Raw genomic sequence first — 115343 nt, 5'->3', positions numbered from 1 at the left:
GATTATCGGCAATTTTACGGCGATGGTCGGCGACCCTAGCGGCCGTGATCAGGCGCGTGCCAAGCGGCTCTCGGCTGAAGACGTGGAGGCCAATGCCCGTGATTATCTTCATCAGGTCGGAAAGGTGATTGACCTTTCCAAGACCGAGATTCATCGCAATGGCGACTGGTTCTCGAAGATGTCGTTTGCAGACATTCTGGCCTTGTGCAGCAAAGTCACTGTGGCCCAACTGCTGACGCGAGACGACTTTGCCAAACGCTATGCGAGTCAGTCGCCGATTTTCCTGCATGAATGCCTCTATCCGATCATGCAGGCTTGGGATTCTGTGGAAATCAAGTCTGATATTGAGCTGGGTGGCACAGAGCAGCTTTACAGCTTCATGCTGGCCCGTGACCTTCAACGAGACCAGCAGCTGGATCAGCAGATTGGGGTGATGTCGCCGATTCTGGTGGGGTTGGATGGTCATCGTCGCATGGGCAAAAGTCTGGGCAATTATATTGGAATCGCTGACTCTCCCATCGACATGATGAAAAAATTCATGCAGATCCCTGACGAAGTCATGAAGATGTACTTCGAGCTTCTGACGAATCTCCCGATGGAGGACGTTGCGGTTCTTCTGGCCGGTCATCCCAAGCTGGCAAAGCAGAAACTCGCCAGTGAGGTCATTGCGCAATACCACCCGGCAACAGCCGGTGAAGAAGCCATTCGGCAATGGGAAGCAGAAGTTAGCGCAGGCGCTTTACCGGCGGATATCGAATCGGTTGCGTTAGACCTTGCCTTCGTTGTTGATGGTTCCGTTGCTGCCGCCGCCCTGTTGAAAGCGACGGGGCTATGCGCGACAACCTCGGACGCCCGCCGCTTGATCAGCCAGGGGGGAGCCTACTTTGGTGATGATCTGCAAGTGATGACAACCCATGATCAGCCGATTCCTGTTTCCAATGGTCTCTTGCTGAAAGCGGGCAAAAAACGCTACATCCGTATCACGTTGCCTTCGTAGCGTGCCCCTGACGAATATCGTCTCATCAGTCCCTCTCCCTTTTTCCCTCACGAATATTCACCCATGGCAAACATCGGTTTTGGAATCATTGGCTGCGGCATGATCGCCCATTTTCATGCCAAAGCGATCAAGTCGATTCGTGGTGTTTCACTTAACGCCTGCTTTAATTCGTCACCTCAGAAAGCGATTGATTTCGCAGCCGAGCATGGCGGCGTGGCCTGTGCCACTATTGAAGAACTGCTCGCCCGGCCCGATATTGATGTCGTTTGTATCTGCACTCCTTCAGGAGCGCACGTTGACCCCGCTGTCGCAGCGGCTAAGGCCAGGAAGCATGTGGTTGTCGAGAAACCACTGGAAATCACGCTCAAGCGATGCGACGCCATCATCAATGCCTGCCAGGAAAACGGCGTTCAGCTTTGTGCCATTTTCCCGTCACGGTTCAGTCCTGCGAACATCGCGCTCAAACAAGCCATTGATGAAGGCCGCTTTGGCCGATTGACGCTGGGTGACACTTATGTGAAATGGTGGCGCAGCCAGGAGTATTATGATAGCGGGGCATGGCGCGGCACCTGGGCACTCGATGGTGGTGGGGCCTATATGAATCAGGCCATCCATAACGTTGACCTGCTTTACTGGTTGATGGGGGATGTGGCCACAATCAGCGGGATGACCTCCACGCTCGCGCACGACCGGATTGAAGTCGAGGATGTCGGCGTCGCCACACTTCAGTTCAAAAACGGTGCTCTGGGCGTCATTGAAGCCAGTACCAGTGCCTGGCCGGGGTTACTCAAACGCACAGAAATCCACGGAACGACAGGCTCTGCGATCATCGAGCAGGATCAGATCACGCTCTGGAATTTTGCGAAACCCAAAGCCAAAGATGCAGCCCTGTTAGAAAAACTTGGCAAAAACTCCGCTCTTTCAGGGGGTGCCAGTGATCCCAAAGCCATCAGCTTTCAGAATCATGCAGAACAGATCAAGGATTTCTTAAACGCCATTAAAACGGGCCGTGCGCCCAAGGTCACCGGCGCGGAAGGCCGCAAGTCGGTGGAGATGATCCTGGCCATCTATCAGTCCTCATGGAGTGGTAAGCAGGTGAAGCTCCCTCTCGCGAAAGATCCCAAGCGTCCTGCCAAATAGCTTCCGTGCGACCTTGATAGCAAAACCGAAATTGCCCAGCCGAGAAATGTCATGCGAGATATCCACGAACTTCGCCAGCGCCATGCCAAAGGCGGGAATCTTGAGTTCCTGTACTTTTACGGGCACACCCCTCCTGCTGATGGCAGTATCGATCAATCATGCCTCAGTCAGTGGTTCCCGGCAGCCTTCACGATTGATGGCGTCTCTTACCCGACGGCAGAGCACTGGATGATGGCTTCCAAAGCTCGACTGTTTGGCGATCAAACCACGCTGTCAGCCATTCTGGCAACGCCCGATCCCGAAGAGGTGAAGTCACTTGGTCGTCAGGTTCAGGGTTTTGATGAAGCGGTCTGGGCGAAAAACCGGATGCCGCTGGTCATCAAGGGAAACTGGTCAAAGTTCATCCAGCACGACGAACTCCGTCCGTTCCTGCTGAGTTCAGGGGAAAAAGTGCTGGTTGAAGCCAGTCCTCATGACGCGATCTGGGGGATCGGCCTTTCAGCCGCTGACGCCGAAAAAACCACACCCGATCAATGGCCAGGACAGAATCTTCTGGGCTTCGCACTGATGGACGTCCGGGAACAGATCCAGGAACTGACATTCTAAACCGATCACACCCCTCGCCGATTACCAAACCATTCGATGTGCAGGCGAGGGCAGAAGCGGTGGCCGAGTGAGACCGCTCGCGGTTCAAGCCATTCTCCGCGTGCCAGAAGTTCCTGCTGAGTCACTCCCTGAGGCATCAGCCAGACGTGCTGTCGATCAACATGCGGCAGGTCTTCAAGAGCAATGGTCACAGCGTCAAGGTCAGACGGTGCGTCGATCACAAACTTGAGTTGATAAGGATATTCTGTCGTCAGGCGGGTCAACGTGGAGATGTTCCATCGCTGTTCGTCATGCCGGCGTGAGATCGTACTTTCCCCCTCCCCTTCTGCCACGAGATTACGGGCCTGCGGGGGTGCAGCGGCAGGACTGGAATTCGCCAGCTTGGGACTGATCGACATCAGGTCGGCAATCACAGGACGATTGACCGTCCCCGCCGTCTCGACAGTGATATGCAGCCCGGCTTTTTTCAGCAGTTGGCTGAGTTCCACAATAGCTGGTTGCAGCAACGGCTCACCACCAGTGAGGACAACATGCTGAGCCTGGCTTTCCAAAGTCTGAGTCAGCAGATCCTCAATCGTGTACCAATTTCCTTCTGCTGCCCAAGAAGTATAAGGCGTATCGCAAAACCAGCAGCGGAGGTTGCAGCCCGTCGTGCGGATGAAAAAAGAGGGCACCCCCGTCAGCGCTCCTTCCCCCTGTACCGACAGAAACGTTTCGGCAATACGCAAACGCGACGTGTCATCGCTTTCGGATTGGGCAGTCGTGACAGGCAGAAGATCAGTCGGCATAGCGTGTCGGATCAGGAAGCTGGGCTTCGAGGAATCCCTTTTTTCGAATCTGGCAGGAATCACAGTGGCCGCACGAAAGGCCCTCTGGAGTGGGATCATAGCAGCTATGCGTCAACGAGTAATCCACGTTCAGCGCGACTCCCTGCCGGATGATCTCCGCTTTGGTCAGATGAATCAAAGGGGCGTGAATTTTCCATCGCTCTCCTTCGACTCCTGTTTGCGTTGCCAGGTTCGCCAGAGTTTCAAAGGCCGCGACATATTCAGGTCGACAGTCAGGATAGCCACTGTAATCGACCGCATTAACCCCCACAAAAAGATCCTGCGCGCCGATCACTTCTGCCCAGCCTAAAGCAATCGAAAGAAAAACCGTATTGCGGGCAGGGACATAAGTGATCGGGATGCCGCTGGTCAGTTCCGCTTCTGTGCGGTCTTTGGGCACATCGATGTTCGCCGTCAGCGCCGAACCACCGATAGAACGCAAATCAAGGGGAATCACCACATGCTGAGCCACACCCAGGGCCTGGCAGACTTTTTGAGCAGCTTCCAGTTCAAAACGGTGCCGCTGGCCGTAATCAAACGAGATGGCATATGGAACAAAGTTTTCAGCCTTGGCCATGGCAAGAATTGTGGCAGAATCCAATCCCCCACTGACGAGAACGACGCACCGCCGCTCCTGATCCTGAGCGCTCAATTGCTGCCCTGCTAAAGCCTGCTCTGCCATCCTCACGTCCCTTGATCACATAAACACCTACCAACGGACATATGTCCGATATCTGGGTGCATAGTAACCAAATGGCTGATAACCCCAAGGGGCACCCCAGAATCCGCGATAATAATTTGTCCAGGGATCAACGCCGCCAGCCACCACGCTGACGTTCGTTGTCTGATGGGTGACAGGGCGAATCTGGCCCAATAATAATTCGATCGTGGCATCGTGGCGATATGACGGATTGACGTTGTACTCCGACCGGCTGAAAGGAATCTGATTGTAAACATCAGTGTAGTATTGAGCACGAATAACGCCCTGCAGAGTCTCGTTTGTGGAAGATGCAGGAAGGCAGTTTCCTTCGGGGCAGTTGGTCACCACAGGGCTTGCTCCCATCGGCAAGGCTTCCTGATGGGATGATGGCAACGGTGCCGGCGGCAACGCATTCTGTGGTAACGCATTCCAATGAGCCTGACGAACGGGAGCGGAGGAAAGTCCCGGAGCGATGGTAATCACCCATTCCGCAGAGGTTCCAGCGCCAAACGTATGGATCGTCGAACCATCCGGCGATGAAGTGACGTTAAGCGTCGTCATCGGGATCGTCGCCGACGAGTCGGTTGCTGCTGCTGCTGCTTTTTCGGCAGCAGGAATCACGGGTTCGGCAGCAGGAATTGCTGGCAACTCACCTTCTTGAGCCACGATCTCTGGCAATTTCACGTCTGCAGGAACGAAAGGCACAATCTCTTGTACATTAGCATGAGTGGCAAAAGCCACGGGAATCGAGAAGACGCAGGCGCACAAGCTGAGGCTGAGTAATGTGTTACAATTCATTTTCTGGTTCCGCTCTCTACACACCACAAATCACGAAAAAGCAAATCAGATTTCTCAAAATACCCAAATTAACTTTGATTGCAGAGCGGAAAATGAGGGTCAGGCGAAGTTTCCGTTTCTTTTTGGCAACACGTAACGGCTGTAATGCCCATATCGCCCGAAAACGGTCGAGAAGCAGCGGCTGAACAGGGAAGCCAGCAGGACTCAGTGAATTAAAAGGGCTTGAGACAGGCACCGCGACAAAGTGCGTAGGAAGACGCTAAACTCTTTGGCAAGCTGAACGGCAACGTGAAGGTGGGATAGCGGGTCTGAATTGAAGAACGAGAGAGATATTGTGGCAGCTAAAGCTTGGGGTGGTGCGTTTGATGGTCAGACCGATCCTCGTGTGGAAAAGTTTACTGAGTCCATCAGCTTCGATGCCCGACTAGCTGAAGTCGACATTCGCGGCTCCAAGGCTCACTCGCAGATGCTTTCAGAAGTGGGCCTGATTACTCCCGCAGAAAAAGACCAGATCCATACTGCACTCGATCACATTCTGGCAAAGATCACGGCGGGAGAATTCTCGTTCCGCATCGAGCTGGAAGACATCCATATGCACATTGAGTCGGCACTCATTGAGCAATTAGGTGATGTCGGCCGCAAGCTTCATACAGGTCGCAGCCGGAACGATCAGGTATCGACAGATATCAAGCTCTATGTCCGCGATGCCATCGACCGACTGGATGCATTACTTAAAGAGTTGCAGAAGGCGTTCATCGGCCGTGCTCAGCAGGATCAGGGAGTGATCCTGCCAGGCTACACGCATCTGCAGCGTGCCCAGCCTGTTCTGGCTTCACATTATTGGTGTGCCTGGTGTGAAAAGTTTGAGCGGGATCGCACCCGCCTGCAGGACTGCCGTAAACGTTTGAATGAATCTCCATTGGGCGCTGCCGCATTGGCAGGAACCACCCTGCCCATCAATCGGCAGCGCACTGCGGAACTGTTGGGTTTTGACCGGCCAGCTGCCAACAGTCTGGATGTCTCGAGTGATCGGGATTTCCTGGTGGAAACCGTCTTCTGCCTCTCGCTGATTGCGACTCACCTGAGCAACTGGGCCGAAGAGTGGATTCTGTGGTGCACGACAGAATTCGGATTTCTCAAGCTCCCGAATGCCTATACGACCGGATCATCAATTATGCCGCAAAAGCGGAACCCGGATGTTCTGGAACTCATTCGCGGAAAGTCGGGCCGTGTCATCGGTGATTTGCAACATCTGTTTGTGCTGATCAAGGGCCTTCCCTTAGCCTATAACCGTGACCTGCAAGAGGATAAAGTCGCCTTCTTTGATGCGCTTGATCAAGTGGAAGCGAGTCTGGAATTGGCAGCCGCCATTGTGGAACATGCTCAACTGAAGCGAGAGACAATCGCGTCGCGCATTGAAGAAGGGTTCCTTGATGCCACGACTCTCATGGAATACCTGATCCTCAAGGGAGTACCGATGCGGAGCGGACATGAAATCGTCGGGAAGCTTGTTCGCTTGGCCGAATCGAAAAACTGCACGCTGACAAAGCTCCCTTTCGCTGAAATTCAAGCTGTCGCCCCACAGGTCGAGGCGGATGTCTATGAAGCTTTAGGAACCTCGAATGCTGTCAAACGCTTCCAGAGTGAAGGCTCGGGGGGACTGAGTTCGGTGGAAACGCAAATTGCCCAATGGCAGAAGCGCTTGGGCTGATCCTGAAACCTAAATCGTTTTTCAATCTGCACCAAGCCACCTGGCGAGGTCGACACCAGTGGTCTGGCTCCATTTTTTAAGGAGGGAGTCATACAGCGGCCCGCGCTGGCCAATTCCGATTGGCTTCCCTGCAAAGCGGGTCACAGGCACCATGGCAAATGGTGTGCTGGTCAGCCAGGCTTCGTCGGCAGAGGCTAACTCGTCGGGCATGACTCGCCGCCGCTCAATCACCATGCCCGCAGCCTGACAATACTCCAGCGTCGCGCGCAGGCTGATCCCTTCCAGCACCTGCCCTTCCGCGGGAGAAATGACCCGCTCCCTTTGAACCACGACCAGGTTTCCAGCGGCGGTTTCTGTCAACGATCCATCGGCGTCTGCCAGAAGACAGACTGCCTGGGGGTCAAGTTTTCTGGCCGCCAGTTCTCCCATGCGCCAGTGCATGCGACTGCGTGACTTGACTGTTCGAGGCACCAGATTGGCTGGCAGTGCCGTGATTTCTGGACAGACCAGCGACACGCCCTGCTCATACATTGCTCGATAAGCCAGTCGTTGTAGCTCAAAAGTATGAATTCCCACCGTCGGCCCCGCTGCGAGCGCTGCCTGTTGGCCCACATACGTCGGATTCGGCCCCGCTGTCACAAAGAGGATCACTCCCAATTCATGATGGCCGAGGGAATCTGTCCCAGCCAGCGAATAGTTATGCAACACCACCTGCTCACAGGCCGCTTTCAGTTCTTTTCGAGACCAGCGAGGTGAAAATTGCACAATCTCCAGGGAGTGCGCCAGACGATCCAGATGATCATCCAGGCGAAAAATCTCCCCGCGAAACGTACGAGACATCTCCGTCACCGATAGTCCCCCCACAATGCCGAGATCCGTAACAGACAACGCTGCTGTGGACTGTGTCACCCATTCGCCATTGATCCACGCGATAGGCTCAGAACTCCTGGCTTGGGCTGAGTCCTGTGAGGAGAGTGAGAGGGGCATGAGAAAGCTTTTGATTGAGAAATGGAAATTGTGGTATTCATGACTGCCAGACTCCCGCCATCAGCAGCAAGAACAAATGATCTTCTTTAGCTCGCGCCCTTTCTGGAAAAGGGATAAAACCAGATTCCATAGGGAAGATATTTCGGAGCAACCGGTGTTGCCAATCGTTGCGGGTTTCCCAGAATCCAGGCAAATTTCCCTGCAAGAACGTCTTCGGGAACGCACGACGCCTCACAGTCTTGCGCCGTTGCCGGTCGTACGTCCAGAATTTCCACCGATCCGACCAACATGCCAGTGACCAGCTTCGCTGGATCGAGTTGAAACTGCAGCAATGCTTCTTTCGCACAGGGATAAGACGCGATCTTACGCGAGGCGTAGATATTCACCCGGCCCCGCTGGCGAGTCAATTGTGAGCGGATTTCAATGGTCTTAAAACCACGAAGAATCAAATCGGCCCAAGGCTGTTGGATGCCCAGCGCGATCTGATGCTCATGCTTTGTTGTGACTTGGCGTGGCAAGCGGTGTTTTCCACAAGGTATTCAAAGAACCCGGAATTCACGGAAATTCCCGAGCATGTTATGGTGAGTCGGCAAAGACAACATGTCCTGATGATCGACACAATATCCACAATTTTGTATCAGTTGAGGTTTGCTCCGTTTCACAGAAAACTCCCCGGATTCCACGCCAGCATGCACAGTCTTTGCCACCGTTGCGAGCACGTTCGACGAATCGTTTCCGGGCGAAATTCGGTCTTCTGGCTCTGCCAGTTGAGTCAACAGGATCGACAATTTGCAAAATACCCTTCGCAACCGCGATTGTCCTGCACGGGATTTACAGCCAGAATGCCGTTAATAAGTGAATTCAACGACCAACAGGATACCGAACAACGGTCGGGAGCAGGCTGATGTCAAATGCGACATGGCAAACATTGGGAAACGATTGGCTCGACGATGGAGGGGATTTCCCCGCCAGCGCGCTGGCCGACGCACAGATCATCGCCGCCTCGGATGCAGCGCTCATCGTCAGTCTCCTCGAACGACAGATCCAATGGCTGCGTGACGATCTCATCTCATTATCCGATATTCGGGCACTCCTGGTTGTTTTTGAACGTATTGAAACGACTCAGGCACTCATGCACCTGGCACGTCATGCGGTTCCTCATTTGCTGGAACTCTTTGAACTGGTCTCTGAACGAATTCCATCAGATGACGACTTGCTCGGCTACCTGCTCATGCTGTTCTCCCGATTCGGGACGACCGAAGGCTGGGCAACGATTATTTCGGCTGCAGGCGATGTTCGTTTATGCAATCTCTGGGTCTGGGATGGCTTCATTCAGTGGCCTCGCGAGCAGGATCCGATTGTCCCGCAACTGGTGAAGTCATTATCACCAGGACATACAGAAGATGCGGCGGCCGTCGCCACCGTCTTCTGGTTCAATCAACTGGCGCGAGCCGATCAGATTTTGACACATCCTTACGACTGTCCTGAAGGGATCCAGCGGCTGACCGAATGGCTCGACCCTGATTTGTCTCCGACGGAACGAAGCGTTTCGGGTAAGGCCGCAGCCAGCGCGATTGCGTTTGTCAGCCGCTCGTGTCAGCCAGCTTTATTTGCGTTGGCAGATCAGCATCCCGAAGCGGATGTTCGGCTGGAAGCGGCCTGGGCACATGCTTTCCTGCGACATGACCAGGGTTTCACGACATTAGTGGAGGCCTGCGAGGACGATGAGATGGCCGCTAATGCCGCCGCCTATCTCGATGATCTGGGTTCCGGTCATCTTGTGCCGAATGATCTGCGGCGACGTCTGGCCGACTTCCAGAAGGAGTAAATTGTTTTCACGGGCCGACCAGACAAAGCCGATTCATCAACTGCCTGCCCTGTCTAGCCCTGCCCTGTCAACGACCGCGACTTATTGGTTATCCTTTGTCCCGTCTGATTTGCGGAAAACATACTCATTGCAACCCAGTCGGCCTCCGACGGTGGTCATTTCTGTCAGCATAAAGCCACGATCTCGCAGATACCGGAATATCTGCTCTGGCTTGGCAACTTCAAAAGGCCAGCCGCCCACCCAGTCGACCATGTCTGTCCAGTAGGTCATTCCCCGCTCTTTCTGGCCAAAGCGTGAACGATACCAATCCTGCCAGGGAGGAAAGGGGTTCTTGAAACGCATTGCACGGCTTATGCTGCGCAGCGTATTGACTGGGATGGCATAGCACTCATAGCCAGCAGCCACTGCCAGCACAATCAAAGGCTTGAACCAACCGGGAGCAGCGACATAGTTCTTTTTGATGAACTTCCAGCGTTCACTCCAGACAGCCTGATCATTATAGATCGATAGGCAAAAATATCCGTCTGGCTTGATGGCCCGTGAGGTAATGTCAATTGCACTCCACATGTCGCCGGTGTGATGGAGCACGCCCCAGGAATAGACGAAATCAAACATCCCCAGACCGGCGATGAAAGCTGCGTCGCGGGCTGACCCCTGTTGGATTTCCCACCCTGCCCCGCTCCCATACCGGCGGCGAAGTTCTACCGCACAGGCCACGCTTTGTGGATCAAAATCAATAGAAACGACCCGCGCTCCAAGCCGGTTCGCAGCCAGACTGAACAGCCCGCTTCCACTTCCCATATCCAGAAAGCTCAGTCCATCAAGTCGCTCGACATGAAAAAGAGCCTTGATCGACTCCTCAGCCGCTACGATTTGTGATTCCGTCAAACGCGAGAGAAACCGCCACCAGTTTGCACCGAACGCAAATCGAGGATCTGACTCGTCAACGACATCAAGCGGTGCGGAGGACGTAGTGGCCATATAGCGAGTCTTCGCCCTGTTTCCAAAGAGATGTATTGTGGGAAATATTGAACCAAACCAGGCATCCACCATACGTCAAAGGCGCCATGATGAATGCGATACGAACAAGAGCGGAGTCTCTTCGGCTCTGGCTCAGGACATTACAGAATCCCCGGCCCTTTCACATCAATCCCCTTGAGCATCATCTTGAGTTCTTCCACGTTTGGACTGATTTCAAACGCTTCAGCCCTGCTCACGAATTCCTTCGTGATAAAGTGATAAAGACTGTCGTTAAACTGCTGCATCCCATCAGCTTTACCAATACGGATCGCAGCGGGAAGCTTTTCATCCTGCTCTTCAAGAATCAGTTTACGAACGGTGCCGTTAAAGAGCATGACTTCGCAAATCGGGACGCGTTTAGGTTTATCACGAATCGTGGGAAGCAGCTTCTGGGCCACGATGGCTTTCATGTTAAAGCCCATCGAAGACCGAATGGCAGAGTGCATGCTCTGAGGGAACAGGTCAAGAATACGACCGATGGTTGATGGAGCCGACGAAGCGTGAATGGTGCCGTAGACCAAGTGGCCCGTTTCAGCCGCATGGATGGCCGTTTCAAACGTATCCCGGTCGCGCAACTCACCCACGAGCATAATATCAGGGTCTTGTCGCACGGCGTGTTTCATCGCCGTATGAAAGTCAGAGACATCAGGCCCGATTTCCCGTTGATTGATCAGACTTTTGTCTGCCGTGTACACGAATTCAACAGGGTCTTCGATCGTGAGAATGTGCTTGCCAAACTGGTGGTTGATCCAGTCCAGCATCGAGGCAATGGTCGTTGACTTACCAGAACCTGTCACCCCGGCGAGCAGCACCATTCCCTGATCGTACTTGCACAGTTCTTCCATGATTGCAGGGAGATAAAGCCCTTCGAAGTTGGGAATTGACCGCTCAATCTTTCGGCTGACCATCCCGACCTTGCCGGTTTGAATGAACATGTTCACACGGAAACGCCACGGTTCGCCCTTGTGCTCAACCACGTGGGCGTAGTCAGCGCCGCCGGTATTCAGGAAAATGTCTTTGTTGCGTTCATCCATCAAAGGCCAGCAGAGTTCTTTCATCTGCTCTTCCGTGATGGGAGGCATATCGAGCGGCTTGAGTGCCCCTTTGATACGCAGAATAGCCGGCTTACCCACTTGGAGATGGAGGTCGGAGCCGTTGAGGTCGATCATGGCACGAAACAGCTTATTGATCGGGAAGTCCTTAATGACCCCCGCACCCAGTCGAATGGTGCTGTACTTGGCTGCCGCTGCGGGAGCTCCACCACCCATGTGAACATCCTTCTAACGAAAAACGGGAAAACTCTGTGCGAAGGCCAGTGATGTTGGCGATCTCGCCTCAAACGAGGATCTCTCTGAAATCGTCGGTTCTGCTCAATAGCCGTGCCATCAATGTAAGCAGAAGACATGGCTGGCTTCAATTGCCTCTGCGCGAAGGGAGTCAGTTCCTGATAAGAAACTTTCCCAACGTTGTTTGGCTAATCGCGCCAATTCGAGATCGCAGTTGCTTTGCGTACAGTGAGGCCATGCCGTCGCTCCAGTTCAAAATGGAACGTCCAGACACCCCGGCAACGGTCATCGAAACGCGGGAAACCGCAGCAGATTTCTGTAGCAGATCTTCGTGGTCATCGAAAATCGTGAAACGTTGAAAACGGTTAAGCCGCCCGGATAAACGGGATTGTCGCGGGAATTTCGGCTTCCAGATCTTCCGCTGTCTTGCGGATCAACCGTTTCTCATAGACAAACCGGATGAAGTCTGGAAAGGCACGCCACGACTGGGGATCCCGATTCCACACAGTGGCCAGTTGTTGGAAGAAGGCCTGCTCGAATCGGGAAATCACCAGATCTTCAACCGTCTGAACAGGATCAAGGTCGGCTGGCATCCAGGGCCGGGGACACAGTTCATAAATGGGCAACAGTTCCGAGCGCCCATGTGACGGGATATCATAGATCTCAGCCAGTTGGCCCGATGTGCTTAAACGGGTCGGGAAAATCCGGCAGGCCGATGGTCGCGAACCATAGATGCCGCAACGGGCCTCTCCCAGGGGATAATCCCGATCCGGTGAACCTTCCATGAGAAACCGACATTTGGTCGACTCGGGAAAGTAGGTGCTGGAGTGATGCATCAGGCAGATCGCAAAGGGCGTCTCCGGCTCATCATCAAAATAAAACTGAGGAGCCTGCCGGCGTGTAATCAGACCTTCGCGATCTTCCCAACGGCAGACAAAATCCCAGAAATCAAGCTTTAAATCCCGCTCAATGCGAAGGATATCAGCTCCCGTGACGGTAACCGCAAAACTGCGACAACAACCCGCGTGGCAGTTTTGGCAGGGACTCATCTGGAATCGATCCTTCGCGACCAGTTTTCCGGCTGATGGCAAAATCTCGCCGACCAACTCTTTGGGGGGAGTTTTCCGATCGCCCCGTTACGGTTGTATCGATCAGGTTGATCTGACTGATTGAGAAAATTCTCAGCATTTGTGACGTTTAACCGGATTTCAGATTTCAGGTTGATTTCCATTAAGTTCATGATGCCCTTAAAAGATCCTCTGGTTGATCCACTCCATCACGGCATACATGCCGGGGAATTGATGTGTGACTCCGCGGTTCAAATACATTAAAGTCAAATCGGCTTGCGTTCCCGGATTTCCAGTTTCGACTCTCAATAAGGTTCAGTCATGAAGTTGTTTGATCGGGCTGAATGGCCATCTCGTCAGTTCCTGAGATGGAGAAACGCGATGGCGGTCGTCATGGCGGCAGGATTCTTTCAATTGGCCTTGATCGAAACTCTTCAAGCCGAAGACTGGCCCAATTGGCGCGGCCCCACCAATAACGGACTCTCGACAGAAAAGAACATTCCCAAGGAGTGGTCAACGACAAAAAACGTGGCCTGGAAGGTTCCTCTTCCTGGCCCTGCGGGATCAACCCCCGTCGTCTGGGGAAATCAGATCTTCCTGACGACTGTCACCTCCACGGGTGACCTCCTACTGCTGGCTTATAAGACGGATGGCACTTTGCAATGGTCAAAAACGGTTTCTAATAGCACGATCACCGCCCGAGGCGATGAGGGAAATGCGGCCTCCCCTTCCCCGGTGACCAATGGGTCTCATGTCTGGGCGTTCTTCGGTGACGGCTCGCTGATCTGCATGACAGTGGAAGGCAAAGAAGTCTGGAAATTCAACGTCCAGGATCGCTATGGACAATTCAAAATCCAGTTCGGCATGAGTTCCACCCCCCTCTATCACGACGGGGTCATCTATCTTCAATTGCTGCACGGCGATGGGAATCCCAAAACACGTGAAGCCCGCATCGTGGCACTGGATGCACTGACCGGCAAAGAAATCTGGGCCGTCGACCGCCCCAGCGATGGCAGCGACGAAAACGAGCATTCCTATGCCTCACCAATCTTCTTTGGCGAGGGTGACCAAATGGTGCTGGTGACTCACGGGGCTGACTATACCATAGGCCACCGCCTGTCCGATGGGCAGGAAGTCTGGCGGATGAGTGGGCTGAACCCCACCGCAAAATATGATCGCACGCTCCGTTTTGTCGCCTCGCCAGCCGCTCATGGTGACCTGCTGGTGATCCCCACTGCAAAAAAAGGCCCGGTCATGGGGATCAAACCCCAACCAACGAACAAAGACCTCTTTGAAACACCAGCTCATTTGTGGAAATGGGAACGGACACCCGATGTTCCCTCTCCATTAATTCTGGACGACCTGGTTTACCTCTGCATGCACGACGGCAATCTGAATGTGCTGGAAGCTGACACAGGAAAAGAAGTCTATTTTGAAAGGACTCACCGCCAGCGGCATCGCGCCTCCCCTGTTTATGCGGATGGCCATCTATATCTGACGGCTCGTGATGGCAAAGTGACCGTCGTCAAGGCGGGACGAAAGTTTGAAATTGTGGCTGAAAACGAGATTCCTGAGTCCATTTCCTCTTCTCCCGTCATTTCCAATGGCACCCTCTACCTCAGGACGTTTGAACACCTCTACGCCATCCGAAATCCTACTTCAAAGTAACCGAAGCCACTCAGGCACATCGCCAGGGAAAGCATCGTTTCATTGTTTCGATTCACTGGGAAGGCTCGGCTGGCTACACTGCACCAACAGCCGAGCCTGTGCTTTGTCACAGTGTGATGGTGGAGCGATCAAGTGATCGCGACAAAGATTGAAATGATGCCCTCTCCGTATTGTCAGAAGTGAGCCCAGCATGTCTGTTGGTGTGAGTAACGCTGCCGTCTCTCAGGAGCTTGATACCCCCTGTGGACACTCCTCATGGAGCGAACTGGCCGATCAAGTGATTGCCGGTCACCGCTTAACCCGCTCTGAGGGACTTGCGATTCTCTCCTCCTCAGACGGAGAAATTTTAGAGCTTCTGGCGGCCGTCTACAAAGTGCGACAAAAGTACTTTGGTAACAAAGTTCATCTCTATTTCCTGAAGAACGCCAAAAGTGGCCTCTGCCCGGAAGATTGCGGCTATTGCTCGCAGTCAAAAATTGCCGAAGCCGAGATCCCCAAGTATGCCATGCTCAATGAAACCAAGCTCATGGAAGGAGCGGCTCGGGCAGTCGAGGCCAACGCCCGCACCTATTGCATTGTTGCGTCAGGACGTGGCCCTTCAAATCGGGAAGTGAACCATGTGGCCAACGTGGCAAAAAAAATCAAAGAGACATATGGCCTGCACATCTGCTGCTGCCTCGGCTTGCTGTCTCCCGATCAGGCCAAAACGCTGGCTGAAGCAGGGGTTGATCGCATCAACCATAACCTGAACACCGGTCGAAATTTTTACGACAAAATCTGTACCACTCACACCTATGACGATCGCCTGGAAACTCTTCGTGTCGTTCGTGATGCAGGCATGGAACTGTGCAGCGGCTTAATTGTCGGCATGGGCGAAACGCAGAACGATCTCGTCGATGTCGCGTTTGAACTGCGGGATCTGGGGGTCGAGTCGATTCCCGTCAACTTCCTGCATGCCATTGATGGCACACCTCTGGAGTCACGGCAAGAACTGGATCCGCGTCAGTGCTTGCGGGCACTCTGCCTCTTCCGCTTGGCGAATCCCACGGTGGAAATCCGGGTTTCTGGTGGGAGAGAAGTGAATTTGCGCTCAATGCAGGCCATGAGCCTCTATGCCGCCAACAGCATGTTTGTCAGTGATTACCTGACAACCAAAGGCCAGCCGGCGGAAGATGATTTCAAAATGGTGCAGGATCTGGGGATGGAAGTTGTGATCGGTGATCACGAAGCCTATGTGGCCTGGAAGGCTGCTCAGAGCCAGGCACCATCCGCCGAGGGCTGCGGAGGATCAGGCGGTTGCGACTCGAAGTCGACCATGGTGACCTGCCATGGCTGATCCGAATGGCTTTGATGCACGCCTGGATTCTCTGGTGACAGAAATCCGCACTCAGTTTGCGTGCGATCGAGGAACATTAACGCCCGTGCAGACGACGCAACTGACAAGCTGGATTCATAGCCATCCGTTGGAAGCGTCGTCAGTGCGATATGACCGCACACCGACAGGTTTCTGCCGGGCAATGACAATTCACGCCACGGACATCGAAAAGTTCTTAAACCGGTCAGGCTCCCCGACCGGTTAGGCAGCAGCACTTTTCTCGCCATGTCCTCGCCATCAACCATTGATGACTCAAATAAAGATTTCAATCTGAGCCATCTCTGTTGTTTGTCATTCCTGCGAGGACGAATCAAGAGCATCGCCTTGCAATGAACTCTTTTGTGGTGTGGCAACGCGGGTCAATGGGAACTCTGACTGAGCACAACCGGCTTGGTCGTGGACGTTCAGCAGCAGCCCGGAGTTTCACAGCCATTGGCATCGATAATTGTAAGCCCGCAACGGTCAGGAGCCAGGCAGGCTGTGTGCTTGTTGCCAAGGCTGAAAACCAGGCCAGAGGGTGTGACCTCACCCGCGATCAGTGAAAATTGCGAAATGACAGTTGCCTCATACTCAATCTCTACTGGCAGGTCTTCAGACCCGAGGAGAGGTGCTGCCAGCCGCATGATCGATGAAAGCTTTGAAGCATTAAGCCGATGATCCATGTCATTGGCCACCCAGAGTTGCAGCACGCAGGAGATCGTCGATCGTGTCGTCCCGCCACAGTCGATGAATTCCTTGCTGACCTTGCCGACTTCAGTGACATGGAAATGAGCAGGAACAGACGTGCCATCGGGTAATTTCACGCTGATATTTAATGACGGATGGTCATTGAGAAGTGCGCAAAATTCATGGAGTTTCATTGCAATGATTTCCTTTGTCACAATTAAGGGCGACCCAGGTCGTCAATCGTGATTGGCTGCTGGCTGCCTCAGCCAAACACCACCCCTGTTCAATGATCCCTGAGACGCAAATATCCACAACACGATACCGGATGTTATTGCCATCCCGGCGGGAAGACAAAATCCCCAGATCAGTCAGCCGCTGAAGCTGATTTGACACAGCTTGCTGCTTCATCCCCAGCGTGGCGGCCAGATCAGAAACACACATTTCGTCTGCACGAATCAGCGCGTGTAAAAGTCGCAATCGGGTGTCGTTAGCCAAAACCTTGAAAACAGCCGCAAGCCCGCCTGACTGAATGGGGCTGATGAGCGTTCTATTTTTCAAGGAAGACGCATAAGGAAGATTGGGATTGAAATCCGACATGACACACCTCTACTACATGGTGTCGTGTTGTTGTGGTGCCGTCAAGACTTCAATCAAGAGCTATTTTGCGACAGGATTGCTACGCATTCCAATTTGAAATAGCGCTCCGTGTGCCCTGCTTGCGGCTTTGAGTGAGCATGCCGAATGTGCGTTTGACGCCGCTCCTCCCTCAATTCACAGAGCATGCTTGCTCAAAGCCGCAAGCACATGGCACGAAGGCACGATTTGAGAGGTTTTGACTCATTGAGCCAAGTCGTGCGGCTCAAGAAAAGTTATGGATAAAAGACAGCAGCTTTGGGCAAGCATGCATGACGCATCCCTTAACGTGCAGTTGTTTGCTGAAAAGCGTATGAGTGAGATCGAAGGGATCACTGAGGGCTGGCAATGACACGGAGTGTTCAACTTCTCGCCCTGTAATCCAATCCTGTGATTGAATAACGAAAAGAGGGAAGCTCTGTAACCAGAACTTCCCTCTTCGTAATTCAGAACGGAGACTCTTTCAACCTAAGCGAACTCAGCTCGAAAGAATCCGCCATCATTAGTTGGCGGCTGGAGCTGGAGCCACTGGAGCAGCTGGAGCTTCAGCTGGTGGAGCTGGAGCGACTGGAGCAGCTTCGACTGGAGCGACAGGAGCCACTTCAGCTGGAGCGGCACAAGTTGGAGCACAAGCAGCAACTGGAGCACATGGGGCCACTGGAGCACATGGAGCTGCGGCTGGTGCACAGGCAACAGCTGGAGCAGCACAAGTTGGTGCACAGGCAGCTGGAGCACAAGCCACAGCTGGAGCAGCACAGGTTGGAGCAGCTGGTGCACAAACTGGAGCGGCTGGTGCACAGGCAACAGCTGGAGCAGCACAGGTTGGTGCACAAACGGCTGGAGCACAGGCGTCTGGGGCTGCACAGCTAGGAACTGCACAGCTTGGAGCGCATGCTGACTCGCAGCAGCTCTTACGACGCTTCTTGCAGCAACGAACCTTCTTCACCTTGACGCAGCAAGGAGCTGGCTCGCAAGCCACTGGAGCGGCGCAGCTTGGTGCGTAAGCAACAGGAGCAGCGCAGCTAGGAGCACAATCGCTTGAGCGATGAAACAGACCTGCATCGGCAGCGCTAGCACAACACAGGACAACAGCGACGGCAGCAGCCGCCATGGACTTGAACATTCCAGCCATCTTCACAGACCTCCTCAGACGTTGAACGAGATTTCGTCGGTGCAGACAGCCCCGACCCCCCTGGTGACTCGCCCGATGACCGGCGGTTTTCGCCGAATCGATACGTTTCGAGCGTGACGTAGACACTTTGAGTAACTTCAGAAGATTTTCCGGGTTACGCCAATGCAGAATAGCGGGAAGGATACGGATGTCAAACGAAATGAATCGAAAAACGTGACTGGGGCGTGTGGGTCGTTCGCATTGTCTGGGTCGATTCATTGGGAATGATCGGATTATGCGTTCTGGTATGATTTCAGAAAAATGATTTTCCCAAGAGAACTTTCTCTGGATATCAACCAAATCAATGATGACCGGCCTTCGCATTCACGTGGAATTTCATAGAGAAATAGCAACCTGGCATAATCTGCTGGCATAATCTCCCGAGAAAATGTGGCTGACAGGCTGTTGGATTAACTTCACCCCAGAGACTTTTCCAAACACGCATTGCACAACAGGATCAACCAGGCCGGCCACCTGCTTCACGGGATAGAATTTCTTCAAAGATTGGTTCTTCGTACTCATGGCTTTTCCGGGAAATGTGGTGTCATATGCTCTCTGCCCCCTCGAAAATCAGCTGGAAATGCCGGGATCTGACGTTAATTCGTGAGCACGTCCCACTGCTCATGGGGATCGTGAATGCCACCCCGGACAGTTTTTCTGATGGCGGGGAATTTCTTCAATCCGCCAATGCCGTTCAGCACGCTCTCAAATTGTTAGAGCATGGGGCGGCCATCATTGACATTGGCGGAGAGTCCACGCGACCGGGGGCAGCTCAAGTTGAAGCCAACGAAGAGTTGCAGCGTGTGGAACCCGTAATTCGCGAGATCAGCCAAGACCCGCGCACCATCGTTTCGGTCGATACCACCAAAGCCAGCGTGGCGGAAGCATCACTCAAAGCGGGTGCCCGGATTATCAACGATATTTCTGGGCTGACGTTTGACCCGCAAATGGCCTCTGTGGCTCGAGATTATCAGGCGGGCGTGGTGATTAACCACATTCAGGGAACGCCGCTGACAATGCAGTTGCGACCGTCCTACGAAGATGTCGTCAACGAAGTGCTCGCATTTTTTCGCGAGCGATTAGACACCTTGATCTCTTTTGGCTTGGCCCCTGAAACCATTTGTCTCGACCCCGGAATCGGGTTCGGGAAAACAGCCATTCACAACCTGGCGCTTTTACGAGCAGTTCCCAGGTTTCGCGAATTAGGACATCCCGTCCTGGTCGGGCATTCGCGAAAACGATTTCTCAAGCAACTGACCGGGCGCGAAGTGAATGAACGCGATTACGGCACTCTCGGAGTCAGTCTGGCACTGGCTTCGTTAGGAGTCGATCTCATTCGCGTTCACGATGTTCAGGCCCACCGAGACTCGCTGCTGGCGTATTCTGCAGTGAGTCTCGGGGTCGATCCGGTCTCCTGGTGACTTGGATTTCCCTGGCCTTTGTCGCTTTTGTCCAGTTACTTAGCCTCAACAAATCCCTGAGTTTTCAGCCATTCCGCACAGAGCACAGGCCAAGCAGACGCGGTTCCACTCCCCTTCCCCAGACCAATTCCATGCTTCCCCCGTTGGAAAATATGGAGTTCTCCGGGAACACCCTGAGCCGTCATCGCGGCAAAAAATCTCTGACTGTTCTCGGGAAGAACGGCTTTGTCTTCTTGCGTATGCCATAGGAATGTGGGCGGCGTTTTCGGAGAAACATTCAGCTCACTGGACATTTTCTTGATGTCTTCATGAGTGGGGTTCTCTCCCAGAAGATTCCGGCGTGAGCCACTATGAGTCACTCCCTCTGCCATCGTGATCACTGGATAACAGAGAATGCCGAAGTCGGGCCGGCAACTGACCCGGTCAATCGGATCAGACGCCTCACTATTTCCGTTGTCGAATTGTGTCACCGCCGTCGATGCCAGATGACCTCCCGCAGAGAATCCGAGCACACCAATCCTGGCAGGATCCAGATGGTCATCCTTGGCCCGTGAGCGAACAGTGCGGATGGCTCGCTGTACATCCAGCCGTGGCACCGGGTTCTTGTAAAGGGGAGCATGACGATAGGTTAAAACATAGGCCGAGATTCCCAGGCTGTTTAACCATTGACCGATATCATGCCCTTCGTGCGACTTTGCCAGACCGCCATAGCCACCCCCTGGGCAAACGACAATCGCACATCCCGTCGCTTTCGCGGGATCAGCTTTGTAGACCGAAAGATAAGGGACATCTTTCGGCGATGTCCCTTTAGCCTCAGGTGCCCCATCAGGCCAGAGCACAATCCGGGGCTGCTTTTCAATGGGAAGCTCATCGGCCTGACACAGGCTCCCTGCCCCTCCCGAAAGCAGCATCAAAACAAGTGCCAATGAACACAGAAGACCCAAGTCAGCTCTTAACAGAAGACGCCTTGATGTCCCCTCATGGTCAGGAGCAGTTGTGGGGAAGGACAACAAAACAGCAGCGATCCTCTTATCGAACTGCGAACGAACTCGGAAACTCATGGTGTCATCTCGTATGAAGTCTGATTCAGTTCCATTAAGTCATGGAGCAAAACGCTCCCGTGTGCAGGCTCTTAAACTGGGAGCCATCAATCAAGAGCTTTCCAGCCAGTCTTGATGATTTTGCGATAGCCAGCTTTCATGGCCGGCCATTTGTGGAGTTTCTGCTATTTTTTAAGGACGAACATCACCATGCCACCGACAACCATGATGGCACCGATCAGTCGGACAGGCGTGAGTCGCATACTGGGCATGCCCAGCAATCCGTAGTGGTCAATCAGAAGTGCAGCGAGCATCTGCCCGACGAGCACAATTGTCACCATCTGGGCGATTCCCAGCTTGGGAGCGACGGTCAAGCTTGACCAGACAAAAAGAGTGCCTAATGTTCCGCCCGTCCATGCCCACCAGGGAGCATCCGCCAGCTTTGACCAGGGAATCACAGCCGTTCGATTGAGAACGCAATAGACCAGGGAAACGAGAGCGCCCGTCGAAAAAGAAATCAGCGTCGCCTGCATGGGATGCGCAACATACAGCTTCAACTGTGAATTCACTGCCGCTTGAATTGCAGTTGCTGCGCCGGCCACAATGGCCAGAAAATAGAGCAGACCGGGCATGGTGAGGCGTCCCATGGAGGAAGAGCAGACCCTGCCAGATCATTACAAACAGGCTTCAATTTTCAATGCCATCCATCATTTTGTGCGTGGCAATGAAAATTGAAACACAAGCTCATTTATCAGCATTTGACAGCATTAATCACACGTCGTGGTGATCGAGCCTCACGGACTTGTCCAATCATTTCAAACCGGCGCAACCATTTCAAACCAGCGCCATCATTTCAGACCAGTGCAAGGCCAGTGAGAGTCAGATTCATCGGAAGCCTTGCAGTAAAGCCTGCCTCTCACCCGAACTCATTGACGGAAGCTTGGAGTCCGGTGAGGCTTGATTGCGCAGTGAGTTGCTATCCAGGTAGCGACGGAAGAAGCCTGCAACGCCCGTGGCAATCCGCGTGGTTGGCCAGTTTCCATGAGAGAGGTCACGAACTTTCCACAAAGTGACCGGCTGCCCCCGTTCGCGTAATAAACGCGACAGGCGAAGCGCCTGCTCAAATGGGACGAGTCTGTCATCAGCGCCATGCATCAGCAGCGTGGGGGGAGCATGACTCACTTGCTGGGCCTGCCAATAGGGGCTGGCCTTTCGTGCCACTTCCAGACGATCAGGAACCGGCCCACCTAAGAGCAGTGAGGCCGGAGACCAGGGAGCAAAATGATTCATCTCATCATGGGCACCCTTCCCCTCTTCCAGCGTCAATAAATCGGTTGGTGCATAGAGCGTGCATACCGCCTTGATATTTGGATGGCGTGATTGGGAGAAGTTGGTCAACAAAGCCAGATGACCACCCGATGACATCCCGAACAGCCCAATGGAGTCGGTATTTAAGCCGTAATGAGTACCATTTTCGACCAGCCATTTGACAAGATCCTGGCAGTCATCAAGTTGTGCCGGAAATCTTGCCTGATCAGAACTCCGAAAGTCGGGAGAGACAACAGCGAACCCTTGATCGACAAGCTCGACAATAGGAACCTGCCCCCGATGACCAGCTCTCCAGTGACCGCTGTGAAACGAGACAATCACAGGCCAACCATCGGCCGGTTCATCCACATTTGCAGGAGTGTGAATATCCACTTCCAGCGGCCCGGAGGGAGCTGCTTTGAAGGTGGCCGTTCGACATAACCGTGTGGGCACCACGGGCAGGCTACGCGCGCCAGGCCCAAACGTAAAATAAGATCGCGGCTCCATTTCATCACGATTCGCATGGCGAAAATTTGTTTCCCACCACGATGCTGATGTCCCTGCTGTCACGCAAATGGCGCCAAACAGAACTAACCAGATCGCAATCCTGGCAACCAACGTCATTCCTTTGCCCTCTGATGTCCGTGGGTGCCTGTGGGTAGGTTCTCAGCATCAATTTGCTTTGGGGGAACTGCCAAATGCGAGGCAATCCATCCAAGGCCTGAAATCAAATGGGCCGCTTGGAATCAACCGGCGAACGCCGAGGCGTGATTCTGACAATAAACACCGCACTAAACAAATAAATACTCGCAGGTTTTATCAAAGATTTGAGAATTTCGTTTTGAACCCTTCATGAACAGGGGGCGTTCCTATTGCCACAATCCCTCAGAAACACCGTTTCAAACTGGGAAATACCGCATTAATAAAGCGAACAACGCGGGTTCAGCGAGTGGCCTGCTGGATTCAATAAAGACTGGTGATTCAGTGAAGAGAACTTCAACTCACAGGGATGAACCCCGGAGGTCAGGAATGTTCTCTCAAAAATGTCCGGGATTTGACTCATCTGGCGGAATCGATAATCGAAACCAAATCGCGATGACCCTCTCTCTCCCTTTAGATGCCATGCTTGCTTGAGAAGTCGATTGCAGGCGTGGTCTTCAAAAGTTCAGCCGCCAGCATGTGCCTCATTTTCTCGCGTTAGTGCATCAGTTTTAAGCACGTCAATATCAAGAGAATGATTTGCAACACTTGATGGCAGACTTGCCACTTTGGTACACCGATTGCTAACCAGACACTTGGGATTTTCCCAGTCGCTCCAAAACCGTTTGAATAGATGAGGAATCGAGACTTATGAGTGGCAGCCAGGCTCGTCAGCAGGCCATTTCCGCCGTTCTGAATTACAAGCCCATTTCTCCACCACTGAATTTCAACGAGACACCATCAGCCGAACTCTACGGCTGCAACGTCTTCAGTGTCTCCGAAATGGAAAAGCGTCTGCCAAAGCAGGTGCTCAAGTCACTCAAGCGAACGATCGAGCGGGGTGAGCCTCTCGATAACACGATCGCCGACGTTGTTGCCGCCGCGATGATGGACTGGGCGATCACCAAGGGAGCAACCCACTACGCCCACGTCTTCTATCCACTGACCGGCATCACAGCCGAAAAGCACGATAGCTTCCTTGCCCCGGATGGTAAGGGGGGAGCCATCGCCGAATTCACTGGAGCACAGCTCATCCAGGGTGAGCCTGATGCCTCCAGCTTCCCTTCGGGTGGTCTCCGTTCGACATTTGAGGCCCGTGGTTACACCGCCTGGGATGTCACCAGCCCAGCTTATATTCTCGAAAACCCCAACGGCACAACGCTTTGCATTCCCACAGCGTTCGTTTCGTGGACTGGCCCCGCTCTCGATAAGAAGACACCGGTTCTTCGCTCAATGAAGGCCCTGAACACTCAGGCTCAGCGTCTTCTGAAACTGTTGGGCCATAAAGAAATTCCCATGGTCACCGCAACCTGCGGCCCAGAGCAGGAATACTTCCTGATCGACCGGAACTTCTTCTTTGCACGTCCTGACCTTGTCAATGCGGGACGTACCCTCTTCGGTGCCAAGCCGCCCAAGGGCCAGGAATTTGCAGATCAGTACTTTGGTGCGATTCCTGAACGCGTGCTGGCCTACATGCTGGAGTGCGAGCGAGAGTTCTACAAGCTCGGCATTCCCGTCAAGACTCGTCACAACGAAGTGGCTCCCAGCCAGTATGAAGTGGCCCCCATTTATGAAAACGCCAACGTCGCCGCTGACCATCAGCAGCTGTTGATGATGATCCTCAAGAACGTGGCGTCCAAGTATGGCATGTCCTGCCTGCTGCATGAAAAGCCATTTGCCGGGGTCAACGGCTCAGGCAAGCACCTCAACTGGTCGCTGGGGAACGGCGCTCAGGGCAACCTGCTCGATCCTGGTGAAACTCCACACCAGAACATGCAGTTCCTGTTGTTCTGCGGTGCGGTGATTCGTGCTGTTCATATGCACTCGACCCTGCTCCGCGCGGTCATTGCCCATGCCGGCAACGATCATCGCCTTGGTGCTAACGAAGCTCCTCCCGCCATCATCTCGATCTTCCTCGGCGACATGCTTTCTGACGTGTTCGAGCAGATCAAGAAGAGCGGAGCTCCCACTTCATCCAAGGGTAAGGGCACACTCGCCGTTGGTGTTGATACCCTGCCGCAATTGCCCAAGGATGCTGGCGATCGTAACCGAACCAGCCCGTTTGCCTTCACTGGTAATAAGTTCGAGTTCCGTGCTGTCGGTTCCAACCAGTCCCTTTCCGGGCCATTGGTGGCACTCAACACGATCGTGGCTGAGTCAATCGACTACATCGCCACAGAACTGGAAAATGCCACCGGCGGCGATCCTGCCAAGCTCGCTCCGGCCGCTCAGGCAATCCTCAAGGGCATCGTCGAAAAGCACGGGGCTGTGATCTTCAACGGCGACGGCTATTCAGAAGCCTGGCATCAGGAAGCTGAAAAGCGTGGCCTGCCTAACCTCAAGCAGACCGTTGACGCTCTCGAATACATTGCGACACCAGAAAATATCGCCATGTTCGAGAAGTACTCTGTCCTGACAAAGGATGAAGTTGTCAGCCGCCAGGAAATCTATTACGAGCAGTACTGCCTCACGATCAACGTCGAAGCCAACCTTATGGCCGAGATCGCCAAGACCGTGATCTACCCTGCCTCAACCCGCTATGTCGGCGAACTGGCCTCCTCAGGAGCCAGTCTCAAGGCGGTGGGTGTCGAGTTTGATGCCTCCCTCCTCAACAAGATTGTGGCGCTCAACAAGTCACTTCTTGTCACGACGGCGAAGCTGGAAGAAGCCGCATCACACGGCGGTGGCGGCGGCCATGGCGTGGCCAACCCCAAGGAAACCGCGTTCTACATCAAGAACACGGTCATTCCTGTGATGGTCGAACTCCGCGGCATTGTCGACGAACTCGAAACGCTTGTCGCCGATGACCACTGGCCACTGCCAACTTATCAGGAAATGCTGTTCATCAAGTAATTGATGATAAGGATCGATTCGCGTCCTTCGGGGCGCGGAAATCATGATAAAACAGGGGTCTCTGTGAACTCTCACAGCGACCCCTGTTTCTTTTGGTGCTCTGTCCTGAGAGGAATGCCATACTTAAAAGAGAGGAATGAGTAGTGCATTGTCAAAGTTGAAAAGCAGGATTGAACAGGTTGTAAAGTCCGACAACGGAGGACGTTGCGGCGACATCAACCCTAAGACAAAGCCGTGACACGGCAGCAGGTTGTTGAGTCTGACAACTGAAGACACATTATCATCCCGCCGCTCTCAAAAAACTGGCATGGCACTGATCGTAAAGTGATCAGCCTCAACATGCTGATCTGAGCCACAGGCGTTACTCCCATGAGTTTCAATTCTCATACTGGCAACACACCCCTCCTGGATCGAGTGATCATTCTTGCTGGGGGTCAGTCTTCTAGAATGGGGCAATCGAAGGCGAATCTTGCCATTGGCAGCCAGACATTCCTCGAAAAGATCTGTCAATCTCTCAGCGAATTGGATGTTCCCATCTATCTTCAGGGAGGGGTCGAGTCGGATGACTTGCAGCTGGCCCGAATCGACTTATCTCGCATCATTCTCGAAAAAGACCCGGCCCCTTTTTGCGGCCCGCTGGTCGCGTTGAGTCATCACGCACAACGTCATTCATTGAGTCATGATCGTTGGGCTTTTGTCGTCGGGTGCGACACGCCACTGGTGAATGCCTCGTTTGTGAGTGGCTTGCTCGCATGTGCCCGAAAGTCCTGGAGTCCGGATCATCTGGCGATGGGATTTTCCCTGAGTGATGGCTCACTCGCCCCCTTCCCTGCGATTTATTCCTCGCGGTTGTTGAATCTGCTCCCTGAGTGGGTCAATGCGGGTGAGATGTCACTTTTCCGTGGACTCAAAACAGTGCCGACGACCATCGTGCCCTCGCACGAACTGCTGCAAACTCTGGCGGATTCTGCCACTGGCAAATTGCCTCCCTGGTTTAACGTCAATACTCCGGCAGAACATGCCATCTTGACAGAGAATCTGTTTTAAGCGGCCACCATAGGCAAGAGATACGGTCTTGACGGTAAGCAGGCATTGGTAAGAAAGTCCGCCTCAATGAACGGGGCGGATTGATCGGCTCAGGCTGAGACCAGACTGGCATCAACGCTGCTCCTTAATCCAGTCGACTCCCACTGCGTTTCGCGGAGCTTATCTATGACTTCTGGTGCCCGCCTGATTCTGACCATTCATAACCATCAGCCCGTTGGCAATTTTGATCATGTGATCGAGCAGGCCTGCCAGGATGCTTACTTCCCGTTGCTTGATCTGCTGGATGAGTTCCCGGAAATCTCGATCGTACTGCACAACTCGGGGAGTCTGCTTGAATGGCTGATGAAGCATCAGCCAGGCTATGTAAACCGCCTCGCGGCTTTCGTGGAAAATGGTCAAATTGAACTGCTGGGTGGGCCGTTCTATGAACCCATTCTCGCATCAATTCCCCGGCGTGATCGCGTGGGGCAGACTGCCAGTTACAAGACATTCCTTGAACGCCGGTTTGATACCCCCGTACGCGGTGCCTGGATTCCAGAACGCGTCTGGGAGCAATCATTTGCTGGAGATCTGATTGATGCGGGCGTCGAGTATGTTCTGCTGGACGACTCACATTTCCGCAGTGCAGGTCTGCGTGATGACGAATTGCATGGCTACTACATCACCGAAGATGCCGGACGTAAACTCTGCCTGTTCCCTGGCAGTGAACGCCTTCGTTATCTCATCCCCTATGCCAGCCCTCAGGAAATCATCGATCATTGTCGGCACATTGCAGAACGCACTCCCGGAGCGGTGCTCACTTTTGGTGATGATGGCGAAAAATTTGGCGTCTGGCCCGGTTCCAAGACTCATGTTTACACCAATGGCTGGCTGCGTCAGTTCTTCACCGCCCTGCGTGAGCAATCACACTGGCTCAAAGTGACAACCATGGCCGAGACCGTGCGGAATGTCGCGCCGTTGGGAAGAACTTACCTCCCCGATGGCAGCTATCGCGAGATGACTGAATGGGCGCTGCCGGCTGATCGCCAGCTACAGTATCAGGATGCTGTCCAAGGCTATCGCCAGCACCATGATTGGCCTCAACTGGGTTCATTTGTGCGAGCCGGATTCTGGCGTAATTTTTTAGTGAAGTATCCTGAAAACAACGAAATGTATACCCGCATGCTGGGCGTGAGCGAGCGGCTTGCGTCTTACGAAAAACTCTATGCCGAAACCGAGCATGTTTCAGCACTTCGTTCGGCTCGCACAGATCTCTACCGCGCCCAGTGCAATTGTTCGTACTGGCATGGTGCCTTTGGGGGGCTTTATCTGCCCCATCTGAGAAATGCTGTTTACAGTCATCTGATCGCTGCCGACCAGAAGCTCGATCAACTGGCTGGCAAAATGAACCCCTGGGTCGAAGTGACGATTGATGATTTTAATTGTGACGCCAAGTATGAGGTCAGCCTGGCGAGCGACAAACTGAAGGCATTCTTCAGCCCTTCAGAAGGAGGGCACTTATACGAACTGGATGTGACAGCCGTTCGTCACAACCTGCTTTCCACACTCAATCGTCGGTTTGAACCTTATCACGATAAGATTCGCCGGGCAGGAAGTTCGGCCCATGTTACGGAACATGGTGGCGGTGTCGATCCCAACGGCGGCATCAGCTTCAAGCAGGCCGGGCTTGATCAGAAACTGCGATATGATCAGTGGGCGAGAAAATCGTTGGTGGATCACTTCCTGCAACCCGGCTTGTCATTGGAATCCTTTAACAATGGCGAAGGAACCGTGGGTGACTTTGCTAACGGGGCCTATAAAGCCATCATTCGCCGATCGGATTCCCGCGTCGAAACACAGATGACACGGCACGGGCACTTTGGCCCCTATGAAGCCACTGTCCGCAAATCGATCATCCTCGATGAACAGTCGCCCGCCGAACTCATTATCAAGTACGAACTGTCTCAACTTCCTCAGGGGTTGCCACTTCACTTTGGTATCGAGTTCAATTTTGCCGGGCTTGCAGGCTCTGCTCCCGATCGATATCTCTACGACGCGCACGGTCGTTCCATTGGCACGCTGGATTCCACTCACAGCCTTCCCGCTGGTCAGTCCATGGGACTGGTTGACGAATGGCTGGGAATCGATGTGAATCTGGATTGTTCGCAACCGGCACAATTCTGGATGACTCCCGTGCAAACAGTCAGTCAATCAGAAGGTGGGTTCGAGCTGGTTCATCAGAGCACGACAATCATGCCTCACTGGGAGTTTTTTGCACCGGCCAATGGCACATGGACAGTTGAACTCCGACTCTCCATCGATACGTCGATCGCCCAGGCCAGGAAACTCCAGGAAGAACCGACCCGCCGCCCTGCCTCATTGGCGATGCCAGTATAAAACATCGCCTCAAAACCATTGAAGAGGGGTGCGTTTTAGAATGAACGAATGCTACGGATTGTAAGGATCTGAGCGATTGTACTGATGACTCAGAACCCATTCTTCTGAACATCCCCCACAGCTTGACAAAAAAGGTTGAGAGACAATATCCCGTCTCTCAACCTTTTTTTGCTTGAAGTGTTCAAATGAGGCTTTGTCGATGGCTGGCAGCAGTTGATGTTTTTTGCCAACAGATCGTCACACCCGGAATTCCTGAGCTAAGTTTCCCATAACCGATGGTCGGACAAGTCCATCATTAGGGAACTCCTCTCCCGATTTCGGAGTGATCAAGTCTCATGCCTCCTGCCACATTCAACCCCGCACGCTCACGCAACGGCATCTCCTCCGAACAGGATTTTGAAGCACTCAAACGCCTCATCCACGGCAAGCTCGTGGAAAAACTCGACCTGTCCCGCCTGGGTGATCTGGAAGGAGACACTCTCCGCCGGGAAATTCGCCTGGTGGTTGAACATCTTTGCGATACTGAAAATCCGCTTCTCAATCGTTCCGAACGCGAACGTTTGATTGAAGAAGTGCTTGACGAAACATTCGGCTTCGGCCCTCTGGAAATCCTGCTCAAGGAACAGGGTGTGGCCGACATCATGATCAACGGGCCAAAGAACGTCTTCATTGAAAAAGGGGGCCGGATTCTGAAGTCCGAAGTCACCTTTCGCGATAACGATCACCTGCTGCAGATCCTTGATCGAATCGTTTCCCGCGTGGGCCGCCGTGTTGATGAAACGTGCCCCATGGTCGATGCCCGTTTGCCTGACGGTTCCCGTCTCAATGCGGTGATTCCTCCCTTGGCTCTCGATGGCCCATCAATCACCATTCGTCGATTTGGCTCGAAGCCGCTCGCATTAGAAGACCTTTTACGGTTTGGGGCTTTTACCCCCGAGATGGTGATGCTGCTCGAAGGAGCCATGAAGGCCCGGCTCAACTGCATCATCAGCGGTGGGACTGGTTCCGGAAAAACGACACTGCTGAATACACTGTCCAGCTTCATTCCCAACGATCAGCGGGTGATTACGATTGAAGACGCCGCGGAAATCCAGCTGCAGCAGGAACACGTGCTTCGTCTGGAAACCCGCCCTGCCAATATCGAAGGCAAAGGGCGTGTGACAGCGACTGATCTCGTGAAAAACGCCCTACGTATGCGACCTGACCGCGTCATCATTGGGGAATGCCGTGGCCCGGAAGCGCTCGACATGCTCCAGGCGATGAATACTGGCCACGAAGGGTCATTAACCACGATCCACGCCAACACCCCCCGCGATGCGGTTTCCCGTTTGGAAACCATGATCGCCATGGGTGGTATCGAACTTCCGCTTCGGGCTTTAAGGCAACAATTCGCTGCCGCCGTTGATCTCATTATTCAAACGAACCGCCTGCAAGGTGGCCCTCGAAAGATCACGCACATCACTGAAGTCTTGAACATGGAACAGGACACAGTCGTTATGCAGGACATTTTTGTGTTCGTGCAAGATGGCATTGATGAAAACGGACGGGCATTTGGACGCTTTGAATCGACCGGCGTTCGCCCGGCATTCATGTCGCGGCTTGAGCAGGCCGGGATTCGATTGCCAGCCAACATTTTCCAGCAACGATCACTGGGTGGTCGCTAAATCACCCGATTTGCAATGAGGAATTCAGGCGACATTCAGTAGACGCCATCCTCCAGTTCCCAGGCAAAGACCTTAGATTTTTAGTTTTACGTGTTCGAGAGGCTCTGGCCTTTCTCATGGCTCGCGAAGGGATTGATCGATGAGTCCACTCATCATTTCCATAGTCGTCTTTGTGGGAGTCACCGCGCTGGTCGGGGCTATTGCCTCGCTATTTATGGGTGCAGGATCGAACCGGGCTGAGGATCGACTCGATGTTCTCGCGGGTTTGAAATCCAGTGAAGAACAGACACGCATCACTAAAGATGATCTCGTCAAATTAAGCTCTCAGACAATCGGCGGGATGTTAGAAGGCATTCTTGAAAGATTTAAAGGGATTAGTCTCTTCTTTGAGCAGGCCGATTCTCCCATCAATTTGCAAACGTTTTTATTGATCAGTGCCGGATGCGGCGCCGTGGGTGTCGTGCTGGGAATGGTCGGGAATGCTCCCACGCCTCTGCTGCCCCTGTTTGGTCTGATGACCATGACTTTTCCCTTATTCTGGTTGTCATTTCGTCGCAAGCAGCGATTCAAAAAGTTTGCGAAACAACTCCCCGATGCCATGGAACTGATGGGGCGTGCGCTCCGTTCAGGACACAGTCTGGCTTCAGGATTACATCTGGTCTGCGATGAAATGCCGGCACCGATTTCTCAAGTTTTCCGGGCGGCCTATGAAACTCAGAATCTCGGTGTTCCCGTAGAACAGGCACTGAAGGATTCTCTCAAAAAGATGCCCAACCTGGATTACAAATTCTTTGTCACAGCCGTGGCAATTCAACGGCAAACCGGTGGGGATCTGGCAGAAATCCTCGACAAAATCAGCGAAGTGATCCGTGAACGATTCAAAATTCTGGGAACGGTTCAAGCTCTGACAGGCGAAGGTCGCTTGAGTGGTGCCGTGCTGATGGCCATGCCGATCGCCATCTTCTTTGCCGTTTACTACCTCAATCCCGGCTATGTCATGGTGCTCTTCACCACAGAACTGGGCCGAAAGATGATCGCTGTCGGGATTGTCATGCAGATCCTGGGCGCTGTCACGATCAAGAAAATCATCGATATCAAAGTGTAACGCCTTTATCAAAGCGTAACGCCAAGGCTTGATAAATAAGTTTCTGCATACCTGTTTTTGTTTTGAAAAGCTCCGCCTGGCATTCCAGGGATTTATGGGATTGTCCCAATGATGAGTCTTGATCTTGCCACCATCATGCCGATTGCGATCTTCGCCTGCATTACGCTGGCGGTCTTCGCGGCCCTTCAGATATTTAGCCAGCAGGAAAGTCGAGCCAGCCAGCGGTTGGACGAATTCAACAATCCGTTACTCCGTGAGCAGCAAAAAAATCAGAAGCAAGGGATGGCCAATCTGATTGAAAAGGCGGCTCCTGCCCTCTCGAAAGCTCTCGAGCCTAAGTCAGAACTCGAACAAAGTCAGCTGAAGATCCGTCTCGCCAATGCCGGATTCCACAATCCCAGTGCACCCACGGTCTATTTGGCAGTAAAAACCGTCTGTCTGTTGCTTGGACTGGTCATTGGGGGAGGAACGGGTCTTATAAAATATGGCACCACTCAGTCCGGCCTGACGACATTAATTGTCTCGGCGGGCGCTGGTTTCTATTTACCCGAACTCGTGCTCATGTATTTAATCAGCAAACGCAAACAGGCCATCTTTCTACAGCTTCCCGATGTCCTCGATCTGCTGGTGGTTTGTGTCGAAGCAGGCCTTGGTCTGGATGCGGGACTGCGGCGTGTTTCTGAAGAATTGAAAGATACCGCGCCAGAAATCTGTTCCGAACTCGCCATGTGCAACTTGCAATTGCAGATGGGCCGCAACCGCCGGGATATGTTACATGATCTTGGCGTGCGGACTGGTGTTGATGACGTGAAGGCACTGGTTGCCATCATGATTCAGGCCGATAAGTTTGGTTCTTCAGTCGCTCAGGCTCTCCGTGTGCAGTCCGATTCCATGCGAGTTAAACGGCGGCAAATCGCCGAAGAAAAGGCCCAGAAAACGGCCGTTCAAATGTTGTTCCCCATGGTGATCTTCATCTTCCCGGGAATCTTCGTGGTTCTGGTCGGCCCCGCAGCCATCAAGATGATGGATCAGCTACTCAATAAACCATGACCGTTCTCAGGCCAAACGGCTCTGCTGATCGTGCGACCTGCTCTGAAAAAAATCCACAAGTTTCAATTTTGCGACGCTGCAATCGGGAACTTGTTGACGCGACACAACCTGTAACCTAGGTTTGCTTACCCTCGACAAACTCCAGGCTTTCACAGGCTCGTTAAGTTTTGGTTTCCGTTCTGGCCATCCCTTCATGAGGAAGGAATGACGTCTGAACTGAAACCTGGTGTTGGAATCTGTACGTACTCTGTGTGATGAGTGCCGGAGAATTGTATGTCGATGAATCAAGGCTCTCTGCTTGTTGTGGATGATGACCGTCAACTGGCCGAGTCCATGGCGGATTATCTGCGCAGTCTGGGACATCGCACAGAAACCTCTTTCACGGCCCGCGACGCCATGTCCCGGATGAAAGAGTTTCGTTTTGACATCGTGATCTGTGATGTCAATCTGCCTGACGAAGATGGATTTGCGGTTCTGGAATGGGCAACCAAAGCGGTACCAGATACAGAGATCATCCTCCTCACAGGTTATGGCACGATCGAAAGTGCCGTCGATGCCATCCGTCTGGGGGCGTTTGACTACCTCACCAAGCCCGTCATTGATGAAGAGCTCAATTTCTCAATCCAGCGAGCCTTGGGGAAACGGGAAATCGTTGCCGAGAACCGACAACTCAAGAAACAATTGAACGACCGATTTGGTCTCGAGAACATCGTTGGGCATGACTATCGGATGCTCAAAATGTTCGACATCATCGAGAGCGTTGCCGACACGCGGACAACCGTGCTTGTTCTGGGCGAAAGCGGTACAGGAAAAACGCTGACCGCCCGAGCCATTCATCAATTAAGCATTCGGCGAGACAAGCCGTTTGTCGAAGTGGCCTGTGGTGCCCTTCCCGACAGTTTGTTGGAAAGCGAACTCTTCGGTCACGTGGCGGGAGCTTTTACCGGTGCCAGCCATGATCGCGCGGGCAAGTTTCTCCAGGCGAATGGCGGGACATTGTTTCTGGATGAAATTGCCACCGCTTCGCCGAGCCTGCAGGTCAAGCTCTTACGTGTTCTGCAAGACCGGGAGTTTGAACCCGTTGGCGGAAACAAAACCCATAAAGTGGATGTCCGCTTGATTCTGGCCACGAATGTGGATCTGGAAGAAGCGGTCGCCAAGGGCGAGTTTCGGCAGGATTTGTACTACCGCATTAACGTGGTGACATTAACGCAACCCTCATTACGTGAGCGACTGAGCGATATTCCACTGCTGGCCGAACACTATTTGAAAGAGTTCGTCGCACAAACCGGCAAGAAAGTGACCGGTTTCAGCGAGCAGGCGCTTCAGGCCATGAACCGCTACCGTTGGCCCGGGAATGTTCGTGAACTGGTGAATGTGGTGGAACGGGCGGTCGTTCTCTGTAAAGGCTCGGTCATCGGCATTAACGACCTCCCGGACAATATGCGTCGGGAAGAAATGGTCATTCCGGGAACGGCGACAATTGCTTCCAATGGTTCCTCTTTAAAATCAGCTCTGGCAAATCCCGAGAAGCAATTGATTGTCGACGCTCTGGAGTCACATGGCTGGAACCGGCAATTAACGGCTGAGGCGCTGGGGATCAACCGAACCACCCTCTATAAGAAGATGAAAAAGTACGGCATCAGCTTTGAGAGACATCTCATGATGTCCTGAAGCGTGATGTCGGGGATTTCTGGCAGATACTGCCAAATCCTCGTGCAGCAGCCAGCTGCAAAGATGTTACGACCGCTTTTCCCGTTACTCGCGGCACAATCGATACAGTCAGCCAGATTCCCGAACCGATACTACCGTCAGGCCCATCCAGCGCGATGGCTCATCTTCGGCGGCTTTCGCCGTTGTTAAGCCGGCACCAGGGTGGTTGCCTCGCTTACACATCACGGTGTATCGTCAGGGACGATCTGATGCAGACACGGCACTGGTTCAAACACCTTCACGGCTTCAAGTATCTGCTCGGCGGATTACTGATGGCTTCTGGCTCAGTAACACTGGGGCAGGATGCCGCCATGAATCCCGACCTCAGCGGGTACTATCCTCCTGCGGGCTATGGCCCGACATCAGGGGGTTATGCGCCAGGAGCATACGGCCCTGGTATGGCTCCCCCCTCATTTCCGCAAGGCGCCAATCCCTGGCCAGGAATTTCCCCATTTGAGGGGCCGCCTTTCCAGCAGATCAAGCAGGAAAACGGCTTCTGGTTCGATAATTCGAAATGGGGGCCACCTGAGGCCTCTTTCTCGGTCGAGGGCCTGTACGGAATCTATAAAAATTCCGGTAACAGCCTCGTGGGATCGCCAGGCATCATACCAATGTACCGTCCCCCGAACTCAGGGACTGGGACTGGGACAGGAACAGGCACTGGAACCAACACGGCTCTCAGAAATGTCACGCCGTTTTCCACAGCCTCCATGCCCACGGAGTCGACTGCGGGCGGTTTGCGATTGACGTTGGAAGGTGAAAATGTCGATGACAGCGGTTGGACTCTTTCGGGATTTTTCCTCGATCAGGGAATTACCGTAGATAGTAAGGTCGCCACGCCGAGGCCCGTGCCAGTCACGACCCCACCCGTTTACTCCATTCCGCAGGATGATCGCCTTCAAATCGTGGGATCGCTACCCCTGTTTGATGGCGACACTGATATGAACAACCTCAACAATGGCGGCGTACAAAAGTACGACCTGTTGTTTGAACTCAGCCATTCGTCACAACTGTGGGGCGCCAACGCAGGAGGGATGCTGAATCCCTGGAAAGAGGGCGACGCATTCAAAATCCGTCCAACTTATGGCATTCGCTATTTCGGTTTGCGGGAAACATTCGGGTTCCACGGGATCGATAGCGGCGACAATTATACCGTCTCAGAAGTCGACCTGATGGTCGATAATTTCGGACGTCCAATACCAGCGGCTGAAATTGCCCCCGATAATATCGCAGACATTCAACTGTTGGATTCAACTCTTCGTTCAATCGTTCAATCACAGTTTGCCGGCCCGGAAATTGGTTTCCGGGTGGATCTTGGGAAAGAACGTTTCAAAATCATCTCGCATACCAAGTTCGGTCTTCTTGCCAATCATTCCAAACGATCAATCCAGTATAAGAACATCTTCAACCAGACAGGCTCTGACAACCTGCCACCAGGGCCAGATATTGTTGATCAGTTTTTCAATGACTCATCAACAACCACCGTGGTCTCGCCCATGCTGGAACAGTCAGTTCTCCTTCGTGCTCCCCTGCTCAGTTATGTCCCTCTGATCAAACGACTGGCTTTCTTTGAAAAAGCTCAGTTCCAGGCAGGTTATACCTTCACATTGATTGGTGAAGTTTACCGTCCTGAAGAAAACATTGTCTGGCGTGGTGCCCCACTTCAAACCACCGTGGGTGACTCACGAAGTACCTTCTGGGCACAAAGCTGGAGTTTCGGTGTGGAGTGGAATTACTAATTCTCTCTCCCCGCGACCTCCACGCAGCAGTGCAGATCTCGATGAACCATGAATCACCCCTCTGGCTTTTTTGCCAGAGGGGTGATTTCGTTAGGCATCAGGCATGTGGTGCGAATTCGCGATGTCAAAGTCCTGACTGGCAAGCAAAATTGCCCCCCACGCCACATTTCATGGTTAAAGCCAGTTTATGACGCTGCAACTTCCACCCACATGGCGACCTCAACCGCCGCATTCAATGGTAATTCATTGACCCCGACAGCGACGCGAGAATGCCGACCCGCGAGACCAAAAATCTCAATCATCAGATCAGAGGCCCCGTTGATCACCACCGGTTGCCGACTGAATCCGGGAGCCGACTGAACAAAGCCATCCAGCTTGACGATCCGGCGGATCACATCCAGTGTTCCCAATTCATGCTGCAGATGGGCCAGGGCATTCAAAGCACATTGTCTGGCTGCCAGTGCAGCCTCCTGCTCAGTAAGATCCGCCCCCACTTTCCCCGTATGTGTCAAGACCCCGTTGAGCATGGGTAACTGACCGCTGGTGACCACGAGGTGGCCAGTTTTCACCACAGGGACATATGACGCAACCGCGCCAGGGGGAGAGGGCAATTCAATACCCAGTTCTTTTAAGCGAAGAGAGGGCGTAGACATGTTTTCGTTCCTTGAGAATCCGGGTGTGTCCCTTTTTGAATTCGCTGTTATCTGTACGACAACAGGAACCCACAAAGAATCAATTCGGTTTTGACAGGGTCAGCAAAGATCTGCGAAGCAGGCTAAAGAGCCTGCACGAGTTCAGCAACTTGTCAGGACTGTGGTCGCAACAAGGATGACATTTATTAAGGCACAGTTCCAAGGCCTGGCACAGTTTCTCATTGCGATCAATCGTTGATTAGGGAATGATAATTATTGGTTGATGCGATTGATCGGTGACAAGCCATCAACCAGTGGGTCATGAAAGGGAGTGCCAACACACTCTTTGTGAAGCCGACTCGAGCATCGCGTGTTCACCAGCCATTGATTAAACGGCAGACGTTTTGCCACTTTTCATAATTCAGGAGTGAATAGGAAATGACCTGCATGAATCGGTTCGGTGCCGTTGTATTCGCAGTGATCTTTCCCTGGCTCACGACAGTGATGGCCCAAGAGGCCGACGAGTTACCACCACTACCCAGGAACCCGGCTCAATGGATCAACTCGGCGCCACTGACTTATGAGCAATTACGCGGCAAAGCCGTCTACTTTGTCTTTTTCGAGGAAACTTGTCCGAAATGTCGTGCGGCCTGGCCTGATATCCTGCGATCTGCCAAGGCCAATGAACGACTTCCTGTCGTCTTTATCGCTGTCAACTCGGGAACTCAGCGTCCAGAAATCGAACGATACGTCAGAGAGTTGAAGATTACCTGGCCCGTCATTGTCGATATGGATCGCTCGTTTGAAGCCAAGTTTTCCGACAGCAGTGTCGGTGAGATTTCCCTGCAAAACATCCGCCAGATTCGAGGGGTCACCGCAGCCGGAAAAATTGAAACCTTGCCATATGATGAATACGACATGGCCATCAAAGGTCTGGCCAACGGAGCAACATGGAAAGTGGAGCGGATGGAGGTTCCCCCGGAATTGTTACCGCTCTGGCAGCAGTTTGAGTACGGATCCTATGCGGGTGTCGCCCTTACTCTCAAGAAAGCCGCCGTCTCACCACGCCCCGACATGAAGTCGGCCGCGGAAAAGATGCAAGCTGTGATTGATAGCGAAAAGCAGGAACTCGAAAGCGCTGCAGTGGAAGCCGCTGGTGCGGGCAATAAATACAAAGCCCACGAGATCCTGCAAAAAGTGGGTGAGCATTTCAAAGGCTATCCGTTAAGTGATGCCGCGATGAAATTGAAAAAAGACTTATCTCGTGATGCTCAGGTCAAAGCGGGAGTCACGGCTTCCAAGCAGATCATGATGATTGAACGCCAACTGGCAAATGCCCGTCCGCAGGCGAAAGAAAAACTGGCTGACCAACTGGGGAAAATCGTGAATGATTTCCCTGGAACAGAACTTTCAGCCTATGCTGAATCGCTGCTGAAAGGGGCGGGACTGGATGTTCCAGCTGCCGGTGGAGCCGCAGATGGCGCCACTCCCACAATCAAGTCAGGAACATTCTAAACGCGAAAACGGGTTTAGAAGAACAGCATTCAGTTGACGACTACGGAGTGGGTATCAGGATTTCATCCGGTATTTCTGCAGCAGTGGCCGCCTTATAGTCGGCTTCCGCAACGAAATAGCCTAGTAGCGATTCAATTTCCGCAACCCGCGCATCGAAGGTCGCCTGCTCGCGCAGATTCAAGCGGAGCAGATCACTGGCCCCTTCATTCAATTTGATCGTTTCAAAACGCTGCATTTCATCATTCAGTCGGACAGCTTCACTGGCCTGACCGATGGCCCGATAAGCATTTTCAAGAGCAATGACCGCCGTTCGCACCTCGATGGAAATCTTGTCAGTTGTATATTGGCGTTTGGCAAGGTTCTGGGCCAGTTTCCCCTCCATCATCATGATCTTACCATTGGCATTGCGACGCTGGACTGGCACCGTAAACATCAATCCGGCTTCCCCCTGGAATGGCCCCTTATCGTTGTAGGAATTCGAGGGAGCACCGACATCTTTTGTTCCCAGGACATGGGCATCAAGCGTCGGTAGTAATTCGTTCTGGGCTTTACATAGCTCGATATTCAGCTGTTGGCGATCGTAATCAAGCGCCAGCAATTCAGGGCGACGGGATGTCGCAAAGGCGATATCAGCCTCCAGAACTTCCGGCGTGACCAGCATGGCTTCCGGGAAGCGGGCGGGAAGCATGTTGTTGGGTGGGATAAACGGATTTCCTGAAGGATCCCGCATATAGAGAGAAAGCTTGACAGCCGCACTTTGCAGCTTTTGTTCTGCATCAATCAGCTTCACCTGTCGCGCCACGATCAACCGCTGGTTATCAATCACATCGGATTCTGGTCGATCGCCCTGTTCCACAGTAGCACGGATCTGTCGGTCACGGTCAATCGCAAGAGCCTGAAGCTGTTGAGCGACAAAAAGCCCCCTGCCCGCAGCAACCCAATTCCAGTAAGCAACAGAGCTTTCACGAATGAACGAGAGGAGCTGAGACTTGATTTCCGGTTCGACACGAGATTGACCAACCTGTGTCAGCCAGAGTTCAGCACGCCGCTTGTCTATCGCACGATTCTGGAGCAGTGGAATTGCCAGACCAAGTTTGAACTCACCGGCATCGTTGGTCTGCCGTCCGCCATACCACGGTTCAAAGTAACCTCGGCCTGTCCGATACCCGGCAATGACTTCTCCGCCGTTTTGAAGCACCGGCTGCTGGATATCAAACCCATTTCGATAGGTTTGATAGTAACCCAGAGGCTGATTGTTCATATCGGCATTAAGCCTCAGGTCAAATGCCCCCTGAGCAGCCAGATTGGCGCCATTGGCGATATTCCTCCCGTACAGTGCGCTGCGCAGCATGGGGAATGACAAATAGACCGCATCCACCACCTGATTCAAACGAAGTGAGCTGAGATCATTCTCTGGGCTTGGCTCGGGAATTATAAAGCGACCATCCGGGCTGGGAGGCACGCCATCTTTCACCAGCGGGTTTTCACCTTCGATTTTTTGACGAGTGATTTTGCCTTCCATCAGCTCATCAAGCGGCATCCTGGCAGCCACTTGAACGGTGGCTTCTGTTGATAATCCTTCTTCGGACTCCAGCTCAGCCGTTATGACGGGATCTTCGTTAAAATCATCCGTGTCACGCTCACGATTTCTTGAATCCTGATCAGGCTCAGCAGAGTCATCGTGGGCGAGGCTGGTACGAAGTGGCCCCAATCCCGAACGAGACGATTCCCGGGATGAGGCACTCTGATCCTCCCCCTGCTTAAGTCCTGCAGCGTTTTTTGATGCTGGGGAAGCCGTAACGACAACGGGCCGGGATGCAGCACATCCCGCGATCATCAGACAACCAACAAGCATCCATGCTTGTCCGGGCAATGTCATTTTTTCCCTCGGAGTAATTTTTCGTCGTAGGAAGATTTTAACTCTTCAATTTGAATTGCTGGAGGAAATCCGTTGAGTTGTCTCCAGAGTTCTTGTCCGATTGTCACCTGATCCAGAAGAATCCAGGCTCTTGCCCGGATGCCTTGTCGCAAGACTTGTGCGGTTGGCCATGGTCTTAATTCGTCAGGATCGGGCAGTACCAGTACTCGGAACTTCCCCATTCCGTCATCCATTGAATCAACAACCGTTACAATCCCACCAAACGTTCCGACCGCCACAGAAGGCCACCCGGAAAATTGAACGGCAGGCCATCCTTCAAACTGTAATCGAACCTTGCGGTGCTTCCCTTCCTTGTTTAGCGAGGCAGCTAATGGGGCGTCGTTCCCATCAACCTTGATCTCCACAGCCCGGTCTGCCGTTAATGGAACTAACTCCAGCAGTGGCTGTCCGGCAGAGACAATCTTCCCCCCCTGAAAGTTCATCAACCTTAGGATATAACCATCGATCGGGGCCGTCACCGACTGCACCTGAACCTTCTGTTTCGCCTTGATATCGGCGATCTCTTTCTCGGTATTGGCGATGTCTCCCAGCGCCTTCTGATAAACGGCCCGAGCCGAGTCAATTTTAGTAACAGCCTCACGAATTTTATAAATGCGTTCTGCCTGCTTGGCCGATAGCTCGCTCTTGGCCGCTTCAACATAGGCCTCAGCCTGAGCCAGTTTTGCCGCTTCTTCCTGGGCTTTCCGCTCGGCAATTTCCACTTCGTAGCGCGACTCGACCTTCTGTTCAAAAAGCTGAATCCGTCGTGTGCGATCCTTCTCCGCCTGTTCAACAGCAGCCTCAGCAGCTTTATAGCTCTGCTGTTCTGCAAGAAGTTTCTGTCTCGCCATTTTGATGAATTCATCCTGTGCCAGTTCCGTCTGGTCACGGACCGCTTTGAAGGCTTCTACCTGTTGTTCGTAAGCGACGACAATCGTCTTTTCTGTTTCCAGCTTGCGAAGCGTTGCTGAGAGTTGTTCTTCCAGTCGAAAGATCAGCGCGGGATCAATCACTTCGATGTCCATCAGGGCTTCCCCCTTCTTGACAATCGAACCTTCAACCAAATCCGCACGGATATTGGTAATGCGGCCGGCAATGGGGGCATCCACTTCTTGAAGTCGGTGGTTCGGGTCATAAGTCACGACTCGCCCCGACCCTGTCACCGACTGCTGCCAGGGTGCCCACATCATGATGATGATGCTCGTGGGGAGCGCCCAAAGAAGCGCCGTGGAGACCCAGCGAATGGTTCTCACTGGCTGTGCCAGACGCAGCGCCGGGAAATGACGAGCTTGCCAGGTTTCACCAATATCCCAATGCGCCAGCGACTGTCGGGTTTCAGTGGTGGTCAGTGCGAACGAACTCTGGCCATGGCCTTTGGCTGTCGAGCTATGAGAATGTCCTGTCATATTGAAACTCCAGAGAGAACGAGTGCTTTGTCAAAGTGGAAAATCCGGGTCTTGCCTGTTGTTAAGTCCGACAACGGAGGACGTTGCTGTGACATAAACGCGATGACAAAGCCGTGACGCGGCACAAGGCCCCTTTCGGTCATTTTCGTGAGTCGTTTAATTCCCTGAAGCTTTCGGCAATGCCTGATAGGGCACGGTCGAAAGAACTCGATAATCCCGGTCATCCAAGGCAACCACTTGATCGCAAAGGGCCGCAATGTCTGGTCGGGAAGTTGAAATGACGGTTGTCCATGTCCGATCAGGAGCAAACATCACCCCCAGCAATCTCTGACGAAGCCCCTCAGGAACTCCATCTAACCACCCATCGACCAGCAAAAGCCGGGGTTGGCCGGCCATGGCTCTGGCAAGCACCAACTGCATCTGCTCGGTGATCGAGAGCGGGAAACCTTTGGAGGTCAATTCCGTATGAATTCCTCCCTGCAAGGTTTCAATCCGCTCAATCAACGCCACATCATCCAGTCGGCGAGCCACCATCTGGTCACTCACCCCAGGCCGGTGCATATGCACGTTTGTAGAAATTGAGGCCGTCAGAATGCTGGCTTCACGAACCAGCGCAACTTGTGAACGAATCAGATCGCGGCGCAGATCCAGCAACGGGTGGCCATCAAGTTCAATGATTCCTCGCAATTTGACCGGGTCTCCTGCCAGTGCCGAAAGAATCTCGGCGCGATGCTCAGGCCGACTATCGAGAATGGCCAACGACGACCCGGGGGGAACACTACATGTCAGGTTCGGAGAAACCCAGGGACTGCTGGGAGGACGCAAATCATAGCCCCAGGCAGTATTACGCATCTCGATTGCCATCGGCTCGGAGCGATCCGGAAGCAGAACACCGCGATACTGATTCACAGGAAGATCAAAAAGGTGTCCCAGTTTGTCGACCGAAGCCATCAGATCGAACCACTCTTCCAGATGCTTTCCTAACTTTGAAAATGAACCAACAATCGTGGCCACAATCAATTCAGCGGCCACCAGTTGACCCAATGTCAGCTGATCCTGCAAAACCAGATATCCCCCCAGGCCAAGCAGCCCTGTGGCCGCCACAGCCTGCAACACGGCTAAAGCCACATATTGCCTGAGCACGATTGTAAAGTGCTGCTGCCGGGCCAGGAGATATTTAGTGCAAAGCGCATCGCTTCGCTGCCATGCTAATGCCGCACCATCCGGTGTCTGAAACAGGCTGGGGACTCGCACCAGTTCTTCAAACCAGGCCAGCGTGGAGTATTTATGGATCGATTCATCGATCGATGTCCGAATCCCGCCTCGCCCCATCGTGAGAATGATCAACGTGAGCAGCGCGATCAAAATCAGGTCATAGCCCAGCAGGAAAGGGTGATAAAACGCCATCAGCGTCATCCCGACAATCGTTGCCAGAATGATCGCCAGTCCATCGACCAGCAAGCTGCTGACAACTTTTTGCACAGTCACGATTTCCAGAAACCGATTCACCAGTTCCTGTCCATCGTGGTGCTTCCACTCTTCTTCGGTCACACGCGGAAGCCGCCAGGAGAGGTCAGCGGTAATTCGCGTGAAGAGCCGTCTTTGAATCACTTCCGCGATGTAAATTTTCAGAATCTGAAACGCACCACCCAGGCTCAGAAGCCCCAGCAGAATCACACTTAACACAATGATTGGCTGATAAACGCCACCAAAGGTCACCGCTCGCACCAGTTGTTGTGCAGCCATCGGAGCAGAAACAGAGAGCAGACCGGCAGCGCAGGCCATCAGAAAGATCGTCCAGATCTCATGGCGATCCGGCGCAATCATCCGAAATAATCGTTGCCAGGGTGGCTGGTGAGTATCGTGGCCAGCCCCTAAACCATCGATGTTCGGTTCATAGACCACGCATCGAAAAGAAGCGGCCGGTGCCTGCCTCACCAGTTCCAGCCAGCGCAGACTCGTTCCTGATTCTGTTTTCGTGAATCGCTGCGCCGTGGGCTTTCCTCGGCCAGACACAACCAGAATTGGTGGATCAATTCCCCAGCCGCCCATTTCACTGGGACGATCGACCTGATCCTTCAGTGAATGAGGTTCACCGGTTGTGGCCGCCTTTGCCATGACGACTCCCCCCTGACGGACAATCGCGTCAACATCAGAAGCGGTCAGATCCATCAGCCGCACTGCCAGCCCATGGGAACGGGAAACCTCAAGGCTCCATTTCCACCATTTTTCCTCCAGGGTTCCTTTCCAGCATTGAATCACCGATTCAAGCTCTCTCTGAATCGCCAGAGGCTCCCAGGGATTCTCGGTAAGTCGGCCAAATTCAACAAGTGCCGCGATCAGTTCGGATTTTTGCCCTCCCGAACGCCTGCCGGTCTCCAAATGATCTTGTAGCTGTGTGCTCATCGGCCATGCGTCTCCGTCTCATCTCCTTCAAGCAAAGACAGGGGATTTTCACCTTCGCTGAAAGTTTCGTTCTGACTTGGCGGCTCACCCGGTAAGGCTGCCGTGATCTCTGTGGATCTAACTTGGGACTCAACTGTGGACTTAACAGTGGACTCAATTTGTCCCTGGTGTTGATCAATCGCGGTCGAGATCCTGATCTGATCTGTCCGGCCTGATGTCATACTATCGAGTACAGCGACTCCTCGTCTCAACCATTCTGCAATCGCGGTATCTGCAAGACGATAAAAAACATGCCGGCCTGCGCGCCGCTCTTTCAGCAGATGCCGGGTTTTCAGTAGCGCCAAATGTTGCGAGACACCCGAGTGGCTGATTCCCAGCACTTCTTGCAATGAATTCACATTTCGCTCGTCTTCCCGCAATTCTTCAATGATCTTAATACGGCATGGATGCGACAAGACGCCCAGCAGATCGGCAAGCTCTCGGGCAGCCACGTTCGGAGATGGCATTGGGTAACACCTCTGAATATTTGAAGATGTTTGAATCTGTTTTTTCCGGATCTCATTGATGCGTGATACGGCCATTTGGCGGAGAAAGATGACAATAATGTAAGAAATTAGTTTTCCACAAGAAGAACAGGTGTCACTTGTCCACCATTCACGCCGATATTCTCGCATCTTTTGCCGATTGAACACCATTTGTGAAACGATGCCCTTTCCTTGAGGTCGCTGGGAGGGCGGTCATTCATTCGCTAAGCTGGGGGCAGAAATTCAGAGTGAACGATGATTCATTTGAGACAAATCAATAGATATTGATACAGAGATTGGGCTGCGGATCTCATTAATCCAGCAAGATTTTCGTGCAACCGAGGGAACTCAGAAATGGCGGTGAGAGGAATTCGCGGAGCCACTTGTGTGGATGTCGATCAACCCGAATTGCTCCTGGCGGCAACTCGCGAACTGTTGCATGAGTTGATCCAGCAGAATTCCATCACTGATTTCGATGACATCGTCTCGGCCATCTTTACGACAACGCCCGACCTGACGTCGACATTTCCCGCCGAAGCGGCTCGGGCTTTGGGAATGCGGCAGGTTCCCCTGCTCTGTGCTTCCGAGATTGCCGTTCCTCACGCACTCCCACGTTGTATTCGTGTGCTGCTACACGTAAATACGGAAAAGCGCCCCAGTGAAGTGGTGCACGTTTATCTGAGAGAAGCCAAAAAGCTACGCCCCGATATCCAAAGTGCTCAGTAGGGCGCACCTTCAGATCGTGGCATGGACAAGCGATATGCGGCTTGACCTTCGCTCACCAGTGTAGATGCCATTAGCGTGGGAGTCGTGAAAAGGACTCTGGTGAATCCTGAGGGTGCTCAATCATGTCGAGCGTTTCCTGAGCAAATTCGGCATCAGCGAGCCTCTGCTCTTTGTTGAAAGCTGAGTTTGTCACGACAGGAAATGAGTGCTTTTCACAGTAGGGGCAGGTTTCCGTATAGATCACCCTGCGGCAATTCGGGCATTCATGCAGGCCAAAGACCGGCACGACAGCCGTCATTCGCTGATGGATAAAATACGCAAACGTGAAGACCACAAATCCCGCCAGCAGAATCGTCGCAATGGCGTGCTTCTCCCAGAAGAACGCGACCACCGTGACCAGTAAAGCACAGCAACAGAGTGAATAAAGTGTCACATCCAGAAGACGGCGGCGATTGAAGCGAATTCGGGAAAGCTCGCGGTTGACGCGGTGCCCGAACTGTTGCCGGAGGGCATCGAATTTCTCGGATTCAATTTCAGCGAGTTGCCCTGTGTGACCAGTCGCGATCAGCAGGCGATGCACACTATCCAGAACACGAAAAGCGTCATCCTCATTGAGAAACGTCTGATGGGCCAGACGATTTCGATATTCCCTCAACTCACTGACAAGACTTCGCTCAAAAATCCCCATCTGCTGCCGGAAGCAGTGATTCCATTGATCCCAGACCAGGCTCAGAAGCACATGCGGATCCGTGAGAGGATCATCGATTCGTGCGGAGGCCATGTTCCGATCACCACGAACCTGCTGCAGAATCAAATCGTTGGCCCGAGGGCCGTGGACACGCCGCATCTCCTGCCGAATGTATGGTGACCATTCTTCAACAAGGATATCCAGAGCACGTGTAATACGATCCTGAGGCGTGGGCATCTCGCTGGCTTTTTGAAGGTGATGTCAGTCAAACCACAAAGCATGAATCTCTGAAGAAAGCATCCGTTGCTGTCTTATCGCAAATTGTCACAGTCTTGTTCAGACTTAAGAGAGGAAACTGTTGAACAACTCCCATTGTTGTGGCTTGCGAACAACTTTGTGCCTGGTCTTGAAGATTTTGCTGCATCGATCAGGGATTCTGGAGAGAACTCAACGGATATCGCGGTCTTGACAGCTTTATCAGTGGTAACGAATGAGAGGTGAAACAAGGGAGGTCATGTGCCTGGGAGCGGTGGTCGGGCGACTTAACAGAAAGGAATTTCAGGGAAGATCTGTTTGAGATGCTCCAGAACGTCCCGGCAATCGTTACGGGCTGCATCCAGTGAATTCCCCCACCCAAAGACCGTACAGATCGGGTGTCCCGCTTCAATATGGCTTCCGGGATGGGGAATATCCGCGATCCGCAGAAGGCTTTGATCTGCATCTTGTCCTGAAACATGCTTCCATGCCGATCTCAGGTCAGGCGACGTGAACGCTTTTTCGGCGTAAGCAATCCATTTCATGCCAAAGCGCGGCTGGGCATCTCTCGGAGTCTGATGGGGTTGAGGTGAAATAACCTCTGGAAGATTGACGATTTCGACGGATTCACTCTGCACCGTACCTTGCAGAAGACCATCAAGCCGTTCTCCTCTCGCTTCAAGATGCTTGCGGATCAATGATGGCGGAGATCCCGCTGTCAGCTCAAGAATCTCGCAACTGGCGGTGTATCGCGGGTTGATTTCAATGGGACGCCAGATTTCTCCCTGGAGAATTCCGTCAATTCCCATCAGCCCTCGATAGCCGGATGTGCGGGCCAAGTTTTCGGCAATCTTCTGAGCAAGGCTGACAACGTAAAGTGGTGGTTGAATCGGGCCCCAGGATCCGCGATACCCAAATTCTCCAAAGGGTGTCCCGGACAGTCCTTTCGTCCAACCCATCAATTCCACACGGTTTTCGCTCATCAGAAAAATCGCATTGAGTGAGATGCCCTCCACCCATTCCTGAAGATATTTCCCTGCGGAAAGGCGCCCTATCAGTTCGGCTTCTGTTTCATCAGAGGAGGCTGGAAACCTGATGACCCCCACCCCTCCCCCGGACTTCAAGGGTTTCTCCAGCCATTGTCGCTTGAGGGATGTTGGTCGTGCCGTATCTTCAGAAGTCCTGAAAAGACGAGGACAAGGCACTGTCATCACACAGAGTGGTGCACCACCTGACTGATGCACCATCTGTTGGAGCCAATGGGGATCTCGCAAAAGCTCTAGTATTTGCGGCCCCACTGCCAGCAGCGGGAGATCCAGGCACAAGTTGGCCAGCAATTCGGCCCTCTCCGGCCAATTTTCCCAAGGGCCGGTGTATAGCCAGGCATGAAATGGCAGGCCTTCCTTGTCTTCTGTCTGAAGCCGCAAAATTAATTCACGGACGGGATGCCATTCACACAATTCCTGGAGATCGAGATCGCCGTAATCATCAGTGGCGATGACCTGCAGCCCTCCCCGCGTTGCCGAAGCCGTGGCAGCACGGACACTTCCTCCAGCGATCAACAGCATGCGTTTCACCACATTCTTTTGAGCACATCAGCTCGGCTTCGATGTTTTTACAGAAGGTTGCCACTCTTACTGAAGGCCAGAGGCAAGCCGCCCCTGGCTGCGGCAATCATGCCTCAGCCTGAGCACCATCAAATAGAAACAGGGCTGCCCCTCTTTTGAGAGAAACAGCCCTGTTGATCAATCCTGAAGCCAGTCAAACCCCCGCGAGGGGAGCACGACCTGATAATATCCGACACACTAGCGGCGTCAGACCCATTCGTGGATGGACGACTGACCCACATACGCCGCCACAAGCCCCGCAAGGGGTTAGCCGAGGAGGGTTTTGCCGGTGCTGAGGAGGTCGTCGCAGGCAGTTCCCAAGCGGGCGGCCATGCCGATTTCGGCTGCTTTCAAGTAAGCGCGTGGGTCATATTGCTTCTTGTCGCCGATCTCGCCATCGATTTTCAGAACGCCTGAGTAGTGTTTGAACATGTGGTCGGCGACAGGGCGGGTGAAAGCGTATTGGGTGTCGGTGTCGATGTTCATTTTGACAACGCCGTAGCCCAGAGTTTCGCGGATTTCTTCAAGTGGTGTGCCTGAACCACCGTGGAAGACGAGGTCAAACTCGGCTTTTTCGCCGTACTTCTTCATGACGGCTTCCTGGCCCATTTTCAGAATATCGGGACGCAGTTTGACGGCGCCGGGCTTGTAGCTGCCATGCACGTTGCCGAAGGTGGCTGCAAAGAGGAAGCGGCCAATTCCGCTCAGCGCTTCATGAACAGCGACCATGTCTTCAGGAGTGGTGTAAAGCTTTTCAGCGGGGTGATCGGAATGGTCGACACCGTCTTCTTCACCGCCGACAACGCCGGCTTCGACTTCGAGGATAATCTCGTTTTCGGCACAGAGTTTGAGCAGTTCTTTAGAAAGAGCCATGTTTTCGGCCAGTGGCAATTCCGAAGCATCCAGCATGTGAGACTGGAAGAGGTTGCCCAAGCCGGCTTTACGACGACGAGCCGTCTCTGCAATCAGTGGTTTCATGAAGGAATCCACCTTGCCGGGCTGGCAGTGGTCGGTGTGCAGGGCGACCAGCACGTTATGCTTTTCAGCCAGGCGATGGGTGGCTTCTGCCAGAACAATGGCTCCAAATGCCATGTCTTTGACGTTCTGGCCTGAGGCAAATTGGCCACCGCCCGTGGAGACCTGAATGATGCCATCAGACTTCTTGTCGGAGAAAGCCTTCAGGGCCGCGTTGATGGTCACGATTGAGGAGACGTTGACAGCGGGGTAGGCGTAACCACCCTTTTGTGCGGCATCAAGCATTTGAGCGTATTGGGCGGGTGTGGCAATAGGCATGTCAAAATTCCAGTGAATGGCTAGGGGAAATGGCCAGAGGATCCTTCGTTAGAAGTCTGTTTAGATTGAGACTTCTCACGGACATTCCAATCGATTTTTCCTCGGGCTATGAAAACGGTGAGAGAGTAAACCTCCCTACACTTTTTGTGAGGTGAAGGGGTCAGAAAGATGACCTTTCCAATAGCCCCGTCTCTCCACAGTGTGACGATGGGAAGTGCGACGATGGGAATCGTACGGACTGCCGGCGGGAAGTTGAAGTCTCTGCACGACTTTTCAGTACCGAGATTCCCGTAACGACTGGGCAAGAAAAAAAGTGGCGTTCGCGTCACTGCCCTTTATTTCAGGAAATCGTGACCAGTTCCTGCTGATCGATTGCTCAGCGGGAAGGCAATTTCTCGGGGGGTAAAGCCGAATCGTTTTTGGATCGCTGGGGCCATTTGGGAATCAGTGACCGCAGTTTGGATCCATTGGATTGTTCCGGATTAGAATGACCTGATGCTAATTGTGCGTTTGTCATTTTGCGGATTTGGAGGTTATCGATCAGCACCTCCCCTGCACCGCCCAATTCGATAATCCATTGAATGCTGCCGGCTTCCTGGCAGGGGCGAACCAACTCAAACCGTTGCCAGTCTTTGGAGGGAGAAAAGCGATGCAGACCCGCTTTACCCGTCAGGCTGTCTGTGATTGTCAGGCCATCGGTGGGGCCGACGATGGGCTTGGGCATCCGGAGAGATCCACTGAGATAGAGGATATCCCCGGCTGAATATTCCACGGCTGGCGAACGAATGGTGAGCAATGGTTCGCCATCAATTTGCTGATCATGGACTGTCGGCTTCCCTTGTTTGTCATTTTGTTGCTCAAAAGCGGCTAATCTCAGGGCGTAGCGGCTTTCCAACCCACCAGGGAATAATTCAGCCAGAGCGACCCATCCGGGAATATCGTGCTGAAGATGAGTCCAGCCATCCGTGACCAATTGATCCGGTGCTTCAAAATCACCAGATGCCAGAAGGTTTTCCCCATTATGCAGATTGGAGCGTCCCACCTGGGCGATCAATTTCCAATGGAGCGGCAACGTCTGGAAGCAGACGGTATATGGGCTTCCCAAAGGTGTTGTGCTTCTGTGAACGGCCTTATCCCAGTGTGCTCGCTGGAGAATCCTTGCCAATTGCAATGATGCCAGGCAGGCATCCCGGGTTCCGCGGTAGTCTTGATTGCGGAAGGCGTATTCAGCCTTTTCAAAGTAAATTCGTGCCGATCCCAACATTTGTGGACTATCGGCTTGCCCTACGCCTAATTGCTGTAATTCATTGTCGACTTGCCGAACGCGTTCCAGTTTCAAGCGTGTCATTTCCAGGCAGGATTCCGCATAAGTGGCCTGAATGGCGGCGGCCCGCTGTTCCAACTGGGCGAGCAGTTGTCGATCGGAAGTCAGAAGAATGATGGCTGTCTGATCAAACTTGGGTAGTGTGATTTCTAATCCGCCTGTCACACGGCGATGCTTCAGGCTGATTAGCCCGGTGGGTGTGATTTCCACGGCGGAGGCTGCTTCGTTGGCTCCGGGGACAATAATGGTGGCCGATGGCGCAGCCAGTTGCCCAGGAACATATTGCGACTTTGACTCCAGCCACATGGGGATGACAAGAGTGCCTAGTTCAGTTCGCAAAACGGTGGCAGAGAGTTCTCCATTTTCATCATCATGGGGAGTGGGCTTTCCTCCTGTCTCCTTACTTGAACTGCGCGATGAACGATTTTCGGAAGCCCGGCCCTGCTCAATGGTGAACGAGGTTTCTGCAAACGGGCTGCTGGTCGCCAACCATGGTTCCAACAATTCCAATTCGAGGTTGAGCATGGCCAGGGCGGCCCGCCGTTCCTGAGCCAGCGGGGTGGGATCGTCGATCGGTTTTGTACTCCAGTAGCCAATGCCACGATATCCGCTGGTGAGGGCGATCCAGGCTTGCATCCGGATCTGTTCCGGTTCGATGTGATGGACGTGTGGAATACCCGCCAGATTCTGGGCGCGGGTTGCCGGCAGAGACTCGTCATTGGAACTGCTCGTGGCCATCGGCGTGGCGGTGGCTTCTGTGGCAAACTTTTTCCAGTGAGGAGATGGCTCCGTTTGCAGCCATGTCCAGGCGAAGGTTCCCGGCCTGCCGCGAGAGCGTTCCATGACCAGCCAGCGACGATATTCAAGAAAAGTCATGGAAGAATGGATGATATGACGGCTCATTCCCAGCATATCAATGTGCCGTGAATAGAGGCGTTCGGAACCCACGACATCGGCGGCAAGAGGGCGGCGGATTTGTCGATCGGATGCCTGAACCTGTTCGACCCAATTGATCAGATCTTCACTGACACGTCCTGAAACACGTGTTCCGAGATTCCAGAAGAGAATTGGCGAAGTGTTGGAAAGGAATGGGGGCAAGCCGGCTTCATCGGCCAGGAGCTTTTCTCCATTTGATGCTCGCGGTTTGGGGGGCGTGGCTGTGACCCACAGGCCGGCAGCGCGGAGTTCTTTGAGAGAAGCACTATCAGACCAGTCAGGTGCCCAGACAAGGTTGAGGCCCATTTGCCGCAAGTCACGTGGGGTTTCTCCATGCCAGGGGACAAACCGGGGAAGCATGGGCTTTCCATCGACCACCAGTCGATCCAGGCGAAACTCGACGTGAGAAACCAGCTCGGCTTCAGGAGCCACGGCCTCGGTTGAACTCAAATTTTCCAGTTCGACCAAAGGGCCAACCTGAAGATCATCGACGGCAATTTCGACTAATCCCCGATCCGCAGGAGAAGCGAGCAGGATCGAATCGATGACCAGATCGCTGATCGGAATGGCCTGCTGATACTTGGCACGGAGTGGACGGATCTTTTCTGAGAGATTTTTTTCCGTGAGTCCGCAGGACAACTTTTGCCAGTTTCCCGCAGAGGTGTAGGGATCGCCAGAAATGACGACTTCCAGGGGTTCCCCTGTTTCTGGATGACGAGCGAATCGCGTGATCACTTTGATTGCCAGAACGGCGCCTGGCCGATTGCTGCGAAGAAATAATTCGGCTTTCACTCCTTCCAGGGCACGCCCTTTGGGAAGGGGCATTTCGGCGCGAATGATGCTGTTGTCTTCTATGATTTCGGCACGAAAGACTTCGCCGCGTTTGCCTGAATGTGCGGCTGTGCTTTCTCGTGAATGCGCCACAATCCGGTTGCGGGTCCCCATGACGGTGGGGCGCAATTTTGTTTGTTCAGTATCGAACGATTCGGTAAAATCGGCAAAGGCGCACGCCGAAAGACACATCCACCCGAGAAGGGTGATGAGAATTCGCCCAAGGGCCGGCTCCTTGTTGATGAGGAGCCAATCCCTTGTCATTCGTGTCAGGCCCATTGCATCCATGCAGGGGGTACTTGTTTCACAAGGCCAATGCAGACTCGTTCGTCAGTCAGTTGTCAGTGATATCGACTTGTTTTCAAGGAAAACGTCAGTGATGTCTCATTTTTTCAACAGTCGGGAATGCCAAGTGTATTACGCAAATGCTTTCAGGTAAACGTCTTTGCGATCAAGGTTTTGTGCAGTGTGTGGCATTTTTTCAACAAGGCCATGCTTGGGGATGTCTGGATAAATCGACACAACATATTATCCAATATCGATTTATGTCAATTGGTTGCATTTGGCGGGGTCACTGGCACAAAATCTGTTTCCAAGGATTACGTTCCCGGTATTTCTGAACGCCAAGAAAAGGCACAACATGGATTACGCATCGCGGCTGCCGAACCCAGATGCTGAAGAGCTTCCTCGGGAACTCTCTGATTTAGGCCGTCGCATTGCCCTGCTGAATACCGGCGGAAGAAATCAGGAGCTACAGCAGGCTTACGACCAGGTTGTGGAAAGTGTGAAACGGCGGCGAAGGATTCTGAATCTTGTTCAGGAAGCACTGAGTCAACTTCGATTGGACATCAAATACTTAATGTTCGATTTGGAAGTCACTAGAAGCGAACGCGATGAACTTCGTCAGCGGTTAGAAAGCGAATAGAACTGAAGAGGCTGCTGAAGCCTGGCTCATTTCTCTGCGGTACAAGGAGAAAGCCATGCTTGCTCGGAACCTCTGTCTTTTATCCACAACTTTTTCGCCTCCTGAATCGCGGCATTGAGGTGAGTTGATATCTCGCTATCTAAACTCACTGACAAACGCACTTTCTTGTGACTGCGTCACCCGGACGTGCAAAGCCACGTCTGGGCCACCCCGCCATGTTTGGGCTACTCTGTCATGTCTGGGACACTCCGCCGTCTAGAGAATGGCTTGTCGGGTGATTCTTGGCATTTCAGTGAGTACGACTCATGGAGTGCGGCGATTTTTTGAGGAGAACAAGCCACAATCACGCTCGCCGTTCTTCCTTGCTCAATGGCTGAGTATTGGGCGGAATTCGCGAACACGTATGCCCTCGATTGTGGGAAAGCCTGAGGAATGAAGACGGCTGGCTCGATTGAAATGTTCTTACAGGCCTTAGCTGCCGAGCCACTTGGCCGCGGTATTGGAGAACGCGGTATTGGAGAACGAGGTGTTTTCGAGCATGGGGCTTCTCCCCAGTGCGGCGGGTCTCCGGGAGTGGTGCGGATTGGCGCAGCTGTCGATCCTGTGGAAGAATTGGCAGAAATTGTCCGACAGGCTGACGAGAGCTGGGAGTCTCCTCCCGTCCTTCTGTTCGAGGATGTGCGCGGCAGCCGATTTCCTGTGGTTGTGAATCTTCTGGCGACAGAACGGCGGTGTGCCCAGGCATTGGGGGTTGCTCAATGGAATCAGATTTCTGATTGCTTTCCGACTCACGAAGGGCCAATTAAAGAGACGTCGCTCTTTAACTGGTCGGGCGGCAGTGGGCCAACAACTCGCCAGCGAAGTGCCCCTTCCCAACAGGTGGTTCGGTTAGGGACAGATCTTGACCTGACGATGCTTCCTTCGATGAAGCTGCATGCGCAGCATCCCTGCGCCACATTATTTCGGGGTCAATCGATCACTGTTGGTGCGGAAGGTGATCGTTTTATCGACTCTTGTGACCTCCATGTCATTGATTCCAAAACGTTGTCCTGTGTCTGGCCAGAAGACCATCGATCCTGGCAGCATCTGAAGGAAGCGACTCGCGAAGGGCGCCAACTGCCCGTGGTGCTGGCATTAGGAGCTGACATTGCTCTCCATGCACTGTCTGGACGATGGCTCAAGGCTCATGAATCCGTCTGGGGCAACGACCTTTGGTCATTTGTTGGTCGCCGTCGTGAGGGTGGGTTTGCCGTCGCTCGTGCCCGTTCGCTGGAAGTGGATGTCCCGGCTGAAGCTGAGATTGTTATCGAAGGATTTATTGACACCATTGCTCCTGTCCAACGGTTCCATCTTTCCTCACGTTCATCCCGCTGGCAGCCTGTTGATGGTGAGTTCCCATTAATTCATGTGACTGCGATCACACACAAAGCCTTGCCGGTGGTTCCTCAGGTGCTTCCCGGATCACGCGAGGCACATCAGGTTGATCGCCTGCTGGAGCAGATGCTGCTGCAACGGCTTTCAGCGATGGTGCCTGGAGTGCAGGAGCTTTATTTTCCTGCCAGAAATGAAGGGCACCAGATCGTACTGGTTCGGCTCAAAAAACAGCATTCTGAACATGGTCGACAGTTGCTGCATGCTGTCTGGTCATTACCAATTCTCTCGGAAGCGAAATTGGTGGTGGTCTTCGATGAGGAGATTCGTCTCCAGGATTCTTCCGCCATCTGGCATGCGATGGCAGGGCAAGTGAATTCCTCTGAGGCTTTTGTAGTCTCGCGAGGATCGGCTGTTCCCTGGGCGATGGGGACTTCATCATCAGTAAGCCCCGGGTTTGTGCCGATTCTTCCGCCGCTGGCCAGCAGTGAGAAGTTGGGAGTTGATGCCACCACTCCCTGGGGCCGTTCTGTCGGGCCGACAAATGATTTTTCCGAGATCAAACAACGGGTTCATGATCGCTGGCAAGAATACGGATTCCGGTTTGCCTGATAAGATCTTGTGGTCTCGTTATGGGAAACTTCAGGACGAAACGATGGTTTGGCACTAAACTCTTGCAAGCTCACACAAAAGCTCTGGTGCCACTGGATTTGACGAAGCATTGGGCATTTTCAAACCAGCACAACCGTTTTTTTCAGATGTCTTTAGAGTCCGACGACAAATCGAATCACACGACTTGATTGAAGTCTTTAATAAGCAGGAAGCCGCATGACGGTCAGCCTCCCTTCGGTTGATAAATCCGAGACGCGTATCCGTAAGATGTTTGGAGAAATCGCTGGTCGTTATGACCTGATGAATCATCTGCTTTCTGGAGGCGTTGATTATTACTGGCGATGGCTGGCGATTCGGAAGTGTCGGTTGATCGGGAATGCTCCCATTCTGGATGTCTGCACCGGAACGGGTGATTTAGCCTTGGCATTCTGGAACTACCACAAGCGAAAAATCCCTGTGGTGGGAGCCGATTTCACACATGAAATGCTGGTTCTGGCGCGGAAGAAATCGCCCTCTTCGGCCTTGAATCATGAAATGAAGAATGGGCCAGTGACTCCAGCACCGTTAACATTTATCGAAGCTGATGCGCAGGCCCTCCCCTTTGATGACGGTCAGTTTCAAATTGTGTCGGTGGCGTTCGGATTGAGAAATGTGACCCGGATGGAACAGGGGCTTTCGGAAATGACGCGTGTTTGCCAGCCCGGTGGAAAGGTCGCGATTCTCGAATTTTCGCTGCCAGGCAACCGGCTGATTCGCGCGGTTTATCTCTGGTACTTCAAGAATATTCTGCCTCGTATTGGCCAGATGCTCGCTCAAAATCGGCAAGCGGCTTATGAGTATCTCCCCTCCTCTGTCGCTGAGTTCCCTTATGGAGAGGAGTTGGCCGGTCATCTGAGGACAGCGGGGTTGGTTGATGTCAAGTATTGGCCACTGACGTTTGGAATTGCCACGCTTTATGTGGGTGTTAAGCCTGTTCATGAGCCTTCGTGAGAGATGCCCGGTGTTTTGTCATCACTGATACTCATGTTAATGCATCTTCTGGACTGACTTGACCAAGGACTGAATGTCATGCGCCGCATTGTTGTTGCTCTGACGGGAGCGAGTGGAGCAGCCTATGGTCTGAGGCTTCTGGAAACGCTTGTCGCTGCGAATACGGAAGTCCATCTGGTGATCAGTGCGGCTGCCCGAGAAGTTTTTTCTCATGAATTGCAGCTTGAGCTGCCTGTCTTTCAGCATTCAGCCGATGGTTCTGACACGCCCTCTTTCCTTCCGCCTCCCCTGGGGTCATTGACCTCGCAGGCGTTATCGCACTATGGATTTCGCCCATTACTCTCCCCGAATTGTGCGGACAGTGGCAATATGCCATTGGGAAAAATTATCTTCCATTCTGATCGCAACTATTCTGCGGGAATTGCCAGCGGCAGTTTTTTGACTGATGGCATGGCGATCTGCCCTTGTTCGATGGGGACGCTGGCAGCGATTTCGCAAGGGTTGTCCAGTAACCTGATTCACCGAGCGGCTGATGTTCATCTTAAAGAGCGTCGCAAGCTGGTGCTGGTTCCGCGGGAGACGCCACTGAGCACGATTGCTTTAGGGAATATGAAGCGTTTAGCGGATGCTGGAGCCGTGATCTTACCGGCGATGCCGGGGTTCTATCATGAGCCACAGTCAGTGGCTGATCTGGTCGATTTTATCGTGGCCAGAGTTTGCGATCAGTTGTCGATCCCCCATACCTTAGGCCGCCGATGGAGTGAGTCGTCGGAATTGCGTGGGTTGGACTCGTTTGATCCGGAAACGCCATCTGTTTGATTCAGGCCTGGGGAGTTGCATCGCCTGGAGGAGTTGTGACTTTCTCCAATTCGGTCAGCAATTGCTCGAGGCGGAAGGGCTTGTACAGAGCCGATTTCAGGCCCATCTGCCGTGCTTTGACGATGGAGTGTGAGGGGTCGTAGCCAAAGCCCGTCATCAAAATCACGGGGAGATGCTCATTGAGCTGGCGGATGCGGACAAAACAATCAAAGCCGGTCATGTCAGGCAGGCGGATATCGATGATGGCTGCATCGTAGTGATAGCCCCTCACGAGCCGTTCTGCTTCGGCACCACTGCTGGCGGCTTCCACAATACAACCAAAGCGAACCAGCAAGTCATTGGCGGCCTGCCGGATGGCATCGTCCTGATCCACAACGAGCAGGCGCTTCCCACGAATTTTGGAGCGTTGCTGAGGGAAATAAGTGACAGGGGCATGAGGCATGGAAGGCTGCCCTGCTTCGCCGATTTTCATGATCAGGTCACGAATCCCGCGTGTGTGATTAATCACTCGCTGAAGGCGCTCGCAGATCTCTGGCTGATGCCCAATAAACTCATCAAGAATCCAGGTGGCGTCTCCCAGAATTTCCGAGAGAGGGCGGTGAATTTCCTTGAGAACAAGGTTCATGCTCTCGCTCTGTGTGGTCATCTTCTCAACGGCGAGAAGTTCCAGCGTGTTGAGGGCGATGGCAATTTCTCTGGCAAATAATTCCAGGAACTGCAGGTCTCGATGAGAAAATGCTCCGACTTTTGAGCTTTCAACATTGAAGGTGCCGAAGACTTCATCGTGGAGAATGAGTGGTACCGTTAAAGAGCTGCATGCTCCCAAAGCTCCCGGTAAGTAGAGCGGATCAATGGCGGTCTCTTCACAGAGATAACTGTTTCCCGTGGCGGCCACGTAGCCAGTGACACCGTTGCCTTGGGCGTTCGCATAAAGATCGCGATGCGAGGCTTCTTCTGTCATGCCGACATGCAACAGGGGTTCGAGCTGCTTGGTTCGGCGATCCAACAAACGGATCTCAATGGTCTCGTAGTTCAACGTGTCTTGCGTGAAGAGAATGATCTTCTGCTTGAGCAGTTCGATGCGGTCTTCGACCGACATCTCAATCAATTCTTCTGCGGAAAGATCGCCCAGTTCGCGGCCCGCCTGATGGATGGCATTGAGCTTTTGCTGCTCAAGGACATCATTCGTAATGTCGTGAATTGTGACCACTAAACCCAAGGGGAGTTCGCTGTCAGGCATCAGGACGGGTGACGCGAGAATTTCTAAAAACTGCTTATCACTGATCCGCAGTTTGGTTCGTGTGGTTTCGCCTGTGGCCAATGCCCGGTTCAAAGGAGCAAAATCAGGCCCTTCGATTAAGGGGTGCTGGAGAACCTCAAAGAAATTGCGACCCGCCAGCTGTGTCGTTCCCGCGAGATGTTCGACACGGCGGTTCCACCAGATCAGATCCTGATCTGAATTCAGCACGATCAGGCCGTCTGGCAAGTGCTGAACAATCGCGGTGATCTCGTTCAGTCGCATGGCCAGTTCGGCCATCGATCCCACGGCAAGCACAGCATCCGGAAACTCTTCCGGCGTTGTTCCAGAAAATGGCGCTGTCGGGGAAAGCAACTTCAGTGAGTCGTCCCGCAGTCGATCCAGAATCTGCTGATGCTGATCACTGGTTGCTCCGAGAACCACCACCCGGTCGGGAACAGCCACGAACCACCCTTCCAATGAGCACTGATCAAGTTCAGAAAGCGTTACAACAGTGTCTACAAAATACTCTCATCTCGCCAGAGATTGCATGAGAATCTTTGAATTTATGATCGCTTTGCCTGAAATGCTTCTGGATCGTTCAAACTGTCTGGAATGCTCTGGCTGGAGAATAGACGGCTGATTTGCATGTTCGTACGCGATTAAAACGATTGGTGATTCCCAAAACGGTCTCGGCTGCTCCCAGAACCAGGTAGCCATCGTGACATAATTGTTTCTCCATTCGCTCCAGAATGGCAGATTTGTTGCTTTGATCAAAGTAGATCAATACGTTTCTGCAGAAAATCAGATCGTATTCACCCAGTGAGCCGAACGGATCCAGGAGATTCAGGGATTTGAAAGTCACTGCACTGCGCAATTCATCATTGATCTGCCAGCCCTCGGGGACTTGCCTGAAATATTTCACCAGCAATTGGATGGGGAGTCCTCGCTGGATTTCAAATTGCGAATAGATCCCTGCGCGCGCCTTGGCGAGGGCCTGCTGGCTGATGTCGGTGCCAAGGATTTCAATTCGCCAACCGTTTAATTGAGGAAACGACTCGCGAATCATCATCAGTAGCGAATAGGCCTCCTGCCCTGTGGACGCGGCTGCTGACCAGATTCTGAGGCGTCGCCGGCTCTGCCGACTGGCGATCATTTCTGGAAGCAACTGATCTCGCAATTCATCAAACGGAGTGCGATCTCGAAAGAACAGAGTTTCATTGGTAGTCATCGCTTCTGTGATCGTGGCTGCGAGGTTTTCATCGCGCGTTGTCCGCAAGCGCCTTACCAGTTCAGAAAGGTTCGATAAGCCCAGCGAATTGGCAATCGGCGTGAGCCGAGCATCCAGCAGGTACTCTTTCCCGGCTCCCAGAGAGAGTCCGGATCGTTTGGCGACAAGTGCCGAAAAAAACTCGTAGTCACTGGTATCCATTGTCATGCGGCCCCTTTCCATAATGCGATCTGCAGGATTCTTAAAGGGATCTCTGACAATGGGAGGCATTCATCGTGCAACCCCGCTTTAACAACCGCACCAGGCATTCCCCAGACCACGCTGGATGCAGCATTTTGTGCCAAAACATACCCACCGGCCTGATGAATGGCGTGAGTCCCTTCGATGCCGTCTTCCCCCATTCCCGTCAGCATGATCGCTGCCAAACGGTTGCCCCAGAGCTGAGCGGCTGAGCGGAACAACGGGTTGACGGAAGGTCGGCAAAAGTGTTCGGGAGGGTTTTGATGGAGTCTGGCGGTGATTCCGGTTCCCTGCCGGATGACTTCAAAATGATAGTCTCCCGGAGCGATATAGATGTGTCGTGGCTGAATTGCCATTCCCGTCTGGGCTTCAACACAAGTTCGTCCCGAGTCGCTGGCCAGATGTTTGGCCAGCATGGGGGTGAACGCGGCTGGCATGTGCTGGACAATCAGAATGGGTTGCCTGATGGAGTCATCAAGGTTGGAGAGAATCTGGCTGAGTGCCTTGGGGCCGCCGGTGCTTGTTCCAATGACGATGGCTTCGATGGGACGAGTGAGCTTATGGCGCAATGACATTGCTGACTGTGGGTGAGTCCCGGAATCTTTACTTCCAGATAATTTTCCGGAAGGAGCCGAATTGCGATCTGCGAGTGCATTGGATGACGGCAGGTGTGAGCGCCCGCTCGAAATCGATGAAGAGGTTGGAGTTTCCTGCTCCGAATGGATGACAAGTGCCTTGATCAACGGGATCAGTTCGGCACCCACCTGAGCAATCGCTTCCGACGCGGAATTTGCCTGTGGTTTGGCAACACAGCCGGCGGCACCCAGTGCGAGAGCCTGAACCGTTTCGCGAGCACCGCTGGTTGTCAGCGCGCTGGCCATGATGACATGAACGTGGGGGAATTCAGCCTGGATGCGGCGTAGCGCTTCCAAACCGTTCATCACGGGCATTTCAACGTCTAACAGCACGACATCGACGGCTGTCCGTCGTAAAAACGCCAGTGCGGCTTCCCCGTGCATGGCGGTTCCTGCCAGCATCAATCCGGATGTTTTTTCGATCACACGGGCCATGAGTCCGCGAATCACCGCCGAATCGTCTACCACCAGAACCGAGATGGGTCTGTGGTTCATAGAATTCCTGTTCCTGCCAGTTTTTCACGCACAATTTCTTCCGTGAAAGGCTTCATGATGTATTCGTTGGCACCTGCCTGAATCGCTTCCAGGATTCTTGGCAGGTCGTTTTCTGTGGTACACATGATGACAGCAGGCTGGCGTTGGGTTTTATCTTCCCTCAGCTTCCTCAAGAACGTAATGCCATCCATGACGGGCATGTTCCAGTCCAGCAGAATGGCGTCGATTTCAGGGTGTTCCTGAACACGATCCCAGGCTTGGCTGCCGTCTTCTGCCTCGAGAATTTCGACACCCATGGGGGCCACCATGCGTCGCGTCGCCAGGCGGACAGCCCGCGAATCGTCGACTAAAAGGAGAGTCTTCATGCAAGTAACCTTGTCGTAAAGGTCAGACGTTCGGGGAGCCAGCAGACCACGAGAGAGTCACATCTCTTGAGGCATGTGCCGGGTTGTGAACGGTGTGATGGGAAAACGTTGTGACAAGAATTCAGGTCGATTTATTAAACGGTGGTACGTGTCAGGTGGCGTGTTGATAGTAATACCGGTGGGTTGCTACTACTCAAGTGTTTCTTATAACAATAGGCAACCCCTCATCGGGAACCACGTGCTCCCCCTCATCCGGCCTACGGCCACCTTCTCCCTCAAGGGAGAAGGATTTGAGAGATTTCGGACAGGCCTAAGACTGGTGGGTTGCGCAAAGCCTTAACCCACCCTACTGTTTAAGTGTTGTTAAATATGCCTTGGTGCATTCCGTCGGAACTTCATGCACCCTACTGGGTTAAATGCCTGATTTCGGAAGTCAGACTGGTGGGTTGCGCAAAGCCTTAACCCACCCTACTATTTACTGTTTACTGATTGGAACCAGGTTTAATGGGTACGGAGTTTCTTGAGGAAGACTGTGGTGGCTTGATCAAGACGGGTGGACTCAATGGCGAGTCCTTCGGCGGCGGTGAGGATATCCCCTGCCCCTTTACCGCCTTCATCGGCAGCCTGAGAAACTCCCGTAATGTTTGAAGAGACCTCGGCGGTGCCGCGAGCGGCTTCGGAAACATTGCGTGAAATTTCATTGGTTGCAGCCGATTGTTCTTCGACAGCGCTGGCAATCGTGGTGCTGATTTCGTTGATTTTCCGGATGGACTCACCAATCGAACCGATGGCGGTGATGGCGACACCAGTTGCACTTTGAATGGCGTTGATTTTCTGGCTGATTTCTTCGGTGGCTTTGGCTGTTTGCCGTGCGAGTTCTTTGACTTCATTGGCTACGACCGCAAAGCCCTTGCCTGCTTCACCTGCTCTGGCGGCTTCAATGGTGGCATTGAGTGCCAGCAGGTTGGTTTGCTGGGCAATCGATGTGATGACTTTGACGACCTGCCCGATTTCATTGCTGGAAGTTCCCAGATCGCGGATGGTGGCATTGGTTCGTTCGGCATCATGAACCGCAGTGGCGGTCATTTTGGAAGCTTCCTGAACGTGACGGGCAATTTCGCAGATCGATTTGGAAAGTTCTTCGGAAGCAGAAGAGACGGTTTCAACGTTGCGAGTGGCTTCTTCGCTGGCAGCCGCAACGACTTGAGCTTGCCGTGCGGTTTCGTCAGACGTGGCGGCCAGTGAACGAGCGCTGGCCTGCATTTCGGTGGCTGATGTGGTCACAATTTCCACAATTCCCCGAATATCCTGCTCGAAAGAGTCGGCCATTTGCACCTGCTCTGTGATGGTATTGAAGGTCACCATCGGCCCGACAAAGTCCCCTTTTTTGTCGTAAATTGCGCTGATCTGGACTTCGAGATATTCGGTTCCCAGCTGAACCCGTGTGGCATAAGGGAGGTCTTTCGCTCCTCCCAGAATACGATTCTGAAGTTCGGCATGTTTTGCGAACATATCAAAAGGCTTGCCTTTGAGTTCGCTGGCACGACGTGGCAGGTGCTGCTCCAATCGTTTGAGCGTTTCGCCGGCAGCTGGATTGATGTATTCCAGCGTTCCCTGGACATTGGACATCATGACGTTGATGGGCAGGTTGTCCATCATGTTCTGAATGCGTGCGACTTCATTTTCAGTCCGAAGTTTTTCTGTCACGACGTCCCAGGTGATCATTGAACCGACTGGTTTTCCGGTGGCATCAGTGACCGAACTGATCTCCAGATTGAGCCATTCGGGGCCAACCTGGATCTGGGCATTGCGAGATTTTCCGCCCATATTGTTCAGGATATTGCGCTGATACGAAGGGGTCTTGTGGAAGATATCGATGCTCTGCCCGATGAAGTTTTCCACTTTGACGGGAAGGTATGTTTCCAGGGTTTTCAGCAGGTTCTTTGAGGCGGGATTCAGGTAGGTAATCTTGAATTCCGCGTCTGCCAGAATCATGTTGGACGGCATGGATTCGACCATGCACTTCATGCGGAAGGCATCGAGTTGCTGCAAAGTTCCTGACAGGATGCGGCCAACTCCCCGCAGCGCTTCCATGCGTTCTTTGGAAAGGGTGATTTCCCTTGTCGTGAAAAAATCGACAGTGCCAACGACTTCGCCATAGAGTGTGATTGGCAAGGCGATACCAGATTTTACGCCAGCGTTTTGAGCAGAGGGAGCGCGAACGCAGTCGGTAACGGTCGCAAGATTCTGCGCAAAAATGAGATCTTTGTTTTGCCAGGCGCGTCCATTGAGGCCTGTTCCTCTGGCAAAGCTGGCTGACTCTGTGACGCGGCGGAACTCGGGTGAGACGATCCCTTCCTCAGTGGTGAACTTGAGAAGCTGATCTTTCGGGTCGATTGTCCAGTACGAAGCGTATTCCCAATTGAAGACGTCCATTACAGTTTTTAGCGCAATCTGCACGGCCTGAATGGGGTTGGTGGAGTTTGCCAGTGCCAGCTGGATTCCATTGGTGGCTTCGACATCTTTGGCGATTTCTGCCTGGGCATTCGCAACCCGGAGGCGCTGGATCTGGTTGGAGACCATCCGGCCAATCGAACGCAAGGTTTCAATGCGAGCTTGAGAAAGATCAAGCTCTTTCTGCGCAAAGAAATCCATGGTTCCCACGACCTGATCGTCGACGATCAGGGGGAAACAAACGCCCGATTTGACTCCTGCACGAATCGCGACTGGTGCGCGGACGCAATCCGCAACCTGAGACAGGTCTCGCACAAAAATCAGATCTCGCTGCCGCCATGTTCTGCCGCACAGTCCGACACCTTCAGAGAACGTGGTGGTTCTTGTCAGGGCGGCGAATTCCGGGTTGACTGTTCCCGCTTCCAGGGCAAATTTCAGAGAGCGGGTGGTTGAGTCCATTGCCCAGTACGATCCGTAGGCCCATCCAAAACCGGTCTGGACAGCCTCCAAAGCGCGACGAGCGGCATCTTCTGGCGTTTCAGCCGATTGAAGTTCGGTCAGAACACGAGCGGTGGCCACCAGATGTTCCTGATGTTCAAGGGCTTTGATTTCCGCCTGTTTTGCCTCGGTGATATCCTGAATGGAAATGGCGATGCCGTCTCGCGTGCTTCCTGGAAGCGCGGCTGGAGTGAGATGGAACTGGAGGCACTTTCCACTGGTGTTAAAGGTCATCTGCTGAGGAGTGAAGACATTGGCAGCCAGTTGCGCCAAACCGGGAATACGGTCATAAAAAGTTTGTGCTGGCCCTCCCACAAGGTCGTCGGGAATCAGTTTGAGATCAGCCGCAATGAGCCGCAGCATTTCCAGGCAGCGGAAATTCATGAACGTGATGATGCCGGCTTTTGAAACGTGCATCAGGCCAGTGGGGATGGTTTCGGCCAAAATCCGGTGGGAACTGGCCTGAGAAACATCGTGGTGACCTTGAGTTGCCATGGGGGTTGCCTGGGCAATCTGATCCAGAATTTGTGCTGAGGTCATGGCATTTTCCTGAGGCTTCGTATCGATACGAGCAGGCGATGGAGAGGAAGGAATGTCCGCATGGGAAAAGGGCGTCAAATTACCAATCTCTGCACGGGATGAAGTCACATCAGGAGGGGCGATCATGGGCATCGCAGACTTTGAAAATGCAGTTTGGTGAGATCGTTCAGTTGGCGTTGAGTTTGGGGGAGCGAGCAGTGTGTGGCGTAATTCTTTCAGTGCTGTTTGCCAGATTTTCTGTCGATGAACCGTCCAGCCAGTTCCTGCGACTTCTGCCAATGAACGGAGAATTGCTGTTTCAATGGCCGTGAGTTCGACCAGTGTCCAGGGGATCTGACGTGTCTGATCCCTCAGATCGGCTGCAAAGCGAGCCAGTTGTTCGGGTTTCTGAGCGACCTTGGCAACGACGGTGACTCCTCTTTCCAGAGCGGCTTGCCACAATTCGGGATGAATGTGGGGCACGATTTGTTGAGCTTGCGGCCAGACCGCTTCCAGATGCGCCGGGAATGCCCTGGCAACCGCGCTGGCATCAATAGCCAGATCGTCGTGTTGCTCGGGATATACCAGGGGTTGAGTGATGCTCATGGTCGCTCGGGAATGCTGCTTGGTTGCTTACTTTCGGGCTGAGAAATCGGATTTTAGAGGGAACATCGTTTGAGATCAGTTCAGTCCGTTACGCCCTTCGATCGGTGTGCCAATGCTGAGGATGCTGGGGACATTCAGCAGGAGCAACAGGTTGTTTTCGAGTCGGACGACACTTTGAGTGAATGTTTTCCAAGTCTGTGAAATCGTGCGTGGTGGCGCTTCATGCGGTATGCCGGCGATATCCAGGACATCGCCGACTGAGTCAACGAGCAGGCTGAATGACTCACCGTGGTAGCGGAGCACGACGTTCATGCTTCCTTCGGCGGCCGAGTAATCGCACAGACCGAGTCGACGGCGCAAATTGATGGCGGTGACAATCTGTCCCCGCAGATTAAGAAGACCGGCAATTTCACGGGGAGCCAGCGGCACAGAGGCAATCGATTGTGGATTCAGAACTTCCTGAACCATACCGACGGGAATCCCCATCAACTGGTCATCAACCCAGAAGGTAACAAACTGCCTGCGACCTTCGTGGGGGGAGTCCTGGCTATGGAGGATTTCAACAGGTGCAATCATGCCGGGACTCCTGCCATGGTTCGTTGTTGCCGGCAAATCTCGGTCATTGAGGCACTGAGTTCTTGAGGGTTGAACTTGGCCAGATGGCAATCAAATCCCGCTGCCAGGATTCGCTGGCGATGTTCATCAGAGCTAAGAGAGGTCATCGCGATTAATGTGGGGTTTTGATCGCTGTCACGTTTGCGATACCATCTGGCGAACTGACAACCATCCATGTCTGGCATTTCAATGTCACAAATGATGACATCGAAGTGATCACCTCGTTCAATGATGGACTGAGCTTGAATCCCTCCATTGGCGGTGACAACCCGGTGCCCATCGGCTTCAATGGCCGTTTGCAGTAACTGACGGAAAAACGGGGAGTCGTCGATGGCGAGCACTTTGAGTCGCTGGCTGGTCTCATTTCGATCAAACCAGCGAGGATTTGCTAATGTCAGATAGTGCTGGATATCAATAATTTCGGTCGCACGGCCAGCGACGACCGTGGTGCCGAACACTCCGGGGCGTGTTCCCTGGATTTTGATCGAGACTGATTCTTCAATGATATCTTCAATTTTCTCGACCATCAGCCCCATCATGCGGGAGTCATCACTAAAGACGACGACGGGTTGAATCTCGCGCTTTCCCGTGGCGCTGTGATGTCCTCGGATGGGGATCAGAGGTAAGAGGTCTCCCCGATACTGAACCATCAGTTGTTCACCAACCCGCTCGATCTGGCTGCTGGTGAACTCCTCAAGGCGAGCCACCAACCCCAATGGAACAGCCATGGTTTCGTGTTGCGGTGTGGAAAACAGGAGGAGACTGGTTTTGTTGTCGTCCTTTCCAACCCCTTCCTGATAGAGGTTGCGCAGCTCACTTTGAGTCCGTGTGGATGTTCCTCCCAGCGCGTTGGCGACGCCGGCGACGTCCAGAATCATGATGACGCGGCCATCGCCGAGTATGGTGGTGCCCTGATAGACACGCAGGTCTTTGAGAATGCTTCCTAATGGTTTGACGACGATTTCCTGAGTGTCGAACACTTCGTCAACGATCAGTCCGAATTGATCATCGCCCACCTGAACGACGACAATGCTCATGTCCTCGCTGCCATCATCCGGAGGTGAGAGCTTCAAAGCGTCGCTTAATCTCAAGAGTGGCAACAATCGATCACGCAAGCGGAAAACACGTTGATCATGGATGCGTTCGACGCGATGCAGGTCATCCACGGTTAGCCGTACCAGTTCGACGATTCCCAGTTGAGGAATGGCAAACGACTGTCCGACGCTGGAAACGACCAATGCGGAGATGATGGCCAGAGTCAGTGGGATTTTAATGCGGATGGTTGTTCCCTGGCCAACCCGCGAGCTTAATTCGACGGTACCGCCGATTCGTTCAATTGCTGTGCGTACGACATCCATGCCGACACCGCGACCGGAAACGCTGGTTACGGTTTCTGCTGTCGAGAATCCTGGCAGAAAGATGAACTGCAAGACTTCTTCATCCGTCATGTGGGAGAGGTCGGTCTCAGTCGCCAGGGCTTTTTCCAGCACTTTCTGGCGAATGCGCGCCGCGTTGATTCCTCCGCCGTCATCTTCGATATGAATAATGACATGCCCGCCTTCGTGATAGGCTTTCAGCCGGACGATTCCTGTTTCTGATTTTCCGTTTCTTCTTCTGATGTCTGCCTTTTCAATCCCATGGTCGGCAGAGTTTCTCACCATGTGAGTGAGAGGGTCTTTGATCGCATCCAGAACAGTGCGATCCAGCTCGGTTTCTGCCCCGTGCATTTCTAATTCGATCTGCTTGGACGTCACTTGAGCGAGGTCTCGGACAAGCCTGGGCAGTTTGCTCCAGGCGTTGCCGATGGGTTGCATCCGTGTTTTCATCACCCCTTCCTGAAGATCCGTTGTGACACGGTTCAGGTGAGTGACAGGAACCTGAAAGCGGGATTCGTCTTCTCCACGAACCATTTGCAGTAACTGGTTGCGTGTCAGCACCAGTTCACCGACAAGGTTCATCAGTTTGTCGAGCACATCGACATTGACGCGAATCGACAGGTCGGCTGCTGATGACCGGCGTGTTTCGGACTCGCCATCTCCATGATCCATGGCCGTGGTGCCGGTCATGGCCACTGAAGGATTGGCCTTAATGGGTTTCGTTGGAGCAGGTTCGGAATCGGTAATTTCAGATGTGGGCGAAACGGGCAGTGGTTTTATTGTGGCGGTCGGCTCGGTGATTGATGGGTGCGCAACAGTAAGGCTTGCAACAGCTGCCAAATTCGCTTCGGGCGTGTGGTTTGGTGATTGATACGGCGCAGGGGGAGCGCTCAGTGAAGCCAGTAAATCGAGTTTATGAATCAGCCCTGCCGATTCAAATGCAGGTTCTGCTTTGGTTTGCTCGATGACTTCCAGGAGATGCTTGATGGCATCGACACCTTCAAGCACGAGCGAGACGGCTTCATTGGTGACATCCAGTTGGCCATCCCGCATTTTCCCCAGCACGTTTTCCGTGGCATGCGCGACTTTTCCCAGCGTCTGGAATCCAAGAAAACCGCATGTTCCTTTGATGGTGTGAATCGTCCGGAAAATGCTTGCCAGAAGGTTCCCGTTGCCGGGTTCTTTCTCCAAGGCGACAATCTCGGTATCGAGCCGAGCGAGGTTTTCCCAGCTTTCCGTCAGGAATTCCTGCAGGATGTCCTCGTCCATACACCATGTCCCTGCGCGATATGCTCGGCTGGCCCCGAGGAAAGGAATTTCGCAACAGCCTTCCGTTTCCCCCCTCATGAGCGTTGTCGCCTATGATTTTGGATACTGAAGTGAAGTTGCAAGCTCTGGCTTATCCGTTTTCACGTCTCCGTTGAGAAGAGATGAAGACAGGCAGAACTGGCCGAAACGGAGCCGGTTCGATTCTGCTATCGGCAGACGGGGTGAACAGATTGCATCGCGAGAAACGAAATTCCGGATTTGAGTGTTTTACTGTCGTGCCTTTCCGATATCTCCGGCTTTCTTCTCGATACGAGCGTCAGAACCGGCAATGTCGCGTGGAGCGGGACGAGAGACCGGATATTCACAGCAATGGGTGGGGCAGAAGTCATGGCTGGGGCCGAAGTGTCCAATCGTACGGCGGCAGGAACTTCGTCCCAGTCGCTCTTCGATCAATTCCCGGATCATGCTCACAAACAGGGGATGTGATCCTGCTGTGCCGGCACGGGCAAAATGCAGGCCCAGGGAGTCAGCCAGTAAACGGGCTTCTTCATCGAGGTCATATAAGACCTCCATATGATCGGAGAGGAATCCAATCGGCGCCACGACAATGTGCGTTCCCCCCGCTGTTTTCATCGCCTTCATATGATCCAGAATATCGGGTTCCAGCCAGGGGTCTTGCGGTCGGCCGCTGCGGCTTTGGTACGCGAGTGACCATCGATCTGCCGGCAGGCCGAGTTCCTTCGCAACCAGTTGGCTGCATTCGGTCAGTTGCAGCTGGTAATTCGAGCGGTCAGCCATTAATCGCGGGATGCTGTGAGCCGTAAAAATAACATGAGCCTGAGAACATTCTTCGAGTGTCCATGATGCCCAGGCCTGCTGGATTCGTTGAGCATTCACTTCAATGAAAAGAGGGTGATTGTAAAACATGCGGGTTTTGTCGATCACCGGCGCCTGCTCTCCGACGGCAGTGCGAGCGGCCATGATATTCTCGCGATATTGCCGGCAACCGGAGTAGCAACTGTAGCCCGACGTAAAGAAGGCTAGCGCGTGTTGAACGCCGTCATTGGCCATCTTCTGCACGGTATCAGTCAACAAGGGATGCCAGTTGCGGTTTCCCCAGTAAATGGGCAAGTCGATGCCCGCCGACTTCAGCTCGACTTCCAATGCCTGGATCAGTTGCCTGACCTGATCGTTGATCGGGCTTTTGCCGCCAAAATGGTAATAATGCTCAGCGACTTCCAACATCCGCTCCCGAGGAACGGGTTTTCCTCGCAGCACGTTCTCCAGAAAGGGCATGACATCTTCTGGACAATCCGGGCCGCCAAAGGAAACGATCAACAACGCGTCGTAGGCGTGATCCATGAACTTGCTTGCCTTGGCTGGAAGGTTTGTGGTTGAAACTGTTCGACTGAGAATTCAATACACAATCATTATGCTTGTCGCTCGCTCGGTTGCCACCCCTTACAGGGCCCTCACGGGCTTCATGGCGGCGTATGGGGTCAGTTGTTCATCCACGTTTGGGTCTTACGCCGCCAGTCCCCTTGCGGGGTTTGTGGCCTCCTTGCGGGGTTTGGGCCTATCGGCCGGGTCGTGGGTTGAAGATTCGCCGCCCCGTTGTGGCCGTTCCCCTTGCACCCCTTGCGGGGTTTGGGGAGTTTGATTTTTGGTCTTTGGTGAAATGATGGGTGGGTTGCCAGGGATGTAGTTGAGTTGGTGCATTGCGCTGCGCTACATGCACCCTACGTAAGACTATATATATAACACCTGTTTGCCGATGGATAGCCGGTGGTGGTGTTTATAGAGTGGGTGCCTATTGCAAAAGACCTCACCCGGCACTTTGTGCCACCCTCTCCCGCCTTCGCGGGCGAGGGTTTGTTGCGATGACATGCCGTGTACCAAAGGCATTTCTGCAATTTTTTTTGCGCAACAAGAGGTGATGGAGTGAGGGACTTCATTTGGGCGCGCCTTACAGGTGGAGTTGCAAAACTCTGGTTGTGATTCCGGACAGAAGTCTCCTCACCCGGCCTGGTCAGGGCCTGTTGCCGGTGCGATGTTGCAGTCGTCACCGGTGGGAAGTCGCGCTTGGCGTGACTTTCCCCTCGAATTCGAGAAATGGACAATGGCAATTCAACTTTCATGACAAGTGATCACCTTACCTGAGTCATAAGTCATGAAAGTGACAATTTGTCTTACCGGCGGGATCTCACCTCGGTGAAATCCAACACACCACCACGCACCCTTCAAAGTTCTGTTCAAAGAACCTGGGTGATGTCGTGGAAAAGCCCTGACAGAGGCCGGAGTTTTCCAGCAGCCCCGGATCATTGGCAACAGTGGTTCGGGGTTGTTTTGTTTTTGTTGAGGCTGATGACGCATCAATAAGTGCTTTTGTTTCAAACGTCTGGTATAAGCAAGGGCATGCTGCCTGCTCACTCTCAGTGAATGAAGGCGGTTCACCCTGATTCTGGCCACACTGATCGAAGGCACTGCTATGATATCGACTCGGTCTGTCGTCTCTCTTTTTGCGTGTGGGCTGGCCGGTGTAATCTGTTGGCTCCCTCTGACGGGTGTTGGCAACGAAAAACCAGCCACCTCGACAGCAACAGCCAAACAGGCGCCCCCCGTGGATGTCGTGGTCTATGGGGGAACTTCGGGGGGAATTGCAGCCGCCATTCAGACGGCCCGGTTGGGGAAATCGGTCGTCGTGATCGAGCCTTCGAATCATCTGGGCGGATTGACGACAGGTGGCCTGGGAGCCACTGATATTGGCAATAAAGCCGCTATTGGCGGACTCTCGCGCGAGTTCTACCAGCGTGTGGGAAAATGGTATGCCGATCCCAAGAACTGGGTTCACGAAACGGCTTCCAAGTATAGCGAACGTCGCAAATCGAGCGGTGAGAATGAGATGTGGACATTCGAGCCTCATGTAGCCATGAAGGTTTATCAAAACTGGCTGGCTGAATATCCGGCTATCAAAGTTGTGATGAACGAGCGGCTTGATCTGAAGAATGGTGTGAAGAAGAACTCCACAACCAAGGCGATTGAATCGATCACCATGGAATCTGGGAACGTCTACTCTGGCAAGGTGTTTATTGACGCCACCTATGAAGGTGACCTGATGGCAAAGGCTGGCGTGCCTTATCACGTGGGGCGCGAGGGAGAAAGCGTTTACGGCGAAACCCTGAATGGCATTCGCGTCGAAAAATCGACCCACCACCAGTTTACTCAAAAGGTTGATCCTTACGTGATCCCCGGTAAGCCTGAAAGTGGACTGATTCCTCTGATTCAGGCAGGTGGCCCAGGAGAAGAAGGTGCCGGTGATCATCGGGTGCAGGCTTATAACTATCGTATGTGCACGACTGACGTGGCCGAGAACCGCCGGGCATGGCCCAAGCCGGAAGGCTACGACGAAAAGACTTATGAACTGGTGCTGAGAAACTGCGAAGCCGGCGATCATCGCAAGTCCTGGAATCCTGTGTGGATGCCTAACCGCAAGACCGACACCAACAACAATTTTGCAGTGTCCACGGACTATATCGGGGCAAACTATGAGTATCCCGACGCGGATTACACCAAGCGTCAGGCGATCATTGATGACCACCGTAAGTACCAGCAGGGACTGATGTGGACTTTGGCCAACCATCCCCGTGTGCCGCAGGAAATTCGCGATCATTTCCAAAAGCTGGGGCTGGCGAAGGATGAGTTTGTAGAAACCGATAACTGGCCACCACAACTTTATGTGCGTGAGGCCCGCCGCATGATTTCAGACTATGTGATGACTCAAAATCACTGCCAGCGCAAAGTGACAGCGGAGGATTCTGTCGGAATGGGGGCCTATAACATGGATTCCCATAACTGCCAGCGGTACGTCACCAAAGAAGGCTATGTGCGGAATGAGGGGGATATTCAAGTCGGCGTTCCCCCCTACCCCATTTCCTACAAGAGCATTCGCCCGGCGAAAGAGCACGCGACCAACTTGCTGGTTCCCGTGTGTCTGTCGGCTTCGCACATTTCCTATGGCTCGATCCGTATGGAGCCTGTCTTCATGGTGCTGGGGCAATCGGCCGCGACAGCAGCTAACTTTGCCATCGATGGCAAGACCACCGTGCAGGATGTCGATTATGCCAAACTGCGGGAAAAGCTGCTGGAAGATAAGCAGGTGCTCGAGTGGCAAGGCTCCAAAGGCAGCACAGCAGGTATCGTCCCCAGCTCACTCCCCGGTGTCGTTGTGGATGATACTTTGGCCCGAACCAAGGGCGAATGGACAGCCAGTGGTGCCATGAACGGATTCGTCGGTAATGGCTATCAGACGGATGGAAATGAGCAAAAGGGCGAGAAATCAGCTCTCTTTGAACTGAAGATCCCCAAGACCGGCAGCTACGACATTCGGATGAGTTGGACACCTAATGCCAATCGCGCCAGCAATGTTCCTGTGGTGATTGAAGCGGGCACGCTAAGAAGTGAGACGACCGTCAATCAGCGAAACGCTGCCGGAAAAGATGGCTTTCATACATTGGGCCGTATGACTCTTAATGCTGGTCAGACCGTGCAGGTGGTGATTTCCAATGAGAAGACCGATGGTCATGTCATTATTGATGCGGTACAGGCACTGCCTGTCAAAGATTAACCCCCCTTGCGGGGTTTGGGCCTATCGGCCGGGATGTTTACTGAAGATTCGCGGCCCCCTTTCGGGGCTTGGGCCTATCGGCCGGGTCGTGGGCTGAAGATTCGCGGCCCCGTTGTGGCCGCTCCCCTTGCGTCCCTTGCGGGGTTTGGGTCAGTAGGCGTCGGATGGAGTTAAAGCTTTACGCAACCCACCTTGGTCTTATCTATCCCGCGTTGTGGCCCAGGTTGACTGCGCTCAGTCTCCCTGGGCCACAACGGCATAAGAGGTTGGCGAGATTGAAAATGGGCCAACTAAAGGCTTTCACGGCTTGACCACAGATCGGGCAACGACGTTCAATGGGGATAACTGCGCGTCCTGTTTTATCGACCATCAGCCTCTTGTGCTTCCAGCACACAGGTAGCTCGAAGACGAGCAACCTGTGCTACCCTGCTCCCCTTCCCCATAGGAAACCATATTCGATGAACGAAAGATTCGATCCTAAGACACTACACAATTCGCTGCATGAACAACTGAATCAAATGAACGCTGAGGCATTAAATCAGCTTGAGAGCAGCACAAATTTTGGAGAGATATTAAAGCTTAATGGTCATATGGAATCTATGTCAAAGAGTGCTTCGGAACTAAGGACCGCACTCAATAATGAATTAAGCAAACAAGATTCTCTGCAATAACTAGTCCTGCACCTGCATAAGATGCCGTAGCCCAGGACTGGTGGACGGTGGGGGGATTTATGAAAATGCCTTCCGGAGGTCCTGATGTCTCAGAAATCGAAACGTGTGCGGCGGTCGTTTACCGAAGAGTTTAAACGTGATGCTGTAGACTTAATTGTCAAGCAAGGTTACTCCTTCAAGGATGCCGCCAAGGCTCTGGATGTGGGGGAAAACAACTTGCGATTGTGGCACCAGCAATTCGCACCCCCACCGGAACCGTGCGGCGACAACGCCTCTCTCGATGAACTGAAAGCCGAAAACAAGCGGCTGCGACAAGAACTGCGGCGGGCCGAAATGGAACGCGAAATACTAAAAAAAGCCACGGCGTATTTCGCGAAGGAGTCACAGTGAAATACGCCTGGATTCGAGAGCATGGGGACTCCTACCCTATCGATGCGATGTGCCGTGTGCTGAATGCCAGCAAGAGCGGCTTCTATCGTTCACTCTCGGCCAAGCCTGGTTCGCGAGCCGGGCGCACGCGGAAGATTCATGAGGCGGTGAAGCAGGTTTTCGAGCAGTCTCACCAAATTTATGGCAGCGAAAAGATCTCTCACAAGCTTCAACAAAGCGGTCAACTGGAATCGGCTTGTCGTAACACGGTGGCCAGGGCGATGCGGGAAATGGGCCTGAAAAGCCGTGTCATTCGTCGCTACCGGCCCACCACCACGCAAACCGACCCGACAAAACGACCCGCAGAAAACGTGCTGGCTCAAGAGTTCACGGCGACCAGGCCGAATGAAAAGTGGGTGACCGATATTACCTATCTACAGACGACTCATGGCTGGGTCTATCTGGCAGTAGTGCTCGACCTGTTCAGTCGGAAGGTGGTGGGTTGGGCGCTGTCGGATCGGTTGACCACCCCGCTGGTGAGCGAAGCATTGAGGAATGCGATCCATTCACGACGACCAGAAACCAAAGGCTTATTGCATCATAGTGATCGAGGCTGCCAGTATACGAGTGATATCTATCAACAGACGCTCCGAACGCTGGGGATTACTTGTTCGATGAGCCGTAAAGGTTGCTGCTATGACAACGCCGTCGCGGAACGCTTTTTCTGGTCATTGAAGCACGAATGGACCAAGCATGAGACATTTGCAAGGATCGAAGATGTTCGGTTGAGCGTGTTCGGCTATATTGAAACGTTCTATAATTCGGAGCGTATCCACGAGACGCTCGAATATCTTACCCCCAGCGAATTCGAAGCCAGATTCAACGTGAACCTGGCTGTGTAAAAAGAGTGCTCCCCACCGTCCACCTGTCCTGGGCTACGGCACCAGTCACCCTAAGGCCTTCCAAGTAAAATGCGATTAAGCAGAGTGGCTCAGACTTGGCTTTTAACTTCTGGGTGACGACAGGTGCAGGAAATATTTATCCTGACAATCCGGCTGTCAGAGATGACGACGGTTTTTTCTTTTCCCTGATTTTCCTTCTCATCGGGGGAAAGCCAAGATCGGTCATCTAGATCAGATGGAGGCAATCTGTCACGACGGTGAAGAAGAGTGTCCGGCCATGATCACTCCTGCGGTCATCGCTGATTTGATCAGGATTCTCTGAATGGGTGGGTTGCGCAAAGCCTTAACGCCACCCGACTTTGCTTCAAACAGGCTCGTCAGGAGAGGTGATTGCTGAAGGTGATGGCGCGACAGTCGCTGTTTTTCGACCGCGACGATACCCTGCAAAAATCTCCCAAGCGATTGGCAGGATCGAGACAAATACAATGCCGAGTACAACCAACGAAAAATTGTCTTTTACGAATGGCAGGCCGCCAAAGAGATAGCCGGCCAACGAGCAAACGGAAACCCAGAGAATACCGCCGGCAATGTTATAGATCGAGAATGTGCGGTAGGGCATTTTCCCCATGCCTGCCACGAAGGGGGCCACTGTCCGAACGATCGGAACGAATCGCGCGATGACAATCGTCTTGCTGCCGTAACGCTGGAAGAACTCTTCGGTTTTCGCCAGATGCTCGGGCTTGATGAGTCGAAAGCGTTTCGCTGTCAAAAGCCGCTGGCCAAACCAGCGACCGATCAAATAATTAACAGCATCACCCGCAACGGCTGCGACGATCAGCAATCCCAGGAGCAGAGGCATCGAAAGCGAACCGGTGGCTGCCAGTGCCCCCGCAGCAAAAAGAAGCGAATCTCCTGGCAGGAATGGTGCAAAGACCAATCCTGTTTCGGCAAAAACGATGATGAAAAGAATCGCATACGTCCAGACGCCATAGTCCTGAATGAATGCTTGCAGGTGCTTGTCAAAGTGAAGGATGAAGTCCACAACCTGCTTGAGCGCTTCCATTGAAGGCATCCTGCCGCTGACAAGGTGAATCGAGCGATAATATCACGTGGTTTAGCTGAGGATCGTTTGTGCGCGATCGGGGCCGACTGACACGATTTTGACGGGTTTTTCCATCAGTTCGCCAATCGTGTCAATGTACTTCCTGGCTCCTGCTGGCAGGTTGGCCAGCTTAGTGACGCCACAAATGTCTGTTTTCCAGCCGGGAATGGTGCGATAGATTGGCTTGGCGTTGGCCAGATCTTCGACATGAGCCGGGAAATCTGTCGTTCGCTCGCCATTGATCTCATAAGCTTCGCAGATTTTGAGTTCGTCGAGCTGGCTGAGGACATCCAGCAGCATGAGTGAAATGCAATCGACACCGCAGACCTTGGAACCATGCCCGGCAGCGACGGCATCGAACCAGCCGCAGCGGCGCGGACGTCCTGTGACTGTGCCGTATTCATGCCCGACATCCCGAATGTGCTGGCCAATTTCATTATTCAATTCCGTGGGGAACGGCCCGCCGCCCACTCGTGTTGTATAGGCTTTCACAACGCCGATCATTTCATCAATCAGGCGTTCAGGGACACCGCTTCCTGAATGAATGCCTGCGGAAGAACTGTTCGATGATGTCACGAACGGGTAAGTGCCGTGATCGACATCCAGCAGGCTGCCTTGAGCCCCTTCAAACAGAATATTTTTCTTTTCTTTGATAGCCCGGTGCAGCCAGGCGACGGTGTCCGTCACAAATGGCTTCATCGCGGTGGCATACTTCTGGGTCAGTGAGAAAATGTCACTGGACGCGAACGGCTGGAACTCGGGATCAAGAGCCGAGAGTACGTGGTTTTTGGATTTCACGATGCCTTCCAACCGTTGCTCAAGGCTGGCTGGATGATAGAGATCACCGATGCGCACGGCCTGGCTGCGTCCGGCTTTATCACGGTAGCAAAAACCGATTCCGCGGCCGGTGGTGCCAATGGCATCCTGCTTATGACTTCGTTCAGAGGCACCGTCTTCTGCCACATGATATGGCAGAATCACATGGGCGCGATCGGAGAGGAGTAGATTGTTGGAAATCTCCACACCCTGTGAGCGAATGGTGTCGATCTCTTTCTGCAAGGCTTCGGGATTAACCACGACGCCATTACCAATAATGGCGGTGACGCCTGGACGCAAAATCCCGGTGGGAAGCAGCGATAGTTTGAAGGTTTTGCCGTCAAATTTGACGGTATGGCCCGCGTTGTTGCCGCCTTGATAACGAACGACGATCTGGTGCTCGTCCGTCAGCAGGTCTACGATCTTTCCCTTGGCTTCATCGCCCCATTGTAAGCCGACAACAGACGTGATCGTCACGAAAAATCTCACTCAGAAAGCGTTGAAAATCGGCCCGAGATTCGCTTTTGGTCAGATCCTGTCACGAGGGTCAGCCCACAAATCACTGGCGTCGGTTGCGCCGTCAAATCGGCGCATCGCCCCGAGTGTAGCCGTTTGGCGTGTCAATCGCATCTGAATCGGGGGGATCGTCGACGAAATTCGCATCATCATGGAAGATTCCGCACGATCATTACGAATTACAGCCTTTTGCCGCAAGAAAATCGGTGAACCCCAGAGGATTTGACGGGTCAGGTTCCCAGCGGTACTCTGGAACTGTTTGGCGATTAAGAGAAGAACGAAATGTTTACCGAACCTGTATCCATTATTGGAATTACGACTTCCGGGGGCTGACGCAACCCAGGCTGTAGTTCCTGTGCCTGCCTGATGCCCCCGGACAACCGGGGGTTTTTTTGTTGGTATCGAGGGAAAGTGGCATTGTGGGATGACGGCGATTCACAGCCAAGAGCATCGCTCTTGTGATGAACCTTCCCGCCGAGAACAGAAAGTATAGAAAACATGGCTCGCATCCAGCTTTACGATACCACCCTGCGTGACGGCAGCCAGGGAGAAGGTGTCAATTTCTCTCTGCAAGATAAACTCCTGATTACGCAGAAGCTGGACGAGATTGGGATCGATTTCATCGAGGGGGGCTATCCTCTCTCGAACCCCAAGGATGCGGAATACTTTCAACGTGTCCGTGAACTGCCACTGAAGCATGCCAAGATCTCTGCCTTTGGTATGACCCGTCGTAAAGGCGTCACCGCCGATCAGGATACGGGCATGCTGGCTCTGCGAGACGCACAAACCCCCTGCTGCACCGTGGTGGGCAAGACGTGGGATCTGCATGTTTTTGAAGTTCTGCGGGTCGATGAAGCCGAAAATCTGGCGATGATCAGTGACTCGGTGGGGTTCCTCGTGGGCGAAGGCCGGCATGTTATTTACGACGCGGAGCATTTCTTCGATGGTTTCAAAGGGAACCCTGAGTTCGCGATGAAGACGTTGCGGGCGGCTGCTGAAGCAGGTGCGCATTTGATCTGCCTATGCGATACCAACGGCGGAACCATGCCGGAAGAAATTGCAGCAGCTGTTAATGCGGTCAAAAAAGAACTCTCCACGCCGCTGGGCATTCATTGTCATAATGATTGCGAGCTGGCTGTGGCGAACTCATTGATCGCTGTTGATTGCGGGATTGTTCAAGTTCAAGGAACGATCAATGGCATCGGCGAACGGTGCGGCAATGTTGACCTCATTAGTGTGGGGGCCAACTTGGCGATCAAGAAGCATCACGAGGTGCTCACTCCCAACGGTGTGATCCATCTGACAGAGCTTTCGCGCTATGTCTATGAAGTTGCCAATCTGCAGCTTCGTCCCGGACAGCCTTTTGTGGGAAGCAGTGCGTTTGCTCATAAAGGGGGAATGCACGTTCACGCAGTCAATCGGCTGGCCCGCAGTTACGAACATATTCCGCCCGAGACCGTGGGCAACGAACGCAAGGTGTTGGTGAGCGAGCTTTCGGGCCGTAGCAACATCATTGCCAAGACCACAAAATACCGGATCGCCGAAGATAATCAGCTCATGCGGAATATCCTGGAGCGGGTGCAGGATCTGGAAAACATTGGCTATCAATTTGAAGCGGCTGAAGGTTCTTTTGATCTGCTGGTTCGTAAAGAGGCGGGACTCTATACCCCCAAATTTCAGCGACTGCATTACCGTGTTGGCGTGGTCACAGAAGAAGGGCAAGCTCCTGTCACCGAAGCCACTGTCAAACTGAAAGTTGGCCATGAGATTGAGCACGTGGTTGCCGAAGGAGATGGCCCGATCAATGCACTGGATACAGCCGTGCGTCGAGCGTTGATGCGGTTCTATCCGGCTCTCGAGCAAATGCACCTGGTAGATTATAAAGTTCGTGTGATTAACTCAGCTGAAGGGACAGCGGCCCGGGTTCGTGTGGTGATTGAAAGCCGGGATGAACACGATACCTGGAGCACGGTGGGCGTCAGCGAAAACGTGATTGAAGCGAGTTGGCTCGCACTGGCGGACAGTGTCGAATACAAGCTATTTAAGGATGAAGGCTTGCCGGAATAGTGAGTATTCGCTTCCTGAAATTAAACAACACAGAAATGATTCAAATAACAAATCGGGTGGCCCAGGTTGACAGTTTTTGGTCACTCTGGGTGACAAAATCATAAGAGGCAGCGTTCTCGCGATCCCACTTAAAAACTCTAACAAAACCTCTGATGCAGCGGGAATTGACGAAGCATTCAACGTTTTCCAACAGGCACAACCGGTTTTGTTGGGCGTTCTTAGCCTCTTTCGGCTGCGCCGCCCCGGTAGAAATCAGAATTTCAACCGGGGCCACCCATTTCCTTTTCATTCGGTACCCCTGATTACGAATCCCGCACGCCAATTTTTGCGGCCCCACGAGAGTTTTTTCATGACGACTGAGATTCCCAAGTCTTACGATCCGCAGGCTGCCGAAGCACAGTGGTATACCCATTGGGAAACGCAAGGCTATTTCAACGCTGACCCCAGCGAGACGAAACCGCCGCATGTCATCATGATCCCCCTGCCCAACGTGACGGGGGCGCTCCATATGGGACATGCTCTCAATGGAACCTTGCAGGATCTCATCACTCGCTGGCGACGGATGCAGGGTTATTCGGCGCTGTGGATGCCGGGGACAGATCACGCGGGGATCGCCACGCAGTCGATGGTCGAAAAGCGGATGCTTGAAGAGGAAGGCCTGACGCGGCACGACGTGGGCCGTGAGGCACTCATTCAGCGCATCTGGAAATGGAAGGATCATTACGAGGCCCGCATTCTCGGCCAGCTCAAACGATTGGGTGCCAGCTGCGATTGGCGACGAACACGGTTCACGCTCGATGACGTTTGTTCGCAGGCCGTGCGCAGGACGTTCTTCAAGATGTTCCGCGATGGCCTGATCTATCGTGGTCAGCGGCTTGTTAACTGGGATGCTTTTCTGCAAACAGCTGTCGCTGATGATGAAGTCTATACCGAAGATATCGATGGCCAGTTCTGGACGTTCAATTATCCTGTCGTCGACGATCAGGGCGAACCAACCGGACAGCGGATTTCGTTCTCGACGACTCGTCCGGAAACGATGTTGGGTGATACCGCGCTGTGTGTCCATCCTTCTGATGAACGCTACACGGCTCTGGTGGGCAAGCATGTTCGTTTGCCACTGGTGGGCCGGCTTGTGCCCATCATTGCCGATGGTCTGCTGGCAGATAAAGAACTGGGGACGGGCTGCGTGAAGGTGACTCCCGCGCATGATCCCAATGACTATGCCTGCGGCCTGCGCAACAAATTGCCCATGATCAATATCATGCGGCCAGATGGTTCCATCAATGAAGAGGGGGGCGAATTTGCTGGTCTGGATCGACTGGAAGCCCGCAAGGCGGTGGTCGCAAAGATGGAGGCTCTCGGTTTCTTTGAAAAGGTTGAAGACCGCAAGATTCCCATGAAATTCAGCGATCGCTCGAAGACTCCTGTCGAGCCGCTGATGTCGGATCAATGGTTCGTGAAGATGGACGAACTCGCCCAGAAGGCGATTGATGCGGTGACTGATGGCCGCGTGAAATTCTATCCTGAGCGGTATCAATCGAGCTATCTCGACTGGCTGGGGGAGAAGCGCGACTGGTGTATCAGCCGCCAGCTGTGGTGGGGACACCGGATTCCCGTGTGGAGCAGGCAGTTTGCCAGTGCTTCGGAAGCGGAGTCATATCTCGCCGCCCATCCCAATAACTCTGCGGCGGCAGGCATCCTCTCTGCCAGTGATCCGGCCAGCGTGCTGATCTGTGTCGACTCATCAGACGCTCAAGGAGAGATCACCCAGAAGCAACTCGAAGCCGATGGATTTGAACAAGATCCTGATGTTCTTGATACCTGGTTCAGCAGTGCCCTGTGGCCACACGCCACGCTGGGTTGGCCGAATGAAACGGCGAATCCGCCACTCAACAATCAGCCTGATTCCAGCGGCGACGGGAAGAACACGGTTCTCCCCTACTTCTATCCCGGCAGTGTGCTGATCACGTCGCGGGATATCATCACGCTGTGGGTCGCGCGGATGGTGCTGACAGGGCTATATAACCTCAACGATATCCCCTTCAAGCACGTGCATATTCATCCGAAAATTCAGGATGGTTTCGGGCAGACGATGTCCAAAACCAAGGGGAATGGCGTCGATCCGCTGGAACTCGTTGACCGCTATGGTTGCGACGGCACACGCTTCACGATTGCCTCTTTTGCGGGAGAAACGCAGGACGTGCGGCTTCCCGTGAGCTATGCCTGTCCTCACTGCGAGAACCTGATTCCTCAAGAGCAGAAGCACCTGAAATTTCAGCCGGGTAAGCCCAAGATCAAGTGCGCGAAGTGCAAGAAAGAATCGCAATATGCGACGCCCTGGTATGCACCGGATGAAGGCGAACCGGTGGCGGGGATTGTCATCGAGCGCTTCGAGTTTGGCCGCAATTTCTGCAATAAGCTCTGGAATGCCGCCCGTTTTGCCATGCTGAACCTCGAAGGCTACACGCCCGCTGCGGTGCAGAAGAGTGAGCTGGCGATTGAAGACCAGTGGATTGTCAGTCGTCTGGCGACGGTCACGAATGAAGTGACATCGCTCCTTGGTGTTTACAAGTTCGACGCGGCCACTCGCGCCCTGCGGGATTTTGTCTGGAACGAATTCTGTGACTGGTATCTGGAACTGATCAAGTCGCGATTGCGTGACGAAACTGCCAAGCCGGTCGCGCAGCGGGTGCTGGTGCATGTCCTGGATCAAATCTTGCGGCTGCTGCACCCGTTCACTCCGTTCATCACTGAAGAGTTGTGGCATCGTCTGGCAGAGATCGCACCGACTCGCGGTTTGCCTGATCCCAAGCCGGCGGAAACGGCCTGCATCATTGCTGCCTGGCCAGCTGTGAACGAAGCCGACATCTCCCCTGCCCTTGAGCAGCGATTCACTCGCTTGCAGGAAGCGATTGGAGCGATTCGCAATATTCGTGCGATGTACAGCATCAGCCCCGGCCAATCGATTGCCGTCCATTTGAAGTGCAGCATTGAAGCCGCTGCAGATTTTGAAACCTTGCGTCTTCAGATCCAGAATCTGGCGAAAGCGGAAATTGCAGCCACTGGCCCAGAGGTGTCACGTCCTCCGGCTTCTGCGAGTTTCACACTGGAAGGAGCCGAAGGTTTTGTGCCTCTGGAAGGTTTGATTGATAAAGTCGCTGAACTGGCCAAGCAAACAAAAGATGCCGAAAAGCTGCGTGGCTTCATCGCTTCGACGGAAAAGAAGCTCGGTAACGCCAGTTTTGTTGATAAGGCCCCACCGGAAGTTGTGGCCGAAGTCCGACAGACTTTGGCCAATCAGAAGGCTCAACTTGCGAGCATTGAAGAGATCATTCGGCAGCTCCAGTAGAAGATGGTGCATTCCGTAAGAACTTCATGGCACCTTCCCCAGGCAATCCGCTACGCTCTGTGTTTGATTTTCAGCTCAACCATATCGACTTTTTTCAACATGATGAGGGTTGCATGACTTCGCCGATTTCACGACGGGACGCATTGAAGGTCACGGGGGTTGCCGCTGCTGGTTTGATCGCTGGAACTCCGTTTGTGCATGCTCAAAGCAAAACTGAAACTGAGCGATTAATCACGGGGCAAGGCGATTATCAATACGAAGTCATTCACAATTGGGCTCAGCTTCCCAGTGAGTTTACCTGGCAGACGACTCAGGCTACTGTGGTTGATAAAAATGGTTTCGTCTATCTGAACCACACGGGTGACTTCAACAAGAAGAATCACCCCAACGTTTTTGTGTTTGATGAAAACGGAAAATATGTCCGTTCATTTGGCCAGTATTTTCAGGGAGGTGCTCACGGGCTGGAGCTTCGTGAAGAGAACGGAGAAGAGTTCCTTTATTACTCGAATCCCGATCCGGTGCAGTCAATTGCCAAGACGAACCTCAAGGGAGAACTGATCTGGGAACGATTTGCGCCCATGGAATCGGGGGTCTATCCTGAAGGTGAAAACACATTGCCTCAGCGGGTGCGCTCTGGTGAAGTTCCTCGCAAGGGAGTGAGCGGGCCGAATCGCTACAAGCCAACCAACATTGCCTTCCTGAAAGATGGCGACCTGCTGGTGGCTGATGGCTATGGTTCTAATTTCATCCATCGCTATACGAAAGATGGCGAATACAAACTGAGCTTTGGCGGGGCTGGCCCCAGCCCGGAAAAATTCAGTAATAACCATGGTTTGGCATTAGAAGTTCGTCCGGGAAAAGATGAAATTCTTTATGTCACTGACCGTGGCCGCAACACGATTCAATGCCTGACACCCGAAGGGAAATTTGTTTCTCTCATCGACGGTTTTCAGAAGCCATGTCATGTGGATTTCTATCAAGATCTCATGCTGGTGCCTGAGCTTCAGGGACGTGTGACTCTACTTGATGGCAACAATAAAGTTCTGGCTTACTTGTGTGATGACCACAAGAACGTCAACGCAGGAAAAGTGAACCGTGGCGATGCCAAGCAATGGGCGCCTGGTAAATTTGTTCATCCCCACGACGCCACGTTTGACCACAATGGCAACATCATTGTCAGCGAGTGGGTCACCACCGGCCGCATCAGCTTCCTCAAGAAAATCAGCTAGCGCGGTGTCAAGGTTTAATAGAGGGGTTCGATACAGTGCGATGTCCTTCGTTTTCGGACGGTGCGTCTGTCCGGCAACTCTTAACTCCTTCTTGCTGATGACTCCCGTGCCATGCTCACGGCTCTGAGCATGCCGGATGTTCCTTTGACGCTTCTATCAACTCACAGAGCATGCTTGCTCAGAGCCGCAAGCATGGCACTTGACAAGGGCACCCGGCATGGCAATTGGGGAGCGCGGATGGTTCATCAGCCCTCACCCCGGCCCTTTCCTGCTTGCGGGAGAGGGAGTTTTCTCGAACAGGCTCTTAACTAGCTGCTGAACCTCGATTTTCAACTTTGAAGCTCTACGAATACTAATCTCAGTGAGCTAATCCTGCCTGGCGAATCCTTGCCGGGAATGGCCGTGAATTAAACCGGAGACGACACCATGGCCCGCCGTAAATCGACGACATCTGATAGTCCCTCTTTTGAAGAAGCCATGTCGGAACTTCAGGAGATTGTTGATCGCCTGGATCAGGGGGAGTTGCCTCTCAATGATGCTCTTCAGGGCTTTGAGCGAGGGATTCATCTTTACCGAACGTGCAGCGAACTTCTGGAGAATGCCGAATCGAAGGTCGAGATCCTTCAGTCCAGCCTGCAGTCACCGGCAATGATCACCGCCCCTTTTGATCCGGTGGCCACTCATCAGGAGTCATCAAAATCCGGGAGTTCAGTCTCTCAAAGGGGACGTAAGGCGGAGATATCCGCCGATTCTGAAGTCCCGTTTGATCTCAACCCGTCGACTGTACCGATTGTCCCGACCACACGTTCTGAATCGACATTTCCCATGAGGACGATTCATGAGGCCGAGGGAACCGGTGATGATAAAAATCGGGAGATCGAGGAACCTCGCAGCGAAACCAAACCGGCCATTGGATTGTTTGATTCTGATGATGAGTTATCGCGAGATCGAGATGCCACTTCGTAATGACTTCAACCTGAAGAACAGCTGAATGGGCTGATGACTCATCATTTAGGGGAAGCAATCAAATTTATGCAGATGAACTCAAGCAATCTGCCGGTTTGAAGTGATATCACGTGCAGGAAGCGATCGCTTCTCGCCATGGAGAGACCGTTCAAAGATCATGGTGTCTGAGGATTCTGGCAGCACATTGTTAATGTAATGGCTGGTAGAACTGAGCGGCCTGTTCAAATGAATCACCTGTGGCAAAATGCCTTGCTGGGTATGTGTGAAATGATGAGGCAATAGAGGCACAGGATGGGCTTGGATTTTGAGAACCCGGCCAGTTCACCTGGTGGGTTCCTTGCAAAACACGTGAGTGCGGCCCATTGGTCGCCACCGGGACGTTCGGCCATTGCTGTGGTACGAATTGCTGGCGATGTGGCTCAACTTGGGCCTGGCGCTGAGCAATTGTTTCGATCAGCCAACGCGACAGATTGGCGACAACTGGCGATTGGCAACGTTTCTTATGGACAATGGGGGGGGCCGGTTTCCGAAGGGGTGGTTGTCTCGCGGATTAATCCTCAATTATTTGAAGTGACCTGCCATGGAGGTCTGGCCGCTGTTGAGCAGGTGCTGACGTCGCTTCAGTCGGTGGGGGCTGTCGTTGAAACCTGGCGAGAGCAACTCTCGCAGATCACGAATTTTCTTACGGCTGAGTGTACGGAGTCCCTCTCCCGGGCAGCGACGGTGAAATCGGCCAAGCTGGTACTGGAAAACTGCCTGCAAAAACTCCCCGAATTTGTGGCCAATCTCCAGTGGGAAAGCGATCTGGCTCTCAGGGACTTTCAGGTTCGTCAGATCGAATTGGCCCTCCGATGGGCTGCGGTGGGTGAGCGGTTGATCAAAGGCTGGACGCTTGCGATTGTCGGGCTTCCCAACGTGGGGAAATCCAGTCTTGCCAATCGCCTGCTGGGCTATGACCGTTCGATTGTTGTCGATCAGCCAGGAACCACACGCGATGTGGTGCGATCTTCGACTGCCGTGGGAGGCTGGCTCGTGCAACTGGCTGATACGGCAGGCGTCCGCGATAGCCATGATCCGATTGAAAACGAAGGGGTCAAACGCACCATCACATCAGCCCGGCAGGCAGATGTTGTGCTCCATGTCGTCGATGCCAGCCGACAGTTGCTTCCCGGCGATATTGCTCTTGGCCAGCAATTCAACGAAGCGATTGTGGTTCTGAATAAATGCGACTTGCAGATGGAGCGAGACGTTCTCAATCATTGGCCGGATGCTCTGCCCATCTCGACCATCACAACGCAGGGAATAGCGACGTTACTGGACGTGATTTCCCGAACAATCATGCGGCGCGGCCCCGGCCCGAATGTGATCATTCCTGTCACTGAGCGACAGTGTCGACTCTTGCAGGCATTACTTGATGGCATCAAACAGGGTGATCGTCAACGCTTTTCTGATGCCCAGTTTGAGCTTTGCCACGGTCATCTCAGCGAGTGATTCCTGCTGTGGAAAATCAATGGTCTGATGCCATTGATAATCCCGTTGTGCGCCTCAGAATTTTGTGGTTGAGCGAGGCTTTCATGCGTTGATCATGAAGGTGGCGGTGTGGCTCAGGAAATCGGCCACGATACTCCGCACCGGTTCTGGCAAAGAAGATTCATCGATTGAAGCGGCCATGAGTTCCACCCAGCGATCACGGGCTGAATGAGAAATCACAAAGGGAGCGTGCCTCATGCGTAATCGCGGTGCTCCCCTTCGGCGCAGGTACTCATCAGATCCACCAAACCGGAAGATCAAAAAACCGGCCAACCGTTCTTCAGCCCCTTGCCAGTCATCAGGAGGGTACATCACGCCGATGATCGGGTCTGTTTTAACACGCTGGTAAAAGCGTTGTACCAATTGCCGAATCGCCTCCTCGCCGATGGTTGGAACCACAGTGGAGGGGAGATCGATGGAGGGTTGCTGAGGAGTGGGCAAACAGGCACCTGAACAATCAGTCGAGTGTCATGATGAGAGCCGAAAGCCCCGACGAGACATTAGGGGTGTTTCACATGTTTTTGACGAATATCAACTGGCAATAACAGTTGGCCATGTTAATCGGCGGTCTTCATGTGCGGTAATACGTGCAAGAGACTATAACTTTCATCAGGCCCGGAGCGAATCCTCTGATGGGGGAATCGTTTCGTGCTGTGAGAATTTATCGCCAGGATGCTCATCTCATCAGCTCTTACAAAACTCTTTTGCGACAGGAATCGTCGACTTGGTCGGCATTTCCAAGGTCAAAAGTGGCTTTGTGTGAGAGGTTAAGTTCAACTGAAAGACGATCCGTGGACAATCGAACGCTTATCCGTGTCGGCCATAGCCCAGATCCCGACGATGCCTTCATGTTTCATGCCTTGGCAAATGACAAAATCCCCACAGGCTCATACGTTTTTACGCATGAATTGCAAGACATTGAAACGCTCAACCAGCGGGCATTCAAAGGCGAACTGGAGTTATCGGCTGTCAGTCTGCATGGCTACGCCTATCTGACTGACAAGTACGCATTGTGCGCTTGTGGATGCAGCATGGGTGATAATTACGGCCCGATGGTCGTCGCTCGCGAACCCATGAGTATCGACCAGTTGATTGATAAGCGGATCGCCATTCCCGGCAAGTTGACCACCGCTGTTTTGTCGCTGCGCCTTTTGCTGGGCGATCGTTTTACGCCAGTGCTTTATCCCTTCGATGAAATTCTGAATGCCGTTGAACGTGGCGAAGTTGATGCTGGTTTGATCATTCACGAAGGACAGTTGACCTATGCCTCACAAGGCTTGAGCCTGGTGGTCGACATGGGAAAATGGTGGCTGGAAAAGACGGGATTGCCGCTTCCTCTGGGTGGCAATGCCATCCGCCGTGATCTGGGACAGAAAGCGATGGAAGAAGTGACCGCCCTCTTAAAGCAAAGCATCATTTACGGGTTAGAACACCGGCAGGAAGCACTCAATCACGCAAAAAAATATGGACGTGATCTTGATGATCAAAAGGCTGACACATTCGTCGGCATGTACGTCAACGACTGGACGATTGACTTTGGTGATCGGGGACGTGAAGCGGTCAAATTGTTGCTGGCAAGGGCTTATGAACACAAGGTGATTCCTCACCCGGTTCAACTGGAATTTATCGGATAACTCCAGTCACTCCACTTGCTGAGTGATCTGGCATAGCCCGGATTTCTCACAGCGCAGCATAAACGAGACGCCTGGATTTGCGTAAAGTGTTGTTACCACACAACTCACCACGCCAGCACAAGGACGTCTCGTCATGACAGAGTGTAACACGCAGCAGCTGCTCTTTCAGCACCACGATCGCCGGGAAGTGGTCGCTGATTTTGACGGCGGGAAGATCACTTCCGATGCCGGGGGGCTCTTACTCCGCGAAGTCGAAGAGCGGTTCGGCATCGTCCGCCAGTTGGCCGGGTGTTTCACCGATCATCGCGATGAAGAACTCATTGAATTCACCGTGGAAGAACTCCTGCTCCAGCGGGTGATGGGGCTGGCTTTGGGGTATGAAGACCTCAACGATCACGAACAACTTCGCCATGATCCTCTCCTGGCGCTGCTCTGTGGACGAAAGGATATCACTGGCCACAATCGCCTCCATCCACAAGATCACGGCAAGCCGCTGGCGGGCAAGAGCACGCTCAACCGGCTGGAACTCACACCGCCCGGAGCCAGTGCGAAAAGTCGCTACAAGAAGATTGTCGCCAGCATCGACCAGTTGCAGGAAACGCTGGTCGATATCTTCATTCGGATGAAGGCCAAACTGTGCGTACCGCCAGAACTGATTCTCGACTTCGACGCCACAGACAACCCCATTCACGGCGATCAGCTTGGCAAGTTCTTTCACGGGTACTACCAGAATTATTGCTACCTGCCGCTGTACTGTTTTTGTGATGGCTGGCCGCTCCTGGCCTTACTCAAACCCTCGAATATCGACGCCTGTGCGGGCACCGTGGAGGTCTTGGCGAAGATCGTTCCCAAGCTGCGTGCTGCCTGGCCTCAGGTGCGGATCATTGTGCGTGGCGACAGCGGCTTCTGTCGCGAAGCGATCCTGCACTGGTGTGAACAAAACCGCGTGGATTATGTCTTCGGCCTGGCCAAGAACAAGAGATTGCTGAACATCATCGGGAAAGAATTGCACGAGGCGCAAGCTCTGTTCGAGCAGACTCAGGCCTCTTCCCGGGTGTTCAAAGACTTTGAGTATCGCACCCGGAAAAGCTGGTCGCAGGCCCGCCGGGTGGTGGGCAAGGCTGAGCACTTATCGAAAGGGAGCAACCCCCGGTTCGTGGTGACGAGTCTGCCGGAAAGACGCATGGCTGCCCGGCCGCTATACGAGGATCTGTATTGTGCTCGCGGCGAGATGGAGAACCGGATTAAAGAACAGCAGTTGTTCCTGTTCGCCGACCGCACGAGTACCCACGCCATGCGCAGTAATCAGTTGCGGGTGCTGTTCTCGACCATGGCGTATGTGCTGCATAAAGCGCTCAAGGAGTTCGGCCTGAAAGGCACGTCGCTGGCGACAGCTCAGGTCAACACGATTCGGGCCAGGCTGCTCAAGATCGGTGGACGAATCAGTGTGAGTGTGCGACGGGTGGTGCTGTCGTTGTCGCAGGCGTATCCGTATCAGGCGCTGTTCCGAGAGATCCTTGGCAACCTCCGGCGTCAGGAACGGACACCTCTGCGAGTGTAACCAGCCTATGGCTTAGAAATCAGGAGTTTGCCAAGGCCTCTTCGGTCGAAGACCTGTTTCGACAGCGAAGAGCGGGGAGAAGTTCTGCGCTGAGCAGAGTAAAAAACCATGAACCCGCCGGAAATCCGTTGCAATTCCGCTCCGCGATCACGAAATCCCCAACGATCGGCCCCCACCAGCCCTCCAACCGATTACCAACCAGCAAAAAAACACCACCCCCACGCCCTGGTGAGATATCCGGGATAGGCAGCATGGCACAAAATCCGTGGCAACGCGCCCCCTCACCCGGCCTTACGGCCACCTTCTCCCTCAGGGAGAAGGATTTGATGACTCCCTCTCCCGCTTGCGGGAGAGGGCCGGGGGTGAGGGGTATTTAACTATCCGTGTTTCAGATAGCTATCGATATCCTCTCATCAATGACAACACGATCCTTCTCATCGCGAGCAACACATCCCCCTCATCCGGCCTTACGGCCACCTTCTCCCTCAGGGAGAAGGATAAGAGGGGTTCCGGGCAGGTTCATGGGGCTTTGTGCTGCGATTCATGCCTCCTACTTGGCAGGATTCTGGCCTTCAGCGGTCAGCGGTTGAGGCAGACGCCAGCGGGCATCCAGGATGATATTTTCCACAACTTCCTCTGAGTAAGTATCGTCCGCTCGCTGTGTAAATCGAATGATCGCCAGATCGCCCAGTCGAGGATAAAGCTGGGCGTTTGACCCTCGAAATTCTGGTTCATGAAAAGTGTGCCCGCTGTTGATCACCACATACCGCAGAGAATTCAGCGGGTTGGGAACAATCAATGCCAACGCATGATTGGTGGTGGAATACTCTTTTTCTCCCACAACAATTTTGTCTTTTGTCCATTGAATCGGCAGTTGGTCAACAATCCGGGCAATGAGAGTGTTTGAGCCGGGATCGCCCCAGAGGATCAGGTTCTTATCGCTTAAAGTTTCATCGCTGACGCGATTATCAATGGTTTCTGGAGCTTGTCCCCGCATCCATTGATCAAACTCGGCTTGAGCACGTTGCTTTGACCATCTCACGTATTCTTCATGAGCCATGCCCCAGGGACGCCCGCTCCCAGTGACATGGATGAATGGCTGGCTGAAGGCATCGTCGATGGGGCCTTGTAAGCGGTGGTGTTTGTGCCGCATGTCATTGATTTCAATATCCCGCGAGGCCTTGTATTCGATCTGTTTCCAGCCATTGGCGCGGAGTTCAAAATAGACATCGGGAAGCAGACCCTCGGCCGCGTCACGCAGCGGGAGCGGGTCGCTGCCGTCAATTTTGATCGACTCACCGGCTTGCCGATCGACACTCAAAATCGCGACATTTGCAGTCGTGACCTCCACCAGATCCTTATCGGCGAGAATCTTCGCATCGACCGTTGACTGAACATAAGGAACTTCCTGCCGGATGACTTTCAGCCAGCCTGCATTCTGATATTTGACCGTCCATGTCACAAAATGAATCTGTGGTTGCAGAGGGTATCGGCGGCGTCCCACGATCCGGTGCTTCTCATGGAAGGCATCGAATTCTTTTTGAGAATCGGGATGCCATTTGTGAGCAACCCCTGGCCCGACCAGCACGGGAATATCAAATCCGGCCTCTTTCGCAGCGATCTGCATCGTCTTGGCAGCGGCCAGTTGTGGGTCTTCCGAACCGCCGTAGCCAATCAAAGGCACCAGCCCGGCGTTGCCCGCATAATCCACAGCGTCATAGATTCGGAGTAACTCCCGATGCGGCGACTCAAGGGGATGTTTCATTTTCTGGTAAGTCATAGTTTCTGCGAAGCCGGCCCCAGCACCCACCGATGTCCATTGATCGGGATAATGCACGCCGAGATGCCAGGCCCCTGCTCCTCCCATCGAGAAGCCCCAGAGGTTGACCCGCTGATCATCAATTCGGAACCTTCGTTCGACATCACGCATCGCTTCAAAAACGTCGGTCTCACCGGCCCAGCGGTAGGCGTTGTTGGTACGACCAAAGACCTCAAGTCGAAAGTATGGCGGCCGATTTTTGAGTGCTTTTCCATCATGAGAATCAATAAATTTGACTTCATTGAGACCATTGTCACGGCCATGCAGCACGACTTCCAATGGCCAGCGATCACTGGCGTCCGGCTGATATCCTACGGGGATCGAGAGTGCGTAAGGCTGAACCGATTCATCGACATCCGAGCGATACCCCAGCACATGTCGCCCCGGTTCAGTGACCCAGGGAATCTTTCCTTTTTCGGCATCTGCCCATCGTGCCAAGCCGCGAAGAGCAACACGCTGGAGAGCATCACGTTGAGGGGCTGTTTGAATCTCTTCGTGTCGCAGAGTCCAGTCGACGGCTTTGCCGAAAACTTCAAGATCAGCCTGCTCTGCGGGACGCGTCAATGCTGGCAGAGGTTGAGACAAAAGCTCGCGCAGACGTTTAACCTCGGTCATTTCGGGAAGGAGCGTCCGATCAATCGGAGCCGGTTTGACAGCAGGTTTTGCGGCAGACTTGGGATTCCCCAAAGCCGTTCCGGGTGGGGCCACTGACTGACCAAACGCCAACGCGATCGGCGTTATGCACAATGCGGTTTGAAGCAGGAGCCTTGCCGCGCGATTACGAAAAGGTTTCAAAAGCGACGCAGCGTCAGAAAGGCAAGATCGTTGGTGTTTGAACATGAAAAACTCATCTGGTAGAGACAAGGGAAATCTGTGAGGCAAAAGTGATTCTGAAAATGATGGTATGCACTGAAGGCCTGATCAACACGCGGCATCGATGACTTGGCATCAACGTTTGGGGATCGGAAGATGTTTTGTTACTTGTGAGAATCTGGCTGCTGGTGATTTGCTAACTCATTCGCGACAAACCCACAGCCGCGATGACTCCCGTCGCAAAAAGGTTTTTTGGCGCTGATTCCGCATCGGCAAAGAGCGACGTTCTGGCCGGGGGGAATAACGAACTCCTGATATTGATGGTCGATCAGCCGAAATGGGCCTGTGACCACCAGCGGGCCATTCTCTCGCGTGCGAATTGTCACTTCAGGGATATGAGCATCAACGGTCAAAGATTGGTTCTCCAGTAGCCTGCGAAGCATCTGCGGCGGCTTGTGCGAAAGTCTATCGCTGAAGCTGCTTCATCGCCTCTAAAAAGCACTGCGCGAGAGAGATCTGTTCAATTATGGGCGGATTATCAACAGGAATGAATACATCCACGAGTTTTGGATTTGTATGTCGCCTCACAACCCGGTAGAACCAGAGCACATTTCCTGGGGGGTGATGTTGATGGCGAAAGCCTATGTGCCGGGTTTGACAATCAGTCGTGCAACCACATGGAAAGCGAAGCGATTGCTTCCCATTTCCGGTGATGTCCTCGTGTCACTGGGCCAACAGGTTGATGCACTGACCCCTATTGCGCGAACGGAGCTTCCCGGAGAGCCTTTCCCTGTCAATCTTTCCCGGCAACTTCAGGTTTCTCCGGGAGATGTGCTCAAATATGCCACGCGGCAAATCGGAGACAGGGTCAGTGAAGGGGAAGAGCTTGGCTGGACTGGCGGACTTTTTGGTTGGTCACCACGATCAGCGACGGCTCCCTGTGGCGGGATTGTTGAGTCGATCTCACGGATCACTGGTCAGGCGTTGATTCGCGCGAACCCGCATGTCATTGAAGTGCTGGCTTATTTGAGCGGCGTTGTGACCGAGGTGATTGCTGGCGAAGGTGTCGTCGTTTCCAGTCAAGCGGCTGTCGTTCAGGGAATTTTTGGCGTGGGGCCAGAAGCCTACGGCAAGATTGTCATGGCAGCGCAAGCTCCCGGTGATCTCCTCACAGAAGCCTCGCTCCGCCCGGAACATGCCGGGAAAATTGTGATTGGAGGTGGGCGAATCACTCAGGGAGCCGTTAGCGCCGCAGCCAGTCTGGGCGTTGCGGCCATCGTCTCAGGAGGCATTGACGACTCTGATCTCCGGGCAATTCTGGGCTACGATCTGGGGGTGGCAATCACTGGAACAGAAAAAATTGGCACCACCCTGATCATGACGGAAGGCTTTGGTGACATCCCCATGGCGGGGCGGACGTTTGAATTATTCAAGGCCCATTCAGGCCAGTTTGCATCGTGCAATGGAGCCACGCAGATTCGTGCCGGGGTCATGCGACCCGAGGTCGTCATTCCTGCTGCCAATCAATTGATGGTTCCCGGTGAGGAAGCATCAACTCGCGGGAATGAACCTGTTTTTCTGACGGACGGTGCTTCGATCCGCATCATTCGCGATCCGTATTTCGGTCTTCTGGGAAAGGTCTCCAGCCTGCCTCATGAACCGATGTTGCTTGATTCAGGGGCCAAGGCCCGTGTGCTGATTGTGGAACTGACAGATGGGATGCGCGTGACTGTTCCCAGGGCTAACGTTGAACTTCTGGAGTCCTAAAGATGACGTTATCGACTGGCACAGCTACAGGCACAGCAAATGGCACAGCCATAGGCAAAGGCGCAGGCGGCATCAATCTTTTCCAGCGCGAGAAGCCGCAACTGCCACGCATTCTGAAAGCCGAGATCATTCTGGCCATGTTCGCGATTTGTTGGGCGACATGCACTGAGGCTCTGGCGAACAACGCTGCCACTGCCACAGCCAACGCTGCCACAGCTGGCGTTGCCACTGCGAGCGTTGGCATTGCCAGCGAATCGTCTTCCGCGACAGGGCCATCTTCTGAAGGGGAATCCTCTTCGGAAAGTGGGCCGATCTCTGCAATGACCCCGTCGAATCTCGAGCCATCCAAGCAGAACATCTGGTGGTTCTCATTTGATCCCAAACGATTCTGGACGTTCGTGCTGGTTTCGCTGGTTTGTGCGTGTGTGCTGGGATGCACGTTACGGGCACGGTTGGGCGGATCGGTTTATGTTCGCCCGATTGCCGGACTTCAAGCGATTGAAGACGCGGTAGGCCGTGCGACCGAAATGGGGCGTCCAGTGCTGTTTATTCCGGGGATTATGGACCTCAATGAAATCCAGACGATTGCCGGGCTGAGCGTGCTGTCGACGGTGGCGAAAGAAGCCGCTGCCTATGAGAACCCTGTGCATGTTCCCACGTCGCGTTCTCTGGTGATGACTGCTGCCCGTGAAGTGGTTCAATCGGCGTGCATCGAATCCGGAAAGCCTGATGTCTATGACGCCGATTTCATTCGGTATGTGACCGATGAACAGTTTGCATATGTCGCTGAAGTTTGCGGCTGGACACAACGCGAGAAACCTGCGGCCTGCTTTTATATGGGGCAGTTCTTCGCTGAGTCATTGCTATTGGCGGAAAATGGGAATTCCGTGGGCGCCATTCAGATTGCGGGAACGGCCGAGTCGTCACAGTTGCCCTTCTTCGTGGCGGCGTGTGACTACACGCTCCTGGGGGAAGAGCTTTTTGCAGCTTCGGCCTATCTCTCAGGCGAGCCACAACAATTGGGCAGCTTGCAAGGTCAGGATCTGGGAAAGCTCGTTGCGGTGACGGTCTTGCTGGCGGGGTGCCTGCTGGCGACGCTGATGCAGTTCGAGAGTGTCGGCCCAGTTCCGCGACAGGCCTACAACGTTCTGATGAATCAAATTCTGGGAACTAACGAGTAAGTGGGAAGCTGAGAAGAAGGTTAGTTCATGTTCAAGCGTCAGATCCCCATTGCGATTGCCATGCTGACCGGGTTCATCATGGTGGCCGCATTTTTTATCCCCGAGATGGAAAATGTGGGTGGGCTTGTTGAATCCTGGTTTCTGGTGTTGGCCGCTGTTGCGATGGTCTTGGGGGGAGTGAATCTTTGTGTTCACCACCTGACGTTAATTTCTCAACTCAAGCCGGGGTGGGCCTATTCGGCGATCACACTTTCCGGCTTCGTGATCACGCTCGTGGTTGGCCTGTTGAAAGTGGCTGTTCCCCCCAGCGAGAGATATCCCGATTATCCCTGGGCGAATAGCTATGAAGCTGACCCTGGTGCAATCTGGTGGCTATATGAATACATCATTAAACCCTCAACCAGCACGATGTTTGCTCTGCTCACTTTCTATGTGGCATCAGCAGCGTTTCGCGCGTTTCGCGCAAAAACCACAGAAGCGGTTCTGTTGCTCGGAACCGCTTTGATCGTCCTTCTGGGCCGGTCGTATGCGGGAACCGTGCTGTCTGCACCTCTGGGAGACGCCTATTCATTTTCGTCATTGACCGATTTTGTGATCATGAGCGTGATCAATACCTCAGGTCAACGGGCCATTGTGATTGGGATTGCTCTGGGGGTCGCTGCGACTTCGTTGCGGATTCTTCTGGGAATGGATCGCTCTTACCTCGGGGCTGATGAATAGACCCGTTTCCATAGTCGTGTGGCAGTGTCTGGACGTCGTTTGTACTGAAAACGATGTTTTTTACGCCGCCAGAACGCGACAGTTAAAAAGGAAACCAGATAAGAAGAGCTTGGGAGACCTTGTCAACAGAGTGGGCAAACATCGGCTCAGATGACACAATCCCTGTTCCCTCCTCCATATGCTGGAGGGGTCGTCATGATGAGAGAAACCGGATTGATTGAGGAATCGTTCCATGTTGCGAGTCGGCATTGTCACGGTCTCTGATCGAGCCAGTCAGGGGATCTATGAAGACCGTGGTGGCCCTGCGATTCGTGAATACATGAGCCAGGTTTTAGCCGGTGAATTTGCTGTCGATGCCCGCGTTATTCCTGACGAACAACCCCTTATTGAAGCCACGCTGATTGATCTGGCAGACCAGTCAGGCTGCTCTTTAATTGTCACCACTGGCGGCACTGGCCCGGCTCTGCGTGATGTGACCCCTGAAGCCACGGAAGCCGCCTGTTCAAAAATGCTGCCAGGGTTTGGTGAGCTGATGAGAAAGGTCTCTCTGGAGAAAGTTCCCACAGCGATTTTATCTCGACAGACGGCCGGCATCCGCGGCCAATCGTTGATCATTAATCTGCCTGGTCAGCCCAAGGCCATTCAGGAATGCCTTGATGCTGTTTTTCCGGCTGTTCCCTATTGTGTTGAACTGATCGGTGGGCCAGTCTTTGAAACTCGTCCTGAACGGATCACGGCCTTTCGCCCCAAAAAAGCATGATCCTATCCGAAGCCTCTCGATGATCTCAGAGAGACTTTTTGCTGCTGCCTCTTGATTCTCTCATCCTGTCATTCTCCCATCGAACTGAGTCACATCATGGCACGTTATTTCAAGTACAAATCGTCGGCGGATGTCAGTGCCGATGCCGCCAAACTGGGGCATCAACTGCATGCCACCAGTGATTTATCGCCACTCTTTCAACCGATCACTGTTGGTGGGCGCAACGTTGGCAACCGACTCTGCATACAGCCGATGGAAGGCTGCGATGGCACTCCCGAAGGCTTCCCAGATGATTTGACATATCGACGCTACCTGCGATTTGGAGCCGGCGGTGCAAAGCTGATCTGGGGAGAAGCCACCGCCATCGAAGAACCCGCTCGCATGAACCCCCGGCAACTGTTGCTTTCAGAAGCAACGATGCCCGCCCTGGAAAAAATGCTCAACGATTGTCGTCAGGCTCACCGGGATGCCGGGTTTTCCACCGACGATCTGCTGCTGGGCTTACAACTGACTCATTCAGGGCGTTACAGCTATAAAACGCCACTCATGGCCATGCACGATCCCGTGTTGGATCTGGTGACAATCGATAAAGCCACGGGGCAACTTGTTGCTGCCGATAAACCCACGCTGACTGACGGAGAGCTGGAGCGAATTGGCGCACTTTACGTGACCGCCGCAATCCGCGCTCAGGCGATTGGCTGCGATTTCATCGATCTGAAGCAATGTCATCGCTACCTGCTTTCTGAATTGTTGGCCGCTAAAATCCGACCGGGAAAGTTTGGTGGTTCTCTGGAAAACCGGATGCGTCTGGTGCTCGAGATTATCGGTGCCATTCGCAGTGAATGCCCTGATCTGCTGCTGGCCACTCGGATGAATGTCTTTGATGGAATCCCCTTCAAAGGACAAGGCACCGAGTTTATTGGGCAACCCATTGAAGTCTCATTCCCCGTTCAGACCAGCTTTGGAGCTGATGCCAGTAATCCCTTAATTTTAGATCTGACCGAGCCACTGGAAGTGGTGAAACAACTCGTGAAAGCGGGAATCGGTCTCTTCAATGTGTCATTAGGAAATCCCTACGCCTGCCCCCACTATGTGCGTCCGGCTGAGATGCCTCCGGTCGACGGATACCACGCTCCCGAGCATCCGTTACTGGGCGTGTTACGGCATTTCGAGGCCACAGCCGCTGTGCAGGAAGCGGCGGGAACAGTTCCCGTGGTGGGGAGCGGTTATAGCTGGCTCCAGGATTATGCGTTCGAGGCGGGCGCGGCCAATGTGCGCGACGGTCGCTGTCAGTTTGTGGGTCTGGGGCGAGGCTCGCTCTCTCAACCCGATTTTGCCACTCATTTGCAGCAGCATGGCGCACTGAATCGAAAAACCATCTGTCGCACGTTCTCCTACTGCACCAATCTGATGCGAACCAAAGATCATCCCTGGGGGCAGTATGCGACAGGCTGTCCACCGTTTGATAAGGAAGTCTACGGCCCACTCTGGAAAGAAGCCGAAGCCAAGCGAATCAAAGTCAAAACCGAATAGTAACACGCCCCTCTGTACTTGAAAGTTTCAAGCACCATGAGTGCCATTTGTGCGATGCTCACGGCTCTGAGCTGTCTTTTATACATAAATTTCTCATTCCCTTGAGCAAGCGGCACGGCATTGACACCATCAAGGGGTGATGACCAGATCAAACCACGGGAGTTCCGGCCTGGGGAAAAAACCTGCTCATCGGAATGACTCCTTTGCGTTCTTCGCGCCTTTGCGGTGAGTCAAAGAATTTTTACCGCGAAGAAAAGAAGAGCGCGAAGGAATTCGGAAGAGATCGAAGGGAGACGAACGGTATGGGGCGGAAGCCTGCCCTATGACTTTTGAATAGCATCAATCCCATGAATTCCCTCGGCTGTGTGCCAGATGTTGAGGTAACGGCCGCAAGGTGGTATGGGCCACGCATGCCAATTTCATGGTGCGGTTCAGGTGGCGAAAAAGTTGTGTATAAGAGACAGCGGCTTTGAGCAAGCATGTGAATTGATAGGAGCGTCAAATGAACATCCGGCATGCTCACTCAAAGCGTGAGCAAAGGCACGAGAGCTACTCCACCTGAATCCGTTTGGCTTTCATTTCATGGCGAGGCAGAGTTCCAGGATCGACCAGATCGACCCGTGCTTCAAAATGATGCCGCTCTTTGATGGTCTTGCGAATGACCGTCGCACAAGCCTGACGGTCAGCTTCTGAAATATCGGCATGACATTCCAGACGAATGGCTATTTCCCGCATCTGTCGTTGAGCACTGACAATCAACTGATATTCAGCAACCTGTGGCGATGAGCGGATAATGGCCTCCAGACTGGAGGGAAAGACGTTGTTCCCACGGATGATCCACATATCATCAGTACGGCCAAGCACCCCTCCTGGCAGCCTCATGAATGGCGGTTCCCCAGCGACCGTTTTCCAGCTGGCAGACACAATATCCCCTGTGCCATAACGCAAAAGTGGCGAACCAGTCCGGCCAAGATTAGTGATCACCAACTCCCCCTGCTCTCCTTCATCAGCATGACGATTCGTGGTGGGATCAATCACTTCGGCAATACATTCCGTTTCGAGTAAGGCCAGTGAACCAGGATCACCGGCGGTTTCACTGGCCAGTGGCCCGACTTCCGTCATGCCCCAATGATCAAAAACTCGGGCATTCCATGAGTTCTCAATGAGTTGCCGTGTTGCGGGGATGTTTCCGCCGGGTTCCCCTGCCACAAGAATGGCACGAACAGAACTTTCCTTTAAATCGAGCTGATTCTGTCGAGCCACTTCGACCAGTCGCAACGCATAGGTGGGCGTGCAGCCAAGAATGGTCACCTGATTATCAGCGAGAAGTTTCAATCGCGCTTCGCTACTCATGCCACCCGCGGCAATACAAAGGTTTCCCAGTTGGCTGGCCCCTTCAAATCCCGCCCAAAAACCAAGAAACGGGCCAAAAGAAAAAGGAAACGCCAACCGGTCTTCAGAGGTAAGTCCCATGAGGGCGTAGATCTGCCGCCAGCAGGAAAGAATCCATTGCCAGGAATCGGGAGTATCCAGCCAGCGCATCGGCTGGCCGGTAGTGGTGCCGGAAGTCTGATGCAACCGTGAATAAGCGGTTGGGGAAAATGTGAGATTGGTTCCATAGGGAGGATGCTCGGCCTGATTGGCTGCCAGATCCGTTTTGCGAACAATCGGCAATGTTACCAGCAGTTGACGAAGGGCAGCTTCGTTCGGGGCGGTCGACGCGACTTGATCCGCAGACCAGCGAGCGGCTGCCAAACGTGGCTGCCAAAAGCGGTTTGATGGCTCAATCGTCTTCACCAGCTGCGATAACTTCGCGATTTGACGCTGAATGATTTCTTGCCGCGTTGTTGGAAAGCCAGTCGTCATGCGAAATCACCTGCTGAAAGCGAAGAAGGCAAGGCTTGAGGCTCTGAAAAACACTCATCATGGGGGCCATTAAAGTCTAGTCATCCAATCCCTTAGCGATGAGATTCACTCAGCATTGCCATCTGAGCAGGTCGCGCCAAATCCGTCCACTCAAGCCCATTAACTGCCAACGATCTCCCAGGAATCTGTCGTATGACATTTCTGATACCAAAAGGTGGATACGCTGTTATTAAAATGATCCTCCGTTCTTTTCGTGTTGCAAACAGGCCGTGATGAAATCTGGGTCAATGATCGCAACGAATCCGACACTTCATAAATCGTGCAAATGAATAAGTAATTAAGTTGCTTGGGATTAACAAAATCTTGTGCATACATATTGTAATTGAGTGACTGGCGCATATGCTTGTACAGAGATTTGACCTTTTCCCTTCATTACGAATGAAGTGGCGATAATTTTTTGAATTAAGTGACAGGATTGAGCGACATGACCTTCTCCCCGTGGACTTCTCAGAGAACCCCTTCCCCGGCAGGGCGAAAAGGATTCACTTTGATTGAGTTGCTGGTGGTTATCGCAATTATTGCGATTCTGATTGCTTTGCTTCTGCCCGCTGTCCAGCAGGCACGGGAAGCAGCCCGCCGCTCGCAATGCGTCAACAATCTCAAGCAATTGGGCTTGGCACTGCATAATTACCATGACACTCACGGCGTCCTGCCTCCCGGTTGGATTGGGGTCGATCCTGCGACACGAACTCCTCATGCCGAAGAGCGTTCAGGATTTGCGTGGGGAACGATGATCCTTCCGATGTTGGATCAGGGGCCGCTTTACAACCGAATCAACTTCAGCCTTTCCAGCCTGGATACCACGGGAAATAACAACCGCGCGATGCTGGCCACACCTCTGGTTGCCTTCCGCTGCCCTTCCGACAGTGGGCCAACAACCTGGGAAATCAAAGATGAAGCCACAGGCGCAACCACCTTGGCAACACTGGCAACGGCCAACTATGTCGGTGCTTTCGGCAGTGGCATCCAGGGGTCAAATGGAATGATCAGTTGGGAAGACGATATCGAAAACAACGGCCCGGATCATCAGGTACGAGGCGACGGTATGTTCTGGCACAACTCGAACGTCCGCTTCCGTGATGTCAGTGATGGCATGAGCAATACCGTTTGCGTGGGAGAGCACAAAACGGATCTTCTTCCCGAGCCTGATGAACCTGACGAACAATGGCTGAGCACATGGGGAGCGGTTGTTCCGGGCGGACAGGAAGCGGTTGCTCGGGTATTGGGTTTGGCCGATCATACTCCAAATCACCCGAACACCCATCTGGATGACTTTAGCAGCCCCCATACAGGCGGAGCACACTTTCTCTTTGGTGATGGCCGCGTCCGGTTTCTGACTGAGAACGTCGATCTTGGTCTGTTCAAGGCGATCAATACCCGCGCCGGCGGTGAAGTCGTCGGTGAGTTCTAAGCGACGTTGACTTGCACCTTTGAAGACACGTTACACTGTCTTTCATGACTTGCCAAAAACATAGAAACAGGGTGCTGACATTTCAGTCGGCACCCTGTTTCTATTGGCGGCGTGCAAATCACTTCAAATGTTGATCATGGAAGCTCGTGCAGAATGTCGGCCACGGAGCGTTTTCGTGTACCAGCCGGCACTTTTGCGGGATACCCAAACCAGATCAATCCCACCACACGCGACACATCGAGATTCAGGCCACAAATCGCGGCAAACTCACGTGTCTGTGTGATCTCACCTGTTGACCATTTCGAGGCAATTCCGTGCGACCAGAGGCTCAAGCAGAGGTTCTGGATCGCACAGGCGCAGGCAGCATAATCTTCTTCGGCAATGGCAGGGTCTTCGGCAAGCGAGCAACTCACCACCAGCCATCCGGGGATCTCTGACCACTGTTTACGTCTCGCTGCGGCAACTTCCGCTCCCTTGGAGGCTGTCAGAGTTTCATCGCTGAGCCGCAAGATTTTTTCAATCGTCTCTGGTCCAAGGTGATAAAAATCCCACGGCTCAGTACGGCGGTGATTAGGCGCCCATCGGGCCATTTCAATGGCCTCAATCAATGACGTATTCAACCCCTCAGTTTTAGGAAGAAAAGCGCCGATTGTTCTTCGAGTCGTGATAATGTCCTGCAAAAGAGCAGGTTTTGGCTGTTCAGAGGAAGGCTCAGTCATTGGGGGCTTTTCAATCAGGAACGAAAACTTGTTCATGGGAGTAATTCATGGTCAGCGATCCGGCAATCAAAATCACTGAAGATTCTCAGTGGGATTTGAGTCCCCTCAATCGCCCAGACCCGTCAACACTAAGGGCCAGCAACAACTGGCTTGGGAAGTGACGGTACCCGGATTTCAAAGAGTGAAGGCCAGTTCTTCCCGGTGACATACAGCTTACCGCGAGCAGCGTCAAAAGCGATTCCATTGAGAACGGCTTCCCGGTGCGGCCGGCGATTCCCCGGAATCAAATGGCCCAAGTCAATCCAGCCAATCCCTTCACCGGTTTGAGGGTTGATCCGTAAAATCATGTCGCGATGCCAGACGTTGGCCCAGATTTCGTTTCCGACCATCTCCAGTTCATTGAGATCGCTGACTGCTCGGCCATCGGCCCGCACGGAGATTTTCCGAACGGTACGAAAGGTCTCCGGATCGATCACTTTCAGGGTCGAGGAGCCATCGCTCATGACCAACTCTTTCCCCATGACGGCCAATCCCCACCCTTCCCCGGAATATCGCAGGGTCGTCTTGTATTCGAGAGTCGTCGCGTCGAAGACCAGGGCTTCACGATTTTTCCAGGTGATCTGAATCAATTGATTGCCACTTTTGACCAGCCCCTCTCCAAAATACTGGTCGTTGAGTGAAACCATTTTCAGAACTTTTCCAGTCTCCAGATCGATGATGCGGACTGAAGAACTTCCAAACAGGCCGGTACTCTCATAGAGCGTGTTGCCCTCGACCACTAATCCCTGGCTGAAGGCCTCGGGATCATGAGGATAAGTCGCGACAATTTCGCCTTTTTCAATCGGAATGGCTCGATCTCGTGAATGGGCTGTCGATAGATCGCAAGCAGCAAAAGTGCATAAGTACAGAGTAATGCCCACACGTCGGATGAGATTCAGGGGGAGAGATCGCATGCCGGATGTTCCAGAAAATGAAGGGACACCGTTTGTTTCAACTGCTTGCCAAACCACCGTCTTGCATTGTCAAAGCTTAAAAGTAGGGTTCAACAGGTTGTTAAGTCCGACAACGGAGGACGTTGCCGCGACGTCAACCCGAAAACAAAGCCGTGACACGGCACTCTGTTCATACTGGAATCGATGGCTCCCGACCAGACAAACTCCTGAGAGCCTGTCCGGAAGCCCTTAAATCCGTCCCCCTCAGGGAGAACGTGTGAACTTTCCCACAGGCTTATGACCCCATCACCTAACAACAATTCCCGTCATTTTCGGAGGCCTTGGCGTAAATTGATCAAGAGATCATCCAAGCCACTCTTTCATCCGAACCTTCTTGGGTTTCGCGGTGTTAGCGATGGAAACGCAGCCTCTCCAAAATCTTCATGCCCACAAGTGAGCCTGTGATGGAACTGATTGCCGAGCCGGGAGAGGAAATTGTTCTGGATTTGTCTTCTAACTATGTGATTGCGGGGACATTTCAAGAGTCCAATTCAGCCTATCTCACATTAGTAAACGCCGATGTGCATGATTTACGCGACTCCAAATCGAGCCGTGAATTGTATGTGCTGGAGACACGACGTTTGGGAGTTCGTGTCAATCGGCAACAGGTGATGGTACGTTGGGCTGATGTCGTCGCAATTTCCCGACTGGAGGATGTGGTCGTGTGAGGCTTAAAACATGCCCGGTCAAAAGTGAGGTGTTCTGCCTTGCGGCATGAAAGAGGTGATGAATGAGTCATGACCAGTGCATTGTCAAAGCTTAAAAGTAGGGTTCAACAGGTTGTTAAGTCCGACAACGGAGGACGTTGCGGCGACGTCAACCCGAAAACAAAGCCGTGACACGGCACTCGGTGCGGGCAGTATAAAACTCAACCCCATCAGTTCCACCCTGATGTTTGAAGGAACTGTATTAATCAGGCAACTCCTTGATCTGCGGTCTCTTCTGATCGTGTGAATGGTATTGCCCACTGGCAATCCATTAGTCGTGGAAATATCATTTCAGGAGTTTGAATAAACCGCCAGCCAGCCAATCCCGTAGACATGGCCTGCCAGCTTCGGATTTGCCATGATATCAGACCTGCCGTTACGACCTCCGTTTCCTTCCCACACCCTGACGATACCGAATCCATGCTGCTGATTATTATCCGAATTCTGTATGCCGTGGTCTGCGCCGGGGCGATTGCCTCGTACGTGGTGCCATCCAGTCATCCTCCCGCTTTTGTGGGTGACTATCCCCTGGTCTGGTTCTTCGGTCTGTTACTGCTCACACAGGCAGTGACATTGGCGGATATTCTGGTTCCCCGAAAACGGCTCGACCTGATTTCGTCGGTTTACTTTGGACTGCTGATCGGTGTGCTCCTCTGTTACATGCTCTCTGTGGCGCTGGAACCACTCAGCCTGATTCCGTTTGCAAAGCAGGCTGTCTTGGGGTTGGGACTGATCGTTCTGCCCTATGTTTGTATCTCGTTGTTGCTACAAACCCGCAATGATTTCCGCTTCGTGATTCCCTATGTGGAATTCGTGAAAGAGATCAAAGGGGGCCGACCACTGGTCGTGGATACCAGTTCGCTCATTGATGGCCGCATTGCCGATATGGCAGAGACCAAGATTTTTGATACAGAAATGATCGTTCCCAGCTTTGTTTTGGAAGAACTTCAGGAAATCGCAGATAGCAATGACAAGCTGCGCCGGACACGCGGACGCCGTGGTCTGGACGTCCTGACCCGCATGCAGCAGAACACGAACGTCGAGATCCGTGTTGAAGAAGTCAAAGACAAAGAAACAGAAGAGCTGACCGTCGACCAGCGCATTGTGGGCCTTGCCAAACAGCGTGGCGGCCGCGTTCTCACGAATGACTTTAACCTCAATAAAGTCGCCAGCGTTCAGGGTGTCGATGTCATCAACCTCAACGATATTGCCAATGCCCTGCGACCTCGCTACCTGCCCGGCGAACAATTACGCATCAAGGTGATTCGCGAAGGCGAAGCCTACGGACAAGGGGTCGGTTACCTCGATGACGGGACAATGGTGATCTGTGAGCAAGGCGCGATTCACATGAACCGGGATATCGATGTCGTGGTGACAAGTGTGCTTCAGAACAGCGCGGGGCGAATGATCTTTGGCCGCATTCAGTCACCTCCCGTTCCTGCACCAGCAAAATCCAACTGAGGATCTGTCCAAGATCACTCCCTCTCCCGCTGTCGGGAGAGGACCGCGGTAAGGGCTGATTGACCCTCTGTGTTTCTCATAGCAATGGGCTACCCCTTATCGAGTACCACGCGTTCGCCCTCATCCCGCCTTCGGCCACTTTCTCCCCCAAAGGGTTTAAGAGTTTTCTGACAGCCACTGGGTTTCGTTCCACCTGAGGGTTTGCTCCAGCTGAGGGTTAGTCAGACAAAGAAAATTCATGGCGGAAATCACGGCATCAAAGTGATCATCGCTTGAGGCCATACCTTTTGGCCAGTCATTGCGCTAGAATAGATATTATCGGTTCGCATCCCACCGTCGGGCTTATCATGCTCAACGTCAGTGTTTTCTGCTTTTTTGCCAGTTATCTGGTCGCCTTTTTTTTTGAGCTGACTCGGTTACGGGGGCAAGGGATCGGTGCGCGAATCCTCAGCCTGGGTTTTGCTGCGGCCGGGCTGCTGGCTCACACCATTTATTTGCTGGCCCGTTCGAGTGAACAGCGACTCCCGCCCCTTCTGAGTTCAGCTCATGACTGGTTGCTGGTACTGGCCTGGCTGCTGATGGTGCTCTACCTCGTGTTGACCCTGGTGGATCGACAACTGGCAATTGGTCTCGTCTCCTTGCCATTGATTATTAGTCTGGTCGCCGTCTCATGGCTGCTTCCCGTAACCTCCTCCCGTGGTTGGGATCCGTTGCGTTCCTGGGCCATGATCCATGCCAGTACGCTGGTTCTGGGAACCGCGGCGGTTCTGGTGGGTCTCGTGCTGAGCCTGCTCTTTTTGTGGCAGAACGGTCGGCTGAAACAAGGGGCCATTGGAAGAAAAGGATTAAGCCTGCCCAGTTTGCAACAACTGGCCCGACTGAATCTCTGGTCGATTTCCGTCGCTGTCCCGCTGCTCACTTTTGGCGTGATTTCTGGCGTTGTCCTCACCTATTGGACGTCAGAAACCGTCTGGAATGACCCCGTTGTTCTTGGGGGAACCGTCGGCTGGGGCGTCATGTGTGTGCTACTGATCTGGCTACTTTCCCAGACAAGAACTCCCGGAAGAAAAGTCGCGATCACCACGGTCAGTGCCTGCGGTTTACTCCTGTTTGCTTACGTCGGATTACAGGTTCTGGCATCCGCCGCTGGCATGAATTCCGTCCATGGCCGGAAACCGGTGAACCCTGAATCCCCTCCCGAGACCACCAGGCAGGAAAGACAAACACCGGCAATTTCCCATCGGCATATGATATATCAAACCCCATTGTGGGCATCTCTGGCAGCAGACGCCCGGCCCCTTAAAGCTGGCCAATTGATGGGGAATGGGAGAGTGCCCCAATGAACCTCCACGTCCTCTCCTGCAATCATCAGTCGTCAGCATTAGCGATCCGTGAGCGTCTGGCCTTTTCCAGTGCGGAAGAAATCCAGAGGGCCTACGAGCAATTCCATGAAAAGTTCCCTTCCTCCGAAGTCGTGTTCCTTTCAACCTGTAACCGCGTCGAAGTTTATGCGGCGACCGCCGATGACAGCCCGTCAGTGGTTCATAGTCATCTGGCATCGTTTCTGGCAGAGTTCCACAATGTTCCAGTGGAAGATTTTGTCAGTGAACTGACCGAACACACCGGCCCCGATGCCGTCAGGCATTTATTTGAGGTCGTTTCCAGCCTCGACAGCATGGTGCTGGGGGAACCGCAGATCGTCGCCCAGGTCAAAGACGCTTACCGCAAAGCGGAAGAAAACGGGCGATGCGGGCCGCTGACTCATGCTCTGTTTCAGGGGGCAATTCGCACCTCCAATCGTGTCCGCACCGAAACCCGCCTTTCCAATGGCCGTGTCTCCATTGCCAGTGTGGCGGTGGGAGAGTTTGGCAAAAGTATTTTTGACACCTTTTCCGACAAGCTGGTTATCGTGATCGGCGCGGGCGAAATGGCCGAAGAGACCGTTCGGTATCTCGCTGACGAAGGGGTTAAGCAGGTTGTGGTGATCAATCGCCATCGCGAGCGAGCCGAGCGATTGGCCGGGCTTTATCACGGGCAAGCCGCCAACTGGAGTGAACTGGATCAGTGGCTAGGCCAGGCAGATGTCATTGTGAGTACCACGGGAGCCGATGAACCCGTCGTCACGCGGGAACGTTTTGACCAGGCACGTTCACGCCACAAAACGTACAAACCTGTCTTCATTATTGACTTGGGGGCACCACGCGACTTCGACCCGAAGATTGCCACAATGGATGACGTTTATCTTTACGACATCGACAGCCTTCAGAAAACCTGTGACCGAAACCGTCAACTGCGCCAGGCAGAAGTCGCTCGTGCCAATGCCATCGTTGAAGAAGAAACCCAGCGGTTTATGACCGAATTCTACAGTCGTGCCGGCAGCGCGATTGTGAAACGGTTAAGAGATGACTGGCATTCCATCAGCCAACAGGAATTACAGCGGCTCTTTACCAAATTGCCGCACCTTCCCGGTGATGATCGTGAAGCCATTGAGCGAACGGTTGCTCGTATCGTCAACAAGCTGCTACATCCCCCGCTTGAAGCGCTGAGAGATGAATCGAAAGGCGGTGCTCCCAGTGGCTTACTGGAAGCACTGGCCCGGCTGTTTCGTCTGCGCTGAAACGCCCTCCACCCTCCACGCTTTAAGCGTAAATCCAGAGGAATGAAGGGCTAAAACCCAAGGCCAACGGCGGCAATCAACAGAGTTCAACGTTCCTGATCGAGATTATTCCGCGCAGAATTTCTCGTGACACGCTTCGCACCGCTTCATCCCTTCGGCAAAGGCAGCACGGGCCTTCTCGGCATCTTTCGCACGCATGGCGGTCGCAGTCGCCGTCATCTCCTGTTGAAACTGAGAGGCAATTTCGTGCCAGATGGGTTTATCAGCTTCATTTTTTACTTCATGGGTATCGGCATACGTTGCAACGGCCAATAGCGCGATGACAGAAGCATCGCGCGCTTCTTCTTCCGGTTTTCGTAACCGCTTGAGAGAACGACGCACAGCCGCCCCGCGAGCGTTCATCTCTTCCATTGCAGGGTGCATCTTTGTCAGCTTGGCCCAGTCGAATTCAGGCTTGGCATCAGCCGACAACTGGCCGGCAACGGCGGCGGCAATCACCTTCTGACCCGATTGAGCTTCAGCAAACGTCTTGCTCCGAGCAATCGTGATCGCCCCGTTACGAACAGAGGGAGCCGCCGTCTTCAGTGGGCTTACTTTACTGTGATCAATAATTCCCTGCGAGATGACCGCCAGCAGACTGGCTCCCTGCTTCCAAACCTTGGCATTCTTCTGATAAGACTCATCCGATTCCAGCACCTTGGCGAGTTCGGCAATCAGAACCTCTGCCTCAGCATTGAGATCGGAAATGGGAGCAACAGATTGAAGAGGAATGGGACTCTCCGCCCTGACAACCGCCACAAAGCTACTCAACACTGATGGCACCACAATGGAGAGAACAACTGTGGTGACCAGCAGGCGATTGGCCATAAGAGAAATACGACTCAAAACCGTCTCGATGGGTGGCATTCTGACATTCCCTGGTTGTGAATTCTCTGTTCGGATGACCCAATGGGCAAAAGCTTTCGCTACGATTGTTGACAGCTCCCCGCTTGATCGCAAGGGCTGAAGTCCATCTCACAATGAATGACCTGGACTTCACCTCCATTGGTCGTCCATGGAAATCCATCATGTTGTTTGGAAATCGTCTGCCATTGAACATTGCCGCCAGTTGGTGCCGTTCCATGAGCACGTTACTTCACTCGGGAGTGACCATTCTCAAGTCGCTCGATTTAGCAGGAAAACGGGTCGGCGATCCTCGCCTGGGGCCAATGACCAACCGGTTAGTCGACCACGTGAGATCAGGAAATGGCCTGACAGAAGCACTGAAAGACGAAGGCGACACCTTTCCCAAGCTGCTGATTGATATGGTCTCCGTGGGGGAACAGACGGGCAACCTCCCTGAAGTTCTCTCAGCATTGGCCACACATTTCGACCATCAGGTGCAAATGCGACGCACCTTTCTCAGTGCGATCGCCTGGCCAATTCTCCAGGCCTTGGCCGCGATTCTCATTGTGGCCATCCTGTTGGTCGTCTTGGGGTTTGTCGCCCAGGTCACCAACTCATCACCGCTTGATATCTTTGGCGTCGGATTAACCGGAATGACCGGCGCCATCGCCTGGCTCATGGGCTGGGCTATGCTGGTTGTCGGTGGTTTTGTCGGCTGGCAGTTTATCAATCGTATGGGGCAGCGGGGAGCGTTCGACAAACTCCTGCTGACAATCCCCGTCGTAGGCAACTGCCTGAGATCCTTTGCTCTCTCACGCTTCTCATGGGCTTTTTCCCTGACTCAGAATTCCGGTATGGCCATTGGCCCCAGTCTGGATGCCAGCTTACAAGCCACAGGGAATGAAGCCTTTACGGCCATTGCCCCCCAGGTCAAAGCCCATGTCATGGCCGGCGAAGAACTGTCTGACGCCTTACAGTCCACCGGCCACTTCCCTCTGGACTATCTGGAAATGGTGCGCGTCGGCGAAACTTCAGGAACGGTTCCCGAAGTCCTTGAACGCATGGCACCTCAACTCGATGAAGATGCCAGACGTAGCCTCTCCCGACTAACCATGACACTCAGTTCAGTCATCTGGGGCGCCGTAGCCCTGATGATTATCGTGTTGATCTTCCGCGTCTTTTCAATCTATATCGGCTTAATAAACAGCGCGCTAAACGATGTCCGCTAGCAGAATTCTCATCGCTCATCATATTGAGAAACGAGGATTCTTAAACATCCTCGCACTGAACTCGGAAGCCACATTATTAGTCGAGATTAAACAGTAGAGTGGGTTAAATCTCTGCGAAACCCACCGTCGCCTAATTCAGGCTTGTAGGGTGCATGCCAATGCACCAATTCGGTGTCAAATGCAAAGACTGGTGCATTCCGAGGACTCCATGCACCCTGATATGGACGGATCTGTCAAGTGGTGGTGGATTCTTTACATCGGGGAATCGAGTGCGGTGAAGTGGGTGTGCTGCTGCGACGATGATCACTCTGATATGCGTGGGTTGGTTACCACAGATCAAATCTTCGTCGGGGGCTGGCGTCTGTCTACTGGCGAGCGTGGCACAACATTCCTGTCCTGCTGCTCCAGGGTGCATCGACGGTTCCCTTAAGTCACAACACCCACTTCACCGACAACTCCTTTCTCTTCTTAACCTCAAAGAAACTCTTTTCGTATTTATCTTGATCGACCTCTGCCGGCTGGTCACCCGTCAGGCGGGAAGGACTGAATATCGGCTGCCATCACCCAATCACCTCAATGGTGCCGCAAGCCTCAGGCCCGGGTCTTCTGTGCCGCAATGAGTGTGCTGCTGTTGCTGGCGGCGAACCACAGGAACCCGGCCAGTTCCCGGGCGACAGCCGTGACAATCTTGCAGGGCCGTTTCACACGCTGCTTCATCTTGTAGGCCTTGTGCCGCAGCCTCAACCGGGCTTTTTCTGCAATCGCGACAATCTCTGGGGGAACATCCTTGCGGCGGGCGTGCAGAGCCGCACTGACTCCCGCCCGCGCGTTCGCATAGTGCCAGGCGGCTTCCACCAGCAGCCGTCTTAAGTGACGGTTCCCCGTTTTGGTAATCGACCCCTGTTTGCGGGTGCCACCGCTGGAGTGTTCGCTGGGAACCAGTCCTGTGTATCCCATAAACGCCCTGGCTGTAGTGAAACGTGTGAAGTTTGCCACTTCGGCCACAATCGCAGTCGCCGTCAGCAACTGGATTCCCAGAAAAGCTTGTAAGTGCGAAACCATGGGAGCCAGAGACCAGGTCTGGACATGTTCGGCAATCAATTGATCGAGTCGTTTGATCCGTTCTTCCGCGGCTTGAGCTGTGGTGGTGTAATCCTCCAGAACGGAATTGAGAGCTGGCTGATCAAAGCGTTGCTGCCGAATCCATGTCCAATGGGCTTTCGTCCAATGGGATTTTCCGGTTGTGAAGGTGCGCTGGTGCCTGAGCAGGAACTTCAACAGTTGCTGGCGGGCCGTGCGTGCTGCCAGACGAGCATCTTCCCGCGTGCGTTCCAGGTCACGGATGGCTTCGGTCTGCGTGTCCGGGACATAGACCGCGGTAAGTTCTCCCGCTCTTAAGTAGCGTGCCAGCGCGATGGCATCGCGGCGATCTGTTTTCAGGCGTGTCCCCTGCCTGACAGGAATCTGCGAAGGAGCCACCACAATGCATTCGATCTGATGCTCCGCCAGAAATCTCTGGAGACCAAACCCCGTAGGCCCGGCTTCATAGCAGATCTGCAGGAGGGCATTGGACTGCAACTTGCGGAGGGTTTTGAGGAGACGATGAAAGTCATGCGGAATGGTACTGTGGATGGTGGCTTGTCCCGCGTGATCGCAGATGGCAATGACGATGGACTCTTTGTGGACATCCAAACCGAGATAACGTACGTTTGTATTCAACGGACCAGCCTCACAATAGTGGCACTGAAGTGACAGGAAATTAACACTCCCACCACTTTAACCCACGATCACCGTGATCGCTGGTCCGTCCATTTTGTCTACTGCTTCACCTCGATTAACATTCTGGGTTTCGATTATAGCTAGCAACCCACCTTCTCCTAACTCAGACCGTCGCGGCCTTTTCGGAACGAGGATTCGGGTCAAGTAATCGCTCAAACAACAACAACCTGGTTTCCAACGAAGACAACGTCAGTGCGTCAAGGTCTTCATCTCCAAATCGCACGCGATAAAACAGTTCCGTCAATTGTTCAGGAAAAGCTTCCAGCCGGGAGTCGTTGATACGCCGCTTTAATCGATAGGAAACGTGTTGGGCAAACTCTTGCTGCGTTTGTGATGGCTCACGGTGCAAACCTGCAAAAGCGACAATTTTCTGATATCGCTCATAGAAATCCACCACCTTTCGCTGCACCTGTTGTTGACGCGAAAATTTCCACAGGCTTCGCAGTGAAAGACGCAAACCACGGGTCAGGACATACCACAAGCCATAAAGGAGTGTCAGGGTCAGTGCCAATCTCAACATCCCACGGATCGTAAACCACTCGCGGGGGGACATGAGAAAAGAAAAGAATTCAAAGATGAGACCTTGGATTCCACCCGTTCGAGATTTCAATTGAGCCACAACCGAAGTCACCCAGTCTCTTAAGGGGCCATAGACACCTCGTTCCTGATCGTTCAGTGTGACGTTGACGACATATCGTGACCAGAACATTGAGAGTTCACCGGTCATTGCCTGCCAGAACGTGAGTTTCCCCCCGATTGTTTCTAATTCGGTATTTCGCTCGGCAACAGGCGTCGCATCAAACGTTCCCCAGTAGAATTGGCCATCCGATTCTGTCAGAAATGCTTCCACCCAGACATGGGCATGTCGTTGTTGAACTTCAAATCGTCCATTAAGAGGGTTGATATCCCCCCCTTTGAAACCACTCACAAGTCGGGCAGGAATTCCTGCCGTTCTCAGCATGAGTGCTAAAGCCGAGTTAAAATATTCGCAGTGTCCTTCTTTACGATGGATAATAAAATCAATCACAGGATCAACCGTCAGATTGACGCGCGCTTGTTTTAATGTGTATTTATATTCGCCACTATCGCGCAGCCATTGCTCAATAGCCTGTGCTGTCTGTAGTGAACTCGGCTTTTGGCCCAGTTGCGCCGTCTTGCTTTGAATGATTTGATCGACGATCGGCTTGAGCGCACTCAGACCTTCCCCTAATCGCGTGAGATCATCGAGATAATTACGTGCCAGGTATTCTTGCCACAACCGCGAAGAAACAGGAATCGTGGCAATACTCTGGACGCGGTCCGGCATGGGCGAAGAATACGCCGTGTAGGAGATTTTTTCCGCCGATGACGTTCGGCCACCCGTGTCACGGGTCAACACCGAGGTCGTTGTATGCTTTACCACGCGACGACGATCAGATCCCTCCAGATCGCAAGCTTTAATGTTGTCGATCACAAAGAGCAATTCTGTACCAATTGGTTCCAGTACATATTCCTGCCTCACCGAGTGCCCAGCCGCAATTCGCGGCAACGGATCCTGAGAAGAAAAAACGACATCAGCTACCCATTGTCCGTTGTCATACTGGCTTAAGACCGTTCCGCGAAATAAGGGTTCGGCATAGCCTAATCGTTCGCAGTATTGCTCAACGGAAATCTCTTTGTTGGATTCCGAATCGAACAGCCGACATTGAAGCACGGGAGATGAGTTTTCCAGAATCTCCCCCAATGCACCGAGTTTGACCTGGGATGTGAAACCCGTCATGGCCGACTGACTCAAACCCGGCAACGGCCCATCCACTTCATCTCCAAACGAGAGTCGGGGGCCAATCCACACGCGAGGCACCAGAGTGAAAAACACCCCACTCAGCACCAAAGAAAGGAAAGCGATAATCAAGACGCCTCCCCCGAAGCGTGGTGTCACCCAGCGAGCAGAACCGTCATGGCGAATGGTGCTCCAGGATTCACTCCGCATGACCACATTAACGGGAGACCTTGATTGACCAATCACTGAGCCAGCCAGCCGGGGGGTTGGTTCGCGTCTCCCCGATTCAAATTGCTGATTGGCCTGATGCAATGAGAAAATCGCCAGCGACCACATGGCTGCAATGGAATAGATAATCAGCATCACGCCATACCAGCTATCGCTGGTCAGCACAGAAGCCACCGCCACTTGAAGTAAGCTCAAGGCTGCCATGGCCCAATACTGGCGGTTCGTCTTCTTCTGCAGGAGGACGATCCAGTTCAAGTAAACCACCAGATGGGCACCGGCCAGCAATTTCCCTTCACGATCACCCATAGTAAATTCGGCGGCGGCCACTAAAAAAGCGACCAATCCCAGGGCGTTCGCCACCGGGACATTGACCATCCATCGTTTGAAATGCTCCGTCAGCAGATAACCTGCTATTGCGAACAGGATTGTCAGAAAAGGGATAAACCCACCCTCTGCCCGCCCCAGAATAAATCCCGCCAGACAGATCGTGCCGTAAAGACTGGCGTGAAAGACGGTCGTCAGAGGCATGTCGTTATCCCTCAGGCATGCAAACGTTCAGAAGAAAGCCGATCTCATTCGCTTTGACGCATTCCCATTTGAAATCGCGCTCTGTATGCCATGCTTGCAGCTTCGGGGCCAGGCATTTTTTGGTGGCATTTCAACGCGCCATCTCAAATGGCGATTCAGATAAGAATGCACAATCTGCCGGAGACAATCCACTCCAGAATGACAACATGCCCTGCAGAAAAGGCATCAAAGCCTGCGGGCAAGGTGAAGGCCTTGTGAAACCCACCAGTTTTGCTGCTTGATAAAGCGTCACCTCTTGTGTCGCTGGCACAGGTCGCCCGAAGACACGACAACCCGCACCATCTGCCGACTTCAACGAGA

General features: G+C 53.3%; 86 protein-coding genes (1 of these 86 only partly in view). 45 read left to right on the top strand and 41 right to left on the bottom strand.

Features of this window, described 5'->3' with window-relative positions:
* The 3 genes from tyrS to ybiA all read left to right on the top strand — a co-directional run.
* A protein-coding gene (tyrS, locus tag SH287x_RS04565; RefSeq protein WP_479517252.1) for a tyrosine--tRNA ligase crosses the window boundary here: on the top strand, nucleotides 1-997 show its 3' portion. 242 nt of this gene lie to the left of the window's left edge; the window shows 997 of its 1239 coding nt (coding positions 243-1239); its start codon lies beyond the left edge, outside the window; the stop codon is at nucleotides 995-997.
* A gap of 63 nt (nucleotides 998-1060) precedes the next feature.
* Nucleotides 1061-2137 carry a Gfo/Idh/MocA family protein gene (locus SH287x_RS04560; protein ID WP_479517251.1) on the top strand — a complete coding sequence of 359 codons (1077 nt, stop codon included), beginning with the start codon at nucleotides 1061-1063 and terminating at the stop codon, nucleotides 2135-2137.
* A gap of 51 nt (nucleotides 2138-2188) precedes the next feature.
* A complete protein-coding gene (gene ybiA, locus SH287x_RS04555) occupies nucleotides 2189-2743 on the top strand; it encodes a riboflavin biosynthesis intermediates N-glycosidase (RefSeq protein ID WP_479517250.1) in 555 nt (184 codons plus the stop codon).
* 5 nt (nucleotides 2744-2748) lie between these two features.
* On the opposite strand, the gene SH287x_RS04550 is transcribed toward ybiA, so the two are convergent.
* The 3 genes from SH287x_RS04550 to SH287x_RS04540 are packed head-to-tail and all read right to left on the bottom strand — an operon-like array spanning nucleotide 2749 to nucleotide 5068.
* On the bottom strand, nucleotides 2749-3531 hold the full coding sequence (locus SH287x_RS04550; protein ID WP_479517249.1) for a 7-carboxy-7-deazaguanine synthase QueE: 783 nt from the start codon (nucleotides 3529-3531) through the stop codon (nucleotides 2749-2751).
* Nucleotides 3521-4252, bottom strand: a complete 732-nt coding sequence (gene queC / locus SH287x_RS04545; RefSeq protein ID WP_479517248.1) for a 7-cyano-7-deazaguanine synthase QueC — start codon at nucleotides 4250-4252, stop codon at nucleotides 3521-3523. Before queC ends, SH287x_RS04550 begins: the two co-directional genes overlap by 11 nt.
* 27 nt (nucleotides 4253-4279) lie before the next feature.
* Nucleotides 4280-5068: a hypothetical protein gene (locus SH287x_RS04540; RefSeq protein ID WP_479517247.1), complete on the bottom strand. Its 789-nt coding sequence runs from the start codon at nucleotides 5066-5068 to the stop codon at nucleotides 4280-4282.
* Nucleotides 5069-5402: 334 nt separating this feature from the next.
* Here SH287x_RS04540 and argH point away from each other — a divergent pair, with 334 nt between their 5' ends.
* A complete protein-coding gene (gene argH / locus SH287x_RS04535) occupies nucleotides 5403-6779 on the top strand; it encodes an argininosuccinate lyase (RefSeq protein WP_479517246.1) in 1377 nt (458 codons plus the stop codon).
* Nucleotides 6780-6800: 21 nt separating this feature from the next.
* Here the strand turns inward: argH and SH287x_RS04530 are convergent, their stop codons facing one another.
* Both SH287x_RS04530 and SH287x_RS04525 read right to left on the bottom strand, forming a co-directional pair.
* Entirely contained in the window at nucleotides 6801-7766 is a 966-nt protein-coding gene (locus SH287x_RS04530; RefSeq protein ID WP_479517245.1) for an aminotransferase class IV, read from the bottom strand.
* Between the two features lie 86 nt (nucleotides 7767-7852).
* Nucleotides 7853-8284, bottom strand: coding sequence for an ASCH domain-containing protein (locus tag SH287x_RS04525; RefSeq protein ID WP_479517244.1), 432 nt, complete (start codon nucleotides 8282-8284; stop codon nucleotides 7853-7855).
* 386 nt (nucleotides 8285-8670) lie between these two features.
* On the opposite strand from SH287x_RS04525, the gene SH287x_RS04520 reads away from it, so the two are divergent.
* A complete protein-coding gene (locus SH287x_RS04520) occupies nucleotides 8671-9594 on the top strand; it encodes a hypothetical protein (RefSeq protein ID WP_479517243.1) in 924 nt (307 codons plus the stop codon).
* Nucleotides 9595-9675: 81 nt separating this feature from the next.
* Here SH287x_RS04520 and SH287x_RS04515 read toward each other — a convergent pair whose 3' ends face one another.
* The 3 genes from SH287x_RS04515 to SH287x_RS04505 form a co-directional block, all read right to left on the bottom strand.
* Nucleotides 9676-10575, bottom strand: a complete 900-nt coding sequence (locus SH287x_RS04515) for a class I SAM-dependent methyltransferase (protein WP_479517242.1) — start codon at nucleotides 10573-10575, stop codon at nucleotides 9676-9678.
* 140 nt (nucleotides 10576-10715) lie between these two features.
* On the bottom strand, nucleotides 10716-11882 hold the full coding sequence (locus tag SH287x_RS04510) for a type IV pilus twitching motility protein PilT (RefSeq protein ID WP_479517241.1): 1167 nt from the start codon (nucleotides 11880-11882) through the stop codon (nucleotides 10716-10718).
* 383 nt (nucleotides 11883-12265) lie between these two features.
* Nucleotides 12266-12949 (bottom strand): YkgJ family cysteine cluster protein, encoded by a 684-nt coding sequence (locus SH287x_RS04505; protein WP_479517240.1) that lies wholly within the window; start codon nucleotides 12947-12949, stop codon nucleotides 12266-12268.
* A gap of 339 nt (nucleotides 12950-13288) precedes the next feature.
* On the opposite strand from SH287x_RS04505, the gene SH287x_RS04500 reads away from it, so the two are divergent.
* The 3 genes from SH287x_RS04500 to SH287x_RS04490 all read left to right on the top strand — a co-directional run bounded on the left by SH287x_RS04500 (nucleotide 13289) and on the right by SH287x_RS04490 (nucleotide 16215).
* Nucleotides 13289-14635, top strand: a complete 1347-nt coding sequence (locus SH287x_RS04500; protein WP_479517239.1) for an outer membrane protein assembly factor BamB family protein — start codon at nucleotides 13289-13291, stop codon at nucleotides 14633-14635.
* A gap of 190 nt (nucleotides 14636-14825) precedes the next feature.
* The gene (gene bioB, locus SH287x_RS04495) at nucleotides 14826-15971 is read left to right on the top strand and encodes a biotin synthase BioB (RefSeq protein ID WP_479517238.1); all 1146 of its coding nucleotides are present in this window, start codon (nucleotides 14826-14828) and stop codon (nucleotides 15969-15971) included.
* The gene (locus tag SH287x_RS04490; protein WP_479517237.1) at nucleotides 15964-16215 is read left to right on the top strand and encodes a hypothetical protein; all 252 of its coding nucleotides are present in this window, start codon (nucleotides 15964-15966) and stop codon (nucleotides 16213-16215) included. Before bioB ends, SH287x_RS04490 begins: the two co-directional genes overlap by 8 nt.
* A 199-nt stretch (nucleotides 16216-16414) precedes the next feature.
* On the opposite strand, the gene SH287x_RS04485 is transcribed toward SH287x_RS04490, so the two are convergent.
* On the bottom strand, nucleotides 16415-16870 hold the full coding sequence (locus SH287x_RS04485; protein WP_479517236.1) for a DUF6428 family protein: 456 nt from the start codon (nucleotides 16868-16870) through the stop codon (nucleotides 16415-16417).
* Entirely contained in the window at nucleotides 16857-17273 is a 417-nt protein-coding gene (locus SH287x_RS04480) for an ArsR/SmtB family transcription factor (RefSeq protein WP_479517235.1), read from the bottom strand. The genes SH287x_RS04485 and SH287x_RS04480 overlap by 14 nt, the downstream gene beginning before the upstream one ends.
* A gap of 588 nt (nucleotides 17274-17861) precedes the next feature.
* Between SH287x_RS04480 and SH287x_RS04475 the strand changes: the two genes are divergently transcribed.
* Entirely contained in the window at nucleotides 17862-18179 is a 318-nt protein-coding gene (locus SH287x_RS04475; RefSeq protein WP_479517234.1) for a hypothetical protein, read from the top strand.
* An 849-nt stretch (nucleotides 18180-19028) separates the two neighbouring features.
* Nucleotides 19029-19901 carry a dihydropteroate synthase gene (folP, locus tag SH287x_RS04470; RefSeq protein WP_479517233.1) on the top strand — a complete coding sequence of 291 codons (873 nt, stop codon included), beginning with the start codon at nucleotides 19029-19031 and terminating at the stop codon, nucleotides 19899-19901.
* Between the two features lie 35 nt (nucleotides 19902-19936).
* Here the strand turns inward: folP and SH287x_RS04465 are convergent, their stop codons facing one another.
* The 3 genes from SH287x_RS04465 to SH287x_RS04455 all read right to left on the bottom strand — a co-directional run bounded on the left by SH287x_RS04465 (nucleotide 19937) and on the right by SH287x_RS04455 (nucleotide 22873).
* Nucleotides 19937-20962: an alpha/beta hydrolase gene (locus tag SH287x_RS04465; RefSeq protein ID WP_479517232.1), complete on the bottom strand. Its 1026-nt coding sequence runs from the start codon at nucleotides 20960-20962 to the stop codon at nucleotides 19937-19939.
* Nucleotides 20963-21126: 164 nt separating this feature from the next.
* Complete coding sequence (locus tag SH287x_RS04460) at nucleotides 21127-21588, bottom strand: DMT family transporter (RefSeq protein WP_479517231.1); 462 nt, start codon at nucleotides 21586-21588, stop codon at nucleotides 21127-21129.
* A 238-nt stretch (nucleotides 21589-21826) separates the two neighbouring features.
* Nucleotides 21827-22873, bottom strand: a complete 1047-nt coding sequence (locus tag SH287x_RS04455) for an alpha/beta hydrolase fold domain-containing protein (RefSeq protein ID WP_479517230.1) — start codon at nucleotides 22871-22873, stop codon at nucleotides 21827-21829.
* Nucleotides 22874-23599: 726 nt separating this feature from the next.
* Here SH287x_RS04455 and SH287x_RS04450 point away from each other — a divergent pair.
* The 8 genes from SH287x_RS04450 to SH287x_RS04415 all read left to right on the top strand — a co-directional run bounded on the left by SH287x_RS04450 (nucleotide 23600) and on the right by SH287x_RS04415 (nucleotide 36495).
* On the top strand, nucleotides 23600-25801 hold the full coding sequence (locus SH287x_RS04450; protein WP_479517229.1) for a glutamine synthetase III family protein: 2202 nt from the start codon (nucleotides 23600-23602) through the stop codon (nucleotides 25799-25801).
* A 369-nt stretch (nucleotides 25802-26170) separates the two neighbouring features.
* Nucleotides 26171-26848, top strand: a complete 678-nt coding sequence (gene mobA / locus SH287x_RS04445) for a molybdenum cofactor guanylyltransferase (RefSeq protein ID WP_479517228.1) — start codon at nucleotides 26171-26173, stop codon at nucleotides 26846-26848.
* 165 nt (nucleotides 26849-27013) lie between these two features.
* On the top strand, nucleotides 27014-29224 hold the full coding sequence (locus tag SH287x_RS04440) for an alpha-amylase/4-alpha-glucanotransferase domain-containing protein (RefSeq protein WP_479517227.1): 2211 nt from the start codon (nucleotides 27014-27016) through the stop codon (nucleotides 29222-29224).
* A gap of 335 nt (nucleotides 29225-29559) precedes the next feature.
* Nucleotides 29560-30888, top strand: coding sequence for a TadA family conjugal transfer-associated ATPase (locus SH287x_RS04435; protein WP_479517226.1), 1329 nt, complete (start codon nucleotides 29560-29562; stop codon nucleotides 30886-30888).
* Nucleotides 30889-31027: 139 nt separating this feature from the next.
* Entirely contained in the window at nucleotides 31028-31993 is a 966-nt protein-coding gene (locus tag SH287x_RS04430) for a type II secretion system F family protein (RefSeq protein WP_479517225.1), read from the top strand.
* Nucleotides 31994-32104: 111 nt separating this feature from the next.
* Nucleotides 32105-33043 carry a type II secretion system F family protein gene (locus SH287x_RS04425; RefSeq protein ID WP_479518661.1) on the top strand — a complete coding sequence of 313 codons (939 nt, stop codon included), beginning with the start codon at nucleotides 32105-32107 and terminating at the stop codon, nucleotides 33041-33043.
* A 273-nt stretch (nucleotides 33044-33316) separates the two neighbouring features.
* The gene (locus SH287x_RS04420; RefSeq protein WP_479517224.1) at nucleotides 33317-34717 is read left to right on the top strand and encodes a sigma-54-dependent transcriptional regulator; all 1401 of its coding nucleotides are present in this window, start codon (nucleotides 33317-33319) and stop codon (nucleotides 34715-34717) included.
* A 248-nt stretch (nucleotides 34718-34965) separates the two neighbouring features.
* A complete protein-coding gene (locus tag SH287x_RS04415) occupies nucleotides 34966-36495 on the top strand; it encodes a hypothetical protein (protein ID WP_479517223.1) in 1530 nt (509 codons plus the stop codon).
* A gap of 185 nt (nucleotides 36496-36680) precedes the next feature.
* Here the strand turns inward: SH287x_RS04415 and SH287x_RS04410 are convergent, their stop codons facing one another.
* Entirely contained in the window at nucleotides 36681-37148 is a 468-nt protein-coding gene (locus SH287x_RS04410; RefSeq protein WP_479517222.1) for a RidA family protein, read from the bottom strand.
* Nucleotides 37149-37574: 426 nt separating this feature from the next.
* Between SH287x_RS04410 and SH287x_RS04405 the strand changes: the two genes are divergently transcribed.
* Nucleotides 37575-38642 carry a TlpA family protein disulfide reductase gene (locus tag SH287x_RS04405; protein WP_479517221.1) on the top strand — a complete coding sequence of 356 codons (1068 nt, stop codon included), beginning with the start codon at nucleotides 37575-37577 and terminating at the stop codon, nucleotides 38640-38642.
* A gap of 40 nt (nucleotides 38643-38682) precedes the next feature.
* On the opposite strand, the gene SH287x_RS04400 is transcribed toward SH287x_RS04405, so the two are convergent.
* From SH287x_RS04400 to SH287x_RS04385, 4 genes are all read right to left on the bottom strand, one after another.
* Nucleotides 38683-40497 carry a TolC family protein gene (locus SH287x_RS04400; RefSeq protein ID WP_479517220.1) on the bottom strand — a complete coding sequence of 605 codons (1815 nt, stop codon included), beginning with the start codon at nucleotides 40495-40497 and terminating at the stop codon, nucleotides 38683-38685.
* A gap of 20 nt (nucleotides 40498-40517) precedes the next feature.
* Nucleotides 40518-41966, bottom strand: a complete 1449-nt coding sequence (locus SH287x_RS04395) for an HlyD family secretion protein (protein WP_479517219.1) — start codon at nucleotides 41964-41966, stop codon at nucleotides 40518-40520.
* A 156-nt stretch (nucleotides 41967-42122) separates the two neighbouring features.
* A complete protein-coding gene (locus SH287x_RS04390; protein ID WP_479517218.1) occupies nucleotides 42123-44372 on the bottom strand; it encodes an ATP-binding cassette domain-containing protein in 2250 nt (749 codons plus the stop codon).
* Nucleotides 44369-44878 (bottom strand): ArsR/SmtB family transcription factor, encoded by a 510-nt coding sequence (locus SH287x_RS04385; RefSeq protein ID WP_479517217.1) that lies wholly within the window; start codon nucleotides 44876-44878, stop codon nucleotides 44369-44371. The genes SH287x_RS04390 and SH287x_RS04385 overlap by 4 nt, the downstream gene beginning before the upstream one ends.
* A gap of 372 nt (nucleotides 44879-45250) precedes the next feature.
* On the opposite strand from SH287x_RS04385, the gene aroH reads away from it, so the two are divergent.
* Nucleotides 45251-45622 carry a chorismate mutase gene (gene aroH, locus SH287x_RS04380; RefSeq protein ID WP_479517216.1) on the top strand — a complete coding sequence of 124 codons (372 nt, stop codon included), beginning with the start codon at nucleotides 45251-45253 and terminating at the stop codon, nucleotides 45620-45622.
* Between the two features lie 70 nt (nucleotides 45623-45692).
* Here aroH and SH287x_RS04375 read toward each other — a convergent pair whose 3' ends face one another.
* The 4 genes from SH287x_RS04375 to SH287x_RS04360 all read right to left on the bottom strand — a co-directional run bounded on the left by SH287x_RS04375 (nucleotide 45693) and on the right by SH287x_RS04360 (nucleotide 52670).
* The gene (locus tag SH287x_RS04375; protein ID WP_479517215.1) at nucleotides 45693-46547 is read right to left on the bottom strand and encodes a Swt1 family HEPN domain-containing protein; all 855 of its coding nucleotides are present in this window, start codon (nucleotides 46545-46547) and stop codon (nucleotides 45693-45695) included.
* Nucleotides 46548-46852: 305 nt separating this feature from the next.
* Nucleotides 46853-48133 (bottom strand): ATP-grasp domain-containing protein, encoded by a 1281-nt coding sequence (locus tag SH287x_RS04370; RefSeq protein ID WP_479517214.1) that lies wholly within the window; start codon nucleotides 48131-48133, stop codon nucleotides 46853-46855.
* Nucleotides 48134-48439: 306 nt separating this feature from the next.
* Nucleotides 48440-49465: a class II fructose-bisphosphate aldolase gene (fbaA, locus tag SH287x_RS04365; protein ID WP_479517213.1), complete on the bottom strand. Its 1026-nt coding sequence runs from the start codon at nucleotides 49463-49465 to the stop codon at nucleotides 48440-48442.
* 376 nt (nucleotides 49466-49841) lie between these two features.
* Nucleotides 49842-52670: a hypothetical protein gene (locus tag SH287x_RS04360; protein WP_479517212.1), complete on the bottom strand. Its 2829-nt coding sequence runs from the start codon at nucleotides 52668-52670 to the stop codon at nucleotides 49842-49844.
* Nucleotides 52671-53196: 526 nt separating this feature from the next.
* Here SH287x_RS04360 and SH287x_RS04355 point away from each other — a divergent pair.
* The 4 genes from SH287x_RS04355 (at nucleotide 53197) to SH287x_RS04340 (ending at nucleotide 57273) form a co-directional block, all read left to right on the top strand.
* On the top strand, nucleotides 53197-53481 hold the full coding sequence (locus tag SH287x_RS04355; RefSeq protein ID WP_479517211.1) for a transcriptional regulator: 285 nt from the start codon (nucleotides 53197-53199) through the stop codon (nucleotides 53479-53481).
* Nucleotides 53482-53913: 432 nt separating this feature from the next.
* Complete coding sequence (locus SH287x_RS04350) at nucleotides 53914-55464, top strand: UbiD family decarboxylase domain-containing protein (protein ID WP_479517210.1); 1551 nt, start codon at nucleotides 53914-53916, stop codon at nucleotides 55462-55464.
* 216 nt (nucleotides 55465-55680) lie between these two features.
* Nucleotides 55681-56454 carry a bifunctional demethylmenaquinone methyltransferase/2-methoxy-6-polyprenyl-1,4-benzoquinol methylase UbiE gene (gene ubiE, locus SH287x_RS04345; protein ID WP_479517209.1) on the top strand — a complete coding sequence of 258 codons (774 nt, stop codon included), beginning with the start codon at nucleotides 55681-55683 and terminating at the stop codon, nucleotides 56452-56454.
* A 78-nt stretch (nucleotides 56455-56532) separates the two neighbouring features.
* On the top strand, nucleotides 56533-57273 hold the full coding sequence (locus SH287x_RS04340) for a UbiX family flavin prenyltransferase (protein WP_479517208.1): 741 nt from the start codon (nucleotides 56533-56535) through the stop codon (nucleotides 57271-57273).
* A 1-nt stretch (nucleotide 57274) separates the two neighbouring features.
* Here SH287x_RS04340 and SH287x_RS04335 read toward each other — a convergent pair whose 3' ends face one another.
* The 8 genes from SH287x_RS04335 to SH287x_RS04300 form a co-directional block, all read right to left on the bottom strand.
* Nucleotides 57275-58975, bottom strand: coding sequence for a response regulator (locus SH287x_RS04335; protein WP_479517207.1), 1701 nt, complete (start codon nucleotides 58973-58975; stop codon nucleotides 57275-57277).
* A 136-nt stretch (nucleotides 58976-59111) separates the two neighbouring features.
* Nucleotides 59112-59948, bottom strand: a complete 837-nt coding sequence (locus SH287x_RS04330; protein ID WP_479517206.1) for a CheR family methyltransferase — start codon at nucleotides 59946-59948, stop codon at nucleotides 59112-59114.
* Entirely contained in the window at nucleotides 59945-61111 is a 1167-nt protein-coding gene (gene cheB, locus SH287x_RS04325) for a chemotaxis-specific protein-glutamate methyltransferase CheB (RefSeq protein ID WP_479517205.1), read from the bottom strand. The genes SH287x_RS04330 and cheB overlap by 4 nt, the downstream gene beginning before the upstream one ends.
* Nucleotides 61108-61476 (bottom strand): response regulator, encoded by a 369-nt coding sequence (locus tag SH287x_RS04320; protein WP_479517204.1) that lies wholly within the window; start codon nucleotides 61474-61476, stop codon nucleotides 61108-61110. The genes cheB and SH287x_RS04320 overlap by 4 nt, the downstream gene beginning before the upstream one ends.
* Nucleotides 61477-61977: 501 nt before the next feature.
* Nucleotides 61978-65553 carry a methyl-accepting chemotaxis protein gene (locus tag SH287x_RS04315; RefSeq protein ID WP_479517203.1) on the bottom strand — a complete coding sequence of 1192 codons (3576 nt, stop codon included), beginning with the start codon at nucleotides 65551-65553 and terminating at the stop codon, nucleotides 61978-61980.
* A gap of 75 nt (nucleotides 65554-65628) precedes the next feature.
* On the bottom strand, nucleotides 65629-66129 hold the full coding sequence (locus SH287x_RS04310; protein WP_479517202.1) for a chemotaxis protein CheW: 501 nt from the start codon (nucleotides 66127-66129) through the stop codon (nucleotides 65629-65631).
* Nucleotides 66126-68813 carry a hybrid sensor histidine kinase/response regulator gene (locus tag SH287x_RS04305; RefSeq protein ID WP_479517201.1) on the bottom strand — a complete coding sequence of 896 codons (2688 nt, stop codon included), beginning with the start codon at nucleotides 68811-68813 and terminating at the stop codon, nucleotides 66126-66128. The genes SH287x_RS04310 and SH287x_RS04305 overlap by 4 nt, the downstream gene beginning before the upstream one ends.
* Before the next feature lie 267 nt (nucleotides 68814-69080).
* Nucleotides 69081-70175, bottom strand: coding sequence for a ferrochelatase (locus SH287x_RS04300; RefSeq protein ID WP_479517200.1), 1095 nt, complete (start codon nucleotides 70173-70175; stop codon nucleotides 69081-69083).
* Nucleotides 70176-71301: 1126 nt separating this feature from the next.
* Here SH287x_RS04300 and SH287x_RS04295 point away from each other — a divergent pair.
* From SH287x_RS04295 to SH287x_RS04285, 3 genes are all read left to right on the top strand, one after another.
* On the top strand, nucleotides 71302-73437 hold the full coding sequence (locus SH287x_RS04295; protein WP_479517199.1) for an FAD-dependent oxidoreductase: 2136 nt from the start codon (nucleotides 71302-71304) through the stop codon (nucleotides 73435-73437).
* A gap of 755 nt (nucleotides 73438-74192) precedes the next feature.
* A complete protein-coding gene (locus SH287x_RS04290; RefSeq protein ID WP_479517198.1) occupies nucleotides 74193-74498 on the top strand; it encodes a transposase in 306 nt (101 codons plus the stop codon).
* Nucleotides 74495-75379, top strand: a complete 885-nt coding sequence (locus tag SH287x_RS04285; protein ID WP_479517197.1) for an IS3 family transposase — start codon at nucleotides 74495-74497, stop codon at nucleotides 75377-75379. Before SH287x_RS04290 ends, SH287x_RS04285 begins: the two co-directional genes overlap by 4 nt.
* A gap of 364 nt (nucleotides 75380-75743) precedes the next feature.
* On the opposite strand, the gene SH287x_RS04280 is transcribed toward SH287x_RS04285, so the two are convergent.
* Complete coding sequence (locus SH287x_RS04280) at nucleotides 75744-76442, bottom strand: DedA family protein (RefSeq protein ID WP_479517196.1); 699 nt, start codon at nucleotides 76440-76442, stop codon at nucleotides 75744-75746.
* A gap of 51 nt (nucleotides 76443-76493) precedes the next feature.
* Nucleotides 76494-77774 (bottom strand): adenylosuccinate synthase, encoded by a 1281-nt coding sequence (locus SH287x_RS04275; protein ID WP_479517195.1) that lies wholly within the window; start codon nucleotides 77772-77774, stop codon nucleotides 76494-76496.
* Nucleotides 77775-78311: 537 nt separating this feature from the next.
* Between SH287x_RS04275 and cimA the strand changes: the two genes are divergently transcribed.
* From cimA to SH287x_RS04250, 5 genes are all read left to right on the top strand, one after another.
* Nucleotides 78312-79880, top strand: coding sequence for a citramalate synthase (cimA, locus tag SH287x_RS04270; RefSeq protein WP_479517194.1), 1569 nt, complete (start codon nucleotides 78312-78314; stop codon nucleotides 79878-79880).
* 349 nt (nucleotides 79881-80229) lie between these two features.
* Entirely contained in the window at nucleotides 80230-83229 is a 3000-nt protein-coding gene (locus SH287x_RS04265) for a valine--tRNA ligase (protein ID WP_479517193.1), read from the top strand.
* 113 nt (nucleotides 83230-83342) lie between these two features.
* A complete protein-coding gene (locus tag SH287x_RS04260) occupies nucleotides 83343-84458 on the top strand; it encodes a twin-arginine translocation signal domain-containing protein (protein WP_479517192.1) in 1116 nt (371 codons plus the stop codon).
* Nucleotides 84459-84884: 426 nt separating this feature from the next.
* Nucleotides 84885-85424: an exodeoxyribonuclease VII small subunit gene (locus SH287x_RS04255; protein WP_479517191.1), complete on the top strand. Its 540-nt coding sequence runs from the start codon at nucleotides 84885-84887 to the stop codon at nucleotides 85422-85424.
* Nucleotides 85425-85715: 291 nt separating this feature from the next.
* A complete protein-coding gene (locus SH287x_RS04250; protein ID WP_479517190.1) occupies nucleotides 85716-86915 on the top strand; it encodes a GTPase in 1200 nt (399 codons plus the stop codon).
* Nucleotides 86916-86996: 81 nt separating this feature from the next.
* On the opposite strand, the gene SH287x_RS04245 is transcribed toward SH287x_RS04250, so the two are convergent.
* Entirely contained in the window at nucleotides 86997-87395 is a 399-nt protein-coding gene (locus tag SH287x_RS04245) for a globin domain-containing protein (RefSeq protein ID WP_479517189.1), read from the bottom strand.
* A 350-nt stretch (nucleotides 87396-87745) separates the two neighbouring features.
* Here SH287x_RS04245 and SH287x_RS04240 point away from each other — a divergent pair, with 350 nt between their 5' ends.
* Nucleotides 87746-88588 (top strand): menaquinone biosynthesis family protein, encoded by an 843-nt coding sequence (locus SH287x_RS04240; RefSeq protein ID WP_479517188.1) that lies wholly within the window; start codon nucleotides 87746-87748, stop codon nucleotides 88586-88588.
* Nucleotides 88589-88721: 133 nt separating this feature from the next.
* Nucleotides 88722-90149, top strand: coding sequence for an IS1380 family transposase (locus tag SH287x_RS04235; RefSeq protein WP_479514981.1), 1428 nt, complete (start codon nucleotides 88722-88724; stop codon nucleotides 90147-90149).
* A gap of 550 nt (nucleotides 90150-90699) precedes the next feature.
* Here SH287x_RS04235 and SH287x_RS04230 read toward each other — a convergent pair.
* Complete coding sequence (locus tag SH287x_RS04230; protein WP_479517187.1) at nucleotides 90700-92808, bottom strand: alpha/beta hydrolase-fold protein; 2109 nt, start codon at nucleotides 92806-92808, stop codon at nucleotides 90700-90702.
* A 137-nt stretch (nucleotides 92809-92945) separates the two neighbouring features.
* The gene (locus tag SH287x_RS04225; RefSeq protein WP_479517186.1) at nucleotides 92946-93194 is read right to left on the bottom strand and encodes a CDGSH iron-sulfur domain-containing protein; all 249 of its coding nucleotides are present in this window, start codon (nucleotides 93192-93194) and stop codon (nucleotides 92946-92948) included.
* Nucleotides 93195-93357: 163 nt separating this feature from the next.
* On the opposite strand from SH287x_RS04225, the gene SH287x_RS04220 reads away from it, so the two are divergent.
* The 5 genes from SH287x_RS04220 (at nucleotide 93358) to SH287x_RS04200 (ending at nucleotide 98742) form a co-directional block, all read left to right on the top strand.
* Nucleotides 93358-94548, top strand: a complete 1191-nt coding sequence (locus SH287x_RS04220; RefSeq protein ID WP_479517185.1) for a hypothetical protein — start codon at nucleotides 93358-93360, stop codon at nucleotides 94546-94548.
* 2 nt (nucleotides 94549-94550) lie between these two features.
* Entirely contained in the window at nucleotides 94551-95729 is a 1179-nt protein-coding gene (locus tag SH287x_RS04215) for a DUF6754 domain-containing protein (RefSeq protein ID WP_479517184.1), read from the top strand.
* 27 nt (nucleotides 95730-95756) lie between these two features.
* A complete protein-coding gene (locus SH287x_RS04210; RefSeq protein WP_479517183.1) occupies nucleotides 95757-96449 on the top strand; it encodes a hypothetical protein in 693 nt (230 codons plus the stop codon).
* Between the two features lie 232 nt (nucleotides 96450-96681).
* Nucleotides 96682-97209 (top strand): molybdopterin adenylyltransferase, encoded by a 528-nt coding sequence (gene mog, locus SH287x_RS04205; RefSeq protein WP_479517182.1) that lies wholly within the window; start codon nucleotides 96682-96684, stop codon nucleotides 97207-97209.
* A 96-nt stretch (nucleotides 97210-97305) separates the two neighbouring features.
* Nucleotides 97306-98742: an oxidoreductase gene (locus SH287x_RS04200; RefSeq protein WP_479517181.1), complete on the top strand. Its 1437-nt coding sequence runs from the start codon at nucleotides 97306-97308 to the stop codon at nucleotides 98740-98742.
* Between the two features lie 549 nt (nucleotides 98743-99291).
* Here SH287x_RS04200 and SH287x_RS04195 read toward each other — a convergent pair.
* Nucleotides 99292-100608, bottom strand: coding sequence for a phenylacetate--CoA ligase family protein (locus tag SH287x_RS04195; protein WP_479517180.1), 1317 nt, complete (start codon nucleotides 100606-100608; stop codon nucleotides 99292-99294).
* 484 nt (nucleotides 100609-101092) lie between these two features.
* On the opposite strand from SH287x_RS04195, the gene SH287x_RS04190 reads away from it, so the two are divergent.
* On the top strand, nucleotides 101093-102079 hold the full coding sequence (locus tag SH287x_RS04190) for a DUF1559 domain-containing protein (protein WP_479517179.1): 987 nt from the start codon (nucleotides 101093-101095) through the stop codon (nucleotides 102077-102079).
* A gap of 134 nt (nucleotides 102080-102213) precedes the next feature.
* On the opposite strand, the gene SH287x_RS04185 is transcribed toward SH287x_RS04190, so the two are convergent.
* Nucleotides 102214-102834 (bottom strand): nitroreductase family protein, encoded by a 621-nt coding sequence (locus tag SH287x_RS04185; protein ID WP_479517178.1) that lies wholly within the window; start codon nucleotides 102832-102834, stop codon nucleotides 102214-102216.
* A 92-nt stretch (nucleotides 102835-102926) separates the two neighbouring features.
* Entirely contained in the window at nucleotides 102927-103751 is an 825-nt protein-coding gene (locus SH287x_RS04180) for a glutaminyl-peptide cyclotransferase (protein WP_479517177.1), read from the bottom strand.
* Nucleotides 103752-104173: 422 nt separating this feature from the next.
* On the opposite strand from SH287x_RS04180, the gene SH287x_RS04175 reads away from it, so the two are divergent.
* The 4 genes from SH287x_RS04175 (at nucleotide 104174) to hemA (ending at nucleotide 108575) form a co-directional block, all read left to right on the top strand.
* Nucleotides 104174-104458: a hypothetical protein gene (locus SH287x_RS04175; protein ID WP_479517176.1), complete on the top strand. Its 285-nt coding sequence runs from the start codon at nucleotides 104174-104176 to the stop codon at nucleotides 104456-104458.
* Nucleotides 104459-104917: 459 nt separating this feature from the next.
* On the top strand, nucleotides 104918-105958 hold the full coding sequence (locus tag SH287x_RS04170) for a PIN/TRAM domain-containing protein (RefSeq protein ID WP_479517175.1): 1041 nt from the start codon (nucleotides 104918-104920) through the stop codon (nucleotides 105956-105958).
* Nucleotides 105959-106305: 347 nt separating this feature from the next.
* Nucleotides 106306-107301 carry a cytochrome c biogenesis protein CcsA gene (ccsA, locus tag SH287x_RS04165; protein ID WP_479517174.1) on the top strand — a complete coding sequence of 332 codons (996 nt, stop codon included), beginning with the start codon at nucleotides 106306-106308 and terminating at the stop codon, nucleotides 107299-107301.
* Nucleotides 107298-108575 carry a glutamyl-tRNA reductase gene (gene hemA, locus SH287x_RS04160; protein ID WP_479517173.1) on the top strand — a complete coding sequence of 426 codons (1278 nt, stop codon included), beginning with the start codon at nucleotides 107298-107300 and terminating at the stop codon, nucleotides 108573-108575. Before ccsA ends, hemA begins: the two co-directional genes overlap by 4 nt.
* Before the next feature lie 105 nt (nucleotides 108576-108680).
* On the opposite strand, the gene SH287x_RS04155 is transcribed toward hemA, so the two are convergent.
* Nucleotides 108681-109481, bottom strand: coding sequence for a hypothetical protein (locus SH287x_RS04155; RefSeq protein WP_479517172.1), 801 nt, complete (start codon nucleotides 109479-109481; stop codon nucleotides 108681-108683).
* Between the two features lie 161 nt (nucleotides 109482-109642).
* Between SH287x_RS04155 and SH287x_RS04150 the strand changes: the two genes are divergently transcribed.
* On the top strand, nucleotides 109643-110689 hold the full coding sequence (locus tag SH287x_RS04150) for a type II secretion system F family protein (protein WP_479517171.1): 1047 nt from the start codon (nucleotides 109643-109645) through the stop codon (nucleotides 110687-110689).
* A 591-nt stretch (nucleotides 110690-111280) separates the two neighbouring features.
* Here SH287x_RS04150 and SH287x_RS04145 read toward each other — a convergent pair.
* On the bottom strand, nucleotides 111281-112408 hold the full coding sequence (locus tag SH287x_RS04145; RefSeq protein ID WP_479517170.1) for an IS110 family RNA-guided transposase: 1128 nt from the start codon (nucleotides 112406-112408) through the stop codon (nucleotides 111281-111283).
* 163 nt (nucleotides 112409-112571) lie between these two features.
* Nucleotides 112572-114983, bottom strand: coding sequence for a transglutaminase TgpA family protein (locus SH287x_RS04140; RefSeq protein ID WP_479517169.1), 2412 nt, complete (start codon nucleotides 114981-114983; stop codon nucleotides 112572-112574).
* Between the last annotated feature and the right edge of the window lie 360 nt (nucleotides 114984-115343).

The organism is Planctopirus sp. SH287, assembly GCF_056500625.1.
This window is presented reverse-complemented; position numbering and strand designations above follow the sequence as displayed.

Excerpts from the sequence above, each read along its gene's own strand:
- SH287x_RS04560 (WP_479517251.1), top strand. The coding sequence starts at position 1,061 with ATGGCAAACATCGGTTTTGGAATCATTGGCTGCGGCATGATCGCCCAT.
- ybiA (WP_479517250.1), top strand. The coding sequence starts at position 2,189 with ATGCGAGATATCCACGAACTTCGCCAGCGCCATGCCAAAGGCGGGAAT.
- SH287x_RS04550 (WP_479517249.1), bottom strand. The coding sequence starts at position 3,531 with ATGCCGACTGATCTTCTGCCTGTCACGACTGCCCAATCCGAAAGCGAT.
- queC (WP_479517248.1), bottom strand. The coding sequence starts at position 4,252 with ATGGCAGAGCAGGCTTTAGCAGGGCAGCAATTGAGCGCTCAGGATCAG.
- SH287x_RS04540 (WP_479517247.1), bottom strand. The coding sequence starts at position 5,068 with ATGAATTGTAACACATTACTCAGCCTCAGCTTGTGCGCCTGCGTCTTC.
- SH287x_RS04530 (WP_479517245.1), bottom strand. The coding sequence starts at position 7,766 with ATGCCCCTCTCACTCTCCTCACAGGACTCAGCCCAAGCCAGGAGTTCT.
- SH287x_RS04520 (WP_479517243.1), top strand. The coding sequence starts at position 8,671 with ATGTCAAATGCGACATGGCAAACATTGGGAAACGATTGGCTCGACGAT.
- SH287x_RS04515 (WP_479517242.1), bottom strand. The coding sequence starts at position 10,575 with ATGGCCACTACGTCCTCCGCACCGCTTGATGTCGTTGACGAGTCAGAT.
- SH287x_RS04510 (WP_479517241.1), bottom strand. The coding sequence starts at position 11,882 with ATGGGTGGTGGAGCTCCCGCAGCGGCAGCCAAGTACAGCACCATTCGA.
- SH287x_RS04505 (WP_479517240.1), bottom strand. The coding sequence starts at position 12,949 with ATGAGTCCCTGCCAAAACTGCCACGCGGGTTGTTGTCGCAGTTTTGCG.
- SH287x_RS04500 (WP_479517239.1), top strand. The coding sequence starts at position 13,289 with ATGAAGTTGTTTGATCGGGCTGAATGGCCATCTCGTCAGTTCCTGAGA.
- bioB (WP_479517238.1), top strand. The coding sequence starts at position 14,826 with ATGTCTGTTGGTGTGAGTAACGCTGCCGTCTCTCAGGAGCTTGATACC.
- SH287x_RS04490 (WP_479517237.1), top strand. The coding sequence starts at position 15,964 with ATGGCTGATCCGAATGGCTTTGATGCACGCCTGGATTCTCTGGTGACA.
- SH287x_RS04485 (WP_479517236.1), bottom strand. The coding sequence starts at position 16,870 with ATGAAACTCCATGAATTTTGCGCACTTCTCAATGACCATCCGTCATTA.
- SH287x_RS04480 (WP_479517235.1), bottom strand. The coding sequence starts at position 17,273 with ATGTCGGATTTCAATCCCAATCTTCCTTATGCGTCTTCCTTGAAAAAT.
- folP (WP_479517233.1), top strand. The coding sequence starts at position 19,029 with ATGCTCTCTGCCCCCTCGAAAATCAGCTGGAAATGCCGGGATCTGACG.
- SH287x_RS04465 (WP_479517232.1), bottom strand. The coding sequence starts at position 20,962 with ATGAGTTTCCGAGTTCGTTCGCAGTTCGATAAGAGGATCGCTGCTGTT.
- SH287x_RS04460 (WP_479517231.1), bottom strand. The coding sequence starts at position 21,588 with ATGGGACGCCTCACCATGCCCGGTCTGCTCTATTTTCTGGCCATTGTG.
- SH287x_RS04455 (WP_479517230.1), bottom strand. The coding sequence starts at position 22,873 with ATGACGTTGGTTGCCAGGATTGCGATCTGGTTAGTTCTGTTTGGCGCC.
- SH287x_RS04450 (WP_479517229.1), top strand. The coding sequence starts at position 23,600 with ATGAGTGGCAGCCAGGCTCGTCAGCAGGCCATTTCCGCCGTTCTGAAT.
- mobA (WP_479517228.1), top strand. The coding sequence starts at position 26,171 with ATGAGTTTCAATTCTCATACTGGCAACACACCCCTCCTGGATCGAGTG.
- SH287x_RS04440 (WP_479517227.1), top strand. The coding sequence starts at position 27,014 with ATGACTTCTGGTGCCCGCCTGATTCTGACCATTCATAACCATCAGCCC.
- SH287x_RS04435 (WP_479517226.1), top strand. The coding sequence starts at position 29,560 with ATGCCTCCTGCCACATTCAACCCCGCACGCTCACGCAACGGCATCTCC.
- SH287x_RS04430 (WP_479517225.1), top strand. The coding sequence starts at position 31,028 with ATGAGTCCACTCATCATTTCCATAGTCGTCTTTGTGGGAGTCACCGCG.
- SH287x_RS04425 (WP_479518661.1), top strand. The coding sequence starts at position 32,105 with ATGAGTCTTGATCTTGCCACCATCATGCCGATTGCGATCTTCGCCTGC.
- SH287x_RS04420 (WP_479517224.1), top strand. The coding sequence starts at position 33,317 with ATGTCGATGAATCAAGGCTCTCTGCTTGTTGTGGATGATGACCGTCAA.
- SH287x_RS04415 (WP_479517223.1), top strand. The coding sequence starts at position 34,966 with ATGCAGACACGGCACTGGTTCAAACACCTTCACGGCTTCAAGTATCTG.
- SH287x_RS04410 (WP_479517222.1), bottom strand. The coding sequence starts at position 37,148 with ATGTCTACGCCCTCTCTTCGCTTAAAAGAACTGGGTATTGAATTGCCC.
- SH287x_RS04405 (WP_479517221.1), top strand. The coding sequence starts at position 37,575 with ATGAATCGGTTCGGTGCCGTTGTATTCGCAGTGATCTTTCCCTGGCTC.
- SH287x_RS04400 (WP_479517220.1), bottom strand. The coding sequence starts at position 40,497 with ATGCTTGTTGGTTGTCTGATGATCGCGGGATGTGCTGCATCCCGGCCC.
- SH287x_RS04395 (WP_479517219.1), bottom strand. The coding sequence starts at position 41,966 with ATGACAGGACATTCTCATAGCTCGACAGCCAAAGGCCATGGCCAGAGT.
- SH287x_RS04390 (WP_479517218.1), bottom strand. The coding sequence starts at position 44,372 with ATGAGCACACAGCTACAAGATCATTTGGAGACCGGCAGGCGTTCGGGA.
- SH287x_RS04385 (WP_479517217.1), bottom strand. The coding sequence starts at position 44,878 with ATGCCATCTCCGAACGTGGCTGCCCGAGAGCTTGCCGATCTGCTGGGC.
- aroH (WP_479517216.1), top strand. The coding sequence starts at position 45,251 with ATGGCGGTGAGAGGAATTCGCGGAGCCACTTGTGTGGATGTCGATCAA.
- SH287x_RS04375 (WP_479517215.1), bottom strand. The coding sequence starts at position 46,547 with ATGCCCACGCCTCAGGATCGTATTACACGTGCTCTGGATATCCTTGTT.
- SH287x_RS04370 (WP_479517214.1), bottom strand. The coding sequence starts at position 48,133 with ATGCTGTTGATCGCTGGAGGAAGTGTCCGTGCTGCCACGGCTTCGGCA.
- fbaA (WP_479517213.1), bottom strand. The coding sequence starts at position 49,465 with ATGCCTATTGCCACACCCGCCCAATACGCTCAAATGCTTGATGCCGCA.
- SH287x_RS04360 (WP_479517212.1), bottom strand. The coding sequence starts at position 52,670 with ATGGGGACCCGCAACCGGATTGTGGCGCATTCACGAGAAAGCACAGCC.
- SH287x_RS04355 (WP_479517211.1), top strand. The coding sequence starts at position 53,197 with ATGGATTACGCATCGCGGCTGCCGAACCCAGATGCTGAAGAGCTTCCT.
- SH287x_RS04350 (WP_479517210.1), top strand. The coding sequence starts at position 53,914 with ATGAAGACGGCTGGCTCGATTGAAATGTTCTTACAGGCCTTAGCTGCC.
- ubiE (WP_479517209.1), top strand. The coding sequence starts at position 55,681 with ATGACGGTCAGCCTCCCTTCGGTTGATAAATCCGAGACGCGTATCCGT.
- SH287x_RS04340 (WP_479517208.1), top strand. The coding sequence starts at position 56,533 with ATGCGCCGCATTGTTGTTGCTCTGACGGGAGCGAGTGGAGCAGCCTAT.
- SH287x_RS04330 (WP_479517206.1), bottom strand. The coding sequence starts at position 59,948 with ATGACAATGGATACCAGTGACTACGAGTTTTTTTCGGCACTTGTCGCC.
- cheB (WP_479517205.1), bottom strand. The coding sequence starts at position 61,111 with ATGAACCACAGACCCATCTCGGTTCTGGTGGTAGACGATTCGGCGGTG.
- SH287x_RS04320 (WP_479517204.1), bottom strand. The coding sequence starts at position 61,476 with ATGAAGACTCTCCTTTTAGTCGACGATTCGCGGGCTGTCCGCCTGGCG.
- SH287x_RS04315 (WP_479517203.1), bottom strand. The coding sequence starts at position 65,553 with ATGAGCATCACTCAACCCCTGGTATATCCCGAGCAACACGACGATCTG.
- SH287x_RS04310 (WP_479517202.1), bottom strand. The coding sequence starts at position 66,129 with ATGATTGCACCTGTTGAAATCCTCCATAGCCAGGACTCCCCCCACGAA.
- SH287x_RS04305 (WP_479517201.1), bottom strand. The coding sequence starts at position 68,813 with ATGGACGAGGACATCCTGCAGGAATTCCTGACGGAAAGCTGGGAAAAC.
- SH287x_RS04300 (WP_479517200.1), bottom strand. The coding sequence starts at position 70,175 with ATGGATCACGCCTACGACGCGTTGTTGATCGTTTCCTTTGGCGGCCCG.
- SH287x_RS04295 (WP_479517199.1), top strand. The coding sequence starts at position 71,302 with ATGATATCGACTCGGTCTGTCGTCTCTCTTTTTGCGTGTGGGCTGGCC.
- SH287x_RS04290 (WP_479517198.1), top strand. The coding sequence starts at position 74,193 with ATGTCTCAGAAATCGAAACGTGTGCGGCGGTCGTTTACCGAAGAGTTT.
- SH287x_RS04280 (WP_479517196.1), bottom strand. The coding sequence starts at position 76,442 with ATGGAAGCGCTCAAGCAGGTTGTGGACTTCATCCTTCACTTTGACAAG.
- cimA (WP_479517194.1), top strand. The coding sequence starts at position 78,312 with ATGGCTCGCATCCAGCTTTACGATACCACCCTGCGTGACGGCAGCCAG.
- SH287x_RS04265 (WP_479517193.1), top strand. The coding sequence starts at position 80,230 with ATGACGACTGAGATTCCCAAGTCTTACGATCCGCAGGCTGCCGAAGCA.
- SH287x_RS04260 (WP_479517192.1), top strand. The coding sequence starts at position 83,343 with ATGACTTCGCCGATTTCACGACGGGACGCATTGAAGGTCACGGGGGTT.
- SH287x_RS04255 (WP_479517191.1), top strand. The coding sequence starts at position 84,885 with ATGGCCCGCCGTAAATCGACGACATCTGATAGTCCCTCTTTTGAAGAA.
- SH287x_RS04250 (WP_479517190.1), top strand. The coding sequence starts at position 85,716 with ATGGGCTTGGATTTTGAGAACCCGGCCAGTTCACCTGGTGGGTTCCTT.
- SH287x_RS04235 (WP_479514981.1), top strand. The coding sequence starts at position 88,722 with ATGACAGAGTGTAACACGCAGCAGCTGCTCTTTCAGCACCACGATCGC.
- SH287x_RS04230 (WP_479517187.1), bottom strand. The coding sequence starts at position 92,808 with ATGTTCAAACACCAACGATCTTGCCTTTCTGACGCTGCGTCGCTTTTG.
- SH287x_RS04220 (WP_479517185.1), top strand. The coding sequence starts at position 93,358 with ATGTCGCCTCACAACCCGGTAGAACCAGAGCACATTTCCTGGGGGGTG.
- SH287x_RS04215 (WP_479517184.1), top strand. The coding sequence starts at position 94,551 with ATGACGTTATCGACTGGCACAGCTACAGGCACAGCAAATGGCACAGCC.
- SH287x_RS04210 (WP_479517183.1), top strand. The coding sequence starts at position 95,757 with ATGTTCAAGCGTCAGATCCCCATTGCGATTGCCATGCTGACCGGGTTC.
- mog (WP_479517182.1), top strand. The coding sequence starts at position 96,682 with ATGTTGCGAGTCGGCATTGTCACGGTCTCTGATCGAGCCAGTCAGGGG.
- SH287x_RS04200 (WP_479517181.1), top strand. The coding sequence starts at position 97,306 with ATGGCACGTTATTTCAAGTACAAATCGTCGGCGGATGTCAGTGCCGAT.
- SH287x_RS04195 (WP_479517180.1), bottom strand. The coding sequence starts at position 100,608 with ATGACGACTGGCTTTCCAACAACGCGGCAAGAAATCATTCAGCGTCAA.
- SH287x_RS04190 (WP_479517179.1), top strand. The coding sequence starts at position 101,093 with ATGACCTTCTCCCCGTGGACTTCTCAGAGAACCCCTTCCCCGGCAGGG.
- SH287x_RS04185 (WP_479517178.1), bottom strand. The coding sequence starts at position 102,834 with ATGAACAAGTTTTCGTTCCTGATTGAAAAGCCCCCAATGACTGAGCCT.
- SH287x_RS04180 (WP_479517177.1), bottom strand. The coding sequence starts at position 103,751 with ATGCGATCTCTCCCCCTGAATCTCATCCGACGTGTGGGCATTACTCTG.
- SH287x_RS04175 (WP_479517176.1), top strand. The coding sequence starts at position 104,174 with ATGCCCACAAGTGAGCCTGTGATGGAACTGATTGCCGAGCCGGGAGAG.
- SH287x_RS04170 (WP_479517175.1), top strand. The coding sequence starts at position 104,918 with ATGCTGCTGATTATTATCCGAATTCTGTATGCCGTGGTCTGCGCCGGG.
- ccsA (WP_479517174.1), top strand. The coding sequence starts at position 106,306 with ATGCTCAACGTCAGTGTTTTCTGCTTTTTTGCCAGTTATCTGGTCGCC.
- hemA (WP_479517173.1), top strand. The coding sequence starts at position 107,298 with ATGAACCTCCACGTCCTCTCCTGCAATCATCAGTCGTCAGCATTAGCG.
- SH287x_RS04155 (WP_479517172.1), bottom strand. The coding sequence starts at position 109,481 with ATGCCACCCATCGAGACGGTTTTGAGTCGTATTTCTCTTATGGCCAAT.
- SH287x_RS04150 (WP_479517171.1), top strand. The coding sequence starts at position 109,643 with ATGTTGTTTGGAAATCGTCTGCCATTGAACATTGCCGCCAGTTGGTGC.
- SH287x_RS04140 (WP_479517169.1), bottom strand. The coding sequence starts at position 114,983 with ATGCCTCTGACGACCGTCTTTCACGCCAGTCTTTACGGCACGATCTGT.